At 72.5% G+C, this 111,483-nt stretch carries 105 protein-coding genes, 2 tRNA genes and 1 pseudogene (2 of these 108 running past the window's edge); 49 read left to right on the plus strand and 59 right to left on the minus strand.

What is annotated here, in order from left to right; genetic code table 11:
* Positions 1 to 1,712, plus strand: partial view of a PA domain-containing protein gene (locus tag ACQEU6_RS19050; RefSeq protein ID WP_499333669.1) — the 3' portion only. The gene continues 634 nt to the left of window position 1, outside the view; 1,712 of the gene's 2,346 nt are visible here — the last part of the coding sequence; its start codon lies beyond the left edge, outside the window; its stop codon occupies positions 1,710 to 1,712.
* Positions 1,713 to 1,815: 103 nt separating this feature from the next.
* On the opposite strand, the gene ACQEU6_RS19055 is transcribed toward ACQEU6_RS19050, so the two are convergent.
* The gene (locus ACQEU6_RS19055; RefSeq protein WP_499333670.1) at positions 1,816 to 2,304 is read right to left on the minus strand and encodes a PraA/PraB family alkane oxidation protein activator; all 489 of its coding nucleotides are present in this window, start codon (positions 2,302 to 2,304) and stop codon (positions 1,816 to 1,818) included.
* A gap of 702 nt (positions 2,305 to 3,006) precedes the next feature.
* Here ACQEU6_RS19055 and ACQEU6_RS19060 point away from each other — a divergent pair.
* Positions 3,007 to 4,290, plus strand: a complete 1,284-nt coding sequence (locus ACQEU6_RS19060; RefSeq protein WP_499333671.1) for a M14 family metallopeptidase — start codon at positions 3,007 to 3,009, stop codon at positions 4,288 to 4,290.
* Between the two features lie 250 nt (positions 4,291 to 4,540).
* Positions 4,541 to 4,747, plus strand: a complete 207-nt coding sequence (locus ACQEU6_RS19065; RefSeq protein ID WP_499333673.1) for a hypothetical protein — start codon at positions 4,541 to 4,543, stop codon at positions 4,745 to 4,747.
* A 116-nt stretch (positions 4,748 to 4,863) separates the two neighbouring features.
* Here the strand turns inward: ACQEU6_RS19065 and ACQEU6_RS19070 are convergent, their stop codons facing one another.
* A complete protein-coding gene (locus ACQEU6_RS19070; protein WP_499333675.1) occupies positions 4,864 to 5,400 on the minus strand; it encodes a ferritin-like domain-containing protein in 537 nt (178 codons plus the stop codon).
* Positions 5,401 to 5,617: 217 nt separating this feature from the next.
* Here ACQEU6_RS19070 and ACQEU6_RS19075 point away from each other — a divergent pair, with 217 nt between their 5' ends.
* The 4 genes from ACQEU6_RS19075 to ACQEU6_RS19090 all read left to right on the plus strand — a co-directional run bounded on the left by ACQEU6_RS19075 (position 5,618) and on the right by ACQEU6_RS19090 (position 8,760).
* Positions 5,618 to 5,863 (plus strand): hypothetical protein, encoded by a 246-nt coding sequence (locus tag ACQEU6_RS19075; protein WP_499333676.1) that lies wholly within the window; start codon positions 5,618 to 5,620, stop codon positions 5,861 to 5,863.
* Between the two features lie 98 nt (positions 5,864 to 5,961).
* Entirely contained in the window at positions 5,962 to 6,210 is a 249-nt protein-coding gene (locus ACQEU6_RS19080) for a hypothetical protein (RefSeq protein WP_499333678.1), read from the plus strand.
* Positions 6,207 to 7,523, plus strand: coding sequence for a hypothetical protein (locus ACQEU6_RS19085; protein WP_499333680.1), 1,317 nt, complete (start codon positions 6,207 to 6,209; stop codon positions 7,521 to 7,523). The genes ACQEU6_RS19080 and ACQEU6_RS19085 overlap by 4 nt, the downstream gene beginning before the upstream one ends.
* A gap of 217 nt (positions 7,524 to 7,740) precedes the next feature.
* The gene (locus ACQEU6_RS19090; protein ID WP_499333682.1) at positions 7,741 to 8,760 is read left to right on the plus strand and encodes an alpha/beta hydrolase; all 1,020 of its coding nucleotides are present in this window, start codon (positions 7,741 to 7,743) and stop codon (positions 8,758 to 8,760) included.
* A 146-nt stretch (positions 8,761 to 8,906) separates the two neighbouring features.
* Here the strand turns inward: ACQEU6_RS19090 and ACQEU6_RS19095 are convergent, their stop codons facing one another.
* Positions 8,907 to 10,124, minus strand: a complete 1,218-nt coding sequence (locus ACQEU6_RS19095) for a PP2C family protein-serine/threonine phosphatase (protein ID WP_499333684.1) — start codon at positions 10,122 to 10,124, stop codon at positions 8,907 to 8,909.
* 176 nt (positions 10,125 to 10,300) lie between these two features.
* On the minus strand, positions 10,301 to 12,136 hold the full coding sequence (locus tag ACQEU6_RS19100; RefSeq protein WP_499333685.1) for a serine/threonine-protein kinase: 1,836 nt from the start codon (positions 12,134 to 12,136) through the stop codon (positions 10,301 to 10,303).
* 312 nt (positions 12,137 to 12,448) lie between these two features.
* On the opposite strand from ACQEU6_RS19100, the gene ACQEU6_RS19105 reads away from it, so the two are divergent.
* The 3 genes from ACQEU6_RS19105 to ACQEU6_RS19115 are packed head-to-tail and all read left to right on the plus strand — an operon-like array spanning position 12,449 to position 15,988.
* The gene (locus ACQEU6_RS19105; protein ID WP_499333686.1) at positions 12,449 to 13,312 is read left to right on the plus strand and encodes a HalD/BesD family halogenase; all 864 of its coding nucleotides are present in this window, start codon (positions 12,449 to 12,451) and stop codon (positions 13,310 to 13,312) included.
* 13 nt (positions 13,313 to 13,325) lie between these two features.
* A complete protein-coding gene (locus tag ACQEU6_RS19110) occupies positions 13,326 to 14,135 on the plus strand; it encodes a class I SAM-dependent methyltransferase (RefSeq protein ID WP_499333687.1) in 810 nt (269 codons plus the stop codon).
* 59 nt (positions 14,136 to 14,194) lie between these two features.
* A complete protein-coding gene (locus tag ACQEU6_RS19115) occupies positions 14,195 to 15,988 on the plus strand; it encodes a choline/carnitine O-acyltransferase (protein WP_499333688.1) in 1,794 nt (597 codons plus the stop codon).
* Here ACQEU6_RS19115 and ACQEU6_RS19120 read toward each other — a convergent pair whose 3' ends face one another.
* The 5 genes from ACQEU6_RS19120 to ACQEU6_RS19140 are packed head-to-tail and all read right to left on the minus strand — an operon-like array spanning position 15,989 to position 20,187.
* Positions 15,989 to 16,564: an antibiotic biosynthesis monooxygenase gene (locus tag ACQEU6_RS19120; RefSeq protein WP_499333689.1), complete on the minus strand. Its 576-nt coding sequence runs from the start codon at positions 16,562 to 16,564 to the stop codon at positions 15,989 to 15,991. It lies immediately after the preceding gene.
* Positions 16,565 to 16,611: 47 nt separating this feature from the next.
* Positions 16,612 to 17,817, minus strand: coding sequence for an ABC transporter permease (locus tag ACQEU6_RS19125; protein WP_499333690.1), 1,206 nt, complete (start codon positions 17,815 to 17,817; stop codon positions 16,612 to 16,614).
* Entirely contained in the window at positions 17,814 to 18,554 is a 741-nt protein-coding gene (locus ACQEU6_RS19130; RefSeq protein WP_499333691.1) for an ABC transporter ATP-binding protein, read from the minus strand. Before ACQEU6_RS19130 ends, ACQEU6_RS19125 begins: the two co-directional genes overlap by 4 nt.
* Positions 18,551 to 19,678: a peptidoglycan-binding protein gene (locus ACQEU6_RS19135; RefSeq protein WP_499333692.1), complete on the minus strand. Its 1,128-nt coding sequence runs from the start codon at positions 19,676 to 19,678 to the stop codon at positions 18,551 to 18,553. The genes ACQEU6_RS19130 and ACQEU6_RS19135 overlap by 4 nt, the downstream gene beginning before the upstream one ends.
* A complete protein-coding gene (locus tag ACQEU6_RS19140) occupies positions 19,675 to 20,187 on the minus strand; it encodes a hypothetical protein (RefSeq protein ID WP_499333694.1) in 513 nt (170 codons plus the stop codon). The genes ACQEU6_RS19135 and ACQEU6_RS19140 overlap by 4 nt, the downstream gene beginning before the upstream one ends.
* Positions 20,188 to 20,362: 175 nt before the next feature.
* Between ACQEU6_RS19140 and ACQEU6_RS19145 the strand changes: the two genes are divergently transcribed.
* The 3 genes from ACQEU6_RS19145 to ACQEU6_RS19155 all read left to right on the plus strand — a co-directional run bounded on the left by ACQEU6_RS19145 (position 20,363) and on the right by ACQEU6_RS19155 (position 23,050).
* Positions 20,363 to 21,019: a response regulator transcription factor gene (locus ACQEU6_RS19145; protein ID WP_499333695.1), complete on the plus strand. Its 657-nt coding sequence runs from the start codon at positions 20,363 to 20,365 to the stop codon at positions 21,017 to 21,019.
* Complete coding sequence (locus tag ACQEU6_RS19150; RefSeq protein WP_499333697.1) at positions 21,016 to 22,257, plus strand: sensor histidine kinase; 1,242 nt, start codon at positions 21,016 to 21,018, stop codon at positions 22,255 to 22,257. The genes ACQEU6_RS19145 and ACQEU6_RS19150 overlap by 4 nt, the downstream gene beginning before the upstream one ends.
* Positions 22,258 to 22,477: 220 nt before the next feature.
* Positions 22,478 to 23,050 carry a papain-like cysteine protease family protein gene (locus ACQEU6_RS19155; protein ID WP_499333698.1) on the plus strand — a complete coding sequence of 191 codons (573 nt, stop codon included), beginning with the start codon at positions 22,478 to 22,480 and terminating at the stop codon, positions 23,048 to 23,050.
* A 566-nt stretch (positions 23,051 to 23,616) separates the two neighbouring features.
* On the opposite strand, the gene ACQEU6_RS19160 is transcribed toward ACQEU6_RS19155, so the two are convergent.
* Entirely contained in the window at positions 23,617 to 24,897 is a 1,281-nt protein-coding gene (locus tag ACQEU6_RS19160; protein ID WP_499333699.1) for a LysR family transcriptional regulator, read from the minus strand.
* 93 nt (positions 24,898 to 24,990) lie between these two features.
* On the minus strand, positions 24,991 to 25,821 hold the full coding sequence (locus tag ACQEU6_RS19165) for a helix-turn-helix domain-containing protein (protein ID WP_499333700.1): 831 nt from the start codon (positions 25,819 to 25,821) through the stop codon (positions 24,991 to 24,993).
* Between the two features lie 296 nt (positions 25,822 to 26,117).
* On the opposite strand from ACQEU6_RS19165, the gene ACQEU6_RS19170 reads away from it, so the two are divergent.
* The 5 genes from ACQEU6_RS19170 to ACQEU6_RS19190 are packed head-to-tail and all read left to right on the plus strand — an operon-like array spanning position 26,118 to position 29,988.
* Positions 26,118 to 27,437: an ATP-binding protein gene (locus ACQEU6_RS19170; protein WP_499333701.1), complete on the plus strand. Its 1,320-nt coding sequence runs from the start codon at positions 26,118 to 26,120 to the stop codon at positions 27,435 to 27,437.
* Positions 27,434 to 27,868 carry a roadblock/LC7 domain-containing protein gene (locus tag ACQEU6_RS19175; RefSeq protein WP_499333703.1) on the plus strand — a complete coding sequence of 145 codons (435 nt, stop codon included), beginning with the start codon at positions 27,434 to 27,436 and terminating at the stop codon, positions 27,866 to 27,868. The genes ACQEU6_RS19170 and ACQEU6_RS19175 overlap by 4 nt, the downstream gene beginning before the upstream one ends.
* Entirely contained in the window at positions 27,865 to 28,221 is a 357-nt protein-coding gene (locus ACQEU6_RS19180) for a DUF742 domain-containing protein (protein ID WP_499333705.1), read from the plus strand. The genes ACQEU6_RS19175 and ACQEU6_RS19180 overlap by 4 nt, the downstream gene beginning before the upstream one ends.
* Positions 28,199 to 28,795: a GTP-binding protein gene (locus ACQEU6_RS19185; protein WP_499333707.1), complete on the plus strand. Its 597-nt coding sequence runs from the start codon at positions 28,199 to 28,201 to the stop codon at positions 28,793 to 28,795. The genes ACQEU6_RS19180 and ACQEU6_RS19185 overlap by 23 nt, the downstream gene beginning before the upstream one ends.
* Positions 28,792 to 29,988 carry a cytochrome P450 gene (locus ACQEU6_RS19190; protein ID WP_499333709.1) on the plus strand — a complete coding sequence of 399 codons (1,197 nt, stop codon included), beginning with the start codon at positions 28,792 to 28,794 and terminating at the stop codon, positions 29,986 to 29,988. The genes ACQEU6_RS19185 and ACQEU6_RS19190 overlap by 4 nt, the downstream gene beginning before the upstream one ends.
* Here the strand turns inward: ACQEU6_RS19190 and ACQEU6_RS19195 are convergent.
* Positions 29,957 to 31,360, minus strand: a complete 1,404-nt coding sequence (locus tag ACQEU6_RS19195; protein WP_499333710.1) for an SPFH domain-containing protein — start codon at positions 31,358 to 31,360, stop codon at positions 29,957 to 29,959. The two genes, ACQEU6_RS19190 and ACQEU6_RS19195, sit on opposite strands and share 32 nt — an antisense overlap.
* Positions 31,361 to 31,991: 631 nt before the next feature.
* Here ACQEU6_RS19195 and ACQEU6_RS19200 point away from each other — a divergent pair.
* Positions 31,992 to 33,218: pseudogene (locus tag ACQEU6_RS19200) on the plus strand (bifunctional copper resistance protein CopD/cytochrome c oxidase assembly protein); the annotation flags it as partial.
* 17 nt (positions 33,219 to 33,235) lie between these two features.
* Here ACQEU6_RS19200 and ACQEU6_RS19205 read toward each other — a convergent pair.
* The 5 genes from ACQEU6_RS19205 to ACQEU6_RS19225 all read right to left on the minus strand — a co-directional run bounded on the left by ACQEU6_RS19205 (position 33,236) and on the right by ACQEU6_RS19225 (position 38,366).
* On the minus strand, positions 33,236 to 34,564 hold the full coding sequence (locus ACQEU6_RS19205) for an HD-GYP domain-containing protein (protein ID WP_499333711.1): 1,329 nt from the start codon (positions 34,562 to 34,564) through the stop codon (positions 33,236 to 33,238).
* Positions 34,565 to 34,574: 10 nt separating this feature from the next.
* Positions 34,575 to 35,924 (minus strand): HD-GYP domain-containing protein, encoded by a 1,350-nt coding sequence (locus tag ACQEU6_RS19210; RefSeq protein ID WP_499333713.1) that lies wholly within the window; start codon positions 35,922 to 35,924, stop codon positions 34,575 to 34,577.
* 549 nt (positions 35,925 to 36,473) lie between these two features.
* Positions 36,474 to 37,400: an NAD-dependent epimerase/dehydratase family protein gene (locus ACQEU6_RS19215; protein ID WP_499333714.1), complete on the minus strand. Its 927-nt coding sequence runs from the start codon at positions 37,398 to 37,400 to the stop codon at positions 36,474 to 36,476.
* 19 nt (positions 37,401 to 37,419) lie between these two features.
* Positions 37,420 to 37,764, minus strand: coding sequence for a mycothiol system anti-sigma-R factor (gene rsrA / locus ACQEU6_RS19220; RefSeq protein WP_499333716.1), 345 nt, complete (start codon positions 37,762 to 37,764; stop codon positions 37,420 to 37,422).
* The gene (locus ACQEU6_RS19225) at positions 37,761 to 38,366 is read right to left on the minus strand and encodes a sigma-70 family RNA polymerase sigma factor (protein WP_499333717.1); all 606 of its coding nucleotides are present in this window, start codon (positions 38,364 to 38,366) and stop codon (positions 37,761 to 37,763) included. Before ACQEU6_RS19225 ends, rsrA begins: the two co-directional genes overlap by 4 nt.
* Before the next feature lie 362 nt (positions 38,367 to 38,728).
* Between ACQEU6_RS19225 and ACQEU6_RS19230 the strand changes: the two genes are divergently transcribed.
* Positions 38,729 to 39,532 (plus strand): class I SAM-dependent methyltransferase, encoded by an 804-nt coding sequence (locus tag ACQEU6_RS19230; protein WP_499333721.1) that lies wholly within the window; start codon positions 38,729 to 38,731, stop codon positions 39,530 to 39,532.
* Between the two features lie 93 nt (positions 39,533 to 39,625).
* Here the strand turns inward: ACQEU6_RS19230 and ACQEU6_RS19235 are convergent, their stop codons facing one another.
* Positions 39,626 to 40,408 carry an SOS response-associated peptidase gene (locus ACQEU6_RS19235; protein ID WP_499333723.1) on the minus strand — a complete coding sequence of 261 codons (783 nt, stop codon included), beginning with the start codon at positions 40,406 to 40,408 and terminating at the stop codon, positions 39,626 to 39,628.
* A gap of 52 nt (positions 40,409 to 40,460) precedes the next feature.
* On the opposite strand from ACQEU6_RS19235, the gene ACQEU6_RS19240 reads away from it, so the two are divergent.
* The 6 genes from ACQEU6_RS19240 to ACQEU6_RS19265 all read left to right on the plus strand — a co-directional run bounded on the left by ACQEU6_RS19240 (position 40,461) and on the right by ACQEU6_RS19265 (position 46,761).
* Positions 40,461 to 41,420, plus strand: a complete 960-nt coding sequence (locus ACQEU6_RS19240) for a DoxX family membrane protein (protein ID WP_499333724.1) — start codon at positions 40,461 to 40,463, stop codon at positions 41,418 to 41,420.
* Between the two features lie 108 nt (positions 41,421 to 41,528).
* Positions 41,529 to 42,122, plus strand: coding sequence for a sigma-70 family RNA polymerase sigma factor (locus ACQEU6_RS19245; protein WP_499333726.1), 594 nt, complete (start codon positions 41,529 to 41,531; stop codon positions 42,120 to 42,122).
* Positions 42,119 to 42,841, plus strand: coding sequence for an anti-sigma factor family protein (locus ACQEU6_RS19250; RefSeq protein WP_499333727.1), 723 nt, complete (start codon positions 42,119 to 42,121; stop codon positions 42,839 to 42,841). Before ACQEU6_RS19245 ends, ACQEU6_RS19250 begins: the two co-directional genes overlap by 4 nt.
* A gap of 73 nt (positions 42,842 to 42,914) precedes the next feature.
* A complete protein-coding gene (gene aroA, locus ACQEU6_RS19255) occupies positions 42,915 to 44,186 on the plus strand; it encodes a 3-phosphoshikimate 1-carboxyvinyltransferase (RefSeq protein ID WP_499333729.1) in 1,272 nt (423 codons plus the stop codon).
* Positions 44,187 to 44,203: 17 nt separating this feature from the next.
* On the plus strand, positions 44,204 to 45,208 hold the full coding sequence (gene rsgA / locus ACQEU6_RS19260) for a ribosome small subunit-dependent GTPase A (protein ID WP_499340257.1): 1,005 nt from the start codon (positions 44,204 to 44,206) through the stop codon (positions 45,206 to 45,208).
* Between the two features lie 56 nt (positions 45,209 to 45,264).
* A complete protein-coding gene (locus tag ACQEU6_RS19265; RefSeq protein WP_499333730.1) occupies positions 45,265 to 46,761 on the plus strand; it encodes an FAD-binding oxidoreductase in 1,497 nt (498 codons plus the stop codon).
* On the opposite strand, the gene ACQEU6_RS19270 is transcribed toward ACQEU6_RS19265, so the two are convergent.
* Complete coding sequence (locus tag ACQEU6_RS19270) at positions 46,758 to 47,606, minus strand: hypothetical protein (RefSeq protein ID WP_499333732.1); 849 nt, start codon at positions 47,604 to 47,606, stop codon at positions 46,758 to 46,760. The genes ACQEU6_RS19265 and ACQEU6_RS19270 overlap by 4 nt on opposite strands.
* A 135-nt stretch (positions 47,607 to 47,741) precedes the next feature.
* Here ACQEU6_RS19270 and hisN point away from each other — a divergent pair, with 135 nt between their 5' ends.
* The 3 genes from hisN (at position 47,742) to lhgO (ending at position 50,081) form a co-directional block, all read left to right on the plus strand.
* On the plus strand, positions 47,742 to 48,545 hold the full coding sequence (hisN, locus tag ACQEU6_RS19275) for a histidinol-phosphatase (RefSeq protein WP_499333734.1): 804 nt from the start codon (positions 47,742 to 47,744) through the stop codon (positions 48,543 to 48,545).
* 120 nt (positions 48,546 to 48,665) lie between these two features.
* Positions 48,666 to 48,857, plus strand: a complete 192-nt coding sequence (locus tag ACQEU6_RS19280) for a tail-anchor membrane protein (RefSeq protein ID WP_179833075.1) — start codon at positions 48,666 to 48,668, stop codon at positions 48,855 to 48,857.
* Positions 48,858 to 48,881: 24 nt separating this feature from the next.
* On the plus strand, positions 48,882 to 50,081 hold the full coding sequence (gene lhgO, locus ACQEU6_RS19285) for an L-2-hydroxyglutarate oxidase (RefSeq protein ID WP_499333737.1): 1,200 nt from the start codon (positions 48,882 to 48,884) through the stop codon (positions 50,079 to 50,081).
* A gap of 175 nt (positions 50,082 to 50,256) precedes the next feature.
* Here lhgO and ACQEU6_RS19290 read toward each other — a convergent pair whose 3' ends face one another.
* The 6 genes from ACQEU6_RS19290 to ACQEU6_RS19315 form a co-directional block, all read right to left on the minus strand.
* Positions 50,257 to 50,427: a BldC family transcriptional regulator gene (locus ACQEU6_RS19290; protein WP_499340259.1), complete on the minus strand. Its 171-nt coding sequence runs from the start codon at positions 50,425 to 50,427 to the stop codon at positions 50,257 to 50,259.
* Between the two features lie 92 nt (positions 50,428 to 50,519).
* Positions 50,520 to 50,921, minus strand: a complete 402-nt coding sequence (locus ACQEU6_RS19295) for an ATP-binding protein (RefSeq protein WP_499333738.1) — start codon at positions 50,919 to 50,921, stop codon at positions 50,520 to 50,522.
* Positions 50,922 to 51,504: 583 nt separating this feature from the next.
* Positions 51,505 to 51,933: a DUF397 domain-containing protein gene (locus tag ACQEU6_RS19300; RefSeq protein WP_499333739.1), complete on the minus strand. Its 429-nt coding sequence runs from the start codon at positions 51,931 to 51,933 to the stop codon at positions 51,505 to 51,507.
* On the minus strand, positions 51,834 to 52,136 hold the full coding sequence (locus tag ACQEU6_RS19305; protein ID WP_499340595.1) for a hypothetical protein: 303 nt from the start codon (positions 52,134 to 52,136) through the stop codon (positions 51,834 to 51,836). The genes ACQEU6_RS19300 and ACQEU6_RS19305 overlap by 100 nt, the downstream gene beginning before the upstream one ends.
* Complete coding sequence (locus ACQEU6_RS19310; RefSeq protein ID WP_499333740.1) at positions 52,129 to 52,416, minus strand: hypothetical protein; 288 nt, start codon at positions 52,414 to 52,416, stop codon at positions 52,129 to 52,131. The genes ACQEU6_RS19305 and ACQEU6_RS19310 overlap by 8 nt, the downstream gene beginning before the upstream one ends.
* Complete coding sequence (locus tag ACQEU6_RS19315; RefSeq protein WP_499333741.1) at positions 52,413 to 52,676, minus strand: hypothetical protein; 264 nt, start codon at positions 52,674 to 52,676, stop codon at positions 52,413 to 52,415. The genes ACQEU6_RS19310 and ACQEU6_RS19315 overlap by 4 nt, the downstream gene beginning before the upstream one ends.
* A 240-nt stretch (positions 52,677 to 52,916) precedes the next feature.
* Here ACQEU6_RS19315 and ACQEU6_RS19320 point away from each other — a divergent pair, with 240 nt between their 5' ends.
* Positions 52,917 to 54,227: a hypothetical protein gene (locus ACQEU6_RS19320; RefSeq protein ID WP_499333742.1), complete on the plus strand. Its 1,311-nt coding sequence runs from the start codon at positions 52,917 to 52,919 to the stop codon at positions 54,225 to 54,227.
* Positions 54,228 to 55,219: 992 nt separating this feature from the next.
* Here the strand turns inward: ACQEU6_RS19320 and ACQEU6_RS19325 are convergent.
* The 3 genes from ACQEU6_RS19325 to ACQEU6_RS19335 all read right to left on the minus strand — a co-directional run bounded on the left by ACQEU6_RS19325 (position 55,220) and on the right by ACQEU6_RS19335 (position 59,251).
* Complete coding sequence (locus ACQEU6_RS19325) at positions 55,220 to 56,359, minus strand: site-specific integrase (RefSeq protein ID WP_499333743.1); 1,140 nt, start codon at positions 56,357 to 56,359, stop codon at positions 55,220 to 55,222.
* A 551-nt stretch (positions 56,360 to 56,910) separates the two neighbouring features.
* On the minus strand, positions 56,911 to 58,386 hold the full coding sequence (locus ACQEU6_RS19330; protein ID WP_499333744.1) for a carboxylesterase/lipase family protein: 1,476 nt from the start codon (positions 58,384 to 58,386) through the stop codon (positions 56,911 to 56,913).
* A 244-nt stretch (positions 58,387 to 58,630) separates the two neighbouring features.
* Positions 58,631 to 59,251 (minus strand): TetR/AcrR family transcriptional regulator, encoded by a 621-nt coding sequence (locus ACQEU6_RS19335; RefSeq protein ID WP_499333746.1) that lies wholly within the window; start codon positions 59,249 to 59,251, stop codon positions 58,631 to 58,633.
* Between the two features lie 102 nt (positions 59,252 to 59,353).
* On the opposite strand from ACQEU6_RS19335, the gene ACQEU6_RS19340 reads away from it, so the two are divergent.
* Complete coding sequence (locus ACQEU6_RS19340; protein WP_499333747.1) at positions 59,354 to 60,241, plus strand: oxygenase MpaB family protein; 888 nt, start codon at positions 59,354 to 59,356, stop codon at positions 60,239 to 60,241.
* Here ACQEU6_RS19340 and ACQEU6_RS19345 read toward each other — a convergent pair.
* From ACQEU6_RS19345 to ACQEU6_RS19380, 8 genes are all read right to left on the minus strand, one after another.
* Entirely contained in the window at positions 60,211 to 61,020 is an 810-nt protein-coding gene (locus ACQEU6_RS19345) for an SDR family oxidoreductase (protein ID WP_499333748.1), read from the minus strand. The two genes, ACQEU6_RS19340 and ACQEU6_RS19345, sit on opposite strands and share 31 nt — an antisense overlap.
* Entirely contained in the window at positions 61,017 to 62,375 is a 1,359-nt protein-coding gene (locus tag ACQEU6_RS19350; RefSeq protein WP_499333750.1) for a cytochrome P450, read from the minus strand. Before ACQEU6_RS19350 ends, ACQEU6_RS19345 begins: the two co-directional genes overlap by 4 nt.
* Before the next feature lie 100 nt (positions 62,376 to 62,475).
* The gene (locus tag ACQEU6_RS19355; RefSeq protein WP_499333752.1) at positions 62,476 to 65,460 is read right to left on the minus strand and encodes an AMP-binding protein; all 2,985 of its coding nucleotides are present in this window, start codon (positions 65,458 to 65,460) and stop codon (positions 62,476 to 62,478) included.
* 140 nt (positions 65,461 to 65,600) lie between these two features.
* The gene (locus ACQEU6_RS19360) at positions 65,601 to 67,250 is read right to left on the minus strand and encodes an AMP-binding protein (RefSeq protein WP_499333754.1); all 1,650 of its coding nucleotides are present in this window, start codon (positions 67,248 to 67,250) and stop codon (positions 65,601 to 65,603) included.
* Positions 67,251 to 67,384: 134 nt separating this feature from the next.
* Positions 67,385 to 67,753 carry a DUF3054 domain-containing protein gene (locus ACQEU6_RS19365; RefSeq protein WP_499333755.1) on the minus strand — a complete coding sequence of 123 codons (369 nt, stop codon included), beginning with the start codon at positions 67,751 to 67,753 and terminating at the stop codon, positions 67,385 to 67,387.
* Between the two features lie 25 nt (positions 67,754 to 67,778).
* The gene (locus ACQEU6_RS19370) at positions 67,779 to 68,939 is read right to left on the minus strand and encodes an MFS transporter (protein WP_499333757.1); all 1,161 of its coding nucleotides are present in this window, start codon (positions 68,937 to 68,939) and stop codon (positions 67,779 to 67,781) included.
* A 482-nt stretch (positions 68,940 to 69,421) separates the two neighbouring features.
* Positions 69,422 to 69,495 (minus strand) — tRNA-Met (locus tag ACQEU6_RS19375).
* A 32-nt stretch (positions 69,496 to 69,527) separates the two neighbouring features.
* Entirely contained in the window at positions 69,528 to 70,163 is a 636-nt protein-coding gene (locus ACQEU6_RS19380; RefSeq protein WP_499333758.1) for a TetR/AcrR family transcriptional regulator, read from the minus strand.
* Between the two features lie 58 nt (positions 70,164 to 70,221).
* On the opposite strand from ACQEU6_RS19380, the gene ACQEU6_RS19385 reads away from it, so the two are divergent.
* On the plus strand, positions 70,222 to 71,442 hold the full coding sequence (locus ACQEU6_RS19385) for a cytochrome P450 (protein ID WP_499333760.1): 1,221 nt from the start codon (positions 70,222 to 70,224) through the stop codon (positions 71,440 to 71,442).
* Positions 71,443 to 71,464: 22 nt separating this feature from the next.
* Here ACQEU6_RS19385 and ACQEU6_RS19390 read toward each other — a convergent pair whose 3' ends face one another.
* The 4 genes from ACQEU6_RS19390 to ACQEU6_RS19405 form a co-directional block, all read right to left on the minus strand.
* Positions 71,465 to 72,034 (minus strand): carbonic anhydrase, encoded by a 570-nt coding sequence (locus ACQEU6_RS19390; RefSeq protein ID WP_499333762.1) that lies wholly within the window; start codon positions 72,032 to 72,034, stop codon positions 71,465 to 71,467.
* Between the two features lie 107 nt (positions 72,035 to 72,141).
* Positions 72,142 to 72,543: a hypothetical protein gene (locus tag ACQEU6_RS19395; RefSeq protein WP_499333763.1), complete on the minus strand. Its 402-nt coding sequence runs from the start codon at positions 72,541 to 72,543 to the stop codon at positions 72,142 to 72,144.
* A 135-nt stretch (positions 72,544 to 72,678) separates the two neighbouring features.
* Complete coding sequence (gene pruA / locus ACQEU6_RS19400) at positions 72,679 to 74,310, minus strand: L-glutamate gamma-semialdehyde dehydrogenase (protein ID WP_499333764.1); 1,632 nt, start codon at positions 74,308 to 74,310, stop codon at positions 72,679 to 72,681.
* A gap of 9 nt (positions 74,311 to 74,319) precedes the next feature.
* A complete protein-coding gene (locus ACQEU6_RS19405) occupies positions 74,320 to 75,228 on the minus strand; it encodes a proline dehydrogenase family protein (protein ID WP_499333765.1) in 909 nt (302 codons plus the stop codon).
* 117 nt (positions 75,229 to 75,345) lie between these two features.
* Here ACQEU6_RS19405 and ACQEU6_RS19410 point away from each other — a divergent pair, with 117 nt between their 5' ends.
* The gene (locus ACQEU6_RS19410; protein ID WP_499333766.1) at positions 75,346 to 76,434 is read left to right on the plus strand and encodes a PucR family transcriptional regulator; all 1,089 of its coding nucleotides are present in this window, start codon (positions 75,346 to 75,348) and stop codon (positions 76,432 to 76,434) included.
* A gap of 10 nt (positions 76,435 to 76,444) precedes the next feature.
* Here ACQEU6_RS19410 and ACQEU6_RS19415 read toward each other — a convergent pair whose 3' ends face one another.
* Entirely contained in the window at positions 76,445 to 78,025 is a 1,581-nt protein-coding gene (locus ACQEU6_RS19415; RefSeq protein ID WP_499333767.1) for an acyl-CoA synthetase, read from the minus strand.
* A 228-nt stretch (positions 78,026 to 78,253) separates the two neighbouring features.
* Between ACQEU6_RS19415 and ACQEU6_RS19420 the strand changes: the two genes are divergently transcribed.
* Positions 78,254 to 80,029, plus strand: coding sequence for an aminotransferase class I/II-fold pyridoxal phosphate-dependent enzyme (locus ACQEU6_RS19420; RefSeq protein ID WP_499333769.1), 1,776 nt, complete (start codon positions 78,254 to 78,256; stop codon positions 80,027 to 80,029).
* A complete protein-coding gene (locus tag ACQEU6_RS19425; RefSeq protein WP_499333771.1) occupies positions 80,026 to 80,829 on the plus strand; it encodes a phosphatidate cytidylyltransferase in 804 nt (267 codons plus the stop codon). The genes ACQEU6_RS19420 and ACQEU6_RS19425 overlap by 4 nt, the downstream gene beginning before the upstream one ends.
* 209 nt (positions 80,830 to 81,038) lie before the next feature.
* Here the strand turns inward: ACQEU6_RS19425 and ACQEU6_RS19430 are convergent.
* The 4 genes from ACQEU6_RS19430 to ACQEU6_RS19445 form a co-directional block, all read right to left on the minus strand.
* A tRNA-Met gene (locus tag ACQEU6_RS19430) sits at positions 81,039 to 81,112 on the minus strand.
* Positions 81,113 to 81,162: 50 nt separating this feature from the next.
* A complete protein-coding gene (locus tag ACQEU6_RS19435) occupies positions 81,163 to 82,212 on the minus strand; it encodes a YlbL family protein (protein WP_499333773.1) in 1,050 nt (349 codons plus the stop codon).
* A gap of 27 nt (positions 82,213 to 82,239) precedes the next feature.
* Entirely contained in the window at positions 82,240 to 82,683 is a 444-nt protein-coding gene (locus ACQEU6_RS19440) for a molybdenum cofactor biosynthesis protein MoaE (RefSeq protein WP_499333774.1), read from the minus strand.
* Between the two features lie 33 nt (positions 82,684 to 82,716).
* Entirely contained in the window at positions 82,717 to 83,247 is a 531-nt protein-coding gene (locus ACQEU6_RS19445; RefSeq protein WP_499333775.1) for a PPA1309 family protein, read from the minus strand.
* Between the two features lie 118 nt (positions 83,248 to 83,365).
* On the opposite strand from ACQEU6_RS19445, the gene ACQEU6_RS19450 reads away from it, so the two are divergent.
* Entirely contained in the window at positions 83,366 to 86,278 is a 2,913-nt protein-coding gene (locus ACQEU6_RS19450) for a UPF0182 family membrane protein (RefSeq protein ID WP_499333777.1), read from the plus strand.
* Positions 86,279 to 86,318: 40 nt separating this feature from the next.
* On the opposite strand, the gene ACQEU6_RS19455 is transcribed toward ACQEU6_RS19450, so the two are convergent.
* On the minus strand, positions 86,319 to 87,401 hold the full coding sequence (locus ACQEU6_RS19455) for an NAD-dependent epimerase/dehydratase family protein (RefSeq protein WP_499333778.1): 1,083 nt from the start codon (positions 87,399 to 87,401) through the stop codon (positions 86,319 to 86,321).
* An 89-nt stretch (positions 87,402 to 87,490) separates the two neighbouring features.
* Between ACQEU6_RS19455 and ACQEU6_RS19460 the strand changes: the two genes are divergently transcribed.
* From ACQEU6_RS19460 to ACQEU6_RS19485, 6 genes are all read left to right on the plus strand, one after another.
* Positions 87,491 to 88,933, plus strand: a complete 1,443-nt coding sequence (locus ACQEU6_RS19460) for a zinc-dependent metalloprotease (protein ID WP_499333780.1) — start codon at positions 87,491 to 87,493, stop codon at positions 88,931 to 88,933.
* A complete protein-coding gene (locus ACQEU6_RS19465) occupies positions 88,930 to 89,106 on the plus strand; it encodes a hypothetical protein (protein WP_499333781.1) in 177 nt (58 codons plus the stop codon). Before ACQEU6_RS19460 ends, ACQEU6_RS19465 begins: the two co-directional genes overlap by 4 nt.
* Before the next feature lie 137 nt (positions 89,107 to 89,243).
* On the plus strand, positions 89,244 to 89,930 hold the full coding sequence (locus tag ACQEU6_RS19470) for an NUDIX hydrolase (protein WP_499333783.1): 687 nt from the start codon (positions 89,244 to 89,246) through the stop codon (positions 89,928 to 89,930).
* Positions 89,927 to 90,931, plus strand: coding sequence for a radical SAM/SPASM domain-containing protein (locus tag ACQEU6_RS19475; RefSeq protein WP_499333784.1), 1,005 nt, complete (start codon positions 89,927 to 89,929; stop codon positions 90,929 to 90,931). The genes ACQEU6_RS19470 and ACQEU6_RS19475 overlap by 4 nt, the downstream gene beginning before the upstream one ends.
* The gene (locus tag ACQEU6_RS19480) at positions 90,918 to 91,577 is read left to right on the plus strand and encodes an HD domain-containing protein (RefSeq protein WP_499333786.1); all 660 of its coding nucleotides are present in this window, start codon (positions 90,918 to 90,920) and stop codon (positions 91,575 to 91,577) included. Before ACQEU6_RS19475 ends, ACQEU6_RS19480 begins: the two co-directional genes overlap by 14 nt.
* Complete coding sequence (locus tag ACQEU6_RS19485) at positions 91,574 to 92,185, plus strand: NUDIX domain-containing protein (protein WP_499333787.1); 612 nt, start codon at positions 91,574 to 91,576, stop codon at positions 92,183 to 92,185. Before ACQEU6_RS19480 ends, ACQEU6_RS19485 begins: the two co-directional genes overlap by 4 nt.
* Here the strand turns inward: ACQEU6_RS19485 and ACQEU6_RS19490 are convergent.
* The 3 genes from ACQEU6_RS19490 to ACQEU6_RS19500 all read right to left on the minus strand — a co-directional run bounded on the left by ACQEU6_RS19490 (position 92,175) and on the right by ACQEU6_RS19500 (position 94,371).
* Entirely contained in the window at positions 92,175 to 92,846 is a 672-nt protein-coding gene (locus ACQEU6_RS19490; protein ID WP_499333788.1) for a DUF2064 domain-containing protein, read from the minus strand. The two genes, ACQEU6_RS19485 and ACQEU6_RS19490, sit on opposite strands and share 11 nt — an antisense overlap.
* Positions 92,843 to 93,385 (minus strand): M48 metallopeptidase family protein, encoded by a 543-nt coding sequence (locus ACQEU6_RS19495; protein ID WP_499340261.1) that lies wholly within the window; start codon positions 93,383 to 93,385, stop codon positions 92,843 to 92,845. Before ACQEU6_RS19495 ends, ACQEU6_RS19490 begins: the two co-directional genes overlap by 4 nt.
* A gap of 185 nt (positions 93,386 to 93,570) precedes the next feature.
* Positions 93,571 to 94,371, minus strand: coding sequence for an enoyl-CoA hydratase/isomerase family protein (locus ACQEU6_RS19500; protein ID WP_499333789.1), 801 nt, complete (start codon positions 94,369 to 94,371; stop codon positions 93,571 to 93,573).
* Between the two features lie 173 nt (positions 94,372 to 94,544).
* Between ACQEU6_RS19500 and ACQEU6_RS19505 the strand changes: the two genes are divergently transcribed.
* Positions 94,545 to 95,876 (plus strand): ABC1 kinase family protein, encoded by a 1,332-nt coding sequence (locus ACQEU6_RS19505; RefSeq protein WP_499333791.1) that lies wholly within the window; start codon positions 94,545 to 94,547, stop codon positions 95,874 to 95,876.
* A 257-nt stretch (positions 95,877 to 96,133) separates the two neighbouring features.
* Here ACQEU6_RS19505 and ACQEU6_RS19510 read toward each other — a convergent pair whose 3' ends face one another.
* From ACQEU6_RS19510 to ACQEU6_RS19530, 5 genes are all read right to left on the minus strand, one after another.
* Complete coding sequence (locus tag ACQEU6_RS19510) at positions 96,134 to 96,352, minus strand: hypothetical protein (protein WP_499333792.1); 219 nt, start codon at positions 96,350 to 96,352, stop codon at positions 96,134 to 96,136.
* Positions 96,353 to 96,449: 97 nt separating this feature from the next.
* Positions 96,450 to 96,728: a WhiB family transcriptional regulator gene (locus tag ACQEU6_RS19515; RefSeq protein ID WP_052357680.1), complete on the minus strand. Its 279-nt coding sequence runs from the start codon at positions 96,726 to 96,728 to the stop codon at positions 96,450 to 96,452.
* A gap of 119 nt (positions 96,729 to 96,847) precedes the next feature.
* The gene (locus tag ACQEU6_RS19520) at positions 96,848 to 97,231 is read right to left on the minus strand and encodes a hypothetical protein (protein WP_499333794.1); all 384 of its coding nucleotides are present in this window, start codon (positions 97,229 to 97,231) and stop codon (positions 96,848 to 96,850) included.
* A gap of 224 nt (positions 97,232 to 97,455) precedes the next feature.
* On the minus strand, positions 97,456 to 98,337 hold the full coding sequence (gene tesB, locus ACQEU6_RS19525; protein ID WP_499333796.1) for an acyl-CoA thioesterase II: 882 nt from the start codon (positions 98,335 to 98,337) through the stop codon (positions 97,456 to 97,458).
* Between the two features lie 306 nt (positions 98,338 to 98,643).
* Complete coding sequence (locus ACQEU6_RS19530; protein WP_499333797.1) at positions 98,644 to 100,710, minus strand: ATP-dependent DNA helicase UvrD2; 2,067 nt, start codon at positions 100,708 to 100,710, stop codon at positions 98,644 to 98,646.
* Positions 100,711 to 100,838: 128 nt separating this feature from the next.
* Between ACQEU6_RS19530 and ACQEU6_RS19535 the strand changes: the two genes are divergently transcribed.
* Positions 100,839 to 101,129, plus strand: coding sequence for a mycoredoxin (locus ACQEU6_RS19535; RefSeq protein WP_499333799.1), 291 nt, complete (start codon positions 100,839 to 100,841; stop codon positions 101,127 to 101,129).
* 60 nt (positions 101,130 to 101,189) lie between these two features.
* Here ACQEU6_RS19535 and nudC read toward each other — a convergent pair whose 3' ends face one another.
* Together nudC and ACQEU6_RS19545 are read right to left on the minus strand one after the other, a co-directional pair.
* Complete coding sequence (nudC, locus tag ACQEU6_RS19540; RefSeq protein WP_499333800.1) at positions 101,190 to 102,143, minus strand: NAD(+) diphosphatase; 954 nt, start codon at positions 102,141 to 102,143, stop codon at positions 101,190 to 101,192.
* Between the two features lie 20 nt (positions 102,144 to 102,163).
* Positions 102,164 to 103,549 carry a dipeptidase gene (locus ACQEU6_RS19545; RefSeq protein ID WP_499333802.1) on the minus strand — a complete coding sequence of 462 codons (1,386 nt, stop codon included), beginning with the start codon at positions 103,547 to 103,549 and terminating at the stop codon, positions 102,164 to 102,166.
* A 136-nt stretch (positions 103,550 to 103,685) separates the two neighbouring features.
* Here ACQEU6_RS19545 and ACQEU6_RS19550 point away from each other — a divergent pair, with 136 nt between their 5' ends.
* On the plus strand, positions 103,686 to 103,970 hold the full coding sequence (locus tag ACQEU6_RS19550) for a DUF4031 domain-containing protein (RefSeq protein ID WP_499333803.1): 285 nt from the start codon (positions 103,686 to 103,688) through the stop codon (positions 103,968 to 103,970).
* On the opposite strand, the gene ACQEU6_RS19555 is transcribed toward ACQEU6_RS19550, so the two are convergent.
* On the minus strand, positions 103,967 to 104,575 hold the full coding sequence (locus tag ACQEU6_RS19555) for an HD domain-containing protein (RefSeq protein WP_499333804.1): 609 nt from the start codon (positions 104,573 to 104,575) through the stop codon (positions 103,967 to 103,969). The genes ACQEU6_RS19550 and ACQEU6_RS19555 overlap by 4 nt on opposite strands.
* A 136-nt stretch (positions 104,576 to 104,711) precedes the next feature.
* Here ACQEU6_RS19555 and ACQEU6_RS19560 point away from each other — a divergent pair, with 136 nt between their 5' ends.
* Genes ACQEU6_RS19560 through ACQEU6_RS19575 form a run of 4 tightly spaced genes read left to right on the plus strand, consistent with a single transcriptional unit; the run spans position 104,712 to position 110,120 of the window.
* Entirely contained in the window at positions 104,712 to 105,872 is a 1,161-nt protein-coding gene (locus ACQEU6_RS19560) for an ATP-grasp domain-containing protein (RefSeq protein WP_499333805.1), read from the plus strand.
* Positions 105,869 to 107,449, plus strand: coding sequence for an IucA/IucC family protein (locus ACQEU6_RS19565; protein WP_499333806.1), 1,581 nt, complete (start codon positions 105,869 to 105,871; stop codon positions 107,447 to 107,449). The genes ACQEU6_RS19560 and ACQEU6_RS19565 overlap by 4 nt, the downstream gene beginning before the upstream one ends.
* Complete coding sequence (locus ACQEU6_RS19570) at positions 107,440 to 109,041, plus strand: IucA/IucC family protein (protein ID WP_499333807.1); 1,602 nt, start codon at positions 107,440 to 107,442, stop codon at positions 109,039 to 109,041. The genes ACQEU6_RS19565 and ACQEU6_RS19570 overlap by 10 nt, the downstream gene beginning before the upstream one ends.
* Complete coding sequence (locus tag ACQEU6_RS19575; protein ID WP_499333808.1) at positions 109,038 to 110,120, plus strand: alanine racemase; 1,083 nt, start codon at positions 109,038 to 109,040, stop codon at positions 110,118 to 110,120. Before ACQEU6_RS19570 ends, ACQEU6_RS19575 begins: the two co-directional genes overlap by 4 nt.
* Positions 110,121 to 110,158: 38 nt before the next feature.
* On the opposite strand, the gene ACQEU6_RS19580 is transcribed toward ACQEU6_RS19575, so the two are convergent.
* A complete protein-coding gene (locus ACQEU6_RS19580; protein ID WP_499333809.1) occupies positions 110,159 to 110,794 on the minus strand; it encodes a hypothetical protein in 636 nt (211 codons plus the stop codon).
* Between the two features lie 34 nt (positions 110,795 to 110,828).
* Positions 110,829 to 111,483 carry the 3' portion of a PhzF family phenazine biosynthesis protein gene (locus tag ACQEU6_RS19585; protein ID WP_499333810.1) on the minus strand. It continues 197 nt past the right edge of the window, so only the last 655 of its 852 coding nucleotides appear in the window; its start codon lies off the right edge, out of view; its stop codon occupies positions 110,829 to 110,831.

A 111,483-nucleotide genomic window follows, 5' to 3' on the forward strand; every position in this document is an offset into this window, starting at 1 on the left:
CCGGCACCGGCACCGGCAAGCCGCTCAACTACAGCCTCGTCGGCTACCCCGAGATCGAGATCACCGGGGACACCGAGATCGTCCTCGACGCGCGCAAGGCGCGGGAGGTGACGGTCCGCACGCCCGAGCACGCCACCGCGCCCGGCTCAGGAGCGATCAGCCACCTGATGTGGACGCGCGGCCCCGCGAACGGGCCGGCCGTGGACGAGGGCGTCTACATGGGCGACGGCGCGGCTCTGGAGCAGCGGGTGTTCCTCCAGCCGTCCGGGCGGGTGCGCACCGGGACGTTCGAGGCCTACACCCGGTGGCGGCTGGAGGCGCCCGCGATCACGATGCGGGCCGGGAGCCGGTCGCTGCGTCCCGAGTACTATCCGGCGGCCTACTTCAGCGACACCTCGGACCAGTTCCCGCGCCTCGACGGCAGCGCGCTCATGCGGGTGGCGGACGGCGACCGGCCCGGCGCCGACCTGCGGGGACGGCTCGCGCTCGTCCAGCGCAGGGACGGCGTGCCCGTCGCCGAGCAGGTCGCCGGGGCCGCCGAGGCGGGGGCGCGCATGGTCGCCGTCTACAACGACGAGCCGGGCGTGAACGACGATCCGGGCGGCTACGGGAGGCGGTTGAAGCTCCCGACCGTACGCCTGTCCCGTGAGGAAGGACTGGCTGTACTCCGGGGACATACACCTGTGACGGCCAAGGGCAACGTGAACAGCCCCTACCAGTACGACCTGCTGTTCCCGGAAAAGGGGCAGATTTCCAAGAACTTGGACTATGTCGCGCGCACGCGGGATCTCGCGCGGATCGACAACGCCTATCACGGCGGCGCCTCCATGACCGTCGCGCGCTACGGCAGGCGCCCCTGGGAGGACTTCGCCCTCGCCTACAGCCGCCCGATCACCGGGACTCCGCGCACGCGCGTGGAATACGTTTCGGCCGATCCGGAAACGCAGTGGTCCGCAATGGCCATCACTCCGGAGCAGCCTTACAACCACGCTTTCCCCGGCACCGAGAAACCCCACTTCGTGCTCGGCGAGACGAAATGGCAGGCCTACGCGGCGGGCCGGCGCAACACGCACAGTTGGGGTGAGGCTCCGCTCACCGGCGGCATCAGCGCGCAGTCACCGATCGTCCGCTCCGGTGACCAGATCCGTCTGCGCGTCGGCATGGCGGACGCCGCGCAGAATTTCTCCGACGCCTATTCGAGCTCCTTCCCGAATGGTTTCGTGACCGACTTCCGCGTCTACCGGGACGACGAACTCGTCGCGCAGACCGCCCACAAGGCGAGCGGCGTGCTGGCGACGACACCGCAGGACGCCGAGTACCGGGTCGAGTACGACTTCGCCGACAACGCCCCGGGGACCCGGCTGTCCGCGCGGACCAGAACGTCCTGGACGTTCCGCTCCGCGCACACGACCGACGTCACGGAGCTTCCGCTGCTCCAGGTCGGCTACGACGCGGCGCTCGACCTGCGCAACAGGACCCGTTCGAGGACGCTGCGGCTGACGGTCGGCCACCAGGACGGCTCGTCCGCGCCGCTGCGCGGCCTGTCCCTCCAGACCTCGTTCGACGACGGCGGGACCTGGACGGACGTCCCGGTGCGCGGCGGCCTCGCCCGCCTCCGCGGGAACGGGACGGTGTCCCTCCGGGTCAAGGCCGTGGACGCGCAGGGCGGCGCCATCGTCCAGGAGACCATCCGCGCCTACGAACTGCACTGACGGCCGGTGCGGCCAAGCGCCGGTGACCCCGGCGGTGGGCCGGGGTCACGGTGCGGGGGCGGATTCGGTTGACGTCGGGACCGGACTCCGCCCCCGCCGGGGATCAGGGCTGCTTGTAGTCGTACTTGGCCGTGACCTTGGCCGAGGACGGGCAGAGGATGCTGCCGCTCGTCTTGGGGACGACCTGGTTGGTGAAGGTGGCGGTGAACGGGAAGTTCGTCGCCGACATGGAGCCGGTCAGGGTCCCGCCGTAGGTGCAGCCGATCGCGCTCATCGAGAAGTTGTTGATCTTGACGGTGGTGCCGCTGAAGGTGCCGCTCCAGGGCAGGCCCCCGGGGGTGACGGTGACACCGCAGCCGCCCGCGCTCGCGGACGTGTAGGACGCGTTGACGCCGCCGGTCAGGACGGTGCCCGCCAGCGTGGAGCTGGTGCAGCTGGCCGGGACTCCCGCGTCGATCACCATGGTGCCGTTGAGGGTGGCGGTGAACGACCCGGTGTTGACGGCCAGGGCGGGGGAGGCCGTCAGGGCGACGGCGCCGGTGGCCGCGACCGCGGCCGCGGCGATCGCGGCGATCTTCGTGGTGCGAGACAAGGGGGGTCCTCATTTCGAACGGTGGGCGTCGCGCCTGCACCCGAAGGGTGGGGTGGGAGGTCCGCTGACCCATGCGCGGCTCCGCCCATGGCCTGTGGGGAAGCCGCCGTAGTTCAGGGACCGGGGCCGGTAACCGCCCTGTCCCCTTCGACATGGGTTCCGACCGGAGTAGAACGCGTTCTAACGCAGACCATAGACAAAGGTCATAGAGTGGTCAATACCCGGACACGACTCTTCCATTATCTCGGAATGACACCGATCATAAAGCGTCGTTCCGAATGTCCGTAAGTCGTTATCCATGCAGGATACAGACATACCGGCGACCGACGCGCTCATCCCGCCCCATCCGCCCCGCCCCCTTCGGCAACGGCGGCGAACGTCGAGGCAAAACCAGCGAGAACCGGTTACACAGCGCGCCCGGCACGGAGAGGTCACAAGGAGTGTTCGATCGGTTGTGAAATTTCACATCCACTCTGATCGGCACTGAAAACCCGCTTCGGTTCCGGGCGGCCCGGTATCTCTGATCTGGCGATTCTCCGCGGGTCCGGATTTCCGGGCTCATCCGGCCGTCCCGCCGGCGACCCATTGTCAGACGGGCGGTTGCGGGCCATCGTGACGGGACCGCGAGCGTCCGTGAACGTCCGCAGGGACCCCGCCGCGCGACGAGCGGGCGCGCAGAGCCGAACGGCAGGTACCCCCGCCATGAGAACCTCCCGCCGATTGCGTTCCCTGATCGCCGTCCCGTCGGCGCTGGCGCTGGCGCTGGCCCTCGCCGGGCTCGCCGCGCCGTCCGCCGCGTCGGCGCCCGGCCCCGAGACCGCCGGGCAGTACGTCGTGACCGGTCCCCGGACCGCCCAGCAGCGCAGCCAGGTCGCCCGGACCGGAGCGGCGGTCGACGCCGTCCGGGCCGGCGGGCTGGAGGTCAGCGCCGTCCCCTCGGAGGTCGAGGCGATCCGGCGGCTCGGCTTCGCCGTGAGGCCGGCCCCCGCGCGGGCCGCGAACCCGAGCGCGGCCCCGAGCACCGCGGCGACGTCGTACCACACGTTCGCCGAGATGCGGCAGGAGGTCGACTCCGTCGTCGCCGCCCATCCGCAGATCGCCCGCCAGTTCGTCGTCGGCAGGTCCTACCAGGGCCGCGACATCGTCGGCGTGAAGATCAGCGACAACGTGGCGACCGACGAGAACGAGCCCGAAGTGATGATCATCGCCAACATCCACGCGCGCGAGCGGCTCACCGCCGAGCAGGCGCTCGACTACATCGGGCAGCTCACGACCGGGTACGGGTCCGACGGCCGGATCACGAACCTGGTGAACTCGCGCGAGATCTACGTCATGCCGATGGTCAACCCGGACGGCCAGGTCTACGACATGACCAGCGACACGCAGCCGGGCCGGATGTGGCGCAAGAACCGCCAGCCCAACCCCACGTCCACGGGCACGGACCTGAACCGCAACTTCGCCTACAAGTGGGGCTGCTGCGGCGGTTCGTCCGGCAACGGCTCCAGCGAGACCTACCGGGGCACCGGCCCCGAGTCCGCGACCGAGACGAAGGTCCTCGCCGACTTCGTGCGGAGCCGGGTCGTGGGCGGCAGGCAGCAGCTCGGGATGTTCCTGGACATCCACTCGGACGCGGAACTGGTGCTGTGGCCGTTCGGCTACACCTACAACAACACCGTCCCGGGCTCGATGTCCGCGGACGAGGAGGCCGCCCACCGCACCATCGGGCGCGAACTGGCCTCGACGAACGGCTTCGCGCCCGAGCAGTCCAGCGACCTCTACATCACCGACGGGACCACGGACGACTACACGTGGGGCCAGCAGCGCATCTTCTCGTTCACGTTCGAGCTGGCCGGAGGCAGCTTCTACCCGGCGCCGTCCGCCATCGCCGGTGAGGTCCAGCGCAGCCGCGAGGCCCTGCTGCGGCTGACCGACTACGCCGACTGCCCCTACCGGGCCACCGGCAAGCAGAGCCAGTACTGCGCCTAGAGCCTGCTCGAAGTGGACTCGGCCCCGCGCGCGAACGCGCGATGCCGCGTTCGCCCAGGCCCGGCCACATAGCGAGCCGCCAGGCGAGCGAAGTGGCCGGGCCTTCGCAACACGGCGCGCCGACCGAAGCGTTCGCTACAGGTCAGCCGAAGCGTTCGCGCAGGGCGGGCAGAAGGTCGGCCTCCGCCCAGGTCCGGAAGTCCTTCTGGTGCTCCGGCCCTGACTGGTGACTGGCAGAACGAGATGTGGGGTGAAGCCCGCGTCGGCCCACTCCTGGACGGCCTCGACGTGGTCGTCCACGTCGTCGCCGCAGGGAACGGACTCCGCCACGTCGTCCGGCCGGACGGTCTTCGCGGCCGCCTCGAAGTTCACCGGGCCCGGCAGCTCGGCCATCACCTTCCAGGCCGGAGCGGAGAACTTCCACGTGCTGTGGGCGCGCTGCTCGCACTCCTCGTAGTCGTGACCGAAGGCCACGGGGATCTGCCCGTAGACGCCTCCTCCGCCTCCACGAGGTCGGTGACGAGCTGCTTGGGCGGCGTCTGCTCGCAGAGCAGCGTGTACCCGAATTCCATGTCAGACCCCCAGCAGGTCCGTGAGATCGTCGGCGTGCTCCTCCTCCTCGGCGAGGATGTGCTCCATCAGCCGCCGGGTGGTCACGTCGCCGTCGCCGAGCCAGCGGATGATCTCCTGGTAGGACTCGATGACGATCCGCTCGGCGACGAGGTTCTCCTCCAGCATGCTCTTCAGGTCGTTCTCGCCGAACGTCCTGTAGGTGGTGTGGGAGCGCGCGGCCAGCGTCTTCGGGTCGAAGTCCGGCTGCCCGCCGAGCTGGCTGATCCGCTCCGCGGCGCGCATCGCGTGGTCGCGCTCCTCTTCGGCGTGCTCGCTGAACTCCGCCGACACCTGGGCCCGGTCGATCCCCGTCGCGCTGATCGCGTGCTGCGCGTAGCGCATCCAGCACACCATCTCGGTGGCCAGGACGTCGTTGAGGACGCCGATGACCTCCTCGGCGCTCCGGCCGTAGCCCGCGGTCACCGGCCCGTCGGCCATTTTCTCGCGCGCGCGTTCCCGGATCGCGGCGACGTCGATGCTGAAGCTGCTCTCGGCCATGCACCCCTCCTGATCAGCACGGTTGCGGTTCCCCTACCCGCCAGGGGCCGCTCATGCCTGAAACCCGACGCGAACAACCTGACTCGCAGGGGCATACTTGGCCACCGTCCGTCACATCTGCTATACGTAGAGCTACCTTGCTCCGACCTGGGGCAGGGGAAGGGACATCCGGTATCCACCTTGAGATCCGGGCGTGACAAGGAAGAAAAGGAACCACATGAAGTCCTTCAGCAACACCGAGCTGGCCGAGCTCGCCGGTGAGATCCTGCCGGAGCGGGCCGTCCTGTCCACTCTTCTCGTCAACGGCGGGGGCCACGGCGACGGCACGACCGCGGTCGTGAACGCCTGCCAGAGCCAGCAGACCCGCCCCGACAGCGGCCTGCTCCAGCTCATCGGCCTGCACGCGCAGACCGACGCGAGCTCGATCGCCTGCGTGCCGGGCACCGCGATCTCCGGTCACTGAACCGAGCGTGCGTAACCGCGGGCTTCGGCTCGCACTCGGAAGGGCTGGCGGCTTCCGCCAGCCCTTCCCCCTTCCCACAGCGAAGCGAAAGCGATCCCATGAGCTCTTACAACCCTCAAAAGCTCACCTACGCGGAACTGGACCGGTTGGCCGGGGAGGTCCTGCCTCGGCGGCTCGCGCTGTCCGCCCGGGCCGGCGGCGGCCACGGCGACACCGAGGTGTTCTACGCCTGCCAGGCGACCCAGTCCGCCGGCACCACCGGCCTGCTCGGCACCGGCCTGCTCGCCGAGGCCCCGACGTCCACGGTGACCTGCGTGCCCGCCGTCGTGGTGCACGACAAGCCATGAGCGCGCCCGCCGTCATCACCCTGCCCTCGCTGGTCGACGGCGCCGAGCTGGTCGGCGAGTTCAAGAACTCCGGGTACCGGGAGCCGCCGCAGCTGGTCCGCCTGCCGAACCGGCAGCTCGTGCGGCTCCCGCCGCTGCTGTTCCTGGTCGCCAGGGCGCTGCACGACCACCGCCACCTGGCGGGCGAGGGCGACGTGGTCGCCTCGCTCGCCACGGTGGCCGACTCGGTCAGCCGGGAGGCGGGCGCGCGGCTGTCCGCGGAGCAGATCGTCTACCTGGTCGACCACAAGCTCGCCCCGCTCGGCGTCACCACCTTCAGCGACGGCAGCGTGCCGCAGACGGCGCGGTCCGACCCGTTCCTGGCGCTCAAGTTCAAGATCGCGGTTTTCCCCGAGTCGGTCACCTGGTTCGTCGGCGGCCTGTTCGCCTGGCTGTTCCGCCCCTGGGTGATGGCGCCCGTGCTCGCCTCCTTCGTGGCCGGTGAGGTCTGGGTGCTCACGTCCGCGTCCATCGCCGACGCCCTGTCGATGGCGATCCTCAAACCGGTCAGCATCCTGCTGGTGCTCGCGCTCGGGATCGCCTCGTGCGCCTTCCACGAGGTCGGGCACGCCTCGGCCTGCCGGTACGGCGGCGTCCGCCCCGGCGTCATGGGCTGCGGCATCTACCTGGTGTGGCCCGCGTTCTACACCGACATCACCGAGTCGTACCGGCTCGGCCGCGCCGGGCGGCTCCGAACCGACCTCGCCGGCGTCTACTTCAACGGCATCTTCGTCATCGGGCTGACCCTGCTGTACGCGCAGACGAATTTCGCGCCGCTGCTCGTCGCCATCCTGTACGTCAACCTGGAGATCGTGCAGCAGTTGCTGCCGACACTCCGGTTCGACGGGTACTACATCATGTCCGACCTCATCGGCATCCCCGACCTGTTCCGGTACATCGGGCCGATCCTGCGCCGGACGCTCCTGCGCCGCCCCGCCGACGCCCGGCTCGACGACCTCAAGCGCTGGCCCCAGATCTTCGTCACGGTCTGGGTGCTGACGGTGATCCCCATGCTGGCGTTCCAGATCGTGCTGATCGTCACCCAGGTTCCCGGGCTGGTGGCCAAGGACTGGGAGATGATGCGCCGGCTCGCGTCCGCCGCCGCCGACGGGGCGGAGCCCCTCACGCTGCTCACCTCCGGGCTCCAGATCCTTCTGCTGGTCCTGCCGCTGATCGGTGTGGCGTTCATCCTGTACAGCATGGTCCGCGGGCTGGTGCGGTGGGCCGTCCGCTACGTGAACGCGCCCGTCGCGAAGGCGGCCTCCGGGACCTGACAGGTCCGCATCGCCAACGCGCCGGGTGCCGCCAGGGGGGCACCCGGCGCGTTCTTTCCCGTTCCGGGAAATGCATTTTATAAGCTTTTTCGTTCGTGCTTCGGAGCGAAGATCCCTGGGAATCCCCGGGGAACGGGGAGAGAAACTCCGCACAAGGATCTCTTCCTTTCCCAAGGCCGGCACATCCCCGCGGCCGGTGTTTCCGGAAGGCCCCGCGTTGCTCCGTCGCCCCACCCCCGCCGCATGGCTGGGGGCCTTCGCGCTCCTGCTGCCCCTCGTGCTCGCGGACCGGTCCATGGCGGCCGCCCCGCCCCCCGCGCAGGTCGTCGCCGAGACGGCCGTCGCGCCCCGCACCCTGGACCTGACCATCGCCTCGCCCGCCATGGACGGCCGCCTGAAGGTACGGCTCCTGCTCCCGCCGGGATGGTCGCGGCGCGCGGAGCGCACCTGGCCGACCCTGTGGCTCCTGCACGGCGGAGTGGACGACTACACCGCCTGGACGCGCGACACCGACGTCGCGGAACTCACCGCCGGAACCGGCGTCATCGTCGTCATGCCGGACGGCGGCCGCTGCGGCAATTACTCCGACTGGTGGAACTACGGGAAGGGCGGCCCGCCGCGCTGGGAGACGTTCCACATGACCGAACTGCGCGGAATTCTCGAACGGGACTACCGGGCGGGAACGCGACGCGTGGTCGCCGGAAATTCCATGGGCGGGCTCGGCGCCATGCTGTACGCGGCCCGGTTCCCCGGCGCGTTCGCGGCCGCGGCGGCGTTCAGCGGCTACCTCGACACCCTGTACGGCCACGAGCCGGGCGACGACTCGACCGGCTGGGGGCCGTCCCTGGCCTGCCCCGGCACCGACTGGCGGCGGGTGTGGGGCGACCCCGACGACCAGGCCGCGATCTGGCACGCCCACAACCCGGCCGACCTCGCCGGGCGGCTGCGCGGCGTCCGGCTCTGGGTGGCGAGCGGGAACGGCAGGGCCGGGTCGCTCGGCGGGCTGCCGTTCACCGACCCGGTGGAGGCCGGCGCGAACGACCACGCGCACGCCTTCGTGGACCGGTCGCGCGCCCTCGGCGTCCCGGTGACCGCCCGGTTCTTCGACGGGCAGCACGACTGGCCGTACTGGCAGCGCGACCTGCACGAGTCCTACCCGATGCTCATGGACGCCCTGGGGCTCGGCTGTGTTTCAAAGTCCCGGTCCTCTTCGCTCGCCTGGCGGCTCGCTGCGTGACCGGGCCTGGGCGAACGCGGCATCGCTTCGCAATCTGCCCGGCTCCGCTCGCCTCCGGCCTCGCTCCACCGGGCAGGTCACGCGTTCGCGCGCGGGGCCGAGGCCACTTCAAGACAGGCTGTGAGGCCCTGGCCCCTGCTCCGGGCTCAGGCGTTCTTGAGCATCTGCGTGGCGTCCTTCTCGCCGAGCGGCCCGTGCCATTCGAGGAGCAGGACGGTGGCGTCGTCGTCCAGGCGTCCCGAGTGGTGCTCCAGGATGCTGTGGATGAGGCGCCGCAGCGTCTCGGGGACCGACAGCCCGTCGGCCTCGCGCCGGATGATGAAGTCGACGAACCGGTGCAGCCCGAACTCCTGCTTGTCCGGGTCGCGGGCCTCCACGATCCCGTCGCTGTAGAACAGGATCCGGTCCCCCGGCTCCAGTTGCTCGCCGCACACCCCCGCGTGCACGCCGAGGCCGGTGCCGAGCGGGGTGCCGGGAGGGCACTCCAGCGTGGTGACCCACCGCGAACCGCGGATGACGACGGGCGGGGGGTGACCGTAGGAGACCCACGAGAGCTGCCCCGACGGCAGGTCGAGCTCGGCCAGCACGCCGGTGACGAAACGGCCGCTCGGGTCCTGTTCGAGCAGCGCCGCCTCGACCGACTGGGCCGTCTCGACGAGCCCGGCCCCCTGGATGCGGCTGTTGCGGCAGGCCGCGACGGCGAGGTTGGAGGTGAGCCCGGCGGCGGTGTCGTGACCCATGGCGTCGAAGATCGTGAGATGGACGGTGTCGCCCGCCAGGGCGTAGTCGAAGGTGTCGCCGCCCAGCATGTAGGCCGGCTCCAGCGCGGCGCCGATGACGACCTGGTCGTTGGCGAAGGTCATGGGGGGCAGCAGCCGCCACTGCATCTCCGCCGACACCGTCATGTCCCTGGTCCGCACGAGCCGGGAGTAGGAGTCGCTGTACGGGCCCTTGCTGACGATGATCAACGCGACCAGGCCGGCCAGGGACTCGGCCTCCTTCCGGGCCCGCACGTCGTCGCGGCGCACGGTCACCCGCAGCACGCCGATCCGCTCGGCCCCGTCGAGGATCGGCACCCAGTACTGGCAGGTCCCGCCGTCGAGGGCCTGCCCGACCGCGGGATCCATCGTCTGGAAGGCCCGGCCCGCGACCGTCGCGTCGACCCTGAGCTCCGAGGGGGCGGCTCCGGGACGCCGCCCGGCGTCCGGACCCTCGCCGGTCAGCAGGCGCAGCACCGTCTGCTGGAGGTCCACGACGTAGATGAGCACGTCGTGCAGGCCGAGGCCGGCGGCGTGCCGGGCGACCGCGCCCGGCAGCTGCTCCATCGACATCAGATGGCTGGCCGCCAACAGCTCTCTCAGCATCGGTTCGCCGCCCTGCACTCTCGGCTCTCGGCTCTCGGCTCTCGGCTCTCGGGGCTCGCGCACTCCACCGTCCTCGGGCGGACCACCGTTCTCCAGGACCGCATTCCCCCTTGTCCGGGAGTCCCTACCCTCCCGCGTCTCGTCCATGTGGTCTCCGGTCCGAGGCGGGCGGGAGGTCAGGACCTGGCCGGTGAGGGGCCGGACGGCAGCAGGGCGGCGATCTCGGGCTTCAGCAGGCCGCGGACGTTCGCGTAGGAGGTGCCGAAGTTCAGGTTGCCGCAGCCGTCGCTGCCGCCCGCCAGGTAGGAGAGCTCGAAGCCGGTGGGGGTGAAGAACGGGAACAGGAACGGCCCCTGCCTGGCGGTCGAATCCTGGGTCCCGCGCGGGGCGAAGTCGGCGAGTTCGAACGGCCCGTCGGGGCTGCAGTCCTGCCACCGGCGCTCGTTCCGGGCCGGCCTCTGCGGGACGAGGGAGTTGAGCCGGCGCACGCCGGCCGCGGTGAGCGTCGCGGGCTGGAAGACGTCGGCCGCGGTGAGCCGGCGCCCGGTGCGCAGGTCGACGGTGACGACCTCGCCGCCCGGGGAGCCGTCCGCCTGCTGGCAGTTGTCCGACAGCAGGTAGTAGCGGACCGACACCAGGCGGGGGCCGCGCAGCCCGAGCCTCGTCTCGGTGCCGATCTTCGCGGGCCTGCCCTTGCAGAAACGCGGAGCGTTCTTCTTCCACACCCCGACGAGCCAGTCGATCGGCTCGCGGAGCTCGGCGTTGACGCGGCGCTCCAGCGCGGGATCCTTCAGCCCGGTGACCTTCGGGTACTGCGCGTTCTGGACCACGATCGCCGGGTCGGTGAGCCGGCGGTTGTCGGCGGCGAGCGTGACGACGACGGCGGGCTCGGCCGCGCGCGGCGGGGCCTTGTCGTCGTGCACCGCGTAGACGACGCCGCCCGCCGACCCCGCGACCACGGCGGCGCCGGCGGCGGCCATCGCGCCCTTGCCCGCCGCGGTGGCGAGGAAGCCCTTGCCCACGGCCGCCCCCGCGGTCCCCGCACCGCCCGCGCCGCCGCCCGCACCGGCGCCGGCCGTGCCGACCGTGCCCGCCGTGCCCGCCGTGCCCGCCGCGCCCGCGGTCGCCCCGGCCGCGGCGCCCGGCGCGGCGGCGAGGGCGCCGAGCGGGAACAGCGCGGCCAGCGCGACCGCGGCCCCGGCCAGGGCGCTCATGCCCCGCTGCTCCCAGTCGCTTCCGTACCCGGCGACGGCGGCGGCGTCCAGCCGCGAGACGAACTCCGCCGCGCCCGGCGGCCGCCGCCCCGGTTCCTTCGCCATCCCCTCCAGGACGAGCCCGCGCAGCGGCTCGGGCACGTCCCGCACGTCGACCTGCGCGGTGAGGTGCTGGTTCATCAGGGCCGCCCGCTCGGCCGTCGCGAAGGGGCGCCGCCCGGTGACGCACTCCACGAACACGCACGTCGCGGAGTACACGTCGGTGGCGGGGCTGGCGGGTTCACCGCGCCACTGCTCCGGCGCCATGTAGACCGGCGTCCCCGAGATCGAGCTGCCGCCCGCCAGGACGGCGATGCCGAAGTCCACGAGCTTGCTCAGCCCGTCGCCCCGCACCACGACGTTCGCCGGCTTGTAGTCGCGGTGCACGACACCGACGGCGTGGGCGGCCGCGAGCCCGAGCAGCGAGCCCTTCAGCACGAGCAGCGCCGCCTCGGGCGTGAGGGCGCCGTGCTCGCGCAGCACCTCCTTCAGGGAGGCGCCGTTCACCGCCTCCATCACGATCGCCGCGCCGTGCTCGCCCTCCACGAACTGGAAGAGGCGCGCCACGTACGGGCTCGTCAGGCGCCCGAGCATCTGCGCCTCGGAGCGCAGCGCGTCGACCGCGCCGGGGTCCCCGCCGGTCAGGTACTTGATCGCGACCGGTGTCCCGGACGCCGTGTGGCGGGCCAGGACGACCCGGCCCTGCGCGCCCCGCCCGAGTTCGCGCTCCTCGGTGAACCCCGTCAGCCGCCAGTCCATCCCTTGCTCCCGCCGCTCTTCGGATCATGCTTCACAGGACGGTGACGCCGCCGTGTGAGGAAAGGTTCGCGGAAAGTCCGCACGACCGCCAGATCCGGGATCCGGGCGGCGCCGCGCCCGCCTCCCGGAGACGGCCGGTGAGATGGGACACACCGGCCGCGGCGCGCCCCCCGGCCCGGGAGCGTTCGAAGCCACAGGTCACGGGCCGCGCTTATCATTTCATGACAAAGCGCACAGGAAAAGCGCGGCCGGGAATGCGCGGAGGGATTGTGCTACAACCCGTTGGGGTTCGCCGACCGCGAAAGGATCTTCATGGGCGCAGCGGAGGCTCTCGCAGGGATCGTCGACACGGAGCGCTATCCGCTGGCCGCGCCGGGCGGCGCGGGATGGGACCTGCTCGTTTCCCGGACCCGGGACGAGCTGGCGAAAACGGGCTGCTGCGTGCTGCCCGACTTCATTCGCCCGGCATTGCGGGACGCGCTGAGCACGGAATGCGGGGCGACCGCACCGCACGCGCATTACGACGTCGAAACGGTGAACGCCTACAACATCGACGTGAGCACGCCGTTGCCGGCGGACCACCCCGGGCGCATCACCGTCGAGCGGGGCAACGCGTTCGTCGCCCGCGACCGCATCCCCGCCGGCTCCGTCGTCCACCGGCTCTACACGAGCGGGCTCTTCCAGCGGTTCGTCGCGGCCTGCTTCGGGCTGCCCCGGGTGCACGAGCTGGCCGACCCGCTGTCGGGGCTCGTGCTCAACGTCGTCAATCCGGGAATGGAGCATCCCTGGCACTTCGACACCAACGAGTTCACCGTCAGCCTGCTGACGCGGGAGCCCGGGGACGGGGGCGTCTTCGAGTACTGCCCGAACATCAGGTCGGCGGAGGCGGAGAACTTCGGCGACGTGCGCCGCGTGCTGACCGGGAACGGCGGCGACCTCGTCCGCCGGCTCACGCTTCGCCCAGGTGACCTGCAACTCTTCAAGGGACGGTACGCGCTGCACCGGGTGGCCCCGGTCCGGGGGGACACGGCGCGGCACACGGCGATCCTCGCCTACAGCGAGCGCCCGGGGGTCATCGGCAGCGTCGCGCGCACGAGGCAGCTCTTCGGCCGCGTCCTGCCCGAGCACCTGGCGGCGGAGGGACGCGCCGTCCGGATCGACCGGCTGCTGGACTAGGAGGCACCCGCACGTGCGCACGGACGCGACAGGGAAGATCTCGCTCGACCACATCTACACCAGCCCCGATCCCCGCGCCTACTTCGGCACGCTGCGCGAACTCCACTACGACATCCCGGAACTGGCCAAACCGCACTTCCAGCGGCTCATCTCCGAATACCGGGAGGCGCGCGGTGTCCGGATTCCCACCGTTCTCGATATCGGCTGTTCTTACGGCATCAATGCGGCCCTGCTGAAATACGGCCTGACGATGGCGGACCTGTACGATCGCTACGGCGGTCCCGACGTCCTCGGCTACACCCGCGCCGGCCTTCTGGCCCGAGACCGGGAGTTGGTCCGTTCCCGTGAAACGACGAGCCGCCTGCGTTTCCTCGGCCTGGACGCCTCCGACAACGCCCTTTCCTACGCGGTCGAAGCCGGCTTCCTCGACGGCGCCGTCCACGCGGATCTGGAGAGCGGCGAGCCGACCGCCGAGCAGCGCGCCCGGCTCGCCGGAACCGACCTGGTCATCTCGACGGGGTGCCTCGGATACGTCACCGAGCGCACCCTCTCCCGCGTCGTCGAGGCGCAGGGGGAGCGCAGGCCGTGGATGGCGCACTTCGTGCTGCGCATGTTCCCCTTCGACCCGATCGCCGAGGCGCTCGGGGCCGCCGGGTACGCCACCGTCCGCCACGACGGCCTCTTCCGGCAGCGGCGGTTCGCCACGCCCGAGGAGCAGGCGCTCGTCCTGGACCGGCTCGCCGCGGTCGGCGCCGACCCGAGCGGCCTGGAGACCGGCGGCTGGTTCTACGCCCACCTCTACATCTCCCGTCCGCGGGACTGACCCCTTCCGACGGGTCGTGGACACATGACCCTGGGAACGAACAGAACAAGAGGATCGATGTGAACGCCGGCGAAGAACTGTCGTCCCGCACCTTCGGCAACGAGGAGCGCCTGCCGCGGGTGCCGCTGCCCGCGCTCGAAGAGACCTGCGAGCGGTTCCTCGAGTGGTGCGGGCCGCTGCTGACCCCGGACGAGCGGGCCCGGACGGAAGCGGCGCTGGCCTCGTTCGCCCGCCCGGACGGGCCGGGCCGCGCGCTGCAGGCGGCGCTGGAGCGCTACGACGCGAGCGAGGGGGTGGACAGCTGGCTGGACACGTTCTGGCCCTACCGCTACCTCGGCCGCCGCGACCGGATCGCGCTGAACGCCAACTTCTTCTTCCTGTTCAGGGACTCGCCGGAGGGGCAGGTCGAGCGAGCGGCCGGGCTCGTCGCCGGGGCGCTGGACTACAAGCTGCGGCTCGACCGCGAGGAGGTCCCGCCCGTCGTGCAGCGCGGGCGGCCGCTGTCGATGACGCAGAACCGGTACCTGTTCTCCACGACCCGCATCCCCGGCGCCGAGCAGGACACCGTCCGCGCCCCCTACACCGCCGAGTGGCCGGGCCCGTCGGACGCCCGCCACATCGTGGTGCTCTTCCGGGGCAACATCATCCGCATGGACGTGCTGGGCCCCGAGGGCCGCCCCCACACGCTGGAGGAGCTGCGCGCGGGCCTCGCCGCCGTCATGAAGGCGGAGGCCGCGCCGGAGCCGTCCGCCGGGCACCTCACCACCAAGGCCCGCGCCGGGTGGGCGGCGAGCCGCGAGGCGCTGCTGGCCCTCGGCAACACCAAAGCGCTCGACGACGTCGAGACCGCGCTGTTCTGCGTGTGCCTGGAGGACTTCGTCCCGAAGGACTCCCTCGACGCCTGCGACCACCTGCTCCACGGCGACAGCGCCAACCGCTGGTTCGACAAGGCCGTCTCCTTCGTCGTGTTCGGGGACGGCACCGCGGGCATCAACGTGGAGCACTGCGGCCTGGACGGGACCACGATCCTCAGCTTCGTCGACGCGCTGCTGAGCGAAGCCCCGGAGAAGACGTCCCAGCGGTCGGGCGCCCGGTCGCAGGGGCTCCCGGTCGCCGAGGCGATCGAGTTCACCCTGGACGACGCCCTGCGGCGCGACATCGCCGAAGCCGCGGCGGCGTTCGCCGCGTACGGGGCGGCCACGGCCACCGCGGCCGTGTCGTTCGACGGCTTCGGCACCGACCACGTCAAGCGGTTGAAGATGTCGCCGGACGCGTTCGTGCAGATGGCCTACCAGCTGGCCCACAAGCGGGCGAAGGGCCGCGTCGGCGCCACCTACGAGTCGATCGCCACCCGCCAGTACCGGAACGGCCGCACCGAGGCGATGCGGGTCGTCACCCCCGAGGTGCTCCGCTTCGTCGAAGCCATGGACGACCCTGCGGCCGGGGCCGGGACGCGCCGGGACGCCTTCCGCGCCGCCGCCGACGCCCACGTCCGGCGGGCCAGGGAATGCCAGGCGGGGCAGGCGCCCGAGCAGCACCTCTGGGAGCTCCAACTCGTCCAGAAGCGGCGCGGCGCCGAGCTGGGGGTCACCGAGCCGCTCCCGCTGTTCGCTTCCCCCGGGTGGCTCGTCATGCGGGACGACTACCTCAGCACCAGCTCCGCGCCGTCGGTCAACATCCGCTACTTCGGGTTCGGCTCGACGAGCGAGCAGTGCATCGGCGTCGCCTACGTCCTGCTCCCCGGCAGCCTCAACGTCTACCTGAGCACCCCGCGGCCGGTGGCGGACGCGATGCTGGAGTTCGCCGACCGGCTCCGCGAGGCCGTCCGCGAGCTGCGGGACCTGCTGTCGTGATCATCTCCCGGGCCGCGCCGGCCGGTGCGTCCGCCCGATCGGGTAGAGCCAGCGCCGGAACACCCGGCTGAGCCCGGGCATCACGAACACGGTCAGCAGCGGGATCACGATGACGGGGAACGTCAGGGCCCGCAGCGGTAGCGGCCAGGCCGTCGTCAGCGGGGTGACGACGGCCTGCAGCAGCAGGCTGAGCGGGTACACCGCGCAGAAGGTGACCACGATCATCTTCAGTTTGGAGGGCGGCGGCACGGACTCGCCGGGCAGGTTGAACCACGTCTCCAGCCCGGTGGTGTCCTGCCGGTGCTCGTCGGCGATCCCGCTCACCCGCTCGATCCACTCCGCGCGCTCGGCGGAGTCGAGCCACCGGTCGAGCCGCTCCTGGTCGGCGAAGTTCACCACCGTGTAGTACCGGTGCCGCGTGCCCTCCGCGCGCAGCCAGGTGGCGCCCTGGTGGCCGGAGTACCGGGTCGCGACCTCGTGGAGCCCCTCCGCCCACTCCTCGAAGTCGCGCTCCCGGCCCGGCCTCACGTCCCAGGTGAACACGATCGTGACGGGCTCGGACTCCGTGGAAGCCATGGCAGAGGTCTCACCCGTCCCATCCGGACCATGCGCGCCCTTCCCGGTCAGGTCGCGGCGAGCGCCTCGGTGGGGCTGAGGCGGGACGCCCTGATCGCCGGGTACAGGCCCGCGACCGCGCCGATGAGCAGGGTCGCGGCGACGCCGCCGAGCACCGCCCACGCGGGGATGACGACCGGCCATCCCTGGGAGACGGCGTAGCCCGCGGTGACCAGCGCCCCGACGGCCGCCCCGCCGGCGCCGCCGAGCGCCGACAGCAGCAGCGACTCGGCGAGGAACTGCGTGCGGATCTGGCCGCGGGTCGCGCCGAGGGAGCGGCGCAGCCCGATCTCCGACCGGCGCTCCAGCACCGAGATGACCATGGTGTTGGCGACCCCCACGCCGCCGACCAGCAGCGCGACCGCGCCGAGGCCGAGCAGCAGCCCGGTGAACGCCTCGCCCGCGGCCTTCCTGGCCGCCAGGGCGTCCGACGGCCGCGACACCTCCACCTCGTTCGGCGTCTCCGGGTTCGCGGTCGCGCCCAGCACCTCCCGGACGTCCTCCACGCCCGCCTCCGCCGACCGGGTGTAGATCGTCGTGGGATGGCCGTCGAAGCCGAGCCGGGACCGCGCCGCGTCCCAGCCGACCAGCGCGGCGCTGTCCAGCTCGGGCGCCAGCGCCGCCGGCTCCAGGATGCCGATCACGGTGAACCACCGGCCGCCGATCAGCACCTGCACGTCCGGGGCCGCGTGCCCGATCCCGAGCCGCCGCGCGGCGGTCGAGCCGAGGACCGTCGCGGGGAAGCCGCCGGTGGCGGCGTTCAGCCACACGCCGCCGCGCAGCTTCGCGCCCGTCGCGGCGCGCAGGTCGGTGCGGGCCGCGTACGCCGAGATCCCGTTGGTCTCCGCCTCGGGGATCTTGCCGGTCCGGTAGACCTTGGCGCCGTCCACCAGGCCGGTCGCCGACACCTCCCGGACCGGGGCGATCCGGGCGACCATGGCCTCCGCCTCCAGCGGAAGCTTCGCCTTCTCCCCGGTCAGGGTGTTGCCGGGCGAGACGGTCAGCAGGTTCGTGCCGAGCGCCGCGAGGGCGCGGTCGAGGTCGGCGCGGCTGGAGGAGGACACCCCGACGACCGCGACCATCGCGGCGATCCCGATCGCGATGCCGAGCGCGGACAGGAACGCCCGCATCGGCCGGGTCCGCAGACCGACCGCGCCGACCCTGAGCACGTCGCCCGGCCACAGCCGGGCCGGGTGCAGCGTCCCGGCGGTCATCGCGCGGCCTCCGCCCGGCACGGGCCGGCGCCGACCGGGCCGTCGCCCGCGCGGCCGTCCGCCCCGGAGTCGTCCACCCCGGAGTCGTCCACCACCAGGCCGTCGCGCATCCGGACGCGGCGGGGCAGGGCCGCCGCGATCTCCCGGTCGTGCGTGATGACCACGATGGTGGTGCCGGCGGCGTGCAGCTCGCGCAGCAGCGCCATCACCCCGTCGCCGGACGCCGAGTCCAGCGCACCGGTCGGCTCGTCCGCGAGCAGCAGCGCGGGCTCCCCGGCGACCGCCCGCGCGATCGCGACCCGCTGCCGCTCGCCGCCGGACAGCTCGTGCGGCGCGTGGTCCAGCCGGTGGCCGAGCCCGACCCGTTCCAGCGCCGCCGCGGCCCGCCGCCGCCGCGCCGCCGGGCGCAGCCCGGAGTACAGCAGGCCGTCGGCGACGTTGTCGATCGCCCGGGTCCCGGCCGCCAGGTGGAAGTGCTGGAAGACGAACCCGATGCGGCTCGCGCGCAGCGCCGACAGCCGCGCGTCCGGGAGCCGCCCCACGTCGTGGCCGTCGACGCGGATCTCGCCCGAGGTGGGGCGGTCCAGGGTGCCGAGCATGTTGAGCATGGTCGTCTTGCCCGACCCGGACGGGCCGACGATGGCGACCAGCTCGCCCGCGCCGACGTGCAGCGACACCCCGGCGAGCGCGTGCACGCCGCCCGGGTAGGACTTCCGCACGTCCCGCAGCGTGATCATTTCGGTACCCCCACGAGCGCGCCCTCGGCGATCCCCGGCCCGGAGACCTCGACCTTCCCGTCGGCGAAAAGCCCGGTCCTGACCGGGACGTAGGACGACGCCCCGCCCTTGACGACCTCCACGCCGAAGCCGCCCTCCCGCAGCGCGACCAGCGCGGACACCGGCACCGTCAGGACGTTCTCGCGCCGGCCCGCGGTGAAGCGGACGTCGGCGGAGGCGAGCGCGTAGCGGGCCGCGGCCTTCTTCGCCGCGGCGGAGTCGAGCCAGATCGTGACCTCCACCTTCGTCTCCGGGTCCTCGCCCTGCTCGCCCGGCTCGATCACGGTGGTGACCTCGTCGATCTCGGCGGCGAGGGGCCGGCCCTCCGGCAGGGTCACCTCGACCCGGGCGCCCTTCCTCGCCAGCCGCTGGTCGGCGGTGTCCAGCTCGACCGTGACGGCCTGCGCGGTCCCGGTGTAGCCGAGGATCTTCTTGCCGGGCGCGGCGGGCTCGCCCGGGTTGGCGGCGACGGCCTCGATCCGCACGGGCCCGCCCGCGTACGCGACCCGTCCGACCTCGACGATCCCGGTCCGCGCCGCGCCGATGTCCTCCTGCCATTCCCGGACGGCCTCGGCGGTGCCCGCGGTGTACTCGTCGTCCACGGTGAAGCCGTCGTAGCCGAGCGCGCTGAGGTTCTGCTCGAACCGCTTCACGTCGGCCCCCTCCGTCCCGGTCCGCAGCGGCCGGTAGGACGGCTTGGACCCGTACATCAGCACGACGGGATCGCCGTCGAGCTCGTACAGCCGGTGGCCGCGGGTGACCTCGTCCCCGCTCTCGGGCAGCCAGGTGATCGTGCCCCTGGCCTGGCTCGTCGCCGTCAGGGTCGGGCCGTAGCCGAGCCGCCCGTCCTCGGTCTGGGTGTCGCTCAGCGTCTCCCGGGCCACCTTCGCCGTGCCGGGCGGCAGGGCCGCGGCCCGCCCGCCGCCGCGGTCCCCGCCGGCGGCGAGCGCCGCCGCGGTGGCGGCGCCGCCCGCCGCGACGACGGCGGCGACGGCCAGGGCGACCCTCAGGCGCGGCCGGCGGCGGCGCGCGCGGCGGCCCTCCCGCTCGGCCGGCGCGCGCTCCGCGAGGGTCTCCCCCGTCACTTCCCGCCGCCCTGCAAGATCTTTTCGCACGCCCGCTGCGCGGACTCCAGGTCCGGGTCGTCGCCGACCGTGTTCTTGTCGATCCGGATGCCGGGCTGGTTCGGGTCGGGGTCCGGGAACTTCTCCACGCCGTTCTTGCGCATGCACGCGGCGAACTCCCGCGCCTGCTCCTGCATCTTCGGATCGGGCGCGCCCGTGCGATTCGCCATGGGGTTGTACTGCCGGCACGCCTCCATGGCCTTGTCCATGGCGCCCTTGTCGCCCTTGGCCTGGATCCGGATGCCCTCGCCGGGCTTCGGGTCCTCCATGTCGACGCCGTGCTCGCGCATGCACTGGGCGAACTTGACGCCGCCGTCTCCCTGGCCGGGCTTCTCACCGCCCTGCCCGGTTCCGCCCTGCTTGGCGCCCCCGTTCGCCGAGGCCACGGTGTCGCCCTTGTCGTCCGAGCCGCACCCGGTCAGGGTCAGCGCCAGGGCGAGCGGCAGGACCGCCAGGATCCTCAGTCGCATGTCTCCTCCTCGTTCCCGGCCGGAGCGGTTCCGGCCGGCGAGGAGCGATGCAACCCGCCGGCGCGTTTCCCCCGCGTTTCCGCCGCCGCGCCGTTCCGCGCCTCCGCGTCCGGGAGCGTTCGCTAACGGAAACGAAACACCGCCTCCGGCACCATCGTCCTTCGGAGGAGGCTTCATGAGAGTGCTGGTGGCAGAGGACGAGCGGCTCCTGGCCGACGCGATCGCCGAATGGCTGCGCGACGACGCGCACGCCGTCGATCTCGCCCACGACGGCGCGGCCGCCCTGGAGCGGGTCGCCGTCAACGACTACGACGTGGTCGTGCTGGACCGCGACCTGCCGCGCGTCCACGGCGACGACGTGTGCCGCGAGATCGTCCGGGGCGGGGCCGGGGCCCGGATCCTGATGCTCACCGCCGCCGCGGAGGTCACCGACCGCGTCGACGGGCTCGGCCTCGGCGCCGACGACTACCTCACCAAGCCGTTCGCGTTCCCCGAGCTCGCCGCCCGCGTCCACGCGCTCGGCCGCCGCTGCCGCCCGGCCGCGCCGCCGGCACTGCACCGCGCCGGCATCACCCTGGACCCGGCGCGCCGCGAGGTGTTCCGGGACGGCCGCTACGTGCCGCTCGCCCGCAAGGAGTTCGCCGTCCTGACCGAACTGCTGCGCGCCGAGGGCGCCGTCGTGTCCGCCGAGCAGCTCCTGGAGAAGGCGTGGGACGAGCACGCCGACCCGTTCACCGGCGCCGTCCGCCTGACCGTCCTCAAGCTGCGCCGCAAGCTCGCCGACCCGCCCGTCGTCGAGACCGTCAAGGGAGCGGGGTACCGGATCCGATGAGGCTGTCGCTGCGCGCCCGGCTCACCCTCACCTACGGCGGGCTCTTCCTCGTCGCCGGCGTGGTGCTGCTCGGCGCGACCTACGCCCTGTTCGACCAGCAGCTCTCGCGGTCCGGCACGAAGGTGCTGGCGACCCGGCTGAACCCGGCCCCCGGGACCACGCCGCCCGCCGGGGCCGCGCAGGAGATGACGCAGGAGGCCCGGGCGATGGCCGACGCCGACGGCTGGGCGCGCAGGCAGCGCGCGGAGCTGCACGACGCCGCCGTCACCTCCCTGGTCACCCAGGGGTCGATCGCGCTGCTGGTCGTCGGGGGCGCCGCGGCGGGCTTCGGCTGGCTCATCGCGGGGCAGGTCCTGTCCCCGCTGCACCGCGTCACCGAGACGGCCCGCCGCATCGCCGGCTCGCCCGCCGCCGACCGGGGGCTGCACGAGCGCATCGCGCTGCGGGGGCCCCGCGACGAGGTCAAGGAGCTCGCCGACACCTTCGACACGATGGTCGAGCGCCTCGACCGCTCCTTCGACGGCCAGCGCCGCTTCGTCGCGAGCGCCTCCCACGAGCTGCGCACCCCGCTCACCCTCGGCCGCGCGCTGGTCGAGGTGGCGATGCACCGCGAGTCGGCGTCCCCGGACGTCCGGCAGCTCGGCGAGACCCTCCTGCAGATCAACGCGCGGCACGAGCGCCTCATCACCGGCCTGCTGCTGCTGGCCCGCTCCGAGAACGAGATCACCAACCGGGCGCCGGTGGACCTGGCGGACGTCGTCGCCCACGTCACCGCCCAGACGGCCCTTGAGGCCGACGGCTCCGACATCACCGTGGAGACCGGCGCCGCCGAGGCCATGACGACGGGCGACGCGCTCCTGCTGGAACGCGTCGTCCAGAACCTGCTGGAGAACGGCCTGCGCCACAACACCGACTCCGGATGGGTCTCGGTCTCCTGCCGCACCGAGGGCGGCAGCGCCGTCCTGGAGGTCGCCAACTCCGGCCCCGCCGTCCCGCCCTACGAGATCCCGGCCCTCTTCGAGCCCTTCCGCCGGCTCGACGGCGACCGCCTCGTCACCTCCAAGGGGGCGGGCCTCGGTCTCTCCATCGTCCAGTCCATCGTCCGCGCCCACCACGGGACCGTGACCGCCGCGCCCCGCCCGGGAGGCGGCCTCACCGTCACCGTCGCCCTCCCGTCCGCGGACCCGGAGCCGGAACCGGACCGCGGCGCCCGCGCGAGAACCGCCGCCCGCACCTAACGCCGCCCGCTCCAGGGGAGAAAGCCGAGTTCACCGGGGCCATTCCGCTTTGTTATGGCCTGCTGGCATTACCTGGCCAAGACCGCGAATGAGACTTTTATCGCGTTCCTTCGGCTCTCGCGGCCTCCCCGCCCGGACTCTCCCCCGGCACCGGACGGGCATCGCTCCGCTCCCTCGCGAGAGGCGGTACGGCATTCGCCGGGAGAAATGGCGGAAGTGCATGAGAACGCGTACCCGACCCGCCCGGGCACGCCGGCGGCTTGCGGCCGGACTCGCCGGGGTGGCGGCCGCCACCCTCGCGGCGTCCACCGGCGCCGCCTCGGCGCAGAACCTCCCGATCACGCAGCAGGTGCAGCAGCAGGACCAGTGGTGCTGGGTCGCCAGCGGGCTGACGATCGCCAAGTGCTTCGGCAAGGGCAACGTCAGCCAGAACGACTTCTGCGCTCTCCGGCGCGGCTACCCGCGCGGCGGTTCCTGCCCGAACCAGGCCGGCTACCTGGAGTACGACCAGCGCGCGTTCCAGGCGCTCGGCGTGTCCCCCGGCCAGGTCAGCGGCCCCCTGTCCCACCAGGCGCTGACGACCGAGATCAACGGGCAGCGGCCGATCCTCACCGGCATCTACTGGACCGCCGGCGGCGGCCACGCCCAGGTCATCTACGGCTACTCCGGCCAGACGGTCTCCTACGGCGATCCGTGGCCCTCCAGCCCCCGGTACGGGGAGATGGCGTACAGCGGCTACGTCAGCAACTACCAGTTCCGCTGGGGCCAGGCCCTGTCCAGGATCGGAGGCTGACATGCGCACGACTGCGAGAATCGCGGCCGGAGCCCTGATCGGCGGGACGGTCCTCATGGGCGGCACCGCGGCGCCGGCCGCCGGGCCGTCCTCCGACGAGGCCGCCGCCGCGAGGGCGGCCGCGTCCCCCGCCGCGCGGGAACGGCTCGGCGCGTTCTTCGTCCACCTCGACCAGCACCAGCGCGGGCGGCTGGTGAACGAGGCCGTGCCGAAGGCGGCCGCGCGGGCCAAGGCCCCGCGCCTGGAAGGATCCGTCCAGCGCGTCTACTCGCTGAACCCCGCGTTCGTGAGGGGCGACGGCGGCGCTCCCGTCGCGGCCTTCGCCTACATGGCGGTCGGCGCCGCGTCGGCGAGCGGGCAGCAGGCGACGGTGTGGCTGACCGGGTCCGGCGCGAACTGGCAGGTCATGAACGTCATCTCCGGGACGGAGGAGGCGGTCTACCCGGCGCGGGCCCGGGGCGGGACGGTGTTCACCGAGCCGCAGATCCACGCGTGGTACCGGCTGAAGGACGGCCGGGTCACCGCGCTCAACGACACCGCCGCGTCGTCGGTCGGCAGGTCCGGCGTCACGGTGGCGGCGTACCGGAGGCTCGTGCGCTCCCGGTACGCCGACAAACTCCCGGGCTCCGCCTATCAGCGGTCCGGGCAGCTCGGCGGATTCTCGCCCGCGACCGGCGTCGGCGGTCCGGCGCCGGACCGGGGCCCGGCGCCCGCTCTGCTGGCGCTGGGCGCGGGCGGCGCGGTGACCGCCGCGGGCGTCGCCGTCGTGCGGCGCCGCCGCCAGGGCGGCTACTAGCCGCCCTCCTGCGGGCTCCGGGAACCGCCCCCTCCCCGGGACCCGCATCGCCGCCCGTCCCCGCGCCCGGCACCGGGCACGCGGGGACGGGCAGCGCCGGGTGCGCCTCGGGATGCTCGTCCCACCAGTCGCCGTAGGCGCGCTGGGCCCGGACGAGGTCCAGGTAGACGGCGTCGAAGACGCCGCGCAGCCGGGCCGCCGCCCGCTCGGCCCCGGGTCGCCACATCAGGACGACCCGCTGGCCGAGCGGGTCGCCGGTGATCCGGCGGAACGCGACCCCGTCGCGGGGGGCCGCGGTCGGCTGGTAGATGCCGACGGCGCGACCGGACCGGATGAGCGAGGCCGAGATCTGCCAGTCCGTCGCCCAGTACCTGACCCGCGGCTGGAACCCCGCCTCGGCGCACACGCCGCGCAGGTAGGCGGGCCAGGGGCCGTCGTCGAGCGGGTCGTCGATCCAGTCGTGGTCGGCGAGGTCGGCCAGGTCGACGGTCGCGCCGGCGGCGAGGGGGCTGGAGCAGGACATCCCGACGAGCGCCGGCTCGCACTCGACGAGCACGAGCCGCTCCAGGCCGTCGTGCGGCCGGGGCGGATGGCCGACGGGCTCCTGGAACAGTCCGATGTCGAGGGTGCCGGAGCCGAGCAGCGCGGGGATGCGCCCGCCGCCGGGGTCGACGCGCAGGTGCAGCCGCGACTCCGGGGACAGCGAGCCGAGATGGTCGCTGAGCCGGGTGAGCGCCGGGCACGCCTGCACCCCGACCCGCAGCATCGGCAGGGCGGCGGGGTCGCGGAGCCGGTGCGCGAGCGCGGCGTTCAGGTCGTCGATGCTCGCCAGCGCCGCCCGGGCGCGGGTGGCGACCTCGGCGCCGACCGGCGTCGGCGTGACGCCCTCCGGGGAGCGGACGAACAGCTGCACGCCGAGGTGGCCCTCGACCCGGCGCAGCATGGTGCTGACGGCGGGCTGGGTGAGGCCGAGCCGCGCGGCGGCCTTGCTGATGCTGCCGGTCGCGGCGATCGCCTCGATCATCCTGAGGTGGTGGGGGCCGAGGTCCACGGGCGCGCTCCTGACCGTCTCTACGCCCCGTCCGGTGATTTCAGCCGCATCGTAACCCGGGACCGGTCCGGGCAGAGTGGAAATCCGTGCCCGTCACCGGGAGGCGCCGTGCCGGCGCAGTTCGCGCGGGCTGACGCCGTAGCGCTGCCGGAACGCGTGGCTGAGGGCGCTGGCCGAGGAGAACCCGGTGGCGTGCGCGAGGTCGGTGATGGTGACGTGCCGGTCGAGGGGGTTGCGCAGCCGGTCGCGGACGAGGCGGAGCCGCTCCTCGCGGATCAGCTCGCGGGGCGTGGTCCCGGCGCGCTGCAGCGCGAGCTGCACCTGCCGCAGCGACCAGCCGAGGTCCTGCGCCATCGCGGCGCCGGTGAGCCCGGGGTCGGTGGCGTGCTCGCGGACGTAGCGGCGCGCGACCGCCTCCACCTCGGCGAGGTGGCCCGGCGCGGGCGGGCGCTCGTCCCCGGCGAGCATCAGGCACAGCAGCTCGGTGATCCGGTCGCAGGCGGCGTCGAACTGCGGCCCGCTGAGGCTGCGGCGCTCCTCGCCGACGGCCCGCACCATGTCGGCGACGACGCGGCCGAGGCCGGCGGACAGGTCGAGGCCCGTCACCGGGAGGGGCGGGCCGCACAGCCGGCCGTCCATCTCGCGGGCCGGGATGGTCATGACCAGCACGCGGGCCGGGCGCGGCTGGACGACCCGGAACGGCGCCGCGGGCGCGATGAGGGCGCCGGCGCCCGGGCCCAGCCGCGCCTCGCGCCCCTCCTGTATCATGATCATCTCGCCGCGCAGCGGGAGCAGGAACCGGTAGCCCCGGTCGCGGTGCGCCTGCCCCGGGGTGCGGACGTACTCCGCCCGCTCCGACAGGTTCAGCACGAGCCGGTACTCGGCGCCGCACGGTCCGGACGGCCCGCCGAGCACGTCGTCCACCCAGGCCCTCCGACCCCGCCGCCGTAGATCACTTCCGGCCCGAGCGTAGTACGCCGCCACCAGCAAATCAGGCGAATCCATCGGAAAGTAACGCGTTTCAGACGGTGGGTGATCTTGCGATGCGCCCGGCGGCAAGTTCTCTGCGCGCCCGCACAAGCGCGCCCCCGCCCACCCGTCCTACGGTGCCGAAACCGCGGCGCATCCGCGCCGTCCCCCACCAGCCATGAGGCGGTCCGCCGGGTGTCGCAGACACCGGCCGGACCCACCTCGCCGAAGACCCCTGCACCGAGGATCTGATGGAGCAATTCCTCTTGGCGGCGGCGCTCGTCGTCGTGGCGGGCGCCGGCATCGCGGCCGCCGCCCTGCTGGTACGCCAGCGGCGGGAGACCGACGACCTGCGCGCGCAGAACGCCGTCCTTGCCCGCGGGCTCGACCTGCGCGAGAAGGAGATGCGGCACCTCGCGGACGTCCGGCTGCCCGAGCTCATGGAGTCCCTGCACAACCCCGGAGTGCGCGTCACCGGCCCGCTGCACGACCTGGACCGCGAGGCGCCCGCCTACGGGCAGGCGCAGCGGACCGTCACCGAGCTGTTCGCCGGGTCCGCCGCGCGCGTCCGGGAGCGGGCCGACCTGTCGGCCAAGTCGACGCTGCGGGCGATGATGCGCGCCGTGCAGAGCCTCGCCAACGAGCAGCAGCTCGCCATCTCCGACATGCAGGACCGCCACGACGACCCCGAGGTGCTGGAGGGCCTGCTCCGTGTCGACCACATGAACGCCCAGCTCGGGCGGCGCGCCCAGGCCACCGCCGTGCTGTGCGGGTCGTGGCCGGGCCAGCAGCGCTCGGCGTCGTCGATGAGCGACGTGGTGCGCGGCGCGACCTCCCGCATCCGCGACTACCTGCGGGTCAACATGCAGGGACCGGTGAACACCGCGGTGACCAGCCGGGCCGTGGAACCGATCGTGCTGACCCTGGCCGAGCTGCTGGACAACGCGGCGCGCCACTCGCGCCCCGACACCACCGTCGAGGTCAACTTCCAGTCCACCCACAACGGCGTCGCCATCATGATCGACGACGCCGGGGTCGCGATGGACGCCGAGGAGCTGCAGCGCGCGGCCGACCTGCTGTCCGGCGACGCCTCGGTGGACATCCACCGGCTCGGCGACCCGCCCCGCGTCGGGTTCGCGGTGGCGGGCGTCCTCGCCGCGCGGTACGGCTTCCGGGTGTCGGTCGACACCCGCTCCCCCTACGGCGGCGTGCGTGCCGTCGTGTTCGTGCCGTCCACGCTGCTCACCGACCTCCCGGGCGAACGGGCCCCCGAGCCTCCCGCCGCGTCCCGCCCGGCCGGGGAGAGCCCCGCGCCCGCCGAGCGGACGGACGTCCCCGCCACCCCCGGAGGGCTGCCCAAGCGCACCCGCGTCGCGGTCGCCGAGCGCCCCGCCGGGGAACAGGAGCCGCCCGCCGCGCCGGACGCGGCGGCGCAGCCGCCGCCGCTCAGGCCGGCCCGGGAGACCGCCGCGGGCCTCGGCGCCTGGCAGCGCGGGACGCGGTCCGGCCGCGCCTCGACGCCGTCCGACGGCGAGGGCCCCGGTATCGAGAGCAAGGACCTGCGGCCATGAACGAGGGATGGAACGGCGCGATGGACGACGGTACGAACCGGCTCGGCTGGATGCTGGACGACGCGCTGCGGATGCCGGAGACCCGCTACGCGATCCTGCTGTCCGCCGACGGGCTGCTCATGGCGCACTCCGAGCGGATCAGCGTGGACGAGGCGGAGCGGCAGGCCGCGGGCATGGCGGGCCTGCAGTCGCTCGCCCGCAGCACCGCGGAGTTCTGCGGGGACTCCGGCACGACCTGGCGGCAGACGGTGAACGAGTTCGACGACGGCTACGTCTTCCTCGTCGCCGCCGGCCCCGGCGCGTACCTGGCGGTGTCGGCGACCCAGCACGTCGACATGGAGACCGTCTCGTTCCGGCTCCAGGAGCTCGTGCAGCGGCTGGGCAAGGAGTTGACCACCCCGCCGCGGCCGGGCACGGGCCGTCCCGCATGACCCCGCGCCGCAGCAGGCGGGCCCTGGTCCGCCCGCACGTCGTCACCGGCGGGCGGGCCCATCCCACCCGCAACGTGTTCGACCTCGTCACCCTCGTGACCGCGACCGGCGACCTGCCGCGCACCGGCCTGTCCCCCGAGAAGCTGCGCATCGTCGAGCTGTGCCGCGGCGGCGCGCTGTCGGTCGTCGAGATCTCCGGTCATCTGAGCCTGCCCGTCGGGCTCACCAAGGTCCTGCTGTCCGACCTCGTCGACAGCGGGCACCTCGCCACCCGGGCCGCCGCGCCCGCCGCCCAGCCGTCCAAGGCCCGGCTCCTCCAGGAGGTGCTCGATGGACTCCGCGCTCGCCTCTGACACCCCCTACCTGCGCGAGAGCGTCCGGACCGCCGTCAAGGTCCTCATCGTGGGGCACTTCGCCGTCGGCAAGACGACCTACGTCGGGACGCTGTCGGAGATCCGCCCGCTGCGGACCGAGGAGCGGATGACGCAGGCCGGGGCCGCCGTGGACGACCTCGCCGGCATCAAGGACAAGACGACCACGACCGTCGCGATGGACTTCGGCCGCCTCACCCTCAGCGACGACCTCGTGCTGTACCTGTTCGGCGCGCCGGGGCAGCAGCGCTTCACCCGGCTGTGGGACGACCTCGCCCGCGGCGCCCTCGGCGCGCTGATCCTGGTGGACACCGCCCGCCTCCAGGAGTCGTTCGCCGTCATGGACATCGTGGAGAAGCAGGGCCTGCCGTACGCGGTCGCCGTCAACCACTTCGAGGGCGCGCCGCGGTTCCCCGAGGCCGAGGTGCGCGAGGCCCTCGACCTCGCGGCGTCGACGCCGCTCGTCAGCTGCGACGCCCGCGACCGCGTCTCCTCCACCGAGGCGCTCATCTCGCTCGTCGACCACCTCCTCACCCTGGACGGGGAGCAGCCATGACCATCGACCGCACGGCGCCCGTTCGCGTCCCGCTGTACGGCCCGGAGTTCGCCAAGGACCCCCAGTCCGCCTACGCCCGGATGCGCGAGCACGGCGACCTCGCGCCCGTCGAGCTGGCGCCGGGCGTGCCGGCGACGCTCGTCCTCGGCTACGACGCCGCGCTGGAGATCCTGCGCGACCCGGCCACGTTCCCGCGCTGCAGCGAGGTCTGGGAGGAGGCCGTCGGCCCCGAGTGCCCGGTGCTGCCGATGATGATGTCGCGGCCCAACGCGCTGTTCACCAACGGCGCCGTGCACGCCCGCCTGCGATCGGCGATCGTCGACAGCCTGGACCGGGTCGACCCGGTGTCGCTGCGCGAGTACGTGGAGCGCAGCGCCGACACCCTCATCGACCGGTTCTCCGGCGACGGCAAGGCCGACCTCATCGGCCAGTACGCGCGCATGGTGCCGCTGCTGGTGTTCAACGAGATCCTCGGCTGCCCACCCGAGATCGGCGACAAGCTCCTGCGCGGCATGAACGCGATCTTCGACACCGTCTCCGCCGAGGAGGGCAACGCGCTGCTCGGGGAGGCGGCCGGCGAGCTGGTCGCGAGCAAGCGCGCCAACCCGGGCGCGGACGTGACGTCCTGGATGCTGAGCCACCCCGCCGGGCTCGACGACCTGGAGACGATCCACCAGGTCATCCTGCTGATGGGGGCCGGGACCCAGCCGGAGCAGAACCTCATCGCCAACGGCGTCCTGCTGCTGCTCTCCGACGACCGGTTCGGGGGCGACCTGTCCGGCGGCGCCATGCCCGTCGAGGACGCGCTCGACGAGATCCTCTGGACCGACCCTCCGATGGCCAACTACGGGACGACCTTCCCCCGCCAGGACATCGACTTCCACGGGTACCGGCTGCCCGCCCACCAGCCCGTCCTGGTCAGCTACGCCGCCGCGAACACCGACCCGTCCCGGGGGATCGCCGACCGCCGCGGCAACCGCGCCCACCTGTCCTACGCGGGCGGCCCGCACACCTGCCCGGCGAGGAGCCACTCCCGGCTCATCGCGTCCGTCGCGGTCGAGAAGCTCCTCGACCGGCTCCCCGACGTGGAGCTGGCCGTCCCCGTGGAGCACCTGGAGTGGCGGCCGGGCCCGTTCCACCGGGCCCTCACCACCCTCCCGGTCATCTTCCCGCCGGACCAGGCCCTTCCGTAGCGGCGCGCAGCGCGCCGATGACGGCGGCGAGCTGCGTGACCAGGCCGGCGACGCCGGCCTGGTCGACGCCGTTGACGGTGACGGTGCGCAGCTCGTCGGGCTTGGGCAGCTTCGCCATGATCTCCGGCAGCGACGCGATGAGCCGCGCCTGGAGGGCCGCCGGCGTCCGCTCGTTCTCCAGCGCGGCGCGGGCGGCGTCCCGCTCCAGGTCGAGCAGCGCCTGCTCGTGCCGCGACCGGGCCCGCAGGTCGGCGAGCGCCAGCTCGCCCTCGGCGCGCAGCCGGGCCAGCTCGTGGTCGCGCTCGATGCGCAGCCGGCCCGTCTCGGCCTCCTCCTCGTGCCGCTCCCGCTCCATCCGCAGCTCGTGCCGCGTGGTCTCGGTCTGGAGCTCGGCGACCTCGCGGGAGTCGTCGTGCTCGCGCCGGGTGCGGCGCAGCCGCTCGCCCGCCTCGGTGTCGAACAGCTGCGACTCGTTGCGGGCGCGCAGCTCGGCGAGCTCGCGCTCGTGCTCCAGCCGCTGCGTCTCCTTGATCCGCGCGGCGGTCATCTCCCGCTGCGCGACGGCCTCCTCGGCCTCCAGCTCCGCCAGCCGCGCGATCTGCCCCTGCTCGGCCCGGTAGGGCTTCTGCAGGTTCTCCCAGAGCCGCGAGGAGCTGACCACGGCCTCCTTGATCTGCACCGTGACGATCCGCAGGCCGAGACCCTGGTCGCTGTTGTCCTCGCCCTCGGCGACCGCGCGCAGCCGGGCCGTCAGCTCCTCGATGATCGGCTGCTTGTCGCTGAGGACGTCGCGCACCCCCAGCGTGGCGACCTTGTCCTTGATCGCCGCCTCGGCCTGCTCGCGGAGCTGGAGGTTCACCAGCCGCATCGGGTCGTGGCCGCCGAAGTCGAGCTTGCGGTAGGCGGTGCCGAAATCCTGGATGATCCACTGCACGTAGCCCTGGACGAGCACGCCCTGCAGCTCCCGGCAGATGCAGTACGCGTTGATCAGGATCGTCTGCGTCGCGCCCGGCACCACGAGGAAGGAGTCGGTGGACGGGTTGAACCGGAACGACACCCCGAGGCCGATGTGCAGCGGCTCGTCGCGCCCGCGCCGCGTGTGCACGACGAACGCGTTCGGCGGGACGAGGACGTTCTTCCACCGCCAGAACCCGCTGATCCGCACGTCCACGGGCCCCGGGCCGGGGCGCTCGGCGGGCGCCGCGCCGCCGAGCGCGCGGTCGCGCTTGGCCAGCGGTCCCGGCGCCGGGACCGCGCCGGGCGCGCCCGGAGGCGGCGGCGGGGAGCGCCTGGCCTTCAGGTCGTCCTCCAGCACGGCCTGCTGCGCGACGACCTTGTCCAGATAGCTGTTGCCCTGGTCTGAGGCGCTCATCTCGCTCCCCCGGAATTCGGTGTGGCCGTTACATTAATGAACCTTTTACTGGGATGCGTGCGTATTCGCGGTCGTGGTGACACACGAGGCGAGAACGGCGGGCGAGGAGAAGCGGCGGGAAGCGGGCGGGACGGACCTGCCGATGCTCGCGATCGGGGCCGGAGCGATCGCGCTGGTCGTCCTCGCGCTCGCCGTGCGGGTCGGCGGCGCGTTCGGCGAGACCGCGGCGCCGGGACTCTCCCAGGCGGGGGCGCTGACCAAGACCGGCCTGGTGACGGCGCGGCTGGGCGGCAACGCCGCCGCCGTCCTGACCGTGGGCTGGCTGCTCGTCGCGGCCGTGCTCGCCCCCGGCACGCCCGCCGCGCGGCGGTGCCTGCGCGCCGTGTCGATCACCGCCACGGCCTGGGCGGCGTGCACGCTGGCGCTGATCCTGTTCACCGTCCTCGACCTGTTCGGGGTGGGCGTCACGAAGGTCACCGGCGGCATGATGCGGACGTTCCTCGTCGAACTGCCCCAGGGGCGGGCCCTGTTCCTCGTCCTCGCCGCGACGGTCGCCGTGTCGGTCGCGGCGGGCCTCCCCCGCGCGACCGGCGGGGCCGGGTACCTGCTGGCGGGCGCGCTCGCCGGGATGATGCCGCCGCTGTTCACCGGGCACGCCGCGAGCGGCGCGGACCACGCCCTCGCCGTCTACAGCCTCGTCGTCCACATCGCGGGCGCCGCGCTGTGGATCGGCGGGCTGGTCGCCCTGGTCACGGTCGCGCCGTCCGTCGGCGACCGGCTCCCCCGCGTCGCCGAGCGCTACAGCGGGCTGGCGCTGGCGTCGTTCGCCGCCGTCGGCGTCAGCGGCGCGGTGAACGCGTGGGTGCGGCTCGGCGGCCTCCACCTCGGGTCGCGGTACGGGGCGCTGGTCGTCGCGAAGGCCGTCGCGCTCGCCGTCCTCGGCGCGCTCGGCTGGTGGCACCGCCGCGCCACCCTCCCCGCCCTGCGCGGCGGGAGGGGCGCGCGGCCCTTCCTGCGGCTCGGCGCCGTCGAGATCCTCGTGATGGCAGCGACGACGGCGCTCGCGACCGGGCTGTCCCGCACGCCGCCGCCGGAGGTCGCGCCCGGCACACTGGACGTCGTCGCGCTGCGGCTCGGGTTCCCGCCGCCCGGTCCCGCCGGCGTCCGGCCGCTCCTGCTCGACTGGTGGATCGACCCGCTGTTCCTCGTGCTCGTCGCCGCCGGCGCCGTCCTCTACGGGACGGGCGTCGCGCGGGTGCGCGACTGGCCGTGGCGGCGGAGCCTGTCGTGGGCCGCCGGGCTGCTCGTCGTGCTCCTCGCCACCTGCGGAGGGCTCTCCCGGTACAGCATGGTCCTGTTCAGCGCCCATGCCGTCCAGCACGTTCTGGTCGGCCTGGCGGCGCCCGTCCTCCTGCTGTACGGGGCGCCTCTCCGGCTGGCGCTGAAGGCGACGCGGGGCGAAGGCGCGGTGCTGCTCGCCGCCGCCGCCGGGAGCAGGGGCGTCCGGGTGCTCACCGACCCCGTCACCGCGTCGGCGCTGCTCCTGCTCAGCCTCTACGCGTTCTACCGCGCGCCGCTGTTCGGGGCGTCCCTCGGCGACCACGCCCTGCACTCGCTGGCGCTCGCCGCCTTCCTCGTCGTCGGGCTCGCCTACTTCCACGGGACGGCCGGGACGCTGATGCCGTTCGCCCTCCTGCCGCTCCACGCCATCGCCGGGACCGCCCTGATGCGGGACGGGACCGTTCTCGGCGGCTGGTACGAGCATCTCGGCCGCCGCTGGGGCGCGTCACCGGCGGCCGACCAGCACCTCGGCGCCCTGCTGCTCTGGACGGCGGCCGCGGCCGTCACCCTCGCCGTCGCGGCGGCCCACGGGCGCTACAGGCGGGGCCCCCGGTCCACGACGCGGCTGAGCGCCTCCACCACCGTCGGGTCGTACTCGGAGGCCGAGTCCAGCCGCAGCCTCTCCAGCACGGCGGCGCCCCGGTCGCGGTCGGAGGAGTCGCCGACCAGGTCGTCGTAGGCGTTGGCCACCTTGATGATGCGGCCGGCGAGCGGCGGCGGGAGCGGCCGCTCCCCGGAGTCGCCGGAGGGCTCGCGTCCCGTCCGGTAGGGGTGCGACGACAGCTGGACGATGTGCGCGACCCGGTCCAGGACCCCCGTCTGCTTGATCACCTCGGCGCCGAGCTCGGCGATGCGGCGCTGCTCGGCCGGCGACGCCAGCACCGTCGCGCCGCCCGGGATCGGGTCGCCGAGCGACAGCTGCCCGATGTCGTGCATGAGGGCCGCGTACTCCAGTTCGAGCAGCTCCTCCTCCGACATCCCGAGCTCGCGCCCCATCGCCACCGCGAGCTTGGACACCCGGTGCGAGTGCCCCGCCTCCACGTAGCCGCCGACCTCGGTGACGCGCGACAGCGCCCGGACCGTCTGCAGGTAGGTCGCGCGGATCCCGGCGTAGCGGCGGAACGCGAACTGCGTCACCAGGATCGGCACCGTGAAGATCAGCAGCGCGGCCTCGCCCATCGCCGTGGTGGAGACCGCGATGAGCATGGCGGTCGCGCTGGTGGCGGCGCACAGCGCCATCTTCGCGTCGATCTCGTCGCGCAGCGCGATGCCGAACCGCGCCCGCACGGCCTCCGCGCGGATCATCGCGGCGATCAGCATGTCGGTGAAGCAGGACAGCACCACGACGCAGCACATGACGGCCAGCAGCAGCTGCCAGGGCAGGTCCAGGGACAGCAGCGGCCGGAAGCACAGCGCGACGACCGCGACGGTGAACAGCCGCCGCGCCATCGCGTCGGGCCGCGGCGACCGGCCGACCGCGACGTGCGGCAGCGAGCCGACCAGCATCCCGGCCGCGGCGACGGCGACGACCTGGAGCGCGGAGTGCTCGGCCGCCACGACGCCGAGCGGCGCGCCCGGCGCGGCGCCCTCCGGGCCGAGGCCGACCAGCAGCGCGTACCCCATCGCGCCGGCGGTGGCGATCGGCGCGACCTCCCGGTTGCCCGGCATCACCATGCGGAACAGCTCGCCCAGCGCGATCAGCACGCCGAAGATGATCGCCACGTCGGGCTGGTCCAGCCCGACCACGGCGACCTCGGCGATCGCGACGATGACGAACAGCCCGGCGGTGGCGATCAGCAGCAGCTGGCCGGAGTCGATGGTCTGCCACGCGGCCCGGTCGCGGGCCCGCGCCTCTCCGGTCATGGACGCCCCGTCACTGCCGCACCCCGTCTCCGCCGGCGACCCGCAGCGGCGTGCTCGGGTCGTCGTTGTCCTGCTGCGTGGTCTCGACGACGTCGTCGTCCGGCAGCACGACCGGCCGCGGCGGCTCCCAGCCCTCCCGCTCCAGCGCCCGCAGGAACGCCTCGACCATCGCGGGGTCGAAGTGGTCGCCCATCCCGCGGCGCAGCTCCTCGACGGCCTCGTCCTTGGTGCGGGCCGCGCGGTAGGAGCGGGTCGAGGTCATCGAGTCGAACGCGTCCGCGACGGAGATCACCCGGGCGAACTCGGGTATCTCGTCGCCCGCGAGGCCCATCGGGTAGCCGCGGCCGTTCATCTTCTCGTGGTGGTGCATGATGCCGGCGAGCGCCTCGTCCAGGAAGCCGATCTCGCGAACGATCTCCAGCCCGCGCATCGGGTGCAGCTGGATCGCGGCGAACTCCTCCTCGGTGAGCGAGCCGGACTTCTGCAGCACCTTCGTCGGGACGCCGAGCTTGCCGACGTCGTGCAGCATCCCCGCGTAGCGGATGGCCTCGACCCGGTCCGCGCGCATCCCGATCTCCTGGGCGATCATCACCGAGCCGCGGGAGACGCGCTCGGAGTGGCCGCGGGTGTAGAAGTCCTTGGTCTCGACCGCCTGGCACAGCGCGGCGAGCGTCGCGGCATGCGCCTGCTGCTGGGCGTACGCCTGGTCCATGGCCCAGCGGGCGATGAACAGCGGGAGCAGGACGAGCACGGCCGCGAACGGCCCGACCCGCGGCCACAGCCCGGCGATCAGCAGGCCGACCATGCCGTAGCCGAGGCAGCCGACGGCGAGCTGACCGCTCTCGCGCAGCAGCTCGCGCGGCGAGGCCTGCCGGCTGAGCAGCAGCACCCCGGCCATCAGCGCCAGGTTCACCAGGACGAACGCGACCAGCGCGCCGAGGAACGGCCCGATGACGTTCTCGACCCAGCGGGCCTTCTCGGGATGGAAGCGGTCACCGTCCAGGAGGTTGAACACCGTCCCGGCCATGAAGCCGCTGAGCGCGAACTGCGCGCCGTTGAAGAGCCGCTTGACCGGGGCGAAGAACCGCTGCCCGGTGACCAGCGCGCAGAGGCCGAGCAGCGCGGCGCCGACCGGGCCGAGCAGCACCACCGACGCCAGGCTCGCGGCGAAGCTCAGCGACACCCTGGCCCGCGTGATGTTCAGCCGCGCGGGCGCCGAGTCGCAGATCAGGAACAGCAGCGCCAGGACGGCGAGCTTCGTCCAGTCGAGATCCGTGAAGGACGACGTCGCGATGAGGCCCGCCGCGAGCGCGACCACACCGCAGACGTACGCCCAGGCAGCGAGAGGTAGTCCACGCATTGCCGCCCCTCGGGGAGTGACGAGTTGGCAGGCCGCCACCGGGCTCACATGTGCCTGCCGGCACCTAGACCCAGGACACGCCCTTGGTCATCATCAGCGACGACGACGACGGGACGCTCGGGCGCCGCCCGTGTCCATGCGGTGTCACGCGCTTGAGCATGGCTCCTTGCCTCCCCCCAGCCGAGCCGGGCCGGCCGGCCTCGCGGCCGGCCACCGGGACCGGTGAGGTCCAGGTTCTCCCGGGCGAGCACGTACCCCGAATTCCTCGGAGTGCACGCGCTCCGTCACTGATTTCGGCATAAGCCTAACGCGGACTGCCCAGGTCACACAGGCATGCAGGAAAACGTGAGCAAAGCGTGAACCAATCGTCACCTTAGGTGATCAATTGTCCTGGTTGAAAATCCAATCACCGCCACCCTATCCGGCCTGCACAAACCGGGTGCACAATCTCTCTGCACAATCTGAATGCACGTGCATCCGCGAATGCATCGGCGGAATTCCGTAAAGGTCGGCTAACGCGGCTCCGGAAGTTTAGGAAGAGGGGACCAATCAGCGGCCGGCGGGGTTCCGTTCCCGTGCCCAGGCGACCGTCTCCGCGAGTCCTTCGGGCAGGCCCACCGCCGGCTCCCAGCCGAGCGCCTCCCGCGTCCGCCGCGGCTCGATCGCCATCGCCGGCAGGTCGCCCAGCCGGGACGGCGCGAACTCCGGGTCGTCCGGCGCGCCCGCCGCCCCGGCGACGAGCGCGTGCAGCTCGCGGTCGGTCGTCTGGAGGCCGGTGCCCACGTTGAGGCGCAGCCCGCCGCCCGCATCCCCCGCCGCGCGGGCGAACGCGTCCACCACGTCCCCCACGTAGACGTAGTCGCGGGTCTGGGTGCCGTCACCGAAGACCCGGGTCGGGCGGCCCGCCAGCAGCGCGTCCGTGAAGATCGAGACGACCCCCGCCTCGCCCTCCGGCGTCTGCCGGGGACCGTAGACGTTCGCCAGCGTCAGCGTCGTGAAGTCGATGCCGTGCAGCTGCCGGTACATCCCGGCGTAGACCTCGCCGGCGACCTTCGAGGCCGCGTACGGGGACGCGGGCCGCAGCTCGGCGTCCGGCGGGACGGGCAGCGCGTCCGGCACCCCGTACACGGCGCAGCTGGAGGTGTACACGACCTTGCGCGCGCCCGCCGCCCGCGCGGCCTCCAGGACGTTGGCGGTCCCGACCACGTTGGTCCTGGCGTCGCCCAGCGGGTCGCCCACGCTGACCCGCACGCTCACCTGCGCGGCGAGATGGAGGACGACCTCGGGGCGGCGGGCCGCCGCGCGCTCGGCGAGCGCCGGGTCGGCGACGTCCATCTCCCAGAACTCGACCCCGGGCCGGACGTTGGCGCCCGACGACAGGTCGTCCACCCCGACGACCTCGTGGCCGTCCGCGAGGAGCCTGTCGACGAGATGGGACCCGATGAATCCGGCCGCGCCGGTGACGAGTGTCAGCACACCGGAAAGATACCGGCGGTCAGACGTTCTCCGGCTTGCCGGCGCCCCCGGCGGCCGGGACCTCGGCGCCCCCGGCGGCCGGAACCTCGCCGCCCCCGGACGCCTGGATCTCGCCGCAGATCTCCTCGATGCGGCCGAGCACCTTGGCGCGCAGGTCGGTCGGGGCCTGCTCGCACCCGCACGACTTGTTCACGAGCTTCTTGACGGCCTCTTCGAGGCCGTACTCGCGCAGGCACGGCCCGCACTCGTCGAGGTGCTGGCGCACCTCGCCGCAGCCGCCCTGGTCGAGCTCGCCGTCGAGGTAGGTGTACACGCGGGCGAGCACCTCGTCGCAGGGCGTGTCGTGGTGGTTGCCGCAGCTCATGTCGACCCCCTGCTCGCGCGGGTGAGCCCGCGCTCGTCGGCGTAGTCCTCAAGCATGCCGCGCAGCTGGCGCCGGCCGCGGTGCAACCGGGACATCACCGTGCCGATGGGCGTGCCCATGATCTCGGCGATCTCCTTGTAGGCGAACCCCTCGACGTCGGCGAGGTAGACGGCGATGCGGAACTCCTCCGGGAGGTCCTGCAGCGCCCGCTTGACGTCGGAGTCGGGCAGGTGCTCCAGCGCCTCGGCCTCGGCGGACTTCAGGCCGCTCGACGTGTGCGACTCGGCGCGCGCGATCTGCCAGTCCTCGATGTCGTCGGTGGCGGCCTGCTGCGGCTGCCGCTGGCGCTTGCGGTAGGTGTTGATGAACGTGTTGGTCAGGATGCGGTAGAGCCAGGCCTTGAGGTTCGTCCCCTCCTTGAACTGGTGGAAGGACGCGAACGCCTTGGCGAACGTCTCCTGGACGAGGTCCTCGGCGTCGGCCGGGTTGCGCGTCATGCGCAGCGCGGCCGAATACAACTGGTCCAAGAACGGGAGCACGTCGCGCTGGAAGCGCTCCTGGCGCTGCTCCACGGTCTCCGCGGTGCCCGGTACCTGACCCACCCCCTCGGCTCTGGCGCCCGTGGCCTTGACCGGCCGGGCGGCGCCGTACCCCTCAGACGATATCGACCCCTCAGACGATATCGGTCCGCGCGGCCCGCCGACGCGGGCGGGGGCCCGCGCGTCGCCGCGAGGCGCCGTCGTGCCGGCTCTCCGCTGCTGATCGGCGACGGCTGTGGTCATCCGGCTCGCACCTCCGCTTTCGCTGGCCTGTGAGAGGGTGCAACACCGGAACGCCCCCGCCGATTCCCGGGTGGGGGCGGGCGCGCCGCAACCGGGTCGCCGGCTCCCGTCCCTCACTCAGGGTGATGACCGGCCCCGGACGGGGAAAGATGTGACATACACGGCTAGAACAGGAGTAATTGGTGCACTCGGTGCCTTCGGCGCGACCTTCCGAGCCCACCATCGCCAGCCTGCGGGACACCTCCGGTGACGAGTCAGGGGACTCCCTGGCGCGCTACTGGACCTTCTACGAGGCGGTGGCGGACGCCCAGCTCAACCGGTGGCTGCCGCGCAGGCCCTCCCGCGTCCTGGACATCTCGGGCGGCCAGGGACACAGCGCCGCCCGCGCCGCCGCGGCGGGCCACACGGTGCTGGAGGTGCGCGACCCCGAACGCCCCGGCCGGCCGGCGGCGGGCCGCCCCGGCGGCGCCGCGCGGACCGCCCGCACGGTCCCGCTCGTCGCCGACTCGGGCACCCTGTCCTACCTCGCCGACGCCTGCGTGGACGCCGTGATCGCCGAGAACCGCGTGCTGTCGCGGCACCTCGCCACCGAGGCCACGATCACCGAGATCGCCCGCGTGCTGCACCCCGGCGGCCGGGTCCTGCTGTGCGTCGACTCCCTCACCCTCGGGATGGCGCTGCTGGCCGAGCGCAACTACTGGGCGCACCTGTCGGACGTCCCGAGCGCCGAGGTCGTCCTCGTGCCCTGGCCGGACGGGACGATCACCCGCTCGTTCTCCTCCCACCAGCTCCGCGAACTGCTCGCCGACGCCGGCCTGGAGGTCGAGTGGATCCGGCCGCGCACGGCGCTGTCCCCCTCGACGGTCGAGCACGTCCTCGGCGAGTCGCCGCGGGCGCTGCAGCGCCTCGTCCGCACCGAACTCGGCGCCCAGCAGACCGACGAGTCGCTCGGCATCCATCTGCTGGCCAGCGCCCGGCGGCGCTGAAGCGCCCCGCCGTCCCGCCGCGCGCGGCGCAATTGCCGCGTCCGGGTCACTCCCGCGGAGAATGCCGATGGACCGGCCCGGTGGGGCCCCGCGTCAGAACAGCCCCCCGGAATGGTTGCCCGGACCATCCCCGGAATTTGCCGGTTCTATGAGTTCCGGGCCGTTGTTGCGCACGCTGTTGACCGCCTTCGACACCGGATAGGCGTCCATTGTCCCGGCCATGGCGGGAACGAGGAGGCCGCGCACCTGCTCGGTGTCGGTGAGCGCGGGGTCGAGCCAGGCGTCCCACCGGTCCGGCTCGACGACCATCGGCATCCGGTCGTGGATGCGGCCGAGGTCGTCCGGCGCGTCCGTCGTGATGACCGTGCAGGTCCAGACCCACTCGTCCTCGGGCGACTTCCACAACTCGTAAAGACCCGCCATCGCCATGACGGCGCCGTCCATAGGGCGGATGAAGTACGGCTGTTTCTGCGCCTTCTTCTCACCGCCGGCCGGGTCGGGCCCGTCGCCCTGGTCCTGGAGCGTGTACCACTCGAAGTAGCCGTCGGCGGGCAGCAGGCACCGGCGCCTGGCGAACGCCCGGCGGTAGGACGGCTTCTCGTGCACCGTCTCGACCCGCGCGTTGATCATGCGCGACCCGATCGACAGGTCCTTGGCCCAGGACGGCACCAGCCCCCACCGCACCGTCCGCAACTGGCGCACCGCGGGCGCCTCGTCGGGCTCGTCCTTCGGCCGCCGGTCGAGCACGACCGGGACCTGCTTGGTGGGGGCGACGTTGTAGTCGGCCTGGATGTCACCGTCGACCGCGTCGAGCTGCACCTGGAACTCGTCCAGCAGCTCCTGGCGCGCGCGGGTGGTGGCGTAGCGTCCGCACATGGGTCCCATCCTGCCGCGCTTGAGGCGCGGCGCGCTGGGCATGTAGCGGGTCATGCGACCCTTCACGACCATGGCCCGCCCGTTCGTGGCGGCGCCGTACATCATGACCGGCCTGGAGGCCCTCCGCGATCCGCGCGAACGCGCCGAGCGGGTCGGCCCGGCCGTCAAGCCCGTCGCCGACCGGATCGCCTGGCTGCCGAAGGACCCCGAGACCCTCGTCCGCATGCAGGGCGCGCTCAGCCTCGGCACCGGCGCGCTGCTGCTGACCGGGAAGTTCCGGCGCCTCACGACGCTGGTGCTCGCCGCCCAGCTCGTCCCCGCGCTGGCGACCGAGCACCGCTACTGGACCGAGAGCGACCCCGAGCGCCGCGCCAACGAGCGCTCCCACCTGCTGAAGAACGCCGGCATGTTCGGCGCGCTGCTCATGGTGGCGGCCGAGCCGCGCCGCTCGCCGCGCACCGCCGAGCTGCGCCGCGCCGTGCGGGAGACGCAGATCAGGAGCGGCGCCGAGGCCAAGGCGATGCGCCGCGAGGCCGCCGCGACGCTGCGGGAGGCGCGCCGGGAGGCGTCCCGCCAGGTGCGCGTCGCCCGCGCTGAGGGCGGGCGCAAGGCCGCCAGAGGCGCCGCAAAGGCGACCCGGCGCGCCAAGACCGCCAAGTCCGGCGGCATGTTCCGGCTCGGCAAGGCGAGCGGCAAGGCCGGCGGAGCGCTCAAGAGCGCCGGAGCCGGCGGCGCCGTCGTGGCGAGCAAGGCGGCAGAGAAGGCCGGCAAGGCGGGCAAGGCCAGAGGCCGGGCGGGCGGCCGGGCCGGAGGCGCGCTCAAGGGCGCCCTGGCCGCGGGGAGCGCGTTCAAGCTCGGCCGCGCCTCCAAGCAGGGCAGGGCCGCGCGAGCGGGGCATGCCGTCAAGGCCGGGACCGCGACGCAGGCGGCCAGGGCGGCCAAGGCCGGCCGGGCGGTCAAGGCGGAGACCGCCGCGCAGGCGGGCAAGGCCCTGCACGCGGTCAAACGCTGACTTCCCGAAGAGAACCTTAAAAGAGTCTCAAGAACATTGAACCGGGGGCCGGGGCGGTCCCGTACTGCCAGATGACCGCCCTTCCATCATGACGGAGACGCCCCGGCCATGGCAGTTCCCGGATCCCCCGGCCGCCCTGGCGGCGGCCTGCGGAGCCTGCTCCGCCGCCCCGGCGCGGCGCCGGCCGCGCAGGACGCCGCCGACGAGGCGATGGCAGCCGAGCTGTACCGCGAGTACCATCGGCCCCTCCTCGCGTTCGTCCTGCGGCTGACGGGCGGCGACCGCCCCTGGGCCGAGGATGTGGTGCAGGAGACCATGATCCGGGCATGGCGCAGCGCGGACCGGCTCGACGACCGGACGTCCTCGCTGATGCCGTGGCTGGCCACGGTCTCCCGGCGTATCGTGATCGACAACCGGCGGCAGCGCGAGGTCAGGCCGCCGGAGGTCGGCGACGGGCCCCTGGAGAACCTCCCGATGGCGGACGAGATGGACGCGCTGCTGCGCAAGGTCGTGGTGACCGAGGCGCTGGAGTCGCTCTCCCCCGCGCACCGGCAGGCGCTGACGGAGACGGTGCTGCGCGACCGGACGGTGAACCAGGCCGCCGAGTACCTCGGCATCCCGGTGGGGACGGTCAAGTCCCGCGTGTACTACGCGCTGCGCGCCTTGCGGGTCGCCTTGGAGGAGAGGGGGGTGACGTCATGAGTTCCCAGGTCGAGCACACCGATGTCGGCGCGTACGCGCTGGGTCTTCTCGAAGAGGGCGACCGGCTGGCGTTCGAGGCGCATCTGCGGGGGTGCGCGTCGTGCCGGGCCGAGCTGAGGGACCTGTCCGGGGCGGCCGGCGCCCTGTCCGGGCTGTCGCCCGCGGCCGGGCCGGTCCCGGACGGGGCCGTGCCGGGAGGCGGCGGCGATCCGTCCGCGCCCCCGGCGCCGGTGATCGACATGATGCGGCGCAGGCGGCGGGCCGACCGGCGGTTCCGGCGCGGCGCCTACCTCGCCGGAACGGCCGCCGCGGCCGCGGCGCTGGCCGCGGGCATCGGCATCGGCGCGGCCGTGGACGACGAGGCCCCGGCGCCGAAGCCGACCGTGGCGCAGCCCCTCACCGGCCAGAAGTTCCAGGCGGCGAACGCGAGCACCGGCGCGTCCGGCACCGTCGCGCTGGTCGACAAGGGCTGGGGCACGCAGGTCGGTCTGGAGCTGCGCGGGATCCGGGGGCCGCTGAAGTGCCACCTGGAGGCGGTGTCGCGGACCGGCGAGCGCAGCGTCGTCGCGGGATGGAGCGTCCCGGACAAGGGCTACGGCGTCCCGGGCCAGCCCAAGCCCCTCGTCATGCAGGGCGGGACCGGGCTGAGCCGCCAGCAGATCGGCCATTTCGAGGTCCGCCTGGACGACGGCGGAACGCTCCTGACGATCCCCCTCTGAGCGTCTCCCCTCTGATCGCCCCGGCGCCCCGATCGTCCGGCGACCGGCGGCGGCGGCCCGATAACCTTGGGGCATGTCCTCTCCGCACTGGTCCGCTCCGGTAGCCCATGCCCCGGTGGACGCCACCGTGCCGCTGCCCGGCTCGAAGTCGATGACGAACCGGGCGCTGATCCTTGCCGCGCTCGCGGAGGCGCCCACCCGCATCACCCGGCCCCTGCACAGCCGCGACACCGAGCTCATGGCCGGCGCCCTCCGCGCGCTCGGCGCGGGCATCGGGGAGGACTCCACCGACTGGCAGGTGCTGCCGCAGCGTCTGGAGGGCCCCGCCCGCGTCGACGTCGGGCTGGCGGGGACGGTGATGCGGTTCCTGCCGCCGGTCGCCGCCCTGGCGTCCGGCGAGGTGTCCGTCGACGGCGACCCGCGCGCCCGCGAGCGGCCGATGGGCCCGATCATCACGGCGCTGCGGGCCCTCGGCGCCGAGATCGACGACGGGGGGCGCGACGCGCTCCCGTTCACCGTCCGGGGCGCGGGCTCGGTGCCGGGGGGCGGGGTGACGATCGACGCGTCGGCGTCGTCCCAGCTGGTGTCCGGGCTGCTCCTGGCCGCGCCGCGGTTCGACAAGGGCGTGGAGGTCAGGCACGAGGGGCCGCCGGTTCCGTCGGCGCCGCACCTGGCGATGACCGTGCAGATGCTGCGCGCGGCGGGCGCCGAGGTCGAGACGCGGCACAACGTCTGGCGCGTGGCGCCCGGCCCGCTGCGCGGCGGCGAGGTGCTGATCGAGCCGGACCTGTCGAACGCCGCGCAGTTCCTCGGCGCGGCGCTGGTCACCGGGGGCCGCGTCACCGTCCCGGACTGGCCGGCCGAGACGACCCAGCCCGGCGACGCGCTGCGCGGGCTGCTCGCCGCGATGGGCGCCGAGGTGACCCGCGGGCCGGACGGGCTGACCGTGCGCGGCGGGGACGGGTTCGGCGGCCTGGACGCCGACCTGCACGAGGTCGGGGAGCTCACGCCGGTGCTCGCGGCCCTCGCCGCGCTGGCCGGGTCGCCCTCCCGGCTCACGGGCGTCGCGCACCTGCGCGGCCACGAGACCGACCGGCTCGCCGCGCTGGTCGCCGAGATCAACGGGCTGGGCGGCGACGTCCGGGAGCTGCCCGACGGGCTGGAGATCCGCCCGCGCCCGCTGCGCGGCGGCGTCTTCCGCACCTACGACGACCACCGGATGGTGATGGCGGCGGCCCTGCTCGGATTGGCCGTACCCGGCATCGAAGTGGAGAATCCCGGCACCGTGGGCAAGACTCTTCCGAACTTCACGCGGCAGTGGGCGTCGATGCTGGCGCCCGCCTGACAGCAGGGACCGGACCACTGGCACGGAAACACGACTACGACGAGGACGACGTCCGGGTGCGGCCCGGGCGCCGCGGGTCGCGGCCGCGCACCCGCCGCCGTCCCGCGCACGACGACGCCTCGCCCGGGCTCGTGACCGCGGTGGACCGCGGCCGGTACCGGTGCCTGGCCGACCCCGGCACCGCCGACGAGCGCGCCGTCACGGCGATGCGGGCCCGCGAGCTCGGCCGCAAGGGCGTCGTCGTGGGCGACCGCGTCGCGCTCGTCGGGGACGTGTCCGGCGCGCAGGACACCCTCGCCCGGATCGTCCGGGTCGAGCCGCGCACCTCCGCCCTGCGCCGCACCGCCGACGACACCGACCCGTTCGAGCGGATCATCGTCGCGAACGCCGACAACCTCGTGATCGTGACGGCGCTGGCCGACCCCGAGCCGCGCCCCCGCATGATCGACCGGCAGCTCGTCGCCGCCTACGACGCCGGGATGGCCCCCCTGCTCTGCCTCACCAAGGCCGACCTCGCCTCCCCCGACCCCCTGGTCGCCGAGTACGCGCCGCTCGGCGTCCCCTACGTCGTGACCGAGCGCGGAGGCGACCTCGGCGAGCTGCGCGGCCGCCTCGCCGGCCGCACCAGCGTGCTCGTCGGCCACTCCGGCGTCGGCAAGTCGACGCTGGTGAACGCCCTCGTCCCGGACGCCGAGCGCGCGGTGAGCCACGTCAACGCCGTCACCGGGCGGGGCCGGCACACCTCCTCCTCGGCGCTCGCCCTGGAGCTGCCCGGCGGCGACGGCTGGATCATCGACACCCCGGGCGTGCGCAGCTTCGGCCTCGCGCACGTCGACGTGGAGAACGTGCTCGGCGCCTTCGACGACCTCGCCGAGGGCGCCGCCGAACGCTGCCCGCCGCGCTGCGACCACCTCCAGGACGACTGCGGCCTGGACGCCTGGGTCGAGGAGGGCCGCGCCAGCCGGGCCCGCCTGGACTCCCTGCGCCGCCTCCTCGCCAGCCGCGAGGGCGAGCCCGAATAGCCCGCGACGCCAGGGATTCCGCCCCATTGCGGGGGATCGAGCGCGACAATGGCCGCATGGAGCGGCGAGCGATGCTCAAGGCGGCGGCCCTCGGCGGGCTCGGCGGGCTCGGCGTCGCCGGGTGCTCCGAGGAGCGGCCGCGCCCGCGGAAACGTCCGTCCCCGCCGCCGAAGCCGACCGGGCCCGCCGACTGGAACGCTCTGGAACGCGGCCTGGACGGGACGCTGGTCCGCCCGTCCGACGCGTCCTACGAGGAGGCGAGGCGCCTCTACATCCCGCGCTACGACCGCGTCCGCCCGGCGGGAGTCGTCTACTGCGAGTCTCCTCAGGACGTCGCGGAGTGCGTGGCGTTCGCCACGGTGAAGCGGATGCCGGTGGCGGTGCGGTGCGGCGGGCACAGCTACGCGGGCTGGTCGACGGGCACCGGCCTCGTGATCGACGTCTCTCCCATGGACGCCGTGGAGCGCGACGGCGACCGCGCGGCCGTCGGGGCGGGGACCCGGCTGATCGACCTCTACGACAGGCTCGGCGACGACGGTGTGAGCGTCCCGTCCGGAAGCTGCCCCACGGTCGGCGTCGCGGGGCTGACGCTCGGCGGCGGGCTGGGCGTGACGTCCCGCGCGTACGGGCTGTCGTGCGACGTGCTGGAGGCGGTCGAGGTCGTCGCGGCGGACGGGCGGGTCCTCACCTGCGACGCGCAGCGGAACCCGGACCTGTTCTGGGCCTGCCGGGGCGGGGGCGGCGGCAACTTCGGCGTGGCGGTGTCGTTCACGTTCCGGACGCACGAGACCGGCGACGTGACGCCGTTCAGCATGCGCTGGCCCTGGCGGAAGGCGGCCGGGGTCGTGCGCGGCTGGCAGCGCTGGGCCCCGGCGGCGCCCGGCGAGGTCTGGACGAGCCTGCACCTCGACACCGCCCCGGACCAGGGCGCCCCCGAAGTCGAGGTGACGGGCCTGGCGCTCTCCGGCGCCGACGGCCACATGGAGCGGCTTACGGCCGCGATCGGCGCGGATCCCGCCTCGACCTCCGCCCAGAGCCGCCCCTACATGGACGCGATGAAGTTCATGGGCGGCTGCGCGGGGCGGTCGGTCGAGCAGTGCCACGGGCAGGGCGCCCTGCCCGGGCAGCGTTCCGGCGGCGCCTTCCCCCGCACCGAGTACTCGGGGAAGTCGCACATCGCCTACCGGCCGCTGCCGGGCGCCGCGATCGGCGCTCTGCTCGACCGGTTCGACAAGGGCAACGACGTCCGGAACCGGTCGGTCCTCATGGACGCGATGGGCGCCGCGATCGCGCGCGTGGGGCCGGGCGACACCGCCTTCCCGCACCGCGAGGGGCTGTTCTGCGTCCAGTACCTCGCGCCCGACGACGCCTGGCTGACCGCGACGCACGCCGCGATGGAACCCCACCTCGGCGGCGCCGCCTACGTGAACTACACCGACGCCGACCTGAAGGACTGGGCGCACGCCTACTACGGCCCCAACCTGGACCGGCTCAGGAAGGTGAAGGCCGCCCACGACCCCGGGAGGCTGTTCCGCTTCCCGCAGGCCGTCTAGCCCCGCGACTCCTCGAAGAGGCTGCGCGCCTTGGCCTCGGCCTCGTTCAGTGCCTGCACGTGCCGGGGCGCGAGCTCCTCCACGCACCGGGTCATCTCCTCGGTGACCTGGCTGAACGCGGCCTCCTCGGCGCCCCGCAGCGCGGCCCGGACGGTCGCGGCCCGGGCGCCGAGCGCCGACCACTCCAGCTCCAGCCGCGCCACGGCCTCGTCGAACGCCCGGGACGTCTCGGCTCCGGCGTCCTTCAGCTCGTCCGGGACCGGCCCCCGGCCCGACTTGCGGGCGTGGCCCGACAGCGTCGAGATCCGGCTGGCGAGCGTCAGGCCCTCGCGGGCCAGCGGAAGCACGTCGTGGATCAGGTCGGTGACCGCCTTGGCCAGCTCCTCCACCCGGTTGAGCAGCAGCTGCGTGGCCTCCTCCAGGGCCTTGGAGGTGCGCTGGGCGACGCGCTCGGCGACGTCCTGCTGCTGCCGGGACAGCGCCGGGACGACGTCGCGGTCGAGCCGGAGCCGCATCTCCCGCTCCCGGGCGCCGTCCCCGCCGGGGCCCGCGCGGTCCGCCCAGTCGGCCCAGACCCGCTCGATGCGCTCCTCCCCGGACGCGGCGATCTCCGCGGTGATCTCCTCCAGGGCCTCGCCGACGCGGGCCTTGAGGCGTTCCACCCGTCCGTAGAGCGCCTCGCGCTTGAAGGGGTCGTTGAGCTCGTTGAGCTGCGCCTGCAATCGACGGGAGACGTCGATGGCGTGCTCGGCCAGGGGGACGAGGCGGTCGGCGAGCTCGTCGAGCGTCTGGGCCCGGCGTGGATCGGTCAGCTCGGCCACCCACTCGGGGAGATCGTGCGCCATGCGCCCCATGCTGCCACCACCCGCGCCCGGAAGCGGGACATCGCGCCCGGCGCGCCGGACCAGGCTGCCCGAAATGCCAGAACGGCCCGGGTACGTGTGTCGGGACAGGCAGTGATCAGGGTAGCGTGGCTCGCCGTGGCGGGCTATTCCGATGACCTGCGTCTCGCGCATGTGCTGGCGGACGGGGCCGACGACATCACGACCAAACGTTTCCGCGCCCTCGATCTCGACGTGGAGACCAAGCCGGACCTGACGCCGGTCAGCGACGCCGACCGCAGTGTTGAGGAGCAGATCCGCGGCACGCTGAAGCGGGCCCGCCCGCGCGACGCGGTGCTCGGCGAGGAGTACGGCAGGACCGGGTACGGCAACCGCTGCTGGATCATCGATCCGATCGACGCGACCAAGAACTTCGTGCGCGGCGTCCCGGTGTGGGCCACGCTGATCGCGCTGATGGAGAACGACGAGATCGTCGTCGGCGTGGTGTCGGCGCCCGCGCTGAACCGCCGCTGGTGGGCGGCCCGCGGCGGCGGCGCCTGGACGGGCCGCAGCCTCACCCGCGCGTCCCGCATGAACGTCTCGTCGGTGGGCGAGCTGTCGGACGCGTCCCTGTCGTTCTCCAGCCTGAGCGGCTGGGAGGAGCAGGACCGGCTGCCCCGCTTCCTCGAACTGACCCGCTCGGTGTGGCGGACGCGGGCGTTCGGCGACTTCTGGTCCCACATGATGGTCGCCGAGGGCGCGGTCGACATCTCCGCCGAGCCCGAGGTGTCCCTGTGGGACCTCGCCGCCCTCCAGGTCATCGTGGAGGAGGCGGGCGGCATGTTCACCGACCTGTCCGGCGTTCCCGGCCCGGACGGCGGCAGCGTCGTGTGCACCAACGGCAAGCTGCACGCGGAGGTCCTCCGCACCCTCGGCGGCGGCCAGCTCTCCCTGCGCATCTGACCCGCGCGCCCGGCCGGGGCGCGTCCACCATGGCGCTCGGGCCGACTCGCGACATATCGTGGAACAGCGGTCGCTCGACGGCCGTTCTGCAAGTGGGCGGTCCGTCAACGGAGGTGCGAGATGTCGACCCAGACCAAGCTAGTGATCGGCGGCGTCGTCGTCGGCTTCCTGACCCTGTTCGTCTTCCCGTGGTGGCTGAGCGCGCTGATCATCCTCGGCGTCCTCGGCGCACCGCTCGTCGGGTACATGATGCTCGACCCGTCCCAGCGCAAGCGGGTGCGGTCGCAGGGGCGCAAGCGTCTCGGGAGCTGAGCGCCGCCCGGCTGGGGTGCGGGTGTGGCGGAGACACGGGTCGGCGTCGTCGGCGCGGGCATCGTCGGCCTGGCGATCGCGCGCGGGCTGACGCGGGAGCGTCCAGGGCTGAAGGTGACGGTCCTGGACAAGGAGGACCGCGTCGCGGCCCACCAGACCGGCCACAACAGCGGCGTCGCCCACGCGGGCCTCTACTACGCGCCGGGGTCGTTGAAGGCGACCCTGTGCAGGCGCGGCATCGCCTTGCTCAACGAGTTCTGTGCTGACCGGAACCTGCCCTACGAGGAGTGCGGCAAGCTCGTCGTCGCCCGCGACGCGGCGGAACTGGGCGCCCTGGAGGAGATCGAGCGCCGCGCGACGGCCAACGGCGTCCCCGGGCTGCGGCGGCTGACCGGCGGCGCGCTGACCGAGATCGAGCCGCACGCGGCGGGCGTCGCGGCCCTGCACTCCCCCACCACGGCGATCGTCGACTTCCCCGCGGTGGCCCGCGCCTTCGCGGACGACGTGGCGGCCGGCGGCGGCGAGATCAGGCTCGGCTTCGAGGTCGTGCGGATCGGCCGGGCGGGCGACCGCGTCACGGTCGCCTCCCCCCACGAGGAGCTGACCTTCGACCGCCTCGTGATATGCGCCGGCCTCCAGTCCGACCGGGTGGCGCGCCTCGCCGGCGACTCCCCGGCCCCCGCGATCATCCCGTTCCGCGGCGAGTACCACCGGCTCGTCCCGTCCCGGACGGATCTCGTGCGCGGCCTCATCTACCCCGTGCCCGACCCCCGCTACCCGTTCCTCGGCGTCCACTTCACCCGGCGCGTGGACGGCGGCGTGGACATCGGCCCGAACGCCGTCCTCGCCCTGGCCCGCGAGGGCTACCGGCGGCGCGACATCCGCGCGGCGGACCTGTGGGACGCGGTCCGCTGGCCCGGCTTCCGCCGCATGGCGCGGCGGCACTGGCGGACGGGCGCACGGGAGCTGTACGGGTCGGCGGTCAAGCGAGCGTTCATCGCCGAGGCGCGCCGCTTCGTCCCCGCCCTGACGACGGCCGACGTCGTCCCGGCCCCCGCCGGCGTCCGCGCCCAGGCCGTCGACCCCGACGGCTCCCTCGTGGACGACTTCCGCATAGGCCGCCTAGGCCCCATCACCACCATCCGCAACGCCCCCTCCCCCGCCGCCACATCCTCCCTGGCCATAGCTGAATTGATTTGCATTTCTCTCCTCCTTCGGGCCTAGCGGCCCTCCCGCAACCATCATGGTCATGGAGTCTGGCAGAGTCTGGCGGGTGCCTGTTGACCTGGGCATACGTCGATGGCGCGTCGGGGGAGGTCGGGGGAGGAAAGGTGGGATATGGGGGAGTTGGCTCCCTGCGTGGCTCCCGTGGGCTCCCCCTGGGGCGGTGCTGAGCGTCTCAGCCTGCTTGCTGCTCGCCCCTGTCTAGAAAGTGCTGTACCTGCTGACGGCTGAATCGGCGATGGCCGCCGGGCGTGCGGACAGAGGCCAGTTTTCCGGCGTCGGCCCATCCGCAGACGGTTCTAGTGTCGACTCGAAAAAAGTTGGCGACCTCGTTGGGTCGGAGCATATGCCGGGGGCTGAAGTCCCATCCATCGATGATCACCGGCGGGATTGTCTTCTTCTTTCTGGCCATCGGGGGTCTCCGTATTGTTCACAGCGTTATCGGTGAGGGGAAGGGGGGCATGGCCGTATCCATGCCGCGTAGACGACTTTTCCGCCGTCGTCGTCATCGTGGTGGACGCCCCAGCGGTCGGCATGGTCTGTGAGTTTCCAGGGGCCGCGTTCGTCGGGCGGAGCCAGGCATACGGGGCACAGATCGATTCCGGGTGCTTTTGCGTCGGCGTCCCATACTTCGATCACGTACATGTTTTCGCTGCCGTCTTCGGCGGTGTAGGCGTCTGCGCGGATTTCTTCTGTTTCAGCGCACCGGATTGCGTGGGTGACCAGTTCGGAGGCGACCAGCCGGACGGCGTAGAGGTTGACCGGCCATTGGGCGGCGATCCCGGCGATGTGGTCGCGTGCGATCTTGACCTTTTCCAAAACGGGTCTGATGACGATCACCTTAGAGCTACCGCCCTTTCTCGTTCTGACTGTGTCGCGAACGGGTCGGGGGTGCGGCCCCGCCCGTGAAGCGGGGAAGACGGGCGGGGCCGCACCCGGCTTTAGGAAGCGGATCCGGAGAACGGGCAAGCGCGCTTGCGAACCCATCTAGCGGCGCGCCGAATCCGCTTGGAAATGCGTGGCCGTTGAGTGCCGCTCTCCCGCCGTAGGGGGAGGATCTTGCCGAGGTAGCGCATAGCGTTCCTTCGTTTTCTGTGTCGTGCCCCTATTTGAGGTGCGGGGAATGTCCGACCCCCGGGGGCGGTTTCCCACCCCCCACCCCCCGGGGGGTCGGCTTGGCCGCGTTCTCGGGCGCAGGCGCAGACGCAGCACAAGTAACGCCTTCCCATTGGGTGCGCACCTTGGATTCCGCCCTACCGGTTGCACTGATGAAACAACCGGGCGGTGACTTTAACGCCGGAGCGGCCAAGTTGGCGAGAGCACGAAAGCCGCCGGTTTCGGGCGGGGTTCCTTCCCTGACGGCTTTCGCGCTTCCTGTCTTTGTTCCCCGCGTTCTCGGGTCAGGTCGCTTTGTTCACGCGAATCATTCCACGAAGTGGTTCGTGCAGGAATGGTATGCGGTGTGACCGCTGGGCAGGAAACATTGCGTCGAGCACTTCCGGCAATTCTCCAAGCACTGCGTCGCGACCATGGTCAGCGGCCCCACAGGGGGCCTGCGGTCGGGACCGGTCGCGCGGCTACGGCGCGGGACCGGGCGGGTGCCTATCGCCATTCTCATGGCTGCGGGCGTGAGATGAAGCATCGCCCCGTTCGGCGCGGTTGAATCACGAATCACCAGGTGTCCGTTTCCCTGGGCGACCTCCACGCAGCCATCCTGGTTCAGTGCCTCACACCGGGACGACTTCCGGAAGTTCAAAGATTCCACTGCGGTGATCTCTCCTTGTTCATCGATGGTGGGCAGGCGCAGGCGAACGCGGCATAAAGCACCCGGTTCACCTGGCATGTGTGCCATCCGTTGTCAATGACACGGACCGCTTCGACATAGCGGCGGTCACGGGTTCGGTTGCCGTCATGGATGAGCATGTCCCGCACGGTTTTCACCGCTGTGGCGCGGTCGATCCGTTCGGGGAATATTTCGTAGACGCCGTTACGCGTCGTGCTCACATGCCAGTGATCCGCTTTCACCGGGAACGAGGCCACGGATGCCTCAACCATTCGGCGAGGGAATGTAGCCCTGAATCTGGACGACGGCGTCCACGACGTCATGGGCAGGCGCTAGAGGCGCGCCCCATGAAGTGAAGAACCAAAGCCGGTGCCCGTCCTCGCGCCGTTTACGGCAGCCGATCTTGTCGCCGATACGGCCGCCGCAGCATCCCGAGTCATTCGGGTGGGCGACTTTGAGTCCGGTCCGGGTGAGATCGATTTCGTAGCCGCGTGCGGAGAGTCGCGCGCCGAGTGCGGCGAGTCTGAGTTCCCGCTCGCTCAATCCGTTCATTCCGGGCACCCCCGCCCGTGGGACGACAGGACGCGCAATGCGCGGTTCGCCGCGCCGTCCACGTCGCCTACCGGCCCCAGATCGCGCCCGTGGTCGCTTCCCCACCGGAACCGGTCCCCGTCACAGGCGATGACCCGCTCAGGACCCGTGCGGCCGCTCAGAGCCACCAGCAGGGACGGGCCGTAGCCGTGCGCCCGGCACCCCCGCGCCGAGAGCCTGACGGCCAACTCGTCCAGTTCTTTGGCCCTACCATCGTTCATGGATCCGACCTCCACTGTCGGGTCAAGGCCCCGGGCTACTCCCCGATGTTTGCCGCATCGGGGACCGGGGCCGCCTTGACTCTGGCCAGCCCGCATTTCTGTGTGCGGACTGTGGCCCATGGAAGTGGCGTCCGGGTTACCGTGGAAGCCGTTGCCTCGTTGCGCCTTAGAAGTCGAAAGGGCAACGGGCAACAGTGGTCAACGGGCAACACGGGACAGCAGAGACAAGGCGGACCATCAATGACGACCGGTCACCCGAACCCCTTCGCCGCAAAGCTGCGGGAGCTGCTCGACGCACGCGCCGACCTGTCACAGAACAAGCTCGCGAAGCTCGTCCCCTGCAACCCCGGCCACCTGTCAAAGATCATCAACGGACACGAACGGCCGTCCGAACGCATCCGCCAGACCCTTGACGACCTGCTAGACGCAGACGGCACGCTCGCCGCTCTCGTCCCACCCCCCGCACCCCGGAGGAAAGCGCGCAAACCCGCACCGGTTACCTTGACAGGAACGGATATTCCCGATGATTGGGACGATATGGAGCGTCGACGCTTGCTGCAAATGGCCGCTCTTGGCATCGGTGCCGGGACACTGGGAATTCCTCCCGAGTCACTAGGTCGTTTCCTTGACCTGTTCCTTACGAGCGAGCCACGCACCTATGAAGATTGGGAGATCGCCTGCGCCGATCACCTTTATGGAATCCGCACCCGGCCGCCACACGAGGTTCACAAAGACCTCCTGATAGACCTTATTTCAGTGCGTCGACAGATGGAGACATCACCTGACAGCCAGCCCGAATTGCATCGGGTGCGCGCCTGCCTTGCGACACTGAACGCGAATGTTCTCACTCGCCTAGGCGAGCACGGCTCCGCAATTCGTTGGTGGAGAACTGCCCGCTCTTCGGCGGAGAGCAGTGGCGACCTAGGTTTGCAACTTCTCGTGCGGGGTTCTGAGGCCGGATTCGGGCTTTATGGGCAACGGCATCCCGAGACCGTACTGCGCTTGACGAAAACTGCGCGAGAGATCGCCGGAATAAATCGGACGGTCGGGCTCGCGAATATTCTGTCGTCTGAAGCCAAAGCGCTTTCCCTGTTGGGCAGGCATAAAGAGGCGAACCGGGTACTCCTAGAACTTGAGGAGTTCTCGCCAGGTATCGGGGCGGCAAATCCGATACCTAATTACTGGACGGGCGATCAGGTGTACTTCACCAGAAGCTGGGTTCATTCCTATGCGGGTGAGGAATCGAAAGCGAACGACGCCCGAGATCTAGTGCTGGCCGAGAATGGCGACTACCAGTACGTTGCAAATGTCAATCTCCATAGGGCGGTATGTACCGTGGTCAATGGCGGGCTGAAAGAAGGACTGTCGGACGCCACCGAACTCCTAAACGCTTTGCCAAAGGCGAATCGCAGCCATATGATAGCGGACACTGGAAATCGCGTCCTCAACACTGTTCCCGTCAAACATCATGGAAGCCCGCAGGCGAAAGACCTCCGCGCGGTAATGATAAGCAGTGTGCCCGAGCGGCCCAAAATGCATCTCGACGAGTAGCGTCTCTGTCGATCACTTATCAAACAGAAAGGACTCGGAGATCAACTTCCGGGCCGGCCCGGAAGCTGATCTTCGTTTATCGCCATTCGGCCTTTTGGTCGATTGGCGTCCGGGAGAGTCCGGACAAGGATATAGAAGTCCGGTTGTAGTCAGCTGGAATGAGCTTTAGATCGTGGCCTGCCGGAGCCCCCGCCGCCGGTCCTTTCGGGGTGCGCCGACTGACGCAGTTTCAGCAGGTCGCGGGGGCGTCTGTCGGCGTTGCCTGCCGGACTCTCTCTCGTTCGGCGGGGGCTCCGCCCCCGGCCTCTCTTCGCTCGTCGAGTCCCCTCCCCGCAAAGGGGAGGGGACTCGCCCGGCAGCGCCCGTCTCGCGCCCAAATTCGCCCCCCTCCCCCACTTCTGCCGTTGTAGGCCGTAAGGGCAATTCTCGCCCCCCGGCCGTGCTGACCTCCCCTTCGACGGCCCCCGCCGTAATTCCCTCGGCGGGCCCCTCGGTGTCACTCTCGGGGTACGCCGAGGGGACACGTTCGCGCAGGTCAGCACGTCACCTGTCAGCGAACCTCGATCATCTCTCTCTACGATCGCCCCCCTTCGCGCCCCCCTTCGGCCGCCCCTCTTTCCGGGCCGATCTTCGCTCGCCCCGAGGTCAGCGCGGAGATAGGCGAGCGAGAAAGCCAGAAAAACCCCTCCCCCACCGCATTCCCTGTCCATCTCTCCACGCCGAATTTCCCAGATCTCGCCCCCAAAGCAGAAACGCATTTCCCTAGGGCTTTTCACTCGGGGAATTCTCTAGCTGCGGGGAACTGTTGAATTCGTTGCCGCGCCGTACGGCTACCCGCGCGCCACACGACTGCGGTGCGCCTACAGCGGCAACGGCCCCGACCGGACACATGGCCCCTGCGCGGCACTGAGAGCCATGCAGACGGCCGCACGCCCCCCGGGAACGCCAGAGAGCCCCTGACGCCCGTCAGGGGCTCTCTGGCGCGTCCGCCGTCAGGCGGCGCGGAACACGCTGTTGATCACATCGGCGCTTTGCCGGTGCACCGGCCGCAACACTTTGCGGTAGTGCTTTTCCAGCGTCCGGACCGTGTGACCGCAGATATCCGCGATAACCTCACGAGGCACGCCATTATGCGACATGACGCTCACAAAAGTCGTGCGCGTTTCCCGAACCGTCCACGCGTCCGGATCGGCAATTCCCGCCACCTTCAACACCTTGCGGAACTCATACCGCGCCGTCCGCTGCGTGTACGCCGAACCGTCTTTCCGCGTGAACACCGGCGTTTCCTCGGTGACCTGCTCGCCGAACTCGGCGAATTCCTTGGCCTGGCTCTCGTGCCACGTCTTGAGAGCCGCAATGGCAATGTCCGCCAATTCCAGTGACCGGACCGATTGCCGTGTCTTCGTCTTCCCCCGGTGCCGGTCGGCACGCACCACCGAAACCGTCCCCGCCTCCAGATCGAGCCCGTACCATTTCAGGCCGTCCAACTCATCCCCGCGCAATCCGCTCGTGAGAGCGAGTATCACGTACGCGCCGAAACGCACGCGGGGGATATCGGCGCTCGCACAGGCGAGAATGCGGCGCACGTCCTCGGGGCTGAAACTCTTGCTTTCGCGCCCCTCGTTCTCGCCCTCGATGTTGACGACCATCCGAGACACGTTCCGGTCAACGAGACCATGGACCATCGCGCGGTCAATGGCACTGGAAAGCAGGCCATGCACACCCACAATAGTCTTGGACGAGAGATTCTGTGAGATGTCCACGAGCCAGTCGGCCACGTGCGTAGGGGTGAGTTCGTCGCGGACTTTCAGCGCGCCGATCTTCGCGATGTGATTCCGGAGGAACGACCGCAGACCTGCAACGGTCTTCGGGGCGCGTCCCTGCCGTGCCAGATCGTCAATGTAGGCCGTGACAATCGCCGTGACGGTCTGGTCTTGCTTCGGCTTGATTCCCTTTTCCAGATTCTCGGCAAGGCGCGTGAGCTTTTCCGTCACGGCCGCCTTGCTCGGGCCCTTGCGCTTCGGGCGGTTCCGCTTGCCGTCCGGACGGGTGCCGAGGTCCAGGACCCCGGTCCACCCCTTACCCTCCCGGTAAATGCTGCCCCGGTAGCCGTTGATGAGTACGCTGGCCATTGCGCTCGCCTCTCGCCGTTGTCGAGTGGTGGGCGAAGGGAGGGCCAGACGTTGCACCGTCTGGCCTTCCCGCCCCGACCCCCAAGGACCCCGAACGACTGTTCGAACCGGCCGCCCCGGGGGAGCCGTGCTCATGGCTCCCCGGATGGCTCCCTAGAGGTCATATCCTGTTATAAACCCCGATCTAGCTGGGGAGACACAGGATCGCACTTTGGCGGCCCTCCATCGTCGAGAAACGCGGGCGATCGCTGGCATCGCTCCGACTCGCCTGGCGGCTCGCTTCGCGATCAGGTTCTCGCAAGCTCGAACCTGCCTTCGGACGCGATCGCTGTGTTTATTGCAGTGCTCTCCTCCTTCGGGCCTTGACGGCCCTCCACCGTCGAGCACCGCTTGCGATCGCTGGCATCGCTCCGGCTCGCCTTGAGGCTCGCTGCGCGATCAGGTTCTTGCTCCGCTCGAACCTGCCTTCGGACGCGATCGCGGCCCCCCAGGTTGTCGCGTGGTTGCGGTGAGGGCTGAGGTCAGTGGGGGCGGGGGTCGTGGGGCTGGTCTCAGTCCCAGAGTTTGCGGTCGCGGCTGTGGGGGTCGCTAATGACCTCGTCGCCGGGGTCGTTGAAGACCATCACCGCGCGGGTTGAGGGGGCGAACTCGTCCCAGCCGGGGTCGCCGGTGACGGCGAAGCCGGTCCAGGCGCGGTGCATCCGGTCGGCGAGCGCCTGCGGCGGGTTCGGGCCGGTGAGGCCCTCCTCCTCGGCGGTGAGGGTGTCGAACACGAAGCCGAGCTCCAGGGCGTGGCAGGCGCCGAGATCGTGGTTCGGCGACCGCCACGCGAACTCGTACATCCAGGTGCGCCCGCCGGAGTCGGCGTGCCCGGCGGCGGCGCGGTGCGCGGGGATGCGGAACAGGCCGTCGGTGATGATCGTCGCGAGCAGCTCGCCCGACGTCATGTCCGGGTGGTGGGCGCGGTAGGCGGCGGGCAGCCCGGCCGGGACCCCCATGCCCGCGGCGACGGCGCCGACCAGCTCGTCGTTGAGGCCGGCGGCGATGCCGGTCGGCATCAGGAAGAACCGGAACTCCTCGGTCGTGTAGCCGATGAGCAGGTCCACGTCCCGCCCTGCCCCGGCGGCGATGGCGTCCTCGGGCCGCCGCCTGATCAGGTCGCCGTCCAGCACGGGCGTGAGCGACATGCCGGCCGCGGCGGTGGTGGCGCCCCAGCGCCCCGGGTCGGGCAGCATCGCCACCTCGGCGGCGATCTCGTTCTGGACGGGGATGATCGCGGCCGGGTCGAGCGTCGCGAACGCCTCGGCGGTGGGCTCGACGCCGAGCCGGGCGGCGGTCTCCCCGGTGACGAGCAGCGCGTCGGCCGGGTCCTGGACGATACCGCCCGCGCCGCTCTGCGCGACGGCGCGGTGGAAGAGGCCGAGGTCGAGGGAGAGCAGGGTGGTGACGCTCATCGCGCCCGCCGACTCCCCGAACACCGTGACCCGCGCGGGGTCGCCGCCGAACGCGGCGATGTTGTCACGGACCCACTCCAACGCGGCGATCTGGTCGAGGAGGCCCCGGTTGTGCGGGGCGCCGGGCAGGTACGCGAAGCCCTCGACGCCGAGCCGGTAGTTGATCGTCACGCAGACGACGCCGTCGCGGGCGAAGGCGTGGCCGTTGTAGACGGGGACGGCGCCCGACCCGTTCCGGAACGCGCCGCCGTGGATCCACACCATCACCGGGAGGCCCGGCCCGGAGCCGTCCGGAAGCCGGGGCGTCCACACGTTCAGGTTGAGGCAGTCGTCGCCTGGGATCTCGGGATCGGGCACGAGAGCGGCGAACGCCTTGGGGTAGCCGGGCTTGGGCGCGGTCGGCCCGTACTCGACGGCGTCGCGGACGCCGTCCCACGGCTCGGGCGGGCGCGGCGCCTGGAAGCGGTTCGCCCCGAACGGCGGCGCGGCATAGGGGATGCCGAGGAAAGCTGTGACACCCTCCCGCGCCGCGCCTCGGACCTTCCCATGGGACGTCTGCACGACAGCCGCCATGCCGCACCTCCGGTTCTAGAACCAAATTCGACAGCCAGAGCGTACGGGACCCGCCGCAGCCACCCCAGCCCCCACCGCAACCACGCGACAACCTGAGGGCCGCGATCGCGTCCGAAGGCAGATTCGAGCTTGCGAGAATCTGATCGCGCAGCGAGCCCCTGGGCGAGCCGGAGCGATGCCAGCGATCGCCCGCGTTTCTCTCCTCCTTCGGGCCCTCAGGGCCCGAAGGAGGAGAGAAACGCAATTAATACAGCATTCGCACCAGGTAGTCGCGGGCGAAGGTGCGGGTGGCGTTCTCGTCGTCCAGGGTCAGGCCGCCGCCGGGGATGAGGAGGAGGGAGACCGCCAGGCGCAGCAGGACCTCGGCCACGGTGTCGTGGTCTTCGGCGGCGCCGGGGCGGGCGCGGCGCAGGCGGTCGGCGAGGATGTCGCGGGCGGCGAGCATCACGGCGCCGCCGTTCATGCTGAGCTGCGGCAGGAACGCCTCGGGCTCGCTCTGCAGGACGCGGGTCATCAGCGGGTGGGTGCGGGCGCTGCGCAGGCCGACCACGAAGCCCTCGACGACGGCGTCCTCAGGGGAGGCGAGGTTCTCGGTGGCCTCGGCGATGGCGGTGAGGAAGCGGCGGCACTCCCGCAGGATCACGGCCTGGAGGAGCTGCTCCTTGTTGGTGAACCGCCGGTAGATGGTGGTGCGCGCGACCCCGGCCCGCTTGGCGACGTCCTCGACGCTGACCCGGCGCAGCCCGTAGGTCTCGAACTCCGCGAGCGCGGCGTCCAGGATGCGGGTGTCGAGGTCGTCGGCGCCGGCGTCCGGGGCCGACAGCCGGTCCCGCAGCTCCTGCGTGGTGGTCGCGTCCGTGGTCATGACCGCACCCTAACCGCCGGGCATCCGGTTTCCCGCCACCGGATGCGACACAGTTACAATAATCGTTGTTCTGTACTTCTGTTCCGACCCCCGGCGGTGCACATGACGGACGAGGCCGACGCGCGGACCCCGGCCCCTCTCGGGCCCGGCTCGCTGACCTGGCGTTACTTCGGCGACACCCGGATGCTCCTCGTCGGCCCGCGGGCGGGCGTGCTGCAGAACATGCTCCCCGCGCTCGGCCAGGGCGTCCTGGACCACTCGGTGTTCTTCGCCGAGACCTTCGCGCGGGTCAGACGGTCCGCCGGCCCGATCCTGGACACCGTGTACGGCGGCGAGCGGTCCGCCGCGACGGGGCGCCGGGTCCGCGACTACCACCGCGAGATCAAGGGCGACATGCCGGACGGCTCCCGCTACCACGCGCTCGATCCCGAGACCTACTACTGGGCGCACGCGACCTTCCTCGACAACATGCTGTACGGCGTCGAGACCTTCATCCGGCCGCTCGGCGAGGACGACAGGCGCCGGATCTACGAGGAGTCCAAGACCTGGTTCCGCATGTACGGGGTCAGCGAGCGGGCCATGCCGGACGACTGGGAGGCGTTCCAGGCGTACTGGGCGCGGATGCTGGACGAGGAGATCGTCGCGCACAGGACGGCCCGGTACGGGGTCGGCTACGTGACCAGGGGGCTGCCCGCGCCGCCGAAGGTGCCGGCGCCGGTGTGGCGGGCGGTGTCGCCCCCGCTGAACGCGGTCGCCCGCTTCGTCACGGTCGGCGGCCTGCACCCGCGCATGCGCGAGCTGCTCGACCTGCCCTGGAGCGCCGCCGACGAGCGCCGCCACCGGCGGTTCGCGGCGATCGTCCGCGCGGCGGGACGGGTGTGGCCGCTGCTGCCCGAGGCCGTCCGCTACCTGCCGCCGGCCCGCCGCGCCTTCCGGAGGGCGCGGCGGGCCGGCGCGGCTCAGGAACCGGAGCGGATGCGCGCGTCGTAGCCCTTGCGCGCCTCGGGGTCGTACTCCAGGAAGATCTTGTCGAGCCCGAGGCGGCGGGAGGTCGCCTGCCGGACCCGCTCGGGCAGCAGCGCGCCGAGCCTGACCTGCGTGCCGAGCTTCTTCGGCACGACGGCCTGCGGGCGCGGGCGGGCGATGAGGCCGGCGACGGCCGCGGCGATGTCCTCGGGCTCGCAGTTCTTCTGCCCCTTCGGGCTGCGCGTCCCGGCGGTCAGTTCGGTGTTGGTGAAGGTGGGCAGGACGGCGCTGACGTGCACGCCGCGGTCCTGCACCTCCAGGCGGGTCGCCTCGGTGAAGCCGACGACGGCGGCCTTGCTGGCGTTGTAGAGCGCGAGGCCGGGGGTGAACATGACGCCGGCGAGCGAGGCGATGTTGATGACGTGGCCCCGGCCGCGCGGCAGCATCCGGTCGAGGGCGAGCTTGGTGCCGAGCATCACGCCGTGCACGTTGATGTCGATGCAGCGGCGGGCGTCGGCGTCGCTCTCGCCGGTGACCGGCCCGATCGGCATGATCCCCGCGTTGTTGACGACGACGTCGAGCGGCCCTGCGGTCTCCTCGGCCTCGTCGAGGAACGCGGTGAACGACTCGCGGGACGTGACGTCCACGACGAGGCCCGTGACGCCGAGCGACTCAGCGGCCTCCTTGACGGCGGTCTCGTCGATGTCGCCGATGACGACGGCGGCGCCCCTGGCCCTGAGTGCGCGTGCGGTGGCGAGGCCGATCCCCCGCGCGGCCCCGGTGATGGCGACGACCTTGCTCATGTTCGCTGCTCCAGTCGGTCGAGGCGGACGGGGAGCCCGTCCTTGGGCGAGGGGAGGGACGTGGTGTCCAGGGGCCATTCGTAGCGGGCGGGCACGCTCCAGCGGTACCGCAGGAGCATCTGGTGCAGGATCGTCTTGACCTGCATCCCGGCGAAGTGCAGCCCGATGCACTTGTGCGCGCCGCCTCCGAACGGCGCCCACGCGTACTTGTGGACCTTGTCCTCGCGGCGCTCCGGGGAGAACCGGCCGGGGTCGAACTCGTCCGGGTCGCTCCACCAGTCGGCCATGTGGTGGTTGCTGAGCATCGGCACCACGACGGTCGTCCCGGCGGGAATGTGGAAGCCGAGGATGGAGGTGTCCTTGACGACCCTGCGCGGCAGCGCCGGGACGGGCGTGACCATCCGCATCGACTCCTTCATCACCATGTCGATGCCGGTGAAGGCGTCCAGGTCGTCGAAGCCGGGCGGCTCGGCGCCGTGGTCGAGCGACCGCTCGCGGAGCCGCTCCTGCCATTCGGGGTACTTGGCCAGGTAGTAGGCCATGGTCGTCAGCGTGATGGTGGTGGTGTCGTGCGCCGCCATCAACGCGAAGATCATGTGGTTGACGACGTCCTCGTCGGTGAACCGCTCGCCGTCGTCGGTCTCGGCCTGGCAGAGGGCGGAGAACAGGTCGCTCCCGTCGCCCTCGCGCTTGGCGGGGAGGTGCCGGTAGAAGAACTCCTCCAGCACCTTGCGCGCCTGGAGGCCCTTGTGCCAGCGCAGCCCGGGGACCGGGAAGCGGACGTAGGCCGTCCCCGCCCGGACGGCGTCGATGAACGCGCCGTTGACCCGCGCGCGCTCGGCGGCGGCGAGTTCCACGCCCATGAAGACGTCCACCGCGAGGTCGAGCGTGAGCTTCTTGATGTGGTCGTAGACCTTGAAGTCCTGCCCGGGCTCCCACGACTCGACGCCCCTGACGATGCCGGGCGCCATGGCGTCCATGTAGGAGCGCAGCCGGGGACGGGTGAACGCCTGCTGCATGATGCGGCGGTGGTGCAGGTGCTCCTCGAAGTCCAGGAGCATGATGCCGCGGTTGAAGAACGGGCCGATGAAGTAGCTCCACGCGGGCCCGTTCGCGAACGCCTTGTCCCGGTTGACCAGGACGACCTCGGCGGCCTCGGGGCCGTGGACGGTGACCGTCCGCTGGCCGAGCAGCCATCCCCAGGCGACCGGGCCGTACTCGGCGTACCGCTTGCGGGCCATCCCGATCGGGTCGCGCATCACCGCGAGCGTGCTGCCGATGTAGGGGACGCCGGGCACGCCGGGCACCGGTTTCAGGTCGCTGCCCTGCGGCGGCGGCGCGAGAACGCTCGTCATGACCCCTCCGGAACACGTGCAACAAATGCGCGAAATCTGTTGCTTTGTTCTAACGCAACGGCCGCCCGTAAGTCCAGACTTATCCGCGGCGACTTGGGGGTCAGCGGGCCTCGCGGGCGGGCGGCGCCTTGAGGAGCCGCCGCCGCGCGGCGTCCGTCAGCGGCCGGTACGCGCCCGCCTTGTCCCGGTAGAAGGCGCGCCCGTCGCCCGCCGCCGGGACGCCCTCGTCCCGCAGCGGCGCCGTCCGCAGCCGCCGTCCCGCCGTGACGGGCACCTCGTCCACGATCCGCACGATCGCGGGCCGCAGCCCCGGCTCGACCCGCAGCAGCGCCTCCGACAGGTCCACCGGCTTGACGGCCTCCTCCGCGGCGGACCCCGTGGAGGTCCGCAGGCTCACGGCGGCCGCGGCCAGTTCCGTGTCGCCCACGGGGATCCCGTAGACGGCCACGGCGTCGACGTAGGGCAGGTCGCCGAGCGCGTCCCGGATCGGGCCGGGCGGGACGATGCCGTCGGCCGTGCGGATCAGCTCGGTCTCCCGCCCGGCGAGCCAGAAGTCGCCGCCGTCGTCCCGCCGGAACAGGTCCCCGGTGATCGTCCAGGCGTCCTCGGGCCGGAACACCCCCCGCACGGGGCGGGCCGCCGACCCGATCGCCGACAGCCGCACCCGGGCGAGCAGCATGCCGATCTCGCCGGGCTCGCACGCGACGGCGAACCCGTCCGGTCCCTCGGCGAGCCGCCCGCTCTCCAGGTCGTAGCGGGCCAGGCGCACCTCGGCGCTGCCCGGCAGCGGCCTCCCGAGCGACCCGGGCTTCTTGCCGCTCAGGTTGACCAGCACCGACTCGCCCTCGGTGGAGGCGTAGAACTCCAGGACCCGCGCGGGCGCGAACCGCTTCTCGACCCGCCGCCACAGGTTGCGCGGCATGCCCGATCCGATGAACAGCCGGACGGCGTGGTGCCGCTCGGCCGGGTTCGGCGGCGCGTCGACGAGCTCGCGCAGCAGCGTCCAGGTGTAGGAGGCGACGGTCACGCCGTAGCGGCGCGCCTCGTCCCAGAACGTCTCCGGGTCGTACTCCCTGTGGGGGGACGACCCCCCACTCCCCCCGGGTTGCAGTCGGGCGCTGGCCAGCGCCAGCCGCGCCCCACCCGCCACCGCTCCCCCGAGGCTCATCAGCAGCGCGGACGGATGCTGGAGCGGCGTGAGGCTGTAGACGGTGTCGGACGAGGACAACGACGCCGAGGACGCCGTCCCGAACGCCGAGAGGGCCCACCGCCGGTTGGTGATGCGGCTGGCGCGCAGCTGGTCGCCGTCGCCGCGGAAGACCACGAACGCCAGGTCCCCCGCCCGGCCCGGGTTGGGGCGGTACCAGCCGGGCAGCTCGACCCGGTCCGGGTCGATGGCCTCCATGTCCGTCAGCGGACCGCGCTCGCCGCGTCCCGCGCCGCCCAGCAGGAAGCCGGGCACGTCCAGCTTCGCGGCGGCCGCGGCGTGCTCGGGGTCGGCGATGACCCGCGTGACCTGGCCGAGCCGGGCCTCGGCGGCCGGGTCGCCGTCGGAGCGCAGCAGCACCGCGACGGCGCCGAGCCGGTTGAGCGCGGCGACGAGCGCGAGCGCGGTCGGGCGGGTGCCCATCAGCACCCCGACCGCGTCGCCGCGCCGCACCCCGATGTGGATCAGGCCGCGGACGACCGCGTCGACGCGGCGCCTGGCGGCGTCGTGGGTGTGGCCGCGCCCCTGGTACAGGAAGAAGACCTCGTCCGGCATGCGCCGGGCCTGCTCGTCCAGCAGCAGCCCCATGGACATGCGGGTGTCGGACTGGATGCGCTCCAGCCGGGCCAGGCGCGGCAGGTTCTGCGCGGCCTCCCCGCCGATCTGGCGGGTGCCGTGCACGGCCCGCGAGGCGGTCCGGTACGCCGACCGGGCGGCGCTCGCCCCGATGCCCATGGCGAGCTGGAGCCCGTACCCGGCGGGGCCGCCCGGCAGCCCGGCGGACGCGGCCTCCTCGTCGCCGGCGACGGGCACGACGATCTCGGGCAGCTCCTCGTCGCCGTCCCGCCAGCGCGCCCACGCCGCGACGGCCGGCCACGTCCGCGCGATGGCGAGGCCGCCGACGACGAGCCCGAAGTGCCCGGCGCGCAGGGACGCCTCGTAGACCTGGGCGCGCGGCGCGGCCCGCCGGATCCCGCGCACCATCGGCGGCGCCGCGATCTCGTCCACCTCACCGAGGAACGTCAGGACGGGGCAGGTGATGTCGGCGAGCGTGACGAGCCGGTCGCCGATGAGGAACCCGCCGGTCAGCATGCGGTTGTGCTGGATGAACTGGCGGATGAACTCCGCCAGAGCCGGGCCGGGCCACGACACCCAGCCCTCCCGCTCCAGGAACCGGCGCTGGCGCTCCCGGGGCGCGAGCCGCTCCCGGTCGTGCAGCTGCAGGATGAAGTCGACCCGCGAGCGCACCGACTTCACGGGGCTGAGGAGCTGGAACCCGAGCCGCGTGACCCATCCCGGCACCGCGAACCCGCCGAGCAGGGCGTCGGGGATGCGCTCGACCCCTTCGGACGCGAGCCAGCTCGGCAGCCCGAACGGCAGCCCGACGCTGGTGTCGGCGGGGCTGCCGAACGTCACCACGGACTCGATGCCCTCGCTGCGCCGGTACGCGGCGGCCTGGTAGACGAACATGCCGCCCTGCGAGTACCCGGCGAGGTGGACGTCCCGCCCGGTGGCCTCCCGGATCCGGTCCACCGCGTCGCTGACGGCGAGCACGTGGTCGCTGACCGTCCGCTCCAGCCCGCCCGGCTCGCGCTCGGGCGCCCCGAAGTCCACCACCCACGGGTCGACGCCGCGGTCGCGCAGCACCCGCACCGCGCTGACCCGCGAGGAGATGTCGTACACCTCCGCTGTGATCATCAGCGGCGGGACGAGCAGCACGACCGGCCCGCCGCCCGCGTCGGGGAAGTAGTGCCGCAGCCGGTAGACGCGCTGCTCGGTCACCACGTCGCACGGCGAGGCGTCCTCGTCGGTGTCGAACCCCCCGAAGCGCGCGACCTCCAGCGCGTTCTGGGCGGTGGAGCCAAGGCGGGAACCCACCTTCAGGAGCGGAGCGATACGGGGGGTGAGGGGGGTCGCCCCCCCTCGAACTGCACGGAGCAGCGTCTTGGCAACAGGCGGCATCATGGCCCTCTCACAGAGTCAACGCCATGTTGTCCTGTTATCACCTGCTTAAGCAATCACGAGGTGATCCGCGCGCCTTCCAGGCGGCCGCCCTGCAGCCGCTCCCACATGTACCTGCGGCGGGGCTTGCCGCTGGAGGTGCGCTGGATCAGCCCGGCGCCGACGACGATCGTCAGCTCCACGTCGTCTCCGAGCCGCCTGCGCAGCATCTCGCGGACCCCGCCGATCCAGGCCTCGTCCTGCGTCTCGGCGAACAGCGCGAGCCCCTTGCGCCCGGCGCCGGGGACGCCGACCACGACGATGCGGCCCTTCCCGAGCCCGCTCACCTCAGCGATCTTGGATTCGAGGTCCTCGACGTAGACCGAGCGCCCGCGGACCTTGATGCTGTCGCCCATCCGCCCGAGGACGAACAGCTGCCCCTCGTGGAAGAACCCTGCGTCGCCGGTGTGGACCCTGCCGTCCATGAAGCGGGTCGACTTGGCCTCGGCGCCCGCGAAGTACCCCGGGCACGCCGACGGGCCGCCCACGACGATCTCGCCGAGGAGCCCGCTCTCGAGCTCGCGGCCCTCGTCGTCGACGACGGTGACGGGGACGTCGTCCTCGGGCGTCCCGCACCCGACGACCCAGCCGGCCTTGGCGCCGAGGGACTCGGCTCCGAGCCGGTGCTGCTCCAGGATCCGGACGGGCCGGCCGAACGCCAGCGCCTCCGGGTCGGGCCGGATCGCCAGGGGGTTGCGCGGGGCGTCGTCCATGGTGACGAGCAGGGTCGTCTCGGCCATCCCGTAGGCGGGCTTGAACATCGTCCGGGAGAACCCGAACGGCTCGACGAGCTGCGCGAACACCTCCAGCGTGTGCGGGTCGATGGGCTCGGCGCCGATCAGCGCCATCTTCCAGCCCGACAGGTCGAGGCCCTCCAGCTGCTCGGGCTTGACCCGCCGCGCGCAGTAGGCGTAGGCGAACGGGGGCGCCGCCGTGTGCGCCGCCTCCGCGAAGCACCGCAGCCACCGTGCCGGGTCGCGGATGAAGTGGTCGGGCCGCATCAGCTTCAGCGTCCCCTGCCGCGCGATGGGCGTGAGGAAGCAGCCGATCAGCCCCATGTCGTGGTAGAGCGGCAGCCAGGAGGCCACCACGTCCCCGTCCTCGTACCCGGCCATCCGCGCGATGAGGTCGCTGTTGGCCTCCAGGTTCTCCCAGGTGACCATGACGCCCCGGGGGGACCCGCTGGACCCGGACGTGAACTGGAGCAGGGCGAGCTCGCCCGCGGGCCGGACCTCGGCCTCCTCGTCGGCCTGCCGGGGCCGCCAGGGCTCGCCGTCCAGCCCGGCGCCGGCCATGGCCCGCCGCGCGTAGTCGGCCAGCCCGTCGGAGGCGACGACCAGCGCCGGCGACGCCTGCCGCAGGATCGCCGCCACGTGCGCGACGTAGTCGTCCCCGTCCTGGAACAGCGGCGGAGTGATCAGGCACACCGCGGCCCCCGCGGCCCAGACCGCGAAGTACGTCTCGACGCAGGTGAAGTCGGTCGGCAGGATCAGGCACACGACGTCGCCCGGCCGGACGCCCTCCTCGACCAGCGCTCCCGCGGTGCGCCGCGCGGCCGACGCCAGCTCACCGTAGTCGCGGAAGTCCCAGCCGCCGTCGTCGGCCGCCAGGTGGACGCCGCGTCCGGTGTTCGGCTTGTCCAGCCAGTCGCGCAGCGCAGATGGCATCGTGTCCCCTTCACAGGAAAGGCTCGCGCCCGTACATGACTCGCGGGTAACTTCACCAGGGCGGCGCGACCCCGTCAACTGGTGCGATCAGCCAAAGAGACCGCCCGGTCATTGGAGGCGTCCCACAACCCCGGTCACCGGGGGGCGGACACCGTCCGGGCCGACACCACCCGGGCCACGAGCCGCCACCCGAGCAGGGCCGCGCCCAGGAACACGGAAGCCACGATCACGAACGCGAGGGCGGTCCCCTGCCCGGCCAGGGCCCGCAGCACCATCCCGACGGCCACGGTCGAGACCCAGACACCGACCCCGACGGGCCAGACCCCTTCAGGCCGCTGCCAGGCCCGGAGCAGCCCCCACCCGGCGCCGAGCCCCGCGAGGAACGGCCAGGCGGTGGAAAGGAACCCGCCCAGACTGGCGGCCTCCTCGTGCGATGCCCGCCCGATGGCGACAAAGACGAGCACGCACAGGACGTCGACGACCCCACCCATGACCTTCCGCACCCCTCAAGGCTATGCGCCCCGCACCTCAGGTCATGTCGACCTTCGGCGACGGCGACGTCGCCGCGCGCTCGGCGACGCGGGCGTCCGGCTCACCGGAGGACCGGCCGGGAAACGCCAGCGCCGCGACGCCGCCCGCCAGTGTCAGGCCGGCCGACACGAAGACGGCGGCGCGCAGGCCGTCGGCGGTGCCGGCACCGGACGCCGCGACCCCGACCAGCACGGCCAGGCCGACGCCCACACCGATCTGCATGGCGGTGTTGGCCATGCCGCCGGCGATGCCCTGCTCCCGCGCGTCCACGCCGGTGGCGGCGGCGGCGAACTGGGTGGGGTAGATCATGCCCATGCCCAGGCCGTACACGGCGATCCCGGCGAGGACGGTGAGGTACGAGCCGTCCTCCACCATCCCGGCCGCCAGGAGGGCGCTGCCTCCGGATCCGAGCAGGAGCGCGGTGACGAGGGTGCCGCGGACGCCGACGCGCAGCGTCAGGCGCCCGGCGGCGAAGTTCCCCAGGGCGATCACCGCGGACAGGCCGAGGAACGCCAGCCCCGCCCGCAGCGCGGTGTAGGCCAGCACGTCCTGGAAGTACAGGGTGAGGAAGTACACGACGTTCTGCATGGTCGCCCCGAACACGAAGATGACGACGAGGGCGGGGGCCAGGTGACGGTCGCGCAGGAGGCGCAGCGGCATCAGCGGGCTGCGGCTGCGCGCCTCGACACCGAGGAAGGCGGCCAGCAGGGCCGGCGCGAGCGCGGCCCGGACGGCGAACTCCGGTGAGGTCCACCCCGCGTCGGGGACCTCGGCGATGGAGTACACGAGGAGCGTGGCGCCCGCCGTGCCGGTCACCACGCCGGGCAGGTCGTACCCGCGGCCGCGGTCGGCGGGCCCGTCCGGGGGCAGCAGCCGGAACGCGGCGGCGGCCGCGGCGGCCACCAGCGGCACGTTCACGAGGAACACCGCCTCCCACCCGAACACGTGGGTCAGCACGCCGCCGAGCAGCGCTCCGGCGCTGAGTCCCCCGGCGCCGGCCATGGCCCACACCCCGAGCGCCCCGACCCGTTCGCGTCCCTCCGCGAACATGGTGTTGACCTGCGCCAGGGTGGAGGGGAACACGATCGCGGCGCCCACTCCCTGGACCGCGCGGGCCGCGACCAGCGCGGCGACGCCGCGACCGCCCGCAAGGCGCACCTGGAGGCTCTGTCCGTCTCACGCCGCACAGGCGACCCGAGGGCGGCGGCGCTGGCGCTGGAGGGACTGGCCGCCGCCCACACGCTGACGGGCGAACACCACCGGGCCGCACGGCTGCTGGGCGCGGCCTCCGCCGTCCGGGAAGGGACAGGCGCCCCGCTACCCCAGTCAGCCGACACCGACGTGGCCCGCACGATGGCGACCCTGCGAAACGCGTTGGGCGAGAAGCCCCTGACCGCGGAACTCCAGCAAGGCCGCAGCACCACCCCCGATGACCAGCCCTTCACAGAGACCTGAGCCAGAGGGAACCGAGCCGAATTCGCTGGCCGCAACCCGAGAAGGGGGTCTAGGAGCGAAGCCCCAGGGGTGGGCGGGTGGGGGATGGCGGAGGCACAGGGGGCTCCGGGGGATCGTCCCCCGGGCAACGCGAAGGGTCCCCCTGGGAAGCCGCAAAGCGGCGACCAGGAGGACCCTAGGACCAGTAGCGGGGGCAGGATTTGAACCTGCGACCTCTGGGTTATGAGCCCAGCGAGCTACCGAACTGCTCCACCCCGCGGCGATGTCTTAACTCTATGGGGTGGGGGTGGGTTAGGCAAACCGGTTGGGGTGGGGGGCCTGGAGGGCGGCGGTGAGCATGGCGGTGAGGTCGGCGGTGAAGGTGTCGTGGTCTGGGGTGGGCGGGGGTGTTCCGGGCGGGTGGGTGCGGGTGGCGCGGTCGGCGAGGGCGGCGGTGAGGAAGGCGATGAAGAGGGAGACGCGTTCGAGGGCGAGGGGTTCGGGGAGGGTGGCGCGGCAGGCGGTTTCGAGGAGGTGGAGTTGGCGCTGGAGGGCGGTGTCGTGGAGGAGGGGCGGGGGGCGGTGGTCGCGGATTCCGGCGCGTCCGGCGAGTTGGGCGGTGATGCGGAGGAAGTCGCGGCCGTGGGGGGTGCGGAGTTCGTCGGCGGTGGGGCGGACGATGGCGTGGACGACGCCGTGGGGGTCTTCGGGGCGGAGTGCGGGGAGGGTGGCGGCGCGGGCGGGTTCCATGCGGGTGACGCCGGCGCGGAGGATGGCGCGGAGAAGGCCGTCGCGGGTGCCGAAGTGGTAGGTGACGGCGGAGTCGTTGGCCTGTCCGGCGAGGGCGACGATGTCGCGGGTGCGGGTGGCGTCGATGCCGTGGGCGGCGAAGAGGTGGGCGCCGGCGCGGATGAGGGCGTCGCGGGTGGCTCTTGCGTCCTTCGGCACGCCGGTGATACTAACAGGAGGCGTTAATAACGGTGCCTGTTAGTACCGGAGGCCGGCCATGGCGGACGTCTACGATCCCTTCGATCCCGGCTTCCAGGCCGATCCCTACGAGGCGTACCGACGGCTCCGGGACGAGGAGCCGGTGCACCGCCACGGGGAGCCGCCGTTCTGGGCGCTGTCGCGGTTCGAGGACGTCTGGGCGGCGACGCGGGACGCGGAGGCGTTCTCGTCGGCGCAGGGCCTCACGTTCCACCCGGACGAGATCGGCACGCTGGGCCTGGCCCCGACGATCGTGATGCTGGACCCGCCGCGGCACACGGTGCTGCGGCGCCTGATCAGCCATGGCTTCACGCCGCGGCGGACGGCGGCGCTCGAAGACCTCCTGCGCGGGTTCGTCCGCTCCCGGATCGCGGCGATGGAGCGCAGGGCCGCCGACGGCGAGGCTCCCGACCTGCACCGGGACTTCTCCTCTCCGCTGCCGACGTTCGCGCTGGCGCACCTGCTCGGCGTTCCGGAGGCCGACCGCGCGCGGTTCGATCCCTGGGTGTCGGCCCTCACGACGCTGCAGGACGAGGGGTTCGGCCTCCGCTCGATGCGGGGCGGGGCGGCGGACGCGGTGGCGGAGATGTTCGGCTACTTCGGCGACGTGATCGCCGCGCGCCGCGCCGACCCGTCCGACGACCTGGTCAGCGCGCTGACGGCGGCCGAGGTGGAGGGGGAGCGCCTCACCGACTGGGACGTCCTCGGGTTCTGCTTCGTCATGGTGGCGGGCGGCAACGACACGACCGGGAACCTGGTCTCCCACGGCGTGGCGCTGCTGGACGGCGACCACCGGCAGCGCGAGCGGCTGGCGGCCGACCCGTCACTGATCCCGAACGCCCTGATGGAGTTCCTGCGCCTGGAGAGCTCCGTCCAGGCGCTGGCCCGGACGACCACCCGCCCCGTCTCCCTGCACGGGACGTGGATCCCGGAGGGCGAGAAGGTGATGATGCTGTTCGGGTCGGCGAACCGGGACGAGCGCGAGTTCGGCCCGTCCGCGAGCGAACTGGACGTCACCCGTGAGATCCCGCGCCACCTGGGCTTCTCCAGCGGCGTGCACTTCTGCATCGGGTCGCACCTGGCGAAGCTCCAGGCGCGCGTCGCGCTGGAGGAGCTTCTCCAGGCCCACCCCCACGTCGGAGTGGACCTGGAGAACGCCGAGCGCATCCGGTCGCCCTTCACCCGCGGTTGGGTCTCGCTCCCAGCCACGGGCATCGCGGCGCGACGGGCGCGGCCGTGAGGGCGACTTCGGCCTGGATCGTTCAGAGGGGGACGAAGACCCCGTCCTCCTGGCAGGCCGAGACCGTCGCGGCGCCGATGTCGTAGTACCAGACGTGCATGCGCAGGCGTCCGGCGCGCAGGTTCTTGACCACCGCCGGGTAGCGCCGCAGCTTGTCCGCCTGGGCGAGCAGATGCTGGTGGCCGGGATCCGCGTCGAGGGCCTGCAGACGGCGCCAGTGGTGGGTCTGCAGCAGCCACAGCCACATCGTCGGCGCCGTGCGCGGGGCCTGCGAGCGGGTCCGCGCCTGGACGGCGCCGCACTGGGTGTGGCCGCACAGGATCATGTCGGTGACGCGCAGGACGTTGACGGCGTACTCCACCGTGGCGGCCTCGGCGGTGAGCCGCCCGATCCGGTGGGGCGGGATGACGTTGCCGGCGGTGCGCAGTTCGAACAGTTCTCCGGGCCGGGCGCCGGTCAGCTCGGTCGGGACGAGCCGGGCGTCGGAGCAGGCGATGAACATCGCCCGCGGGGCCGGGGCCGGCACGTCGCCGGTCCGGTGGCCGCCCTTGCGCTGCGGGGCGAGGCGGGCATGGTCGATGAGGGGTTGCATGGGAGCAGATCCTTCGCTTCCGAAGAGGAACCGGACGGGAGTCGGCTGCGGGCACGCGGACCTCGCACGCGTTTCGGCCGCGTGCGGGCCCACGTGGGCGTCCGGTATTAGCAGCGCAGGATCTGCGATCGGTTGCGGGACGGCGCTGCCGGGCCCCCGGCCGCCGGGGGCCGGACGGCGCGGGCGGCCGGGCGTCTGGCCACGACCGTCGCGGTGGGAGCCGCCCCGCTGGGCGGGAAGTGCGCGGCGCCTCCGAAGTAGGAGCCGTGGTCGGCCTCGCAGTGCGAGACGGGGGGCTCGGACAGCCCTTCCGCGCTGTGAGGGAGGGACGGCGTGCAGGACACCGAGGCGTACGAGCGGTCGGTTTCGGCGATGTAGGCCGCGCTGCCGTGATGGCCGCTGGAGTGGCTCACCCCGTGCAGCAGCAGCACCAGGGGGATCGCCGCCAGCACCCATGCGCGGATCGCCCACGCACGCTGCCGGTTCGCCCTGGTCGCACGCTTTCCCACATCCCGGAGATTACCCATAGTGATGATCGGATACTAGCTGTGACGAGTGAGGGGACCCTGCCCTCGTCGCGACGGCCGCGGGCCCGCACCCCGGAGGGAGCGGGCCCGCGGCCGCGCTCAGAGCCGGAGAGGCGTCTAGCCCATGTGCGGGTACCGGTAGTCGGTCGGCGGGACGAACGTCTCCTTGATCGAGCGGGGGGACGTCCAGCGCAGCAGGTTGAACACCGAGCCGGCCTTGTCGTTGGTGCCGGACGCACGGGCGCCGCCGAACGGCTGCTGCCCGACGACGGCGCCGGTGGGCTTGTCGTTGACGTAGAAGTTGCCGGCCGCGTACCGGAGCACCTCGGCGGTGTGCGCCGCCGCGGCCCGGTCGTTCGCGATCACGGCGCCGGTCAGGGCGTAGTCGGCGACCGACTCCATCTGGGCGAGCATCTCGTCGTACCTCTCGTCCTCGTACACGTGGACGCCGAGGACCGGTCCGAAGTACTCGGTCCGGAAGATCTCGTTCTCGGGGTCGCCGGACACGAGCACGGTGGGCCGCACGAAGTACCCGACGGAGTCGTCGCAGGTCCCGCCGGCGACGATCTCGACGTCCGGGTCGGCCTGGGCGCGCTCGACGGCGGCCTTGTTCTTGGCGAAGGCCCGCTCGTCGATCACGGCGCCCATGAAGTTGGACAGGTCGGCGACGTCGCCCATGGTGAGCCCGTCGACCTCGGCGGCCAGCGCCTCCTTGAACCCGCCGTCCCAGATGGAGCGGGGGACGTAGGCGCGGGACGCGGCGGAGCACTTCTGGCCCTGGTACTCGAAGGCGCCGCGGACCAGCGCCGTCTTCAGCACGGCGGGGTCGGCGGACGGGTGCGCGACGACGAAGTCCTTGCCGCCGGTCTCGCCGACCACCCGCGGGTAGCTCCGGTACTTCTCGATGTTGGCGCCGACCGTCTTCCACAGGTGCTGGAACGTCGCGGTGGAGCCGGTGAAGTGGATCCCGGCGAGGTCGGGGTGCTGGAGCGCCACGTCCGACACGGCGAGCCCGTCACCGGTCACCAGGTTGATGACGCCCGGCGGGAGCCCGGCCTCCTCCAGGAGCCTCATGAGGAGCACGGCGGAGTACGTCTGCGTGGGCGACGGCTTCCACACGACGACGTTGCCCATGAGGGCGGGCGCGGTCGGCAGGTTCGCGGCGATCGCGGTGAAGTTGAACGGGGTGATCGCGTAGACGAACCCCTCCAGCGGCCGGTGGTCCGACCGGTTCCACACGCCGGGGCCGCTGATCGGCTGCTCGGCGAGGATCCGCCGGGCGAAGTGCACGTTGAAGCGCCAGAAGTCGACGAGCTCGCAGGGGCTGTCGATCTCCGCCTGCTGGACGGTCTTGGACTGCCCGAGCATCGTCGCGGCCAGCAGCGTCTCCCGCCACGGCCCGGCGAGCAGGTCGGCGGCCCGCAGGAAGATCGCGGCCCGGTCGTCGAAGGCCATCGACCGCCACGCGGGCGCGGCCTCCAGCGCCGCCGCGACGGCGTCCCGCGCGTCCTCCTCGGTGGCGGTGCCGAACGTGCCGAGCACGGACGCGTGCCGGTGCGGCTGGACGACGGCGACCTTGGCGCCCGCCCCGAGGCGCCGCTCGCCGCCGATCGTCATGGGCAGGTCGATCGGGGACTCGGCGGTCAGCTCGGCGAGCTTGGCCTCCAGCCGGGCCCGCTCGGCGCTGCCCGGCGCATAGCCGCGCACCGGCTCGTTCGCCGGCGTCGGGACGTTGGTGACGGCGTCCATGGAAACTCCTTAGCGGGAGACGAACGAACGGAGGAAGAAGGCGAGGTTGGCGGGCCGCTCGGCGAGCCGCCGCATGAAGTAGCCGTACCAGTCGGCCCCGTAGGGGACGTAGACGCGCATCTGGTGGGCCTGGGCGAGCCGCCGCTGCTCGGCGGCGCGGATCCCGTAGAGCATCTGGAACTCGTAGGAGGCGGGCGAGCGCTCGGCGGCCAGGGACAGCGCGATCTCGATGATCCGCGGGTCGTGGCTGGCGACCATCGGGTAGCCGTCGCCCCCCATGAGCCGCCGCAGCGCCCGGACGTACGCGCGGTCCACCTCGCGCCTGCCCTGGAACGCGACCGACGCGGGCTCGGCGTAGGCGCCCTTGACCAGCCGCACCCGCGACCCCTCGCCCACGAGGTCCCGCAGGTCGGCCTCGGTGCGCCGCAGCATCGCCTGGACGGCGACCCCCGCCCACGGGAAGTCGACCCGCAGCTTCCCGAGGACCTCCAGCGTGGAGTCCACGGTCGTGTGGTCCTCCATGTCGAGGGTGACGGTCATGCCGACCCGGCCGGCCGCGGCGCAGATCTCCCGCGCGTGGTCGAGCGCGAGGTCGCCGGGCAGCGCCTGCCCGAGCGCGGACAGCTTCACCGAGGCGTCGGAGCCGCCGGCGAGCCCCTGCTCCTCGAACGCCTCGAACAGCCGCAGGTAGGCGTCCCGGGTGGCCCGCGCCTGGGCGGGCTCGCGGGTGTCCTCCCCCAGGTGGTCGAGGGTGACGTCCAGCCCGCCGTCCCGCAGTTCCCGGACGGCCTCAAGCGCGGCGTCGAGATCGTCCCCGGCGACGAACCGGTCGACGACTCCCCTGGTCAGGGGCACGGAGGTGATGACATCGCGCATCCGTCCGCTGCGCGCGGCGGCGAGGAGAAGCGGGCTGAGCATGGAACCCTCCAACGTCAAGGAACACCTCGCACGTTAGGAGCACCGCCGCGCACCCTCTATAGTCAAACGCCACTTTCAAGGTGGTCAGTCCTCATACAGATGTACGAAGGAATCGCGATGGCACTCGATCTCCAGGAAATCGTGGAGCAGGCGGCGGACCTGCTGGGCGCGCCCGCGACCCTGGAGGACCGCGACTTCCACCTCGTCGCCTACGCCGCGCACGGCGACACGATCGACCCCGTCCGGATGGACTCGATCCTGCACCGCCGCGCCACCGGGGCCGTCCGCGCCCGCTTCGAGCGCCACGGCATCGCCCGCGCGACGGGCCCCGTCCGCATCCCGGCCGACGCCGCCCTGGGCCAGCTCGCCCGCCTGTGCCTGCCCGTCCGCTGGAACAACGTCACCTACGGCTACCTCTGGCTGCTGGACGACCGGCAGCACATCACCGACGCGCAGGCGGCCAGGGCCATGCCCCTGTGCGAGAGCGCCGGCCTGCTCATGGCCCGCCAGGCCCGCGAGCGCGACGACCTCGGCTGGAAGGTCGCCGACCTCCTGTCCACGCACCCCGACGTCCGCACCCAGGCCGCCGACGACCTCGCCGACGCCGGGGCGGTCGACACGCCCCTCACGGTGGCCGTCCTGCGCACCCCGAGCCCGGAGCCCCTCAACCCGTGGCTGCTCCCCCATTCCGTCCTGGCGACGGTGTGGCAGCGCGACCACGTCCTGCTCCTCCCCGTGGCCAACGCCCCGGCCGCCCTGGCCCGCGCGCGCCGCCTCCTGGAGGAGCGCAACGCGCCCGTCCAGACAGGCGTGCACTCGCCCTGCCCCACCTTGGACGACGTCCACGAGGGCTGGCTCCGAGCCCGCGTGGCGGCCCGCGCCGCCGCCCCTGGCGAGACCCGCGACTGGACGTCCCTGGGCGTCCTGCGCCTACTCCGCACCGCAGGCGACGAGGCCCTGACCCAGACGACCCGGACCCCGGGGACCGAACGCCTCCTGCAACACGAGGACCTCGCCGCCACGGCCCGCACCTACCTGGACCTGGCGGGCAACATCCAGCAGACGGCCAAGACCCTGAACATCCACCGCCAGACCCTCTACCACCGCCTGCGCCGCATCGAGGAACTGACGTCGCTGAGCCTCACCGACGGCCAGGACCGCCTGACCCTCCACCTGGCTCTGACCCTCGCCCCCCACCTGGCCTGAGAGAAGAGGTTCAGGACTGTGCGAGCCCGGCGTGCCGCTCCCGCAGATCCCGCTTGAGGATCTTGCCGCTGGGGTTCTTGGGCAGCGCGTCCGCGAGGACGACGTACTTGGGACGCTTGTAGGGGGCGAGACGCTCGCGGGCATGGGCGTGGACGTCGTCCACGGTCACGACGGCGCCCGGTTTCGGCACGACGACCGCCGTGACGGCCTCGATCCAGTGCGGGTGACCGATCCCGAAGACGGCGACCTCGGCGACCCCGTCCAGCTCGTAGACGGCCTCCTCGACCTCCCGGCTGGCGACGTTCTCGCCCCCGGTCTTGATCATGTCCTTCTTGCGGTCGACCACGGACAGGTAGCCGTCCTCGGTCATGATCCCGAGGTCGCCGGAGTGGAACCATCCGTCCCGGAACGCCTCGGCGGTCTTCTCCTCGTCGCGGTAGTACCCGAGCGCGGCGTGGGGGCTGCGGTGGACGATCTCGCCCACCTCCCCCGGAGCCACCGGCGCCCCTTCGTCGTCGACGAGCATGGTCTCCACGTTGATGGCGGCGCGCCCCGCACCGCCGGCCCGTTCGAGCTGCTCGTGCGGCTTGAGGATGGTGGCGAGCGGCGCCATCTCCGTCTGCCCGTAGAAGTTCCACAGCCGCACGTCCGGCAGCCGCCGCATCAGCTCCCGGAGCACCTCGACGGGCATGGGCGACGCCCCGTAGTAGCCCTTGCGCAGGCTGGACAGGTCGCGCCGGTCGAAGTCGGGGTGGCGCAGCAGCGAGATCCAGACGGTCGGCGGGCAGAAGAGCTTGGTGACCCTCTCCCGCTCGATCGTCTCCAGCAGCGCCGCCGGGTCCGGTCCCGGCAGGATGACGCTGGTGGCGCCCAGGTAGACGTCGACGGAGAAGAAGCAGTCGAGCTGCGCGCAGTGGTACATCGGCAGCGTGTGCGCCTCGACGTCGTCGGCGCTCATCTCGCCGTCGATCACGCAGCTCACGTACTGGCTGACGAGGGACCGGCTGGTCAGCACCACGCCCTTGGGCCGCGACTCGGTCCCCGAGGTGTACATGATCCGCAGCGGGTCGTCGTCCTCGACCAGGACGTCCGGCGCCGCGGCGGGCCCCTCGCGCCACCAGGAGTCGACGTCCTCCCACCCTTCGCCCGGCACGGCGCCGGACAGCGGGATCCACCCGCGCACCCCGTCCTGGACGCCGGCCGCGGCGAGCGCCTTCTCCGCGGTCGCGGCGAGCGCGTCCTCCGCGATGATCCCGGACGCTCCCGAGTGCCCGAGGATGTAGGCGATCTCCTCGGCGTTCAGCATGAAGTTCACCGGAACGAGCACGACGCCGAGCCTGGCAGCGGCGAACACGGTGACCGCGTACTGCCAGCAGTTGTGGCTGAGCAGCGCCAGCCGGTCCCCCTTGCCGAGCCCCCGCGCCGCCAGGGCGTGCGCGGCCCGGTTCACCGCGGCGTCGAACTCCGCGAACGTGACCCGCAGTTCCCCGGCGACGACGGCCACCTTCCGAGGATCCCGCCGAGCCGTCCGGTGCAGCAGATCCCCCACCGAATGCCGACGAGCCCGACCAACGACCGACACGACCGCCACCTTCCCCCGATAACCGCAGGTGAGAGCAAGAGTGGCCGATCATAACCACACACCCCCGACCTCCCACCACCCCCGAAAGAGGGGGCCAGGCGCGAAGCCCAGGGGGCGGCCGCGGGCGGTCTCCGGGTTTTCGGCGGCGGAAGTGAGTACGGACTCCCGGGCGGCTGAGTAGGGGACCTCAGGTGGTGGCGCGAGAGCCTCGGCAAAGTGGCACCCGAGGTGATGACGATGAGTATCGATCAGCAGTTTTCGGGACGGGCCGCCGCCGGTTCGTCCGTCGCAACGGTCGTCGACGAGCTGGAACTACGTATGTCGTCCGAGGCCGACGACGAGTGGATCCGCCGTCTCCGCCATGAGGTCTACGCGCGGGAACTCGGCCAGCACGCCCCCAACGCCGCCGGCCTGCTCACCGATGACCTCGACGGGAGCAACGTCTACATCGTGGCGGTCCGGCGCGGCGAACCGGCCGGGTTCATCAGTGTGACGCCCCCGTGGGCGGGCCGCTTCTCGATCGATCGCCATCTGCGCAGGGACGGGCATCCGGCGCTGTGCGGCGACGGCCTGTTCGAGATCCGGATCCTGGCCGTCGATCCGAGCCTGCGGGGCGAGATGATCGGCAGGCTGCTGATGTACGCGGCGCTTCGCTGGGTGGCGGGGCACGGAGGCCGGAGCATCGTGGCCTTGGGGCGGGTCGAGTTGCTGCCGATGTACCTGGCGCTGGGGCTCGCGTCCACCGGCACGACCGTGCACTCGGGAGCCGTGGAGTTCCAGCTCCTGACCGGCGACGTCGCCGAGCTCACCGACCGGACCCTGCGACGGCACGGGCCGCTGCTGAGCGATCTGGGCCGGAAGGTGCGGTGGAGCCTGGAGGTCCCCTTCCTGCCCGCCGACGAGTCCTGCGCCCACGGCGGTGCGTCCGTCGAGGCGCTGGGACGGGGGTTCGACACCCTGGACGCGCACGGCGACGTGGTCCCCGCCGACGTGCTCGACGCCTGGTTCCCGCCGGCTCCCGCCGCGGTCGCGGCCCTGACCGGCGGGCAGGAGTGGATCGCGCGCACGTCTCCGCCGGCGCGGGCCGACGGGCTCGTCGAGGAGATCGCGCTTCGCCGGGGCCTGCCCGAGAACGCCGTCGCGGTCGGCGCGGGCTCCTCCGACCTGATCTTCCGGGCGTTCCGCGGCCGGCTGGACGCCTCCAGCCGGGTGCTCCTGGTCGACCCGTGCTACGGCGAGTACGCGCACGTCGTCGAGCAGGTGATCGGATGCCGCGCCGACCGGTTCCCGCTGTCCAGAGCGGAGGGCTGGCGGATCGACCCGGAACGTCTCACCCGTGTCCTGCGGAACCACTACGACCTGGTGGTCATCGTCAACCCCAACAACCCGACCGGGGTCCATCTCGACACGGCCGTCCTGCGGGAGGTGCTGGAGGGCGCGCCGGGCGGAACCCGGTTCTGGATCGACGAGGCGTACGCCGGTTACGCCGGCCAGACGCTGGAGCCTTACGCGGCGGAGGCCGGCAACACCGTCGTCTGTACATCGCTGTCAAAGATGTACGCCCTGTCGGGCCTGCGGGCGGCCTATCTCACGGCGCCTCCACCGATCGTGGCGGATCTGCGTCGCTGGACCCCGCCGTGGTCGGTGAGCCTGCCCGCCCAGATCGCCGCGGTCAGCGCGCTGCGCGATCCGGCGTACTACACCGCCCGGTGGGCCCAGACGGCGGCGCTGCGCGCCGAGCTGGCCGGCGCGCTCGCGGAGGCCGACGAGAACCTGCGCGTCAGCGAGTCGGCGGCGAACTTCGTTCTGCTCACGTTGCCCAGGGGCCGGCTCACCGCGTCCCGGCTCGTCGACCGGTGCCGGCGGCGGGGCGTGTTCCTGCGGGACCTGTCGCCGATGTCCCCGGCGTTCGAGGGCAGGACGGTGCGGATCGCGGTGCGCGACGCCGCGGCGAACGCCCGCGTGGCGGACACCGTCGCCGAGGCCCTGCGCGTTCCGCTCGGCGCGGTGTGACCGAGGTCGCGGATCTGGTCCCCTGGCTTGCCGGCGCGCTGGTCGCCGGCGGCATCGCGGCCGGGCTGTCCAGGCGGCGTGAGTACATGCTGCGGTGGTGCGCCTGGGCGGTGGGCGTGCCCGTCGTGGTCGTCGCCGTGGACCGGGGCCCTGGCGGTGCGGCCGTCCTCGCCGGTTCGGCCGGGGCGGCGTGCGCCCTTGAATACACCGCCTTGACGGGCCTGCCCCGGCTGGACCGCGCGGTGCTCGCGGTCGCCGTACCCGTGGCGCCGGTGACGGCCTGGCTGGCGCCCGGCCATCTGCCCCGGGTTCTGGCCCTCACCCTCGCCGCCGTCGCCCTGGTGCCGGTCCTGGCCGGTGACGCGGCCGGCGGACTCTCCAGGCTGTGCTTCGGCGTGCTCGGAGTGATCTGGTTCGCGCCGCTGGCCGGTGTGGTCCTGCTCGGCCCGGGAGTCCTGGCGCTGTTCGCCGCGGTGTCGATCGCCGACATCACCGCCTCGTTCGGCGGCCGGTCGCTCGGCGGGCCGCCCCTGTCCCCGCTGTCGCCGTCCAAGCACTGGAGCGGCCTGCTGACCGGGACCGTCGCGGGGCTGGGCACCCTGGCCGTGCTGGGTGCTCTCACGCCGCCCTGGGCCGTAGCGGTGGCGGTCGGCGTCCCGCTGGGGGACCTGCTGGAGTCGATGGTCAAGAGAGGTGTCGAGGCCAAGGACTCCGCCTCCTGGCTGGCGGGCGCCGGCGGCCTGCTGGACAGGCTCGATTCTCTCCTAGTCGCCCTGGTGCTGGCCCTAACACTCAGCTGATGGTCGCCGCACCAAGGCCGGGGAGCGAGGAACGAAGCCCAACCGAGGGTTTCGGGCGAAGCCCGGGGGGTCTAGGGGCGAAGCCCCAGGGGCGGGCGGGTGGGGGATGGCGGAGGCACAGGGGGCTCCGGGGGATCGTCCCCCGGGCGGAATGCGAAAGGTCCCCCTGGAAAGCCGCAAAGCGGCGACCAGGAGGACCCTAGGACCAGTAGCGGGGGCAGGATTTGAACCTGCGACCTCTGGGTTATGAGCCCAGCGAGCTACCGAACTGCTCCACCCCGCGGTGATGTCTTAAGTCTAGGGCATGGGAGGGAGTGGTCGGGACGGGCGGCGTCACCGGGTGCAGGAGGGGACGGCGCCCTTGCCGGTCGTGAGGGCGTTGAGGGCCTGGACGGCGTCGTGGAGGGTGTCGGCGCGGACGAGGCGGAGGCCGCCCGGGCGGGAGCCGGCGGCGTCGGCGCAGTTGTCCTTGGGGGTGAGGAAGACGGTGGCGCCGGCCCTGCGGGCGGCGATCATCTTCTGCTGGATGCCGCCGATGGGGCCGACCTTGCCGTCGGGGGTGATGGTGCCGGTGCCGGCGACGAACCGGCCCTGGGTGAGGGGGCCGGGGGTGAGCTTGTCGACGATGGCGAGGGAGAACATGAGGCCGGCGGAGGGGCCGCCGATGTCGCCGATGCTGATGTCGATCTTGAAGGGGAACTTGTACTGGTCGGAGAGGACGATGCCGACGACGGCGCGCTTGCCGGCGGGGTCGGCGACGGTCTTGAGGTCGGCCTTGGCCGTCTTGCCGTCGCGGGTGTAGGTGAGGGTGACGGGGGCGCCGATCGCGCGCTTGGCCATGGTGCCGGTGACCTGGGAGACGCTGGTGACGGCGGCGCCGTCGAGGGCGGTGATCTCGTCGCCGGGCTTGAGGACGCCGTCGGCGGGGCGTCCCTTCTGGACGCCGTCGACGACGACGCGGGTGGTGACGGGGACCTTGAGTTCGTGGAGGGCGGCGGCTTCGGCGTTCTGCTGGGAGTCCTGCATCGCCCGGGTGTTCTCCTGGTCGACCTGCTTGGGCGACTCGTCCTTGGGGAAGATCGTCTCTTCGGGGACGATGGCGGTGTCGCCGGCGAACCAGCCGCGCAGGGCGGTGAACAGGTCGATGCGTCCGCCGGGGCCGCCGCGGTAGGTGACGGTGGTGAAGTTGAGGTGGCCCTGGTCGGGGTAGGTCTGGCGGCCTTCGATCCTGATGAGGGGCTGGCCTTTGTCGTTCGTGCCGAGTGTGTTGCTCGTGGGGCCGGGCATCAGGGCGACGTAGGGGACGCGCATGACGGAGCCGACGACGGCGAGCACGAGGACGAGCACGCTCGCGAGGCTGAGCGTGGCGGCACGACGAGACATGCCGGAAACTCTATGCGGTTCGGGCCCTCAGCAGGCTCCGACCCACTCGTCGCCTCCGTCGGCGAAGGTCTGGTGCTTCCAGATGGGGACGGTGGCCTTGAGGTCGTCGATGAGGCGGCGGCAGGCGGCGAAGGCCTCTTCGCGGTGGGGGCAGGACGCGGCGACGACGACGGCGATGTCGCCGACGCGCAGGTCGCCGACGCGGTGGACGGCGGCGAGGCCGAGGACGGGGAAGTCGGCGGCGACCTTCTCCATGACGGCGCGCAGTTCGCGTTCGGCGCTCGGGTGGGCGCTGTAGGCGAGGGCGGTGACGGCGCGGGCGTGGTCGGTGTCGCGGACGGTGCCGGCGAAGACGGCGGTGCCGCCGGCGCCGGAGGCGCCGACGGCGGCGTACACCTCGTCGACGGACAGGGGCGTGTCGCGCACGCCGATCAGCCGGATGACGTCTCCGCCGGCAACGCTTTGGCTCACGTCCCGCAGGCTACCCGCCGGGCGCGGGCGACCTTACTCCGGTGTGCCCGGCTCGTCGGGTTCGAGGGTGGCGGCGAGGGCCTCGGCGAGGGCGGGGACGAGGTCGGGGCCGGTGAGGACCTCGTCGTCGGCCTCGTGGCGGCGCAGCCGGAGGGCGGAGTGCCGGGCGCCGTCGCGCAGCACGCCGACGATCATGCGCACGTCCTCGCGCCGGGGGTGGGACGCGGCGAAGTCGGCGGCCCGGGCCTCGTCCTCGGGGATCTCCTCCTCGACCTCGGGGGGCAGCACGATCCGCTCCAGGACGAGGGCGCAGCCCTCGACGGTGTCCGGCCAGGCGATGGTGGCGAGGGCGTCCTCGACGCCGGCCTGGTCGGGCAGGGCGGGTTGTTCGAGGGCGGCGAGGGTGTCGGCGCCCTCCTGCAGGCCGAGCTGCTCGGCGAGCTCGGGTTCGGCGCGGCGCAGTTCGGAGCTGCGGACGAGGGCGTAGATGCGCGGCGCGCTGTCCCAGCCCTCCTGGGCCGAGTGACGTTCGAGGTCCAGCACGACTTCTTCCAGAAGACTCACGGGCCCATCTTTCCCCCATTCAGCCCGGGGAAGTGCGGGAACCCCCGTCCCAGTCGGTAAGTTGCATCTACAGCACCGGCGGGCGGCCGGTGGGAGAGATCTCGATCGGAGGGGCCACTTGACCTTCCGGACTCCCGGTTTCGGGCGCCGGCTCGGTACCGGACGGACGCGGGTGCTGCTGCCGGCGCTGGTGGCGCTGGCCGCGCTGCTGGTCGCGTTCCTGGTCTTCACGGCCGTGTACACGGATCTGCTGTGGTACCGCTCGATCGGTTTCTCGTCGGTCTACACGACGCAGCTGCGGGCGAAGGTGGTCCTGTTCTTCGGGGCGGGGCTGCTGATGGCGCTGGTGGTGGGCGCGAACGTGGCGGTGGCGTACCGGCTGCGCCCGGCGTACCGCCCGCTTTCGGTGGAGCAGCAGGGGCTGGAGCGCTACCGGGCGGTGATCGATCCCCGGCGGCGGCTGATCGCGTGGGGGCTGCTCGGGGTCCTGGGGATGCTGACGGGGTCGTCGGTGGCGGGCCAGTGGCCGGTGTGGCTGGCGTTCCTGAACCGGACGCCGTTCGGCGTGAAGGACCCGCAGTTCCACAAGGACGTCTCGTTCTACGTGTTCACGTACCCGTTCCTGCGCCTCGTCATCGGGGTGGTCTTCGCGACGGTGATCCTCTCGATCCTGGCCGCGGTGATGGTGCACTACCTGTACGGGGGGCTGCGGCTGCAGGGGCCGGGCGACAAGGCGAGCCCGCCCGCGCGGGCGCACCTGTCGGTGCTGTTCGGGTTGTTCATCCTGCTGAAGGCGGTCGCGTACTGGTTCGACCGGTACGGGCTGGTGCATTCGGAGCGCGGGGTGGCGACGGGGGCGTCCTACACGGACGTGAACGCGCTGCTGCCGGCGAAGACGATCCTGGCCGTGATCGCCCTGCTGTGCGCCGCCATGTTCTTCGGCAACCTGCTGCGGCGCGGCATGATGCTGCCGGGCGTGGGGTTCACGCTGCTGGTGCTGTCGGCGATCCTGCTGGGCGGGGTGTACCCGCTGCTGATCCAGCAGTTCCAGGTGAAGCCCGACGAGCTGGCCAGGGAGCGCCAGTACATCCAGCGCAACATCGAGTTCACGCGCCAGGCCTACGGGGTGGACGGGGCGCAGGTCGTCCCGTACGGGTCGCAGCCGGTGACCGACAAGAAGGCCCTCCAGGACGAGGCCGGCAAGCTCGGCCAGAGCGGGGTGCGCGTCCTCGACCCGAACGTGGTGGGCGAGACGTTCCAGCAGTTGCAGCGGATCCGGCCGTTCTACCGGTTCCCCGACACGCTGGACGTGGACCGCTACCAGGTGGACGGCAAGCTCGTCGACACGGTGGTGGCGCTGCGGGAGCTGTCCGGGGCGCCGGTGGGGCAGCGCAGCTGGGTGAAGGACCACATGGTCTACACGCACGGCTACGGGTTCGTGTCCGCCTACGGCGACCGGTTCGACTCGACGGAGCCGGCCTTCATCACCCCGGACATGCCGGCGTCCCCGAACCAGCAGATCAAGGTGGCGCAGCCGGAGATCTACTTCGGGGAGCGCTCGCCGCGGTACTCGGTGGTCGGCGGCCGGGGCCAGCAGGAGCTGAACTACCCGGACAACAGCCCCTCGGGGCAGCAGAGCAGCACCTACGACGGGCAGGGCGGCGTGCCCGTCGACTCGTTCGCGCACCGGCTGCTGTACTCGGCGAAGTTCCAGGACAAGAACCTGCTGCTGTCGGGCGCGATCGACAAGAACGCGAAGATCCTCTACGACCGGTCGCCGCGGCAGATGGTGCAGAAGGCGGCACCGTGGCTGACGCTGGACGGCGACCCGTACCCGACGGTGGTGAACGGCCGCATCCTGTGGGTGGTGGACGGCTACACGACGTCCGGCAGCTACCCGTACTCGGAGCAGATGAGCCTCGGGGAGGCCACCCGCGACACGATCACCGACACGCGGTCGGCGGTGGCGCGGCAGGCCAACGACCACATCAACTACCTGCGCAACTCGGTGAAGGCGACGGTGGACGCCTACGACGGCACCGTCCACCTGTACCAGTGGGACGAGAAGGACCCGATCACCAGGACGTGGATGAAGGTGTTCGACGGGACGGTGCAGCCGCGGTCGTCGATCCCGCCGGAGCTGGAGTCGCACTTCCGCTACCCGCAGGACCAGTTCAAGGTCCAGCGGAAGGTCCTCACGAAGTACCACGTGACGGACCCGTCGGCGTTCTACAACGGTGAGGGCTTCTGGGAGGTGCCCGAGGACCCGTCGGCGAAGGGCAAGCAGCAGCCGCCCTACTACCAGAGCCTGCGGATGCCGGGCCAGGACGCCCAGTCCTTCTCGCTGACCACGGTGTTCAACCCGCGCGGCAACCCGCAACTGGCCGCGTTCATGTCGGTGGGGTCGACGCCGGGGCGCGACTACGGGCGACTCCAGATCCTGCAGATGCCGCGCAACGCGCAGCCGGCGGGGCCGGGCCAGGTGCAGAACTCCTTCGAGACCGATCCGAAGGTGAAGGCCGATCTGTTCGCCTTGCGGCAGGGCGGGACGAAGACCGTCCCGGGCAACCTGCTGACGATCCCGTTCGGGGGCGGCCTGCTGTACGTGGAGCCGATGTACACGAAGGCGGCGGGCGGCTCGGAGCAGCAGCCCTACCCGATCCGCGGCAAGATCCTCGTGCGGTACGGGGAGGGCATCGCCGCGGCCGACACGCTCGACGAGGCGTTGAAGCAGGTGCTCGGCGGCACCGGCGCCTCGCCGCAGCCGGGGGCGCCGGTGCCGCCGGACCAGCAGTTGAGCGCGCCGGCGCAGAAGGCGATCGAGGACCTGAAGGCCGCCGTGGCCGACTACGAGAGCGCGCAGAAGAAGGGCGACTACCCGGGCATGGGCGAGGCCTGGAAGCGGATCAAGGACGCGCAGGCCGCGCTGACGGCCGCGGGCCGGGAGCCGCCGAAGTCCTCCCCCAGCCCGTCGCCGAGCCCGTCGTCGTCGCCGTCCGCCTCGCCGAGCACCACGCCGTCGGCGAGCTGACGGCGCCGGGCGCCCGTCCCGCGGGGACGGGCGCCCGGGCTCAGCGGCGGCGCCTGCGGGCGCGGCGGATGGCGGCGGCCGCGCCGATCGCGGCGACGGTGGCGCCCGCCGCGGTCGCCATGGTGGCCTCCTTGCCGCCGACGCGGCGGCCGACGACGGCGTGCCGTCCGGCGGTCTCCTCCATGACGGCGCGCAGGGAGGCGGCGTTGTCGTGGAGGGGTTTCCAGCCGGCGGCGCGCAGCCGGGCGCAGTCCACGACCCACGGGTAGGCGACGTAGTGCAGGTCGGTGGCGGGCGCGGGGGTCATGCCGAGCCGGTGCAGGCGCTGCGCCATCCCGAAGGTGAGGGCGGCGGGCAGCTCGATGGGGCGCTTGCCGGTGATCTCGGCGACCTCGTCGGGGCCGAGCCAGCCCTCGGAGCCGACCGCGAGGGGGCCGGGCACGTTCTCGGTGACGACGACGTCCAGGGCGGACACGAGGTCCTCGATGTGGCAGAACTGCCAGCCGGGGGTGCTGCCCTTGACCGACAGCAGCCGGGGCGCCTCGAAGTGCCGGGTGACGACGGTGTCCACACCGGGCCCGGCGAGCGCGGCGGGGCGGACGACGGTGACCTCCACCCCGGGGTGGGTGAGGTGCGCGGTGGCGGCCAGCTCCTCGATCTCCAGGTAGTCGCCGGCGATGGAGGTGCTGGCCTCGGCGAGCAGCGGGGCGTCCTCGTTCAGCGGCACCTCGTTCTCGGGCCCCGCGCCGTACACCATCGCGGACGTGACGAGGACCACGCGCCGGACGCGGGCCGCCGCGGCGGCGGTGACCACGGTCTGGGCGCCGCGGACGTTGTGGGTGCGGCGCTCGCGCGGGTCCACGTCCGGGGACCGTTCCAGGTCCAGATTGACGATCACGTCGACGTCGGAGAGCCTGCCGGGCAGCAGCGGATCCCTGATGTCGACGACACGCCAGGTGACGCCGGGCACGTCGCCGCGGTGCCCGTCGATGGCGACGACCTTGCGGATCTCTTCCCGTTCGGCGAGCCGGGCGGCCAGCAGCCGTCCCGCGCCGGTGGCCGCGCCGGTGACGGCGACGACCGGGCCCTTGCTACGCCGAGGGCGAACCTTGCCCGTTGCCACGGGGGTGCCCCCTTCCTTGAGTACGCGACCTTGCCGGGACCGGCTAACGTTGCGGATATGAGCCCATCATGCATCCCAGGGGCAAACCGATGAGTGACACTCCGTTCGGCTTCAACCGTCCCGGGGACGGCGACGACGACGACCGGCCCCAGGATCCGTTCAAGGGCATGGGCGGCGACATGGCCCAGTTCGCCGACATGCTGCACCGGTTCGCGGACATGATCGGCGCGCAAGGTGCGGGCGGCGAGGGCGGAGGCCCTCTGAACTGGGACCTGGCCAAGAACATCGCCCGGCACACCGTGGTGGAGCAGGGCGACCCGTCGGTCGTGGACAGCGAGCGGCGCCAGGTCGAGGAGGCGCTGCGCCTGGCGGAGCTGTGGCTGGACGAGCGGACGACGCTGCCCGCCGGGATCCGCACGCCGCAGGCGTGGAGCCGGTCGGAGTGGATCGAGCAGACGCTCCCGGTGTGGGCGAAGGTGTGCGACCCGATCGCGTCCCGCATGGTCGACTCGATGGGCGGTGCGCTCGGCGGCGGTGAGATCCCCTCCGAGATGCAGGCGATGGCGGGCCCGCTGATCGGGATGGTCAAGCAGATGGCCGGGGCGATGGTCGGCGGGCAGGCCGGGCAGGCGCTCGGCGGGCTGGCCCGCGAGGTGACCGGCTCCGCCGACGTGGGCCTGCCGCTGGCGCCGGACGGCGTCGGGGCGCTGCTGCCCGCGGGCGTCGAGGCGTTCGGGGAGGGCCTGGAGGTCTCCTCCGACGAGGTCCGGCTCTACCTGGCGCTGCGCGAGGCCGCGCACCAGCGGCTGTTCGCGCACGTGCCGTGGCTGCGCTCGCACCTGCTGGGCGCGGTCGAGGAGTACGCGCGGGGCATCACCGTCGACCTGTCGGGCATCGAGCAGGCCGTCCAGGGGCTCGACATGAGCAACCCGGAGGCGATCCAGGAGGCGCTCGGCGGGGAGATCCAGCTCCAGCCCGAGGAGACGCCGCGGCAGAAGGCGGCGCTGGCCCGGCTGGAGACGACGCTGGCGCTGGTCGAGGGCTGGGTCGACACGGTCGTGAACGAGGCCGCGCAGGGCCGGCTGCCCGGTTCGGTGAAGCTGGCGGAGGCGGTGCGGCGGCGCCGCGCGACCGGCGGCCCCGCGGAGCGGACGTTCGCGACGCTCGTCGGCCTGGAGCTGCGGCCGCGCCGGCTGCGGGAGGCGGCGGCGCTGTGGCGGTCGCTGACCGAGGCGCGCGGCGCCGAGGGCCGGGACGCGGTCTGGGAGCACCCCGACCTGCTGCCGACGTCCGACGACCTCGACGACCCCGAGGGCTTCGTCCACGGCCGCGACGAGATCGAGGGCCTGTCCGACATCGACCTGTCCAAGCTCACCCGGGGCCTGGACGAGGACGTGAAACCCGACGAGAAGCCCGGCGAGAAGGACTCCGGCGACGCGAAGGGCGCCGGCGAGGGCGAGGGCGGCGAGGAGCCGGACGGCGGCGATCCCGGCGGCGGGCGGGGGCCCGGCGACGAGGGACCGCGCGCATGAGCCCGTCGCGCCCGTCGCGGGTGAACGGCTGCCGGTACGAGCCCGGCTCGTCGACGAACGCGATCCGCAGGCGGGTCGCGCGGGCGAGCCTGTGCTGGCAGCGTCCGCTCGACCAGGAGCGGCGGCGCCGGCGCCCCGACAACTCCCGCTACCCGCGCGTCGGCCGCGCATGACGGCGAGGCCGACGGAGCCAATACGGAAATGGCGGGGAATTCCGTAGAATTATGCGTTGAGCGCTTAGGCGGATCACCGTACGCTGAAGCCGAAATCTTCGGCAGTGCGTGCTCGATCCGTCATAGGCAGGCTTCGGTTGAACAGGTTTCGCTCCTTCGTCAGGTTCGCCTTCGGTGTCGCCCTCGTCGGCGTATTGATCAATCTGGTTTCCAGCGCCATCGACGAGCGCTATCCGGTCTTCCGGGACCTGCTGATCGGTGTCACGATTGCGGGCGCGGTCGGCTGGCTGCTCGTACTGCTCACCCAGTACGTCTTCTCCTATGTGGCGGGCGGCCGATACGCCGTCGAGGCGCTGATATTGAACTCGCGGAACGAACTGCTCATGTACCGGCACCCGCATCACAAGGTGATGCTGCCGCCCGGCGGTCGCGTGAAGCGCTCGGAGTTCCCCAACTTCGCGCTGCAGTTGCGGCTGGAGGAGCGACTGGGACTCAATCCGCGGCAGTACAGGTTCGACGACCACTTCCATCACGGCATCGACGAGAACACCGGGCATCTCGGCGAGATCCAGCGTTTCGCCGCGCCGTTCCTGGTGCAGCGCGAGATCCATCGCCAGCGCACCTTCGTGCGGTTCCACTACGACCTGATCTACGTCCTGCGGCTGCTGGACGACCACACGGCGCTCGACTCCCCGAAGTACGATCCCGTGCATTTCGTGGATCTCGCGGCGCTGCAGGAGATGGTGGCGCAGCGCCGGTCCTTCCCAGATGTCCTGGACGCCTACCGACGCGTCCTCGACACCATCGCCGGGGCACAGAGTTGATCAGGATCAGGTTTCCCCTCGGCGTCGCCGCACCCGCGTGGCTGCGCGACCTCGGCGACCATGTCGAGGTCACCGAGGACCCCTCCGTCATAGCGCTGGAGGAGGAGAAGAACACCGACCGGCAGCGGACCGCCGTCGATCGCGTCTTGCGCGGGGAGTTCGCTCGGCTGTGGTCCGCCGGGGACCGGGTCTTCGACCTGGTTTCGGTGGAGACGCGTTCGGGCTGCAACCACACCTGCACGTTCTGCCCGGTCGCGCGGGCGGTCGATCCCCGTCCCCCGGGCGAACTGGACCTTGCCGCGATCGAGCTGATCGCCCGGCAACTGGGCGACTTGGGCTACGCCGGACGGATAGCGCCGTTCGGCAACAACGAGCCGCTGCTCGACCTCCGGCTCCCCGAGATCGTGGCGACCTTCCGCCGCTCCTGCCCGGACGCCGACATCCGCGTCCTCACCAACGGCATCCTGGCCCGACCGCCACTGGTCGCCGAGCTGTTCGAGGCCGGGCTCTCCACGCTGTCCGTCAACAATTACTCGGACGGCAGACGCGTCATCGCTCCGGTCCGCCGGCTGCTGGCCGAGGCCGGCCACCTGCGGCATCATGACATCAGGATCAGCGTGCGGCGGCGAGCGGAGATCCTCACCACCCGGGCGGGCCTGGCGCCGAACAAGCCCCGCCCCGCCGTGGAACCCCGGGGCTTCTGCGCGCTTCCGTTCACCGACCTGCACGTCTCCTACACCGGTGAGGTCAACCTGTGCTGTTTCGACGCATACGGAAACATTCGTGTGGGAAACGTTGCCGATACTCCGTTGACGGAGATCTGGCGATCCCCGCTGCTCACCCGCTACCGCACGAGCCTGCTGCGGTCCGACCGCGCAGATCTCGATCTGTGCCGGCACTGCGACTTCGACGGCTTCCGGGCCCCCGCCACCGATGCGCCCCGGCCCCTGGTCCGCAACGACATCCTGACTCACGGAGAACCGACTCGTGAACAAGACTGAGGTCATCGAGCGCACCGCCGAATATGCCAGGGAGACGCTGCACTCGGACTCGTCCGGGCACGACTGGTGGCATGTGTCGAGGGTCCACCGACTGGCCCGGGAGATCGGCGCCGGAGAAGGCGCGGACCTTCACGTGGTCGAACTCGCCGCCCTGCTCCACGACATCTCCGACTACAAGCTCAACGGCGGCGATCTGGAGGAGGGCCCGCGCCGGGCGTTCGCATGGCTCACCGGCCTCGGCGAGCCGGAGGATCTCGCGCAGAACGTGGCGGACATCATCGGAACGATGTCCTTCAAGGGCGCGGGCACCGCGTCGGAGATGCCGACCATCGAGGGAAGGGTGGTGCAGGACGCCGACCGGCTCGACGCGCTCGGGGCCATCGGCGTGGCGCGCGCGTTCGCCTACGGCGGTTTCAAGGGCGAGCCGATGCACGTGCCCGACCTGCCGCCGCACCTGCACGCGTCGCTGGAGGAGTACCTCGGCCGCCAGGGCTCCACGATCAACCACTTCCACGAGAAGCTCCTGCTGCTGAAGGACAGGATGAACACGCCCGGTGCGCGCCGCCTGGCCGAGCGGCGGCACCGCGTTCTGGAGCGGTTTCTCGCCGACTTCCTGACCGAGTGGGACGCCAAGGACCTGACATGACCCCCGGCTCCGGCGCCCGGCCGGCCGGCGCCTCGGCCCCTGCCGCCGGCCGCACCGCCGCGGGCCGCCATGCCGAGGCGGTCTCGACGCTGCTCCGGTGGAGCGCGCCTGACACGGAGCAGGAGCGGCTCCGGCGGGAGTTCCTGGAGCATCTGGCCGGCCACCGCGACGGTACCGATCGCGGTTGCGGGTCCGGGCACATCACCGTGGGCGTCGCCGTCTTCGACCGGATGCTGGCGAACGTCCTGCTCACGCACCACCGCGGGCTCGACAGATGGGCCCAGCTCGGCGGCCACTGCGAGACCGGCGACTCCGGCCTCATCGCGGCGGCGCGGCGAGAGGCCGCCGAGGAGTCCGGCATCCCGGCCATCGATGTGGAACCCTCCCCCGTCCGGCTCGAACGCTACCGCGCTCGATGCCGCGGCCGGGATCTGCTGCATTTCGACGTCCAGTTCGCGGCGACGGCCCCGCCCCAGGCGGTGCCGACGCCCGCGGCCGGCGAGGACGAGGCGCGGTGGTTCCCGGTGCGGGCGCTGCCCGCCTCGGCGGACGAGTCCACGCGGAGCCTGGTCCGGCACGTCCTGGCCCTGCGGGATCTCACCCTCTGAGCGGGTGGCCTTCGAGCAGGGCGCGGGTGTTCTCCCAGCCTTCCAGGCCGGGATCGAGGAACCGCAGGTCGTCGAGGGTGCGGAGGCGGTGCCAGCCGGGGCCCTGCGGCACGAGCCCGTGGCGCGGCGCGGCGGCGCGGAGCCTGGCGAGGGCGTCCGGGGTGTCAAGGTCGACGTCGCGCAGGGCATCGGCCAGCCAGCCGGGCAGCGGGAGGCGGGCGGCGAGGGCGACCAGGCCGTTCCCGCGCGCTGCGGGGCCCTCGGCCTGGCAGGCGGCGGCCGGGGCGGAGCCGAGGGCGCGCAGGAGCTTGCCGATCAGCAGCGGCGGCAGGTCGGGGGCGTCGGGGGCGACCAGCGCGGCGGTCTCGGCGCCGAGGGCGTGCAGGGCGGCGAACGCGCCGGCGAGGGTGGCCTCCCGGACGATCGGCGTGCCCGGCCAGGTGACGGCCTCGGCGTCCGGCTGGTCGGGCGGGTCCAGGACGAGCGCGGGCGTCACCAGTTCGAGTCCGGCGACGACCTCGTAGGTGTCTTCGAGCAGCGCGAGCCGGTAGTCCTCCGGGTCGAGGCCGGGCGGCACGGCGGAGCGCGACGGCCACGCGAGCACGGCGGCGCAGCGCGCCGGACCCTCGCGCCGGTGGCCGTCGGCGACCTGGTCGGTCACCCGGCGGCCTCGTGCGGGTACTCGGCGCCGGAGCGCAGGCCGTCGCCGTGGTGGATGTCCGCGACGTCGCCCGGGGCGTCCGCTTCGAGCGGCAGGTGGGCGGCGGCGGCGACGCCCTCCAGGTAGCCGCGGGCGCGGTCGGCCTTCGGGTAGTTGCCGACCAGCTCCCAGAAGTCGGCGCCGTGCCCGGGGATGAGCAGGTGCGCCAGCTCGTGGACCAGGACGTAGTCCACGACCCAGCCGGGCATGCCGCGCAGCCGCGTGGACAGCCGGATGGTGCCGTCGTCGGGGGTGCACGAGCCCCAGCGGGCGCGCTGGTTGGCGACCCAGCGGACGCTGACCGGGTCGGCGCGGCCGGCCAGGTAGCGGCGGGACAGCTCGCGGGCGCGGGACTGGAGGTCGGCGTCGGTGGGCCGCCGCCGGCGCTCCCGCTCCGCGAGGCGTTCCAGGATGGTCGCGATCCATTGTTCCTCTTCGGCCTTGCTCAGCCTGGACGGAACCATCACCACCACCTTGTCGCCCTCACGGTAGGCGGACACGGTGCGCCTGCGCCTCGGGCTGCGGCGGACCTCAACGTTAGGGGGCACGGTCAGAACCGTACTCGAATTTTTGCCGAATCCACAGGGGGTGTTTGACGTTACCGCAGGTCAACCCCTACGTTTTAACCAGTTCTCCTACGCTTCCACCAATCCCGGCGGAGGGTTCCGCGGTGTGCCCGCGCCCTTTACTCTCCTGAGAATTGCGGGCTGCGCTTCTCCCGCTGCGCCGCGAGCCCTTCGCGCATGTCCCGGGACGCCATCGTCACGGGCTGGGCGAGGGACTCCCAGCGCAGCGCCGACTCCATGTCGGGGTGGCCGCCGTTCGCCAGGGCGACCTTGGTGAGCCGGGTCGCGATCGGCGCCTGGGCGGCGATCCGCGCGGCGACGGCGAGGGACTCCCCCAGCACGTCCTCGCGCGGGACGGCCCGGTTGACCAGGCCGTGCTCGGCGGCCTCGGCGCCGGTGAGGACCCGTCCGGCCAGCAGCATCTCGCGGGCCAGCGGAAGCCCGGCGACCTCGGGGAGCAGCCAGGTCGCGGCCATCCCCGGGTGCAGGCCGAGCGCGGTGAACGGGGCGAGCAGCTTGGCGTCGCGCGCCGCGTACCGCAGGTCGCAGGCCAGCGCGAGGCAGAGGCCGGCGCCGACGGCGTGCCCGTTGACGGCCGCGATCGTCGGGACCTCCAGGCCGCGGATCGCGAGCCACGTCCGGTAGAACTCCAGCATCCGGTCGCGCAGCGGCGGGACGGCGACGTCGCCGGCGCCCGCCAGCCAGGACAGTTCGCCGCCGGAGCTGAACGCGGTGCCGGCGCCGGTCACGACGACGCAGCGCAGCGCGGCGTCGGCGCGCAGGTCCTCGACGGCCCGCTTCCAGGCGGCGGTGAGGTCGTCCGCCATCGCGTTGCGGCGGCCGGGGTCGTTCAGGGTGAGGACGGCGACCCCGTCGGGACGGCGGTCGATCAGCAGCACATCGGCAGGCCTCGCGGACATGTCCGGCACCGTACCGCGCCCGCCCGCCCGGCGCGCCGCGCGGGTCCCGCCCGCGTGAGAAAGCGCACACTTACCGCATCCGACCAGGTCAGAGACTTCGACCGGTTCCGGCTCCGGGGAGAGTCGGGGATGGTTATGGCGTGAACGACAGTGGATCATCGACAATGGTCGGCGTGAGCGATCTTCCCCGCCGCGCGGTGACGCGGTCAGCAAAGCTGGCGTCCCTCCCCATCGGCTTCGCGGGACGCACCGCCCTCGGCATGGGAAAGCGGACCTTCGGCCGGCCGGCGGAGACGGTCGCGATGGAGATCCAGACCCGGACCGCCGAGCAGCTGTTCAAGGTGCTCGGCGAGCTCAAGGGCGGGGCGATGAAGCTCGGCCAGATGCTGTCGATCTTCGAGGCGGCGCTCCCGCCGGAGATCGCCGGCCCGTACCGGGCCACGCTGACCAAGCTGCAGGAGGCCGCTCCCCCGCTGCCGGTGTCGACCGTGCACGCGGTGCTGGAGGAGTTCCTCGGGGAGGACTGGCGGGACTACTTCGAGTCGTTCGACGACCGGCCGGCCGCCGCCGCGTCGATCGGCCAGGTGCACCGCGCCGTCTGGCACGACGGCCGGGCCGTCGCGGTGAAGGTGCAGTACCCGGGCGCGGGCAAGGCGCTCATCAGCGACTTCAACCAGCTCGCCCGGCTGGGCCGGCTGTTCGGGGTGCTGATGCCGGGCCTGGACGTCAAGTCGATGCTGGCCGAGCTCAAGGAGCGGGTGGTCGAGGAGCTCGACTACACGATCGAGGCCGAGTCGCAGACCCGGTTCCGCGAGGCCTACCTGGACGATCCCGACTTCGCGATCCCCGAGGTCATCGCGCAGTCCGGCAACATCCTGATCAGCGAGTGGATGGACGGCACCGCCCTCTCGAAGATCATCAGCGAGGGCGACCAGGAGACCCGCGACCACGCGGCCCTGCTGTACTGCCGGTTCCTGCTGTCGGGGCCGAAGCGGTCCGGGATGCTGCACGGCGACCCGCACCCCGGCAACTTCCGGCTGCTGGAGGACGGACGGCTCGGCGTCCTGGACTTCGGCGCCGTCGACCGCATCCCCGGCGGGTTCCAGCGGCGGCTCGGGCTGCTGCTGCGGATCGGCACGATGGCCGACATCGACGAGGTCGAGGAGGCCCTGCGCCGGGAGGACTTCATCCGCGAGGGCGTGGAGATCGACGCCGAGTCGCTGCAGGCGTTCCTCGCGCCGATCACCGAGCCGTTCGTCACCGAGACGTTCAAGTTCAACCGCGAGTGGCTGCGCGACATGGCCGCCCAGGTCACCGACCTGCGGCCCTCCAACGTCGTCCGGCAGCTGAACCTGCCGCCCGGGTACGTGATCATCCACCGGGTGCTGTCGGCGGGCACCGGCGTGCTGTGCCAGCTGGAGTGCGAGATCCCGGCCCGCGCCGAGTCGCTGAAGTGGGTGCCCGGGTTCGCCGACGACGCCGACGGCGAGCTGGTCGGCGGCTGACGCCTCCGCCCGGGAGGGGCCCGGAGAGGCCCGGGGCCCCGCGCACTGATGAGGTGCGCGGGGCCCCGCTCTTCGCGCGCCCGGTGAGTGGGCCACCGGACGCGCTCCACGCGCCCGCCGGGAGGCGCGCCGCCCGCCAAACCATCCAAGAAAGAACGGGCGGCGGCCTGCGACCGGCGTGCTCTGCGTCTTTCGGTCCCTCTCCGTTCGCGGGTCCCGGGCGGCCGCCCGGTCCCGGCTCGCCTCTCGGTCGCCGGTCAGTCCTGGTGCCGCGGCCGCTGCGGGTGCGCGTACGTCTCGCCGGCCGCGGTGGGCGCGAGCAGGACGCGCCGCACCCGCGACGCCCTGGTCCGCGCCTCCCGGCGGGCGCGCCTGAGCGCGACCACGCGCGCGGCGAGCTCGTCGGGCACGGTCGCGGGTATTCGCTCCCGGGACAGGTCATGGCTGAGCAACGTCATCTCGCTGAGCATCGTCATCTCGTTCTCCCCGGCCGCCCGGAGGCGCGGTCCCCGCGCGGGGGCCGCGCCTCCGGGATCGGTTCGGCCGATCACCGGCGTGGTGGGCATGATCGCCTCACACCGCCACTTCGTCGGGCCGCGGGTGCTTGCGCGGGCGGCCGCGCGGCCGCTTGCGCGGCACGATCACACCGCGGACGAACAGTTCGCCGCCCCAGACGCCCCAGGGCTCCTTGCGCTCCAGCGCCCCGGCGAGGCACTCCTTGCGGAGCGGGCACTCCAGGCACAGGGCCTTGGCGAGCTCGACGTCGGCGGGAGCCTCGGCGAAGAACAGCTCCGGGTCGGTCCGGCACGGAAGCGTGAGGTCCTCCTCGCTTACTGCGAGAGCCCCCTGCATCACAGTCACCCTTGTTCCTCTCGTTGGATCTCAACGGGCGTGTCGGTGGGTCTGGACAAAGAAGAAGGCCGCGGATCCGGTGTCGGGATCCGCGGCCTGGGGGCTTGCCGGTCTTCGTTCTAGACCGGTCGTCGCCTCCAGGGGAACGGACCCGACACGCCACCCTCGGGGGTGACGCCCGTGTGGGCCGTGGCCGGAGCCGGAGCGCTCATGTCCTCGAAAAGGTGTTCGGAGACACTGCGCCCCTGGTCGTCCTGGATTCGCTGCTCGAAGCGCAGTCCGCGCAGATTCGTGCCGCGCAGCCCGCGCTCGTCGAGCCGCCACATGCCGCGCTCACGCTGCCGCAGGGCGGACGCCTCGACGGACGCCCCGAAATACGCGACGGACTCGCCGGGCTTCGAGAGACGGGTCATCGGGGCGCGGGACACGGAGGTGCCGAGCATCGAGGTGCCGGGGCAGGCCGCGGTCCAGGACGACGCGGATTTGATCAACGTGTTGCTCACCGGACTGCACACCACCTCTCTGGCTCCTCGGGCCGGGTCCGGCGGATCCAAGATCCACACCGGTCGGCCGGTTGATTGCTCGCGTCGAGCGTACGGGGACTCCGCCGAATCAAGCAAGATATTTTTGACCTGCGGTTTCGTGGGTGACCTCACCCTCGTCCCGCAGAACCCGGGGCGTCTCGCGAGCGTCGAAACTCCCGGGAGCCCCGTACGGAACGATCATCTCACGGGCGGGGTCCGCGCTCGGTGTCGGAGACGCGGACGAGGCCCTCCTGCATGACCGAGACGACCAGTTCCCCCGAGCGGGTGAACACCTGGCCGCGGGCGAGCCCCCGCGCGCCGCCGGCGAACGGCGTGTCCTGGTAGTACAGCAGCCAGTCGTCGGCGCGGAACGGCCGGTGGAACCACATCGCGTGGTCGAGGCTGGCGCCCATCGTCCGCCGGTCGCCCCAGGCCAGCCCGTGGTTGAGCAGGACGGTGTCGAGCAGCGTCATGTCCGAGGCGTAGGTCATCAGGCACACGTGCAGCAGCGGGTCGTGCGGCAGCTCGCCGTCCACCTTCAGCCACACCTTCGACTCGGGCGTGGCGAGGGCGGGGTCCTTGGCCGCCTCCCACGTCAGCGGCGTCGCGTGCCGGATGTCGAACGGGCGGCGGGTGACGAACTCGCGCGCGCCGACCTCGCCGAACAGCGGCGTGAGGCGGGTCAGGCCGTCCGGCAGCGTCTCCGGGTCGGGGGCCTGCGGCATCGGGGCCTGGTGGGACGGGCCGTCCTCGGCGATCTGGAACGACGCCGACAGCGTGAAGATCGCCTTGCCGTGCTGGACGGCGGTGACGCGGCGGGTGGTGAAGGACCGCCCGTCCCGGACCCGGTCGACGGTGTAGACGAGCGGGACGAGGGGGTCGCCGGGCCGGATGAAGTAGGCGTGCAGCGAGTGGACGGGCCGGTTCGCGGGGACGGTGCGTCCGGCGGCGACGAGCGCCTGCCCCGCCACCTGCCCTCCGAACACGCGCTGCCGCCGCTCCTCGGGGCTGCGGCCGCGGAAGATGTCGTTCTCGATCTGCTCCAGGTCGAGCAGGTCCAGCAGTGCCTTCAGCGATTCCTTCACGGCCGCCAGTCTTCCTTATCGGTGCGGGTGAGCCGCGTCTCACCCCGTGGGGCCGGGCTCGCCCCGGCGCCCGGTCCCGCCCCCGGTACCAGGCCCTGTTGCGAAGTGGATCTCGGCGATGCGCGCGAACGCGTGAGCTGCCCGGTGGAGCGATGCCGGAGGCGAGCGGAACCGGGCAGATCGCGAAGCGATGCCGCGTTCGCCCAGGCCCGGTCACGCAGCGAGCCGCCAGGCGAGCGAAGTGAGCCGGGACTCGGAAACACAGCCGCCAGGCGAGCGAAGTGGGCCGGGGCTTTGAAACACAGCCTAGAGCCCGCAGAGGCCGAGGACGGCGTCGCCGTAGCGGTCGAGCTTGACCCTGCCGACGCCGGGGATGCGGGCCAGGTCCTCCAGGGACTCGGGGCCGTGCTCGGCGATCGCCTGGAGCGTCGCGTCCGTGAACACCACGTACGCGGGCACCTTCTGCTCGGCCGCCACCCCGGCGCGCCACTCCCGGAGCGCGAGGAGGAGCTCCTCGTTCAGCTCGGAGGGGCAGTCCTCGCAGCGGCCGAGCTTGCGCTCGACGGCGGCGGTCAGCGGGCGCCCGCACACGCGGCAGGGCTGCGGCCCCTTGGCGGGGCGCCGCTTCGACCGGTCGAGGCGCGCGGGCGTGTGCGTGGTGGTCTTGCCGGTCAGGCCGTCCAGGAAGCGGGAGGGGCGGCGCGCCTGCGTCCCGCCCGGCGAGCGCGCCAGCGCCCACGACAGGTTCAGGTGCACGCGGGCCCGCGTGACGCCGACGTACAGGAGGCGGCGCTCCTCCTCGATCTGCTCGGGCGTCTTGGCGTAGATGATGGGCAGCGTGCCCTCGGCCAGCCCGACGAGGAACACCGCGTCCCACTCCAGGCCCTTGGCGGCGTGCAGCGAGGCGAGCGTGACGCCCTCCAGCGGCGGGGCGTGCTGGGCGGCGGCGCGCTCCTCCAGCTCGGAGACGAACTCGGGGAGGCCGGCCCTGGGGTTGTCGGCGGCCATGTCCTCGGCGAGCTGCGCCAGCGCCGCGAGGGACTCCCAGCGGGCGCGGGCCGCGCCGGCGCCCTCGGGCGGCCGGTCGGAGAACCCCGCCCCGCTCAGGACGTGCCGGACGGTCTGGATCAGCCCCGTCCCGTCGGTCTCGGCGTCGGCGCCCGCCCTCGCCGCGCCGCGCAGCCGGACCACGGCCTCGCGCACCTCGGGCCGCTCGAAGAAGCGCTCCGCGCCGCGCAGCACGTAGGGGACGCCCGCGGCCCCGAGCGCCGACTCGTACGTCCCGGACTGCGCGTTGATCCGGAAGAGGATCGCGATCTCCCGCGCGGGGACGCCCTCCTCGATCAGCTTGCGGGCGCGCCGCGCGGCGTCGTCGGCCTCGGCGACCTCGTCGTCGTACTCGTCGAACACGGGCTCGGGCCCGTTCTCGCGCTGCGCGACCAGCTCCAGCCCGTGCCGCGCGCCGCGCGCCTGCCCGATCACCCCGTTCGCCAGCCGGACGACCTGCGGCGTCGAGCGGTAGTCGCGGACGAGCCTGACGACCTTGGCGTCCGGGTGCGTGCGGGTGAAGTCGAGCAGGTGGGAGGGGGACGCGCCGGTGAAGGAGTAGATGGTCTGGTTGGGGTCGCCGACGACGCACAGGTCGTCGCGGTCGCCGAGCCAGGCGTCGAGGAGCAGCTTCTGCAGGGGGTTGACGTCCTGGAACTCGTCGACGACGAAGTACCGGTACTGCTCGCGGACCTGGTTGGCGACCTCGCGGTGCTCGGTGAGGACGGCGGCGGTCAGTTCCAGCATGCCCTCGAAGTCGAGCAGGTTGCGCTCGCGCCTGAGCTGCTCGTACATCGCGTAGACGCGGGCCACGTCGACGACCTCGGCGGGCGGGCGGCGGCCCGCCTTCACGACCGCGGCCGGGTAGTCCTCGGGGCGGTTCTGGGTGACCTTCGCCCACTCGATCTCGCTCGCGACGTCGCGCAGTTCGGTGCGGCCGAGGGTGATCCGGCACGCGCGCGCCGCGTCCGCGACCAGCCCGATCTTCGAGTCGACGATCTTCGGCGGCTCGCCGCCGACGACGCGCGGCCAGAAGTAGTGGAGCTGCCGCAGCGCCGCCGCGTGGAACGTGCGGGCCTGCACGCCGGGCGCGCCGAGCTGCCGCAGGCGGCTGCGCAGCTCCCCCGCGGCGCGTGTGGTGAACGTCACGGCGAGGACCCGCTGCGGCGTCACGACGCCGGTGAGGGTCGCGTAGGCGATCCGGTGGGTGATGGCCCTGGTCTTGCCCGTTCCGGCGCCCGCGAGGACGCACACCGGGCCCTTCACCGCCTCGGCGACCGCCCGCTGCTCCGGGTCGAGTCCCTCCAGCACCGACTCAGCTGACATTCCCCCATACTCGCAGCCCGCCTCACCTGTCTCGGCCACCCCGCCGCCTGTGGACGACGAGGAATGGGAAAGGGCCGTCCGCTGTTCTCTCCGGGGTACACCCCCGATCGCAAGGAGACGCGGAACCGATGGCGACGCCGACGACCGACCGGGCCAGGGGCGCGGCCGGCCAGCTCACCATGTACACGACGACCTGGTGCGGGTTCTGCCGGAGGCTGAAGAGCCAGCTGGCCCGCGACGGCATCCACATGGTGGAGGTCGACATCGAGCGCGACCCCGCCGCCGCCGAGTTCGTGATGAGCGTGAACGGCGGGAACCAGACGGTCCCGACCCTGGTGTTCCCCGACGGCACGGCCGCGACCAACCCCAGCGCCAAGGAGGTCAAGCGCCGCCTCGCGCAGATCGCCGAGGCGGGCTGAGACCCACGCAGAGGCCCGCCGACCGGACGGTCGGCGGGCCTCTCCGTGCGCGGGGCCTTCCTAGAACGGCGGCATGTTGGGGAGTTCGCCGCCGTACCAGCGCATGATGAGCTGGGCGGCGATGGACAGCGGCCCCGGCGCGACGATCTCGCCCGCGTCGATCGCGGCGCGCAGCTCGTCGCGCGTGTACCAGGCGGCGTCCAGGATCTCCTCGGGGTCGGGGCGCAGCGGGAGGCCCCCGTCCGTCCGGGCGGTGAACCCGAGCATGAGGCTCTGCGGCAGCGGCCACGGCTGGCTGCCGAGGTAGCGCACGTCCCGGACGGGCAGCCCGACCTCCTCCTCCACCTCCCGCGCGACGGCCTGTTCGAGGGACTCGCCCGGTTCGACGAACCCGGCGAGGATCGAGCGGCGGTCGGCGGGCCACTGCGGGCCGCGGGCCAGCAGCACGCGGTCGGCCTCGTCCGTGACCAGCATGATCACGGCGGGGTCGACGCGCGGGAAGTGCTGCGAGCCGTCCTCGGGGCAGACGCGCACGTGCCCGGCGGACGCCACGCGCGTCTGCGCCCCGCACCGCGGGCAGTGCCGGTGGGTGGCGTGCCAGTGCTCCAGGGCGACGGCGTGGGTGAGCAGCCCCGAGTCCCGGTCGCCGAGGAGGGCGCCGACGCGGCGCAGGCCGGCCGGCTCCGCCCCCTCGATGACGGGCAGCGGGCCGCTCACCCCGAAGTGGGCGACGCCGTCGCCGTCGACGCCGAGGAGCCACCGGTCCCCGTCCGGCGCCCGGTCCGGCGGGACGAGGACGAGCGCGGGGGCGGGCTCGAAGGTGACGAGCGACCGCCCCTCCTCGATGACCAGGACGCGCGTCAGGGGGTCCGCCCATGCCCCGTCCAGCCAGTCCTCGTCGCGCCGGTTCAGCGCGACGCGGTCGAGCGTGCCGCGCGCGAGCGCGAGCCACTCCAGCGGGGCGGTGGACGTCTCCTGCGCGGCAGGCGGCGTCTCCTGCGGGGCGTCGGTCATCGTGCTCCTCTCCGGCGTGTTCAGCGCAGCGCGGCCGCGAGTTCTTCCCACAGGTAGGCGGCGGTCTCAGCGCCCTTGAGCAGCAGCGGGATCTCGACCTTCTCGTTGGGGGCGTGGATGCGGTCGTCGTCCAGCCCGACCGCGACGAAGACCAGCGGCGCGTCCAGGATGTCGGCGAGGTCGGCCTCGGGGCCGCTGCCGCCCTCGCGGGTGAACAGCACCTCGGAGCCGAAGGCCCGCTCCATGGCGCGCCGCGCGGCCCTGACGCCGGGCGAGTCGATCGGCGAGAAGCAGGGCCGGACGCCGCCGCCCGGGACGCGGACCTCGGCCTCGACGCCGGGCGGCGCCTGCTCGGCGACCCACGCCTCGAACCGCGCCTGGATCTTGCCGGGGTCCTGCCCGGCGACGAGCCGGAACGAGATCTTGGCGTGCGCCTCGCGGGGGACGATCGTCTTGCCGCCCGGGCCGGTGTGCCCGCCCCACATCCCGTTGATCTCGGCGGTCGGCCGGGCCCAGACGCGTTCGAGGGTCGTGTAGCCCTTCTCGCCGTAGGCGGCGCGGCTGTTCCCGGCGGTGCGCAGCCATTCGGCCTCGTCGAACGGCAGCCGCGCGAACAGCTCCCGCTCCTCGTCGCTCAGCGGGACGACGTCGTCGTAGAACCCGGGGACGGCGACGCGGCCGTCGGCGTCGTGAAGCGCGGCGAGCAGCGCGGCCATCGCGTGGAGCGGGTTGGGGACGGCGCCGCCGAACGAGCCGGAGTGCAGGTCGCCGTCCGGGCCGCGCAGCGTGACCTCGGCCTCGGCGAGGCCGCGCATGCCGGTGCACATGGACGGCACGTCCGCCGCCCACATGGTGGTGTCGCTGATGACGACGGCGTCGCAGGCGAGCCGGTCGCGGTGGGTGCGCAGCAGCTCGGCGAAGTGCACGGAGCCGGACTCCTCCTCGCCCTCCACCAGCAGCCTGACGGTGACGGGCGGGGCCTGGCGCCCGGACGCGGCGAGCGCCGCGCGGATCCCCAGGGTGTGGAAGAAGACCTGCCCCTTGTCGTCGGACGCGCCGCGCCCGACGAGCCGGTCGCCCCTCTCGACGGGCTTGAACGGGTCGGTCTCCCACTCCTCCAGCGGCTCGACCGGCTGGACGTCGTGGTGCCCGTACACGACGACCACGGGGGCCTCCGGGTCCTCGGCGGGCCATTCGGCGAACACCGCCGGCAGGCCGGGCGTCTCCCAGACCTCGACGGTGGGGAAGCCCTGCCCGCGCAGGTACTCGGCGAGCCATCCGGCGGAGGTGCGCACATCCTCGGCGTGCGCCGGGTCCCCGGAGATGGACGGGATCGCCAGCCACTCCTTGAGGTCGGCGACGAACCGGTCGCGGTCCGCCTGGATGAAGGCGACTACGTCGTTCACCTGCATGCCCCTTCGCATGTCGTAATGTCGGGCTGAGTGACCTCTGTCCGGGATCTCCGGACGTCCCGACCCCTCGGGTTCCCCGAGGCGGGACCTCACAGTAAGGGATCGCCTTGCCTCGATCGCGGGAGTGGCCTTGATCCTCATCGACCCGCCGCTGTGGCCCGCGCGGGGACGCGTGTGGTCGCACATGGTCAGTGACGTTTCCTACGAGGAGCTGCACGCCTTCGCCGCGGATCTGGGCATGCCGCCGCGGGCGTTCGAGCGCGACCACTACGACGTCCCGTCGGAGCTCTACGAGGCGGCGCTGCTCCAGGGCGCCGAGGCGGTGGGCTGCCAGGAACTGCTCTTGCGGCTGACCGGGGCGGGCCTGCGCCGCCGCAAGGCGTACCGTTCCCGGGCGGTCCGGCTGGGCGGTTAGGCGTTGAGGAGCAGCAGTTCCGTCCGCATGTTGGTACGGGCGCGCTCCTCGAAGCGCTCGCGCGCGGCGGGCGTGTGGAAGAGCCGGGGCAGGGCCAGGAGGCCGTTGAGCACTTCGGCCCGTCCCGCGCGGAAGAACTCGTCGGGGACGAACGCGTACTCCTCGCGGACGGCGGCGGCGTAGGCGGCGTACTCCTCGGGCCCGGCGCCGAGGACGGCGAGGTCGGCGTCGCAGAGGACCTGCCCGTCGCAGTCGCCCTCCTCGGGCGCGTGCGTGGCGGTCAGCTCGACGAGCCGGACGACCCGCGCGACGACCGCCTCCGAGATATCGGTGTCGGCGAGCATGCGCGCGGCCAGGCGGGCACTGCGCTCCTCGTTGTCGGCGCGCTCGGGGTCGTAGACGGCGTCGTGGAACCAGGCGGCGATCCGGACGGCGTCGGGGTCCCCGGCGTGCCCGGCCAGCTCGTCCACGAGATCGAGCACCGCGGTCAGGTGCGCGCGGGTGTGGTAGCGGCGGTGCGGCTCCCCGTAGCGCTGGTCGAGCTCGCTCCCGATGTGCCGGGTGTGGGGGCCCGCCAGCGCCACCCACCGGTCGACAAGATCCATGGGCCCATCCTGGCGGATCGCGGGACGGGCCGGGACACGCGGTGCCATCGTTCTTGCGTGCGGAGGGCGCCCCGGCCACTATGGTTGATCACTGCGAGTTAGGCAAGGCTTACCTCACTCACTGGAAGGGCCGGTCGTGGCCGCCTCTCTCTACCTGGTCGCCGGCAAGGCGACCGACTCGGTGACGCACGGGTTCCTGCCCGCCGCCGCGCGCCTGGGCCTCGACGTCGCGCTCCTCACCGACCGTCCCGCCGCCCACGACGCCGGCGTGCCGGTGGTCGCGTGCGACGTCTCCGACTTCCGCGACATCATCGCGCGCGTCGAGGACGCCGCCGCGCGCGGCGGAGGCGAGCCCGCCGCCGTCTTCTCCAACAGCGACTTCCTCCAGGCGCCGGCCGCTCTGGCCGCCGCCTACTTCGGCCTGCCCGCCAAGGACTGGCGGGCGGCGACCCGGGCGAAGAACAAGGCGCTCATGCGGCGGCACCTGGCGCCCCTCGACCCGGTCTTCTCGGCGGACGCGGGGCGCGTCCCGGCGGACGCGCCGTATCCCCTCGTCCTCAAGCCGCGCGAGGGCGTGGCGAGCGAGGACGTGTTCCTCGTCGGCGACGCCGCGCAGCTGGACGCCCGGGTGGAGGAGATCAGGGCCCGCCGCGGCGACCCGCTCGTGGCCGAGGAGTACCTGCCGGGCCGCCTCCACACGCTGGAGACGCTGGGGGACGGGCGGGAGCTGCGGGTGCTCGGCTCGTTCCGCACGACGCTCTCGCCGCCGCCGTTCTTCGTGGAGGAGCGCCTTGAGTGGGCGCCCCCTCCCCCGGAGACGGCACAGGTCCTGCGGCAGCTGGAGGCGCTGGGCGTCGGTTTCGGTGCCTGCCACACCGAGTTCGTCGTCCACGAGGGGCGCGCCCGCATCATCGAGGTCAACTACCGGCTGATCGGCGACCACTGCGACTTCCTGCTGGCCGATCTGCTGGGCGTGCCCCTCTTCGAGCAGATCCTGCGGGTCCATCTCGGGGAGGCCCTGCCGGGGCGGCAGGTCCCCCGTCCGCGCCACGCCGTCGCCGAGCCCGTCATAGCCGATCGCTGCGGCACGCTCACCGCGGCTCCCGGCCCCTTGCAGATGGACGACGGGCCGGTGCACCTGGCGTACCGCCCTCAACGCGCGGTGGGCGACACGGTGTCCCTCACCCGCACCAACCGCGACTACCTGGGAACCGTACGGGCCATCGGCCCCGGGCCGGACGAAGTGAACGCCGCCCTGGCCCGGTTCCGCGCGACCCACGACTGGACGATCGCGTGACCGGCGACGATGCCGAAGGCCCGCTCGCGGCCCGTGTGCTGGACGCGCTGCTGAGAGAGGACTACTCGGGCCTGAGACACTTCGTCCGGGGCCACACGCTGGAGCTTCCGGGCCGTTCGGTGCGTCTTCTGGAAGCTCGGCCCGCCTTCCTCTCGAAACTCGTCGTGGACCCTTGGCAGGGCCTGAGGCTGAGCGACGTCTTCGATGCCGTCCGTCTGGTGGCCGACCCGCGTGACGACACGACGTCCTTCGAACGCGAGTGCTTTCAGGCTCTGGCGGCCATCAAGCTGCACGACGACGCGCGCCCGGCCGTCCACCGGCGGCTGGGACGCCTCCCGGCCGAGCTGCGGACCGGCCCCGGCACGTTCTACGAGACGCTGGCGGCCTACAACGGCCATCCCGTGCATCCGACCGGACAGAGCCGCTCCGGGCTGTCCCTGGCCGAACTGAGCCGCTACGCGCCCGAGTTCGCGCCGTCGTTCCCGCTGCGCTGGGCGGCCGTGCGGAACGCGACGCGGGCCGGGGCGCTTCCCGACTGGTGGCCCGCGCCGTCCGACGTCGGACTGCGGCGGGCGGATGCGGGCGCGCTGTTCCCCGTCCATCCCCTGGCGGCGCGGCAGGTGCGCTCCCAGCCCGGCGCCACCCTCGCACCTCAGCCGTACTTGCAGGTCATGCCCACTCTGTCGATGCGGACGGTCGCCGCCGCGCCGCTCGACCACGTGAAGATGCCGCTGCCGACGAGCACCCTCGGCCTCCGCAACCGGCGCACCATCATGCCCGGCACCCTCCCGGACGGCGCGCTCGTCGAACGGATCCTGCGCCAGGTCCTTTCACAGGAGCCGTCGCTTCCCGTCCTTCTCGCCGACGAGCAGACCTACGGCCATGCCGACGACCCGCTCCTCGGCTATCTGGTGCGGCGCTTCCCCGCGGAGACTGCGCGCGCACACATCGTCCCTGTCGCGGCCCTACTCGCCGAGTCACCGGACCAGGGTCACGTCATCGAGCACTGGGATGTCGAGGCGCTCTTCGGCGCCTACCTGTCGGCGCTGCTTTCCTGGAACGTGACGCTGTTCCGGTACGGCATCGCGCTGGAGGCGCACCAGCAGAACGTGGCACTCGTCTTGGACGAGTCTCCGCTTCGCCTCCTCATCAAGGACAACGACGGCGCGCTGATCGACCCGTCCCGCCTCAGGGAGCGCCTGCCGTCCGCCCCCGGCACGGACCCCCGCGACCTCGTCGACCGCAGGATGACGACCTCCGATCCCGAGGCCCTCGCCCGCGTCTTCGTCACCATCACCCTGCACCTCTGCGCCGCGGCGCCCGCGCTGGGCCTGGCCGAGCGGGGCCTGCTCCCCTGGCGGACCGGGCGCCGGATGATCCGCGAACGGCTCGACGGGGCGCTCGGGCCGCAGGACGCGTTCCTGCGCGCCCGCACGCTCGACGCCGGAACGCTGCCCGGCAAGGCCATGGTCACCGCAGGAACCCTCGTCGACAAGGCCAGGACCGGCGCGGCCGACATCAACAAGCACTACGGCCCACCGGGGCCCAACTACCTACTGGACACGACGTGCTGCTGACAGAACCGGCCGTCACGGCCGACGACGCCACCGCGACCGCGCTGCTCAACTGCCTCATCCGGGAGGTGTGCGGGCCCGAGCAGCAGATCTGGCCGGACGGCGCCCGACTGGTGTTCCGGCTCCCCCGCGCGGGGGTCGTGCTGCGCGCGGGGCTGGCCCGTCCCCCGGTCGGGGCGACCTGCCGCCTGGCGCCGCCCTACGAGGAGCGCCGCGAGGACGAGTGGACAGCGGCTCCCTGGGACAGGCTGGCGAACCTGGTCGCGGGCGAACTGGAACTGGCGACCGGCTTGCCGAACCCGGAGTTCCTCGTCCAGGTGGACGGCAGCCACACCGCGCTCACCGCGATCCTCGCAGCCAGAGGTGAGCCGGCTGAAGACCGCTACATCGACTCGGAGCAGTCTCTTGTCGCCGGACACCGTTTCCACCCGTCTCCGAAGGCCCGCCAGGGCGCGCCGGAGGAGTGGCTCCCGTACGCGCCCGAGGTGAGGACTCGGTTCCGTCCGCTGTGGCTGGCCGTTCCTGCGGAGCTCGTCGCCGAGGAGGGGGCCGCGGAGGCGTTCGCAGAGCTGGAAGCGCATGGCCCCTCAGTGCCGTCTGGGCGTCGGTTGCTTCCCGTTCATCCGTGGCAGTTCTCCTTGCTGGCGGACAACCCCGCCTTGCAGAGGGCTTTGGCGAACGGCTCTCTGGTCGATCTCGGCCCATCCGACATGGAGGCCGTGCCCACCTCGTCCGTGCGGACCGCGTACCTGCCGGACGCCGACGTGTTCTGCAAGTTCAGCCTGGACGTGCGCATCACGAACTGCGTCCGCAAGAACGCCTGGTACGAGCTGACCGGCGCGATGACGCTCGACGAACTGCTGCCGCCCATTCTGGAGAAGCTGAACGCCACGTTCCTCAGAGAACCCGCCTACCGCAGCGTCGCCCTCCCCGACCGCCGCCTGTACGAGGGCCTCGGAGTGATCCTGCGGCAGGGCGTCAGGTCCCTTCCCGGCACGCCCCTCCTCGCGGGCGCCTTGGCCGACCCCTACAACGCTTTCCTCGCCGGCCTGCCCGCCCTCTCGTCGCCGGACGGCGCCCAAGCCTGGTGGGACGCATACGTAGCCCATGTGGCACCGCCCGTACTGGGTGCTTACCTGGACCATGGCGTCGTCCTGGAGCCTCACTTGCAGAACGTCCTCGTCTGCGTCGACACCGACGGCATGCCCATCCATGCCGTGTTCCGCGACATGGAAGGCACCAAACTCACGGCCGGCCACTGGGACCTGTCGCATCTGCCCTCCCGTGTGGCCGAGAGCCTCACCTACGCCCCCGACCGGGGCTGGAACCGCGTCGTCTACTGCCTCCTCGTCAACCACCTCAACGAGATCGCCGCCGCCGTGGCCGACCTCCACCCGTCCTTGGACGAGACCCTCTGGCGCACGGCGCGCGGGCACTTCGCCGCCTTCGACCATCACCCGCAGGTGAGGGCTCTTCTGGCCGGTGTGCCGCTGCCCGCCAAGGCCAATCTCCGCACCCGCTGGTCACGGACGGCCGACCGCGGCGCGGCCTACGTCCCCGTCCCCAACCCGCTCGCCGCGCCCCGCCCGCTGTGAACGAGTTCGCGCTGAGCCTCGACCGGTACCCGGCCTACGTCTACGACCTGCCCGGCCTCGAAGCCCACGTCCGGGACATCCGCGCGGCGCTGCCCGGCACGGAGGTCTTCTACGCCGCCAAGGCCAATCCGGACGCCGAGATCCTCCGGACCCTCGCGCCTCACGTCGACGGCGTGGAGGTGTCGTCCGGCGGTGAACTCGCCCACGTCCGGGAAACCCTTCCCGGCAAGCCGGTGGCTTTCGGCGGGCCCGGGAAAACGGCTGACGAACTGGCGTTGTCCCGAACGCTCGGCGCCGACCGGATCCATGTGGAAAGCCCGAACGAACCGGCCCGCCTGGCCGCCTTGGGGCCCGCCGACGTCCTGCTCCGCGCGAACCTGCCCATGGACGTGCCGGACGCCGCCCTCACCATGAGCGGCCCTTTCGGCATGGACGAGGAAACCCTCGACCACTGCGCCGAAGTCTTGGCCGAGTATCCGAATCTCACGCTCCGAGGCGTCCACGCCCACCTGGCCTCCGGGCTGGACGCGCCGGTCATGCTCGACCTGGCGCACCGGATAGCGGAATGGGCGCTGCCCTGGCTCCGCTCCCGAGGAGTAGAAGACCCCGAACTGAACGTGGGCGGCGGCATGGCGGTGGACTACGCCTCGCCGGAGACCCGCTTCGACTGGCGGACCTACGGGACGGGCCTGAGCCGCATCCCCGCGAAGGTCCGCATAGAACCGGGACGGGCGATGACCGCCTACCACGGCTGGTACGTCACCGACGTTCTGGACGTGAAGACCACGCGCGGCGAGACCTGCGCCATTCTCCGAGGCGGCACGCACCACCTGAGGACTCCCGTGACGAAAGGCCACGATCAGCCTTTCAGGGTTCTCACCGCGAGCGGCCCGGAGCGCCGGGCCACCCTCGTGGGCCAGCTCTGCACGCCCAAGGACGTCTTCGCACGCGACGTCCTCGTCCCGCCGCTGGCGCCAGGCGACGTCATCGCCTTCACCATGGCCGGCGCCTACGCCTGGAACATCTCCCACCACGATTTCCTGATGCACCCGAAACCGGATTTCCACTACCGGCGCTGACCAGGCGCCGCGCGTTCAGCCGCGGGGCCTCCCGGCGTTCAGCCGCGGGGCCTCCCGTCCCAGCGCCACGATGTGACGCGCGGACGCCCGGGAAGGTCCCCGCGACCGGTGGCCCACAGCAGGGTCGCCCAAGGGGCCGTGTCTTGCGGCGCGCTGGGGAACAGGCGTCCCAGCACGCGGGCGCACAGATCCGCGGGCGGCTCCCACGGCAGCCCCAGCCCGCCCGCCAGGTCGTGCATGTGGACGAGGGTCTCGACGATCCCCATGGCGGCGAACCCTTCGGCGTCCGAGGCGCCGAAGGAGTGATGCGCGCGGACGTCGGGCGGCGTGCAGCGGACCACCGCGGACAGCATCCCGCCGCACGCGTCCAGGACCTGCAGCAGCCCCGCCGGTCCGGCGCTCCTGTCCGCGTGGACGGCGTTGGCCGGCCCGCCGGGCCGGCGGCTCTCCCAGACGAACGGCACCTCGCCGTCCGCCGGCGGCGTCCTCGGCGCGATCTGGGCGGCGTAGGCGAACAGGTCGTCGCTGAGGTGCTCGACGGTCTCCCAGCAGTCCCATTCGAGCGCCCCGGCCTTGGCGTCCCACGCGTCCGGGGGAGCCTCCCCCAGCGCGGCGACGGCCAGCCGGACGGCGAGGTCGAGATCGTCTGCGGTCACGGCGGTCGATTGCGGCATGACACGACGCTACTGGACCGGCCCGGCGCGCCGGTCAGCCCATCGGCGCGGCGGTCCCGCTCACGGCGATGCCCGCGTCCCCCCGGGGGACGTCCACGAGCAGCCGGCTGGGGCGGCCCATGTCCTCCCCCTGGCGGACGGTGACCCGGACCGGAGGGGCGACGAGGCCCAGCGAGCGCAGGTACCCGCCGAAGGCCGCCGCGGCGGCGCCGGTCGCCGGGTCCTCCACGACCCCGCCCGGCGGGAACGGGTCGCGCGCGTGGAAGACGGTCCCGCTCTCCCGCCACACGAGGTGGACGGTCGTCCAGCCGCGGCGCGCCATGAGCTCGCCGAGCGCGTCCCGGTCGTAGTCGAGGTCGGCGAGGCGGGCGCGCGTGGACGCCGCCAGGACCAGGTGGTCGTTGCCCGCGTCGGCGATGCGCGGCGGCAGCCCCGGGTCGAGCTCCCCGGCCTCCCAGCGCAGCGCGCGCAGCGCCGCGGCGAGGTCGGCGGCCTCGACGTCCCGGACGGCGGGCGGGACGCTCGTGAGGGTCGCGAGGACGCGGCCGTCCGCCTCCCTGGTCTCGACCCCGACCTCCCCGGCCGGGGTGCTCAGCCGCAGGCTCCCCGTCCCGCGCCGCTCGGCCAGCGCGACGGCGGTCGCGATCGTGGCGTGCCCGCAGAAGGCGACCTCGGCCAGCGGGCTGAAG

The sequence above is a fragment of the Spirillospora sp. CA-108201 genome, from assembly GCF_050936235.1.
GTDB lineage: Bacteria > Actinomycetota > Actinomycetes > Streptosporangiales > Streptosporangiaceae > Spirillospora.

Coding starts and splice junctions, on each gene's coding strand:
- ACQEU6_RS19060 (WP_499333671.1), top strand. CDS start 3,007: ATGAGAACCTCCCGCCGATTGCGTTCCCTGATCGCCGTCCCGTCGGCG.
- ACQEU6_RS19070 (WP_499333675.1), bottom strand. CDS start 5,400: ATGGCCGAGAGCAGCTTCAGCATCGACGTCGCCGCGATCCGGGAACGC.
- ACQEU6_RS19075 (WP_499333676.1), top strand. CDS start 5,618: ATGAAGTCCTTCAGCAACACCGAGCTGGCCGAGCTCGCCGGTGAGATC.
- ACQEU6_RS19080 (WP_499333678.1), top strand. CDS start 5,962: ATGAGCTCTTACAACCCTCAAAAGCTCACCTACGCGGAACTGGACCGG.
- ACQEU6_RS19085 (WP_499333680.1), top strand. CDS start 6,207: ATGAGCGCGCCCGCCGTCATCACCCTGCCCTCGCTGGTCGACGGCGCC.
- ACQEU6_RS19095 (WP_499333684.1), bottom strand. CDS start 10,124: ATGCTGAGAGAGCTGTTGGCGGCCAGCCATCTGATGTCGATGGAGCAG.
- ACQEU6_RS19100 (WP_499333685.1), bottom strand. CDS start 12,136: ATGGACTGGCGGCTGACGGGGTTCACCGAGGAGCGCGAACTCGGGCGG.
- ACQEU6_RS19105 (WP_499333686.1), top strand. CDS start 12,449: ATGGGCGCAGCGGAGGCTCTCGCAGGGATCGTCGACACGGAGCGCTAT.
- ACQEU6_RS19120 (WP_499333689.1), bottom strand. CDS start 16,564: ATGGCTTCCACGGAGTCCGAGCCCGTCACGATCGTGTTCACCTGGGAC.
- ACQEU6_RS19125 (WP_499333690.1), bottom strand. CDS start 17,817: ATGACCGCCGGGACGCTGCACCCGGCCCGGCTGTGGCCGGGCGACGTG.
- ACQEU6_RS19130 (WP_499333691.1), bottom strand. CDS start 18,554: ATGATCACGCTGCGGGACGTGCGGAAGTCCTACCCGGGCGGCGTGCAC.
- ACQEU6_RS19140 (WP_499333694.1), bottom strand. CDS start 20,187: ATGCGACTGAGGATCCTGGCGGTCCTGCCGCTCGCCCTGGCGCTGACC.
- ACQEU6_RS19145 (WP_499333695.1), top strand. CDS start 20,363: ATGAGAGTGCTGGTGGCAGAGGACGAGCGGCTCCTGGCCGACGCGATC.
- ACQEU6_RS19150 (WP_499333697.1), top strand. CDS start 21,016: ATGAGGCTGTCGCTGCGCGCCCGGCTCACCCTCACCTACGGCGGGCTC.
- ACQEU6_RS19155 (WP_499333698.1), top strand. CDS start 22,478: ATGAGAACGCGTACCCGACCCGCCCGGGCACGCCGGCGGCTTGCGGCC.
- ACQEU6_RS19170 (WP_499333701.1), top strand. CDS start 26,118: ATGGAGCAATTCCTCTTGGCGGCGGCGCTCGTCGTCGTGGCGGGCGCC.
- ACQEU6_RS19175 (WP_499333703.1), top strand. CDS start 27,434: ATGAACGAGGGATGGAACGGCGCGATGGACGACGGTACGAACCGGCTC.
- ACQEU6_RS19180 (WP_499333705.1), top strand. CDS start 27,865: ATGACCCCGCGCCGCAGCAGGCGGGCCCTGGTCCGCCCGCACGTCGTC.
- ACQEU6_RS19185 (WP_499333707.1), top strand. CDS start 28,199: ATGGACTCCGCGCTCGCCTCTGACACCCCCTACCTGCGCGAGAGCGTC.
- ACQEU6_RS19190 (WP_499333709.1), top strand. CDS start 28,792: ATGACCATCGACCGCACGGCGCCCGTTCGCGTCCCGCTGTACGGCCCG.
- ACQEU6_RS19195 (WP_499333710.1), bottom strand. CDS start 31,360: ATGAGCGCCTCAGACCAGGGCAACAGCTATCTGGACAAGGTCGTCGCG.
- ACQEU6_RS19205 (WP_499333711.1), bottom strand. CDS start 34,564: ATGACCGGAGAGGCGCGGGCCCGCGACCGGGCCGCGTGGCAGACCATC.
- ACQEU6_RS19210 (WP_499333713.1), bottom strand. CDS start 35,924: ATGCGTGGACTACCTCTCGCTGCCTGGGCGTACGTCTGCGGTGTGGTC.
- rsrA (WP_499333716.1), bottom strand. CDS start 37,764: ATGAGCTGCGGCAACCACCACGACACGCCCTGCGACGAGGTGCTCGCC.
- ACQEU6_RS19235 (WP_499333723.1), bottom strand. CDS start 40,408: ATGTGCGGACGCTACGCCACCACCCGCGCGCGCCAGGAGCTGCTGGAC.
- ACQEU6_RS19240 (WP_499333724.1), top strand. CDS start 40,461: ATGCGACCCTTCACGACCATGGCCCGCCCGTTCGTGGCGGCGCCGTAC.
- ACQEU6_RS19245 (WP_499333726.1), top strand. CDS start 41,529: ATGGCAGTTCCCGGATCCCCCGGCCGCCCTGGCGGCGGCCTGCGGAGC.
- ACQEU6_RS19250 (WP_499333727.1), top strand. CDS start 42,119: ATGAGTTCCCAGGTCGAGCACACCGATGTCGGCGCGTACGCGCTGGGT.
- aroA (WP_499333729.1), top strand. CDS start 42,915: ATGTCCTCTCCGCACTGGTCCGCTCCGGTAGCCCATGCCCCGGTGGAC.
- ACQEU6_RS19265 (WP_499333730.1), top strand. CDS start 45,265: ATGGAGCGGCGAGCGATGCTCAAGGCGGCGGCCCTCGGCGGGCTCGGC.
- ACQEU6_RS19270 (WP_499333732.1), bottom strand. CDS start 47,606: ATGGCGCACGATCTCCCCGAGTGGGTGGCCGAGCTGACCGATCCACGC.
- ACQEU6_RS19280 (WP_179833075.1), top strand. CDS start 48,666: ATGTCGACCCAGACCAAGCTAGTGATCGGCGGCGTCGTCGTCGGCTTC.
- ACQEU6_RS19290 (WP_499340259.1), bottom strand. CDS start 50,427: ATGCTCCGACCCAACGAGGTCGCCAACTTTTTTCGAGTCGACACTAGA.
- ACQEU6_RS19300 (WP_499333739.1), bottom strand. CDS start 51,933: ATGGCACACATGCCAGGTGAACCGGGTGCTTTATGCCGCGTTCGCCTG.
- ACQEU6_RS19305 (WP_499340595.1), bottom strand. CDS start 52,136: ATGGTTGAGGCATCCGTGGCCTCGTTCCCGGTGAAAGCGGATCACTGG.
- ACQEU6_RS19310 (WP_499333740.1), bottom strand. CDS start 52,416: ATGAACGGATTGAGCGAGCGGGAACTCAGACTCGCCGCACTCGGCGCG.
- ACQEU6_RS19315 (WP_499333741.1), bottom strand. CDS start 52,676: ATGAACGATGGTAGGGCCAAAGAACTGGACGAGTTGGCCGTCAGGCTC.
- ACQEU6_RS19320 (WP_499333742.1), top strand. CDS start 52,917: ATGACGACCGGTCACCCGAACCCCTTCGCCGCAAAGCTGCGGGAGCTG.
- ACQEU6_RS19325 (WP_499333743.1), bottom strand. CDS start 56,359: ATGGCCAGCGTACTCATCAACGGCTACCGGGGCAGCATTTACCGGGAG.
- ACQEU6_RS19330 (WP_499333744.1), bottom strand. CDS start 58,386: ATGGCGGCTGTCGTGCAGACGTCCCATGGGAAGGTCCGAGGCGCGGCG.
- ACQEU6_RS19335 (WP_499333746.1), bottom strand. CDS start 59,251: ATGACCACGGACGCGACCACCACGCAGGAGCTGCGGGACCGGCTGTCG.
- ACQEU6_RS19340 (WP_499333747.1), top strand. CDS start 59,354: ATGACGGACGAGGCCGACGCGCGGACCCCGGCCCCTCTCGGGCCCGGC.
- ACQEU6_RS19345 (WP_499333748.1), bottom strand. CDS start 61,020: ATGAGCAAGGTCGTCGCCATCACCGGGGCCGCGCGGGGGATCGGCCTC.
- ACQEU6_RS19350 (WP_499333750.1), bottom strand. CDS start 62,375: ATGACGAGCGTTCTCGCGCCGCCGCCGCAGGGCAGCGACCTGAAACCG.
- ACQEU6_RS19360 (WP_499333754.1), bottom strand. CDS start 67,250: ATGCCATCTGCGCTGCGCGACTGGCTGGACAAGCCGAACACCGGACGC.
- ACQEU6_RS19385 (WP_499333760.1), top strand. CDS start 70,222: ATGGCGGACGTCTACGATCCCTTCGATCCCGGCTTCCAGGCCGATCCC.
- ACQEU6_RS19390 (WP_499333762.1), bottom strand. CDS start 72,034: ATGCAACCCCTCATCGACCATGCCCGCCTCGCCCCGCAGCGCAAGGGC.
- pruA (WP_499333764.1), bottom strand. CDS start 74,310: ATGGACGCCGTCACCAACGTCCCGACGCCGGCGAACGAGCCGGTGCGC.
- ACQEU6_RS19405 (WP_499333765.1), bottom strand. CDS start 75,228: ATGCTCAGCCCGCTTCTCCTCGCCGCCGCGCGCAGCGGACGGATGCGC.
- ACQEU6_RS19410 (WP_499333766.1), top strand. CDS start 75,346: ATGGCACTCGATCTCCAGGAAATCGTGGAGCAGGCGGCGGACCTGCTG.
- ACQEU6_RS19420 (WP_499333769.1), top strand. CDS start 78,254: ATGAGTATCGATCAGCAGTTTTCGGGACGGGCCGCCGCCGGTTCGTCC.
- ACQEU6_RS19435 (WP_499333773.1), bottom strand. CDS start 82,212: ATGTCTCGTCGTGCCGCCACGCTCAGCCTCGCGAGCGTGCTCGTCCTC.
- ACQEU6_RS19460 (WP_499333780.1), top strand. CDS start 87,491: ATGAGTGACACTCCGTTCGGCTTCAACCGTCCCGGGGACGGCGACGAC.
- ACQEU6_RS19465 (WP_499333781.1), top strand. CDS start 88,930: ATGAGCCCGTCGCGCCCGTCGCGGGTGAACGGCTGCCGGTACGAGCCC.
- ACQEU6_RS19485 (WP_499333787.1), top strand. CDS start 91,574: ATGACCCCCGGCTCCGGCGCCCGGCCGGCCGGCGCCTCGGCCCCTGCC.
- ACQEU6_RS19500 (WP_499333789.1), bottom strand. CDS start 94,371: ATGTCCGCGAGGCCTGCCGATGTGCTGCTGATCGACCGCCGTCCCGAC.
- ACQEU6_RS19510 (WP_499333792.1), bottom strand. CDS start 96,352: ATGACGATGCTCAGCGAGATGACGTTGCTCAGCCATGACCTGTCCCGG.
- ACQEU6_RS19515 (WP_052357680.1), bottom strand. CDS start 96,728: ATGCAGGGGGCTCTCGCAGTAAGCGAGGAGGACCTCACGCTTCCGTGC.
- ACQEU6_RS19530 (WP_499333797.1), bottom strand. CDS start 100,710: ATGTCAGCTGAGTCGGTGCTGGAGGGACTCGACCCGGAGCAGCGGGCG.
- ACQEU6_RS19535 (WP_499333799.1), top strand. CDS start 100,839: ATGGCGACGCCGACGACCGACCGGGCCAGGGGCGCGGCCGGCCAGCTC.
- nudC (WP_499333800.1), bottom strand. CDS start 102,143: ATGACCGACGCCCCGCAGGAGACGCCGCCTGCCGCGCAGGAGACGTCC.
- ACQEU6_RS19555 (WP_499333804.1), bottom strand. CDS start 104,575: ATGGATCTTGTCGACCGGTGGGTGGCGCTGGCGGGCCCCCACACCCGG.
- ACQEU6_RS19580 (WP_499333809.1), bottom strand. CDS start 110,794: ATGCCGCAATCGACCGCCGTGACCGCAGACGATCTCGACCTCGCCGTC.